Below are 112,487 nucleotides of genomic sequence, written 5' to 3' on the forward strand. Positions count from 1 at the left end.
GTAGAAGACATCGCCGCCTTCGGTCATCTCATATTCGAGCCCGACCACGCGTTCCGCGACGAGCTTCGGTTCGGCCGTCAGGTCCTTGGTCGAAAGCAGCCGGTACTCGCTGGTCTCGTGATCGTGGATGTCGATGTAGATGACGTCGTCGAGGAGAGAGCCGCCGACCGACATGAAGAAGCCCGGGTCCTTCTCCTCGTAGACCAGCCGGTCGTCCGCCTGGGGGCTGCCGATCACGTGGTGGAAGATCTTCGACGGGCGGTGGTTGTCATCGAGTACGGTGTAGAAGAAGCTCTTACCGTCCGGTGCCCAGGCGCCACCGCCGCCGGTGTTCTCGATCACGTCGGCAAGATCCTCGCCCGTCGAGAGGTCACGCACCTTCAGCGTGAAGTATTCCGATCCCTTGTCGTCGTAGCCCCAAAGGCCGCGGCCGTGGTCGGACGAGTGGTCGAGGCCGGCAAGGCGGAAATAGGCCTTGCCTTCCGCTTCCTTGTCGCCGTCGAGCAGGACCTGCCGGATCGTCTCGTCCTTGCTGTCGCCGTCGCGCGGAATGCGGAAATAGCGTGGCTGCTCACCGCCGGTCACATAGAGGCTGCCATAGGCGAAGGGACCGTCCTTTACCGGGATCGAGCTATCGTCTTCCTTGATGCGGCCGCGCATCTCGGCAAACAGCGTCTTCTGCAGCGCCTTGGTGTCGTCCATCGCCGCATTCATGTAAGCGTTTTCCGCCTCCAGATGCGTCCGGATTTCCGGATTGAGGATCGAGGGATCCTTGAACATCGCCTGCCAGTTGTCGTCCCGCAGCCAGGCGTAGTCGTCGGTGCGGGTTATGCCGTGGCGCGTGTCGGTCACCGGCTTTTTCGCGGCGACGGGAGCTTCGGGCAGGTTCTTGAAAACGGACAAGGCATGTCTCCGGGATTTATGCGGCGGGAGACACTGAGATAGAGAGCACGGCTGCGCCGATCAAGCGGAAAGGTTTTTGACGTTTGGCGGTGCCTTCTCCCCGGAAGGGAGTGGGGAGAAGGCGGGGTAGTCTTTCGGTTGACGCTCGTGGAGCGGCTAGCCTTTTGCTTTCAATTGCTTTCGGTATTCATCGACCGGCAGGCCGCCGACGCCCCAGTCTTCGAAGGCCACCTCGTCGATGACGACGAAGGTGGTGGCCGGGCTCTTGTCGAGCACGGTGACGAGCAGGTCGGTGACACCCTTGATGAGGGCTGCCTTCTGTTCCGGGGTTGCACCTTCGCGGGTGATCTTGATGTTCACATAGGGCATTGCTGGTTCCTCAGGCTGGTTGTCGAATGTCGTAATGAAAGACCTTGGCGATGATCTGCCAACGCCCGTCGACGAAGATCAAGGACAGGAAGTCGGTAAACGCCTTCTCGCCAATGGCACATTGCACCTTGGCAAAAGCCGTTACGGGTCCGGCAAACTCGATCGAGACGATCCTGTCGGCACGCTGTTCGCCGCGGCTTGCCGGCGAGGGGCGCTTGTCGACGATAGGGAAATACCTGTCCATGTCGAGTTCGAGCAGTTCTCCCTCGGTCGCCGTGGCGTAGTGGGCTTTCGGGTGAAAGACCTCGCGCAGGATTGCCGTGTCGCTGAAATAGAGCCCGTCGAAATAACGTCCGAGCACATCGATGACGGCGGCAAAGCGTGGATCGTTGTGGGTGCCGCTCATGCCGCGATCAGTCCTTCCGCCTTCATGGCCGCCTGCACCGCCGGGCGCTGGCCGACGCGTTGCATATAGGCCGTCAGCTGGGGCCAGGGCTCAAGCGAAATTCCGGTGACGCTGGTCCAGTTGACGACGGTGAAGAGATAGGCGTCGGCAACGGAAAAGGTGTCGCCGAGCAGATGGGCGCGACCGTCGGACAGCAGGGCTTCGACGTTGCCGAGCCGTTTGCCGACCTGCGCTGCGGCAGCTTCCTTGGCGTCGGCGCTCGCCGTCTTGCTGAACAGCGGCGAGAACGCCTTGTGCAGTTCGGAAGCGATGAAGTTCAGCTGCTCCTGCAGGCGGGTGCGTTCCAGCGTGCCGTTGGCGGGTGCCAGTCCTGCCTTCGGAAAGCGATCGGCAATATACTGCACGACGGCTGCACCCTCGGTGACGACATCGCCGGTCTCGATCACCAGCGCCGGCACATAGCCCTTGGGGTTGATCGCCTTGAAATCGGCGCCGCTTTCGGTGAGGTGGGTGACAGTGTCGACCTTGACGATCTCGAACTCGACGCCGGCTTCGCGCAGGCTGATATGGGGGGAGAGCGAGCAGGCGCCGGGGGCATAATAAAGCTTCATGGCCAAATTCCTTTTGCAATTGGGTCTCTGTCGAAGACGGCGGAACCTAAACCGATGCGATAACTTTTGTATATGAGATAACTTTATGTTACCGACGTTTCAGGTTTCCCTGGGGTAACTGGAGAATTTTGCCCATGAGCTTGAAAATTCGAAAGAATAGGGCTGCCGCCCTGCCACCGACCTGCCCGGTTGGCGAATGCATGGTCATGCTCGGCGGCGCCTGGGCGCCCAACATCATCTGGTATTTAAGCGGCGGCCCGCGCCGCTTCAGCGAGCTCAAGATCGACATTCCCGGCATCTCGGCAAAAGTGCTGAGCACGCGCCTGAAGGACATGGAGGAGAAAGGCGCGATCGAACGGCGGATCATGCCGACATCGCCGCCTTCGGTCGAGTACCGGCTGAGCGAACTTGGTCAGGAGTTCGTGCCCGCAATCCACGCGATCGTCGAGGTCGGCTACAAGCTCAAGCTTCGCCGCGAAGCGAAGCTCGCAGAGGAAGCCGCCGCCCTGAAGACGGAGCATGCGGTGCCGGCCTGACCGCAACCTATAGCGCAGTTGTGAAGTCTACCATCGGCCCTTGAGCGACTGTGCCGCATGCTCGATGAAGGCGCGGACTTTTGGTGTTTCCGCCTGCCGATCGACGAAGCAGGCGTAGAAGTCGAAGGGCTCATGGTCGGTGTTGGCAACACCTTCGCAAGGTACGCCGCCGAACAGCGGCACAAGCAGGCCGCGCGCGATCAGGTCCGTCGCGATAAAGGCGCCGAGCCGCGTGATGCCGGCACCGGCGATCGCCATTTCGGCCAGCGTGTCGATATCGTTGCTGACGATCGTTGCCTTCAGCTCGGGCTCGAAGCGCAGGCCGTCGCGCACGAAGCCCCAGCGAAAGATCCGCCCGTGCCCGGCGTAACGGTAGACGAGGCAATGATGATGGATCAGGTCTTCCGGCCGCTCGGGCCGACCGTGCCGCTTGATGTAGGAGGGGGAGGCACAGATGACCATCGGCACCGAGGCAAGCTTGCGCGCAATCAGCCCAGGCTCCAGCTGCAGGCCGAAGCGCACGCTGATATCGATGCCTTCGCCGATGTGATCGATCTCCCGGTCGGTGACCACGAGTTCTATCGAGACTTCCGGATGCCGCTCGGCAAAAGATGGCACAAGCGGCGCTACCACATGTCGGCCGAAGGCGACGGAGGACGCGATCTTCAGCGATCCCCGCGGCTCCGCATTCAGTGACGCGACGGCAACGGCTGCGAGTTCGAGATCGTGAACGACGCTGCGCACCCGGTCGAAATAGACCCGGCCGCTCTCCGTCAGGCCCAACTGCCGTGTTGTGCGGCTCAGCAACCGCGTTCCGAGCGTCCGCTCAAGCCGGGCGATATTCTGGCTCGCAGAGGCCGGTGTGATGCCGAGCTTGCGCGCCGCCGCGGCGATGCTGCCTTCCTCGACGCTCCGGACGAAACTCTCGACGCCGCGCAATGTATCCATAATGACATCCATCGAATAGTTGTTTCAATTCGATGGTTTTGCCTAATTCTGAACAAGGCTGCAATGGTCTACCTGCGCGCGGCACCATCCGTATAGTGCCGGCCATACCGCACGGATGATCCTTGCGGACAAGCTACGGAGATCTTCATCATGGAAGATACGATACCCCCGCTGCGGGTCGCGCGCAGCCGCAAGCTGCCGCCCCGCGCGGTGCCGATTGCCTTTGCTTTCTTCATGTCGGCGATCATGGCGTTTCTGATGTGCTGCGTCATCGTCGGCGTCAACACCGGCATCGACGCCGGCTACCCCGCCCGTGTTCTTAGCACCTATGTGTTGGCGATGCCGGTGGCATTCCTTTGCGTGCTGACCGTCCGACCCTTTGTCCTGAAACTCGTCGGTGCCGTCTGCCGCATGCCCGGTTGAGTTTTCGGGCCTGTCCCGGGGAACCGGGACGGCCGTTGCATTCAAGTCCACATCTCAAGTGGACCGCCTGTTCAGCCACAATTCAGCCTTGTGCCAATATGCTGCGATCATTGTTCCTGGGAGGGGTCCGTAATGATCGGCTTTCGCAGCGTCCTGATTTCACTGGCGGTGGTGACCGCCGGACTTGCCTCCAAGGTGGAGGTCGCTTCAGCCAGCACTTTCGTTGCCTGGGAGGTTTCCGGTGTCGCCTGGAACGACGTGCTCAATGCGCGCGCCTGGCCGTCCTCGTCGTCTGCCGTTCGCGCTGGTTATCCGAATGGAACCAGACTGCAGATGACCGGTCGCTGCATGAACGGCGTCGATCTTCAGCGGATTGCCCGCTGGTCGGCGCAACGGCAGAGTAATGCGGTGCGCGCCACCTGGTGCCAGATCTGGCACGATCCGCAACAGAACGGCCGCTGGCAGGAAGGCTGGGTCTACGGCAAGTTCATCCGGCCGGCGCGCTTCTGATCGTTCTCGCCCCCCCCAAAAAAACATGTCTGTGCCGTTGATGCGATGCACGATGTCGGTCCGCATCACAAAAGCGATTGACGTTGCAATCGCATGACACCGCTTTCGAGCAAGCTGCTGTATAGCATAGGCGTTTCGCTTTATTCAGCAGTTTGGACGAATGCATGTTGAACAATACTTATGGCAAGCTTGCCTCTCATGTTTATAATTTAGACAAATATATTGGAAAATCCTTCGGCGACGTCGAGTATTATCGCGAACGCTTGAAAGGCTGTTCCGGCCCGATATTGGAACCGGCCGTCGGCAACGGTCGTGTGCTGATCCCGCTGCTTGAAGCCGGCCTTGACGTTAGAGGTTTCGATGCCTCGCAAGACATGCTCGACTATTGCCAGGCGCATTGTGCCGACCGCGCGCTGACACCGGCTTTATCACAGCAGACCTACGAGGCGTTTTCCTACGAGGAGCGCTTCGAGGCGATCGTCATTCCTGCCGGCTCGCTGCAACTGATCGCCGACCATGCCACCGCGACCGCGATCCTCAAGCGTTTCCTCGATCATCTTCGGCCGGGTGGCCGCCTGATCTTCGACATCTATCCGCACGATCTTTTCGCCGATGACACTCAGCCGAACATCCGCAGCTGGCAGGCCGAGGCCGGTGATCTGCTGACGTTGACCAGCCAGCGGGTCAAGGCCGACCTTATCGCCCAGACGACGGTGTCGCACCTGCGCTACGAGCTCTGGTGCGAGGGGAGGCTGGCGTTGAGCGAGCTTGAATTCTTCACGATGCGCTGGTGGGGCATCGAGGAAATGGCGCTGACCTTGCGCGCTGCCGGATATGTCGATCTCGTCATCTCGGGCAATTACGATTTCGGTCGTGCGCCGAAGGATCGTGACGAGGTTGTCACCTTCGAGTGCCGCCGGCCGCAGTAGCGGCGGCCCGGGCAGGATGAAAAGCCACGCCCTCAGTGTGAAGAGGGCGTGGCAACCGCCATCAGCGGCAACGCGTCGTGAAATTCGACTGGTCGAGCTGCTTTCCATTGACGGTCAATACCGAGCCCGGCGATTGTGTCAGCGAGCCAGCAGTCCATCCGGCGTCGGCGATGCAATCCTTCGGCGTGTTGGTTGTCACAACATCGCCTTTCACATCGATCGACGGCCCCATGAAAAAGAGCCCGGCCTTGGCTGCCTTGTCGACCTTCATTCCGTTGAACTCGATATCGCTGACTGGGCCGCCGAGGAACGCGTAGTCGCTACCGTAGATAAACGCGCCGTAGCTGCCGGCATTGGTGATGTTCACGCCGTTGAAGGTAATATCGGAAACGGGGTTGAGGAAGATGCCTGCGTTCCGTGTGCCATCGATGTTCAGACCATTGACGACGATATCCGTGGTCGTGGTCGGCAACGTGGAAGCCGAGACCATCATCAGGCCGTTGATGCCGCCCTTCAGCGTCATGTTGTTGATCTCGACATCCGATGTGCCTTGAAACACGACAAGATCCATGTCGCGGTCCTGCTTCGAGTTGTCGATGGTGAAGTTCTCGATCAGCACATTGTTGGCGGCAACCATCAGCAGTCCTTCGCGCCTCGAATTGCTGATCGTGACATTGTCGAGATAGATTCTGCTCGCCTCGTTGGCGATCACTGGCGGCCAATCGCTTTCGTCGATCTCGCTGCCCGTGAATATTCCGTAGGTCACCTTGTCGATATCGGTGTTGCGGATCGTCAGGCTGCTTGTTCCCAATGTGCTGATAGCGGCGTAAGGCGCTTCATTCGGCTTGTAGACGGTAAATTCGCACTGTGTGTTGTTCTCGCAGATGTAGAGGTCGTGAATGCGGGTGTCTTCAATCTCTGCGCCGACAACCCGTGTCAGGCGAATGCCGTCGTGGCTGGTCTTTGCGATGTCAACATTGTCGATCCAGAGACCTTCAGTCCCGGTGCTGCCGATCCCCGCACGACCCCCACGAATGGCCACGGAAGAGACTGTGCTCAGGGACGCCATCGTGACAACGTCTTGCGCCGGGTCGAAACCGGTCAAAGTCGTCGCCGCGCCCCTGTTGACGAAGTTAGCGGTCGCGCCGCTGTTTGCACCGCGCACCGCAAGCGTGCCACCACCCCCCAGCAGCGTCTGCCCAAGGCCAAGGCTGAGCGACCGTTCAAGGCCGAGATTGCCGTCGACAAGAATGAGCGCACCTGCACCCGCATCTGCCAGCAGCTGGTTGATGCTCGCAGCATTGCCGTTTGCAGCGGATACGTTGATCACTTTCCCAGGCGTGGTGCCATCGTAAACGAACTGTGCCGCTTCGACATCGCCGGTCGCACCGGCATGGGTGCGGATCTTGGCTGACCGCTCGACACGCTGGATCATCGGATCGAAGGCATCGCCTGCCTTGGGCGTGGCGCCGAACGGGATGCGCAGGCGCGCCATCACGGCGCCCTTGAGCTTGTCCTCGTTGTCATAGGTGCCGGTAACGCCGAGCGATACGGTCGAACCCTCGGAAAGACCGGGCAGGTCGGCGAAGGTTAGTTCCGCGCGCAGCTTGGCGCCGAACATGTCGCCGAGGTTCTTGCCGCCGTACCAGTAGGTGCCGCCGAAAACCTTCAACTGCACATCGGATCCTTCATCGAAGACCGGAAGACGGCCGCCGATTTCGGCGTCGAGCCCGCGTCGAGCCCGCTCCTTGCCTTCCTGGAAGACGAGGACATGGTCGCGAACATAGGCGGCATTGAAGGCGCTCAGCGTCTTGGCGCCTGACAGCGGCAAATAGAGATTGCTGCGCATCTCGAGGTCGCTGCTGAGCGCTTCGAGACCGAAGGAGACCTGGTTGAACGAATTGCCGTGCTCGCTCTTCAGATAGTCGTAGTAGCCATAGGCGCCGATGACCCACTGGTCGTTGGCACGGAAGCGGTAACCCGCGCCGATCGAGCCCTGCCGAACCTTGTCGTTTCCTATCGTTCCGCGTGTATCGATGAAAATGGCATTGCCTGAGTCGAGCACGAAAGGCAGGAAGAATCCGCCGCTGGCAGCCGAGCCGCCGCTGAAGAAACCGCCTTCGATTTCAGCCTGTGGTCGGAAATCCACAGCCAGGGCCGAGGACGAAAGCATCGTGCCGCTTGCGAGAGCAAGCGCTAAAATAGTGTTGTTTTTCATATTATTAACTCCGCATACACTGGGGCGTTGGCGCGCCCTTGGTGATGCGGTTAGATTATACGACTGTATTACTCAAGTTTATTGATCGATTATCCCAGGGCTTTCCAGCGGCGTGATGACGCAGGCTGTGGTAGCACGTCGGATGCACAATCATGGCGGTAGTCCCCGGAAATCGTCCCAAGGCCGCGTCCGTTCATTTTCAAAGGGGCACCAGAGGCCGGAAGGCCCTGCCGGTCAGTCGGACGGGCAGGGCTTGCGTTCTCGTCAATTGGTGGCGTCAGGCCTTAAGCGCTGCGACATTGTCCCGGGCGTAGGTCTCCAGGCTACGTGGCTCGTGTCCGGTGAGCGTCTTGACGTCTCCGGTCGGCGTCGCCGTCCAGCCCTCGCGCACCGGATGGAAGATTGCGGCCAGGAAGCGCGCATAGTTTTCGGGCACGCCCGCACCGGTCAGGATGCCGACAAAGGTCTCATCGTCGATCGGTGTGTAGGCGATGGGCTTGCCGATGACGCGCGACAGGATCGCTGCCGCCTCGGCGTAGTTCAGGGCCTCGGGCCCCGTCAGGTTGAAGGCACGACCGTTGAATGCGTCGCTGGTCAGGGCGGCAGCAGCACTTTCGGCGATGTCGCGGCTGTCGATAAAGCTCGTCTTGCCTTCCGCAGCCGGTACCGCGATCGTGCCGTGGCGGATGCCCTCGACCCAGTAGGTCTGGAAATTGTCCGAAAACCAGTTGGGCCTGAGGATCACGAACGGTGCGCCGGTCTTTTCGACCAGCAGTTCGACCTGCCGGTAGGGAATGCTGTCGTCGGCATCGACGCCGATGACGGTCATCAGCACGATCTTGACGCCGCGTGCTGCGGCTGCGGTGATGATCGGCGTCAGCAGGCCGACCGGATCGAGATGGCCGCCCGGAGTAAGCACGAACATCCGGTCGACCCCGTCGAGCGCGCCGCCATAGCTTGCGTTGTCCTGATAGTCGAACGCGACCGCTTCGGCGCCCGGGATCGGCGTTGCCTTGCGCGTCGCGGCCTTGACGCTTTCTCCCTTTGCGACCAACGCGTCGATCACCTTGCGTCCGACTGTGCCATTTGCTGCGAGCACCAGAATCTTGCCTGACATATCCGTCTCCTTGGTATCACATAGAAACCATGTTAATAACGGGAACTAGATATAAGTGCCGGAAAATGCTGTAAAGAAGGCACTTTCCGGTGACATGGTTTCCTCCGGGAAACCGCCAGTTGGAGCCCGCGCGCTATGGAATACGATGCCTATATCCAGACTTGCCCGACCCGCATGGTGCTGGATCGCCTTGCCGACAAATGGGCGGTGCTGGTTCTCGGCCGGCTTGACGACAAGCCCGTGCGGTTCAATCAGCTAAAACGCGAGATCGATGGCATCTCGCAAAAGGTGCTGTCGCAGGTGTTGAAGAAGCTGGAACGCGATGGGCTGGTCAGCCGCGCGGTCTTCGCGACGGTGCCCGTGACGGTCGAATATGCGATCACACCTCTCGGACGAACGCTGAGCGCCACCGTCGACGCGCTACGCCGTTGGGCCGAGGACAACATCGAGACAGTGCTGGCAGCCCAGCAGAAATACGACCGCGCCGCGGTGTGAGCGACGCGGCACCTCGTCGTGGCGGCGTTGGAGGAGGAAAGTGGCCTCAGGCTGCGAGCCTGAGGCCGATACCCCAGGGATCGACGAGGCTGTAGGCGGTGCCGCTTCGGTTGACCGAAATGCCCATCTCGTCGAGCTTGCCAAGCGCTGCGGTGAGCTCTGCCGGATCCTTGTACTGGATCGTGTAGTCGGAGAGGCCAATCATGTTGGCCTCACGTTTCGGTGCACCGCGAGAGTTCCAGATATTGGCGGCAACATGGTGATGGTACTTGCCCGAGCCGAAGAAGCTTGCGCCCGGATAGCGCGCCATCAGCCCGAGCCCCAGCACGTCGCGGAAGAACGCATCGGCCTCAGGAATATCCGACACCTGCAGATGGATGTGGCCGATACCGGTGCCCTCGGCAAGGCCGTTCCAGTCGTCCTTCGGCGCCTCGTCATAGAGCGCCTGCAGGTTGAGCGGCAGCGTATCCATGCCGACCGTGCCATCGGGCTTGAAGGTCCACTCGGCCCGCGGCCGGTCACGATAGACCTCAATGCCGTTGCCTTCCGGGTCGGCGAGATAGATCGCTTCACTGACGAGATGGTCGGAAGCGCCTTGCAGACGGACATTGTTGTGTGCGGCATGGGCGAGCCAGCGGCCGAGTTCCTCGCGGTTTGGAACGAGGAAGGCCGTGTGGAAAAGACCGGGCGCATTGCGCGGCGCCTTGGCGGCGTTGCCGGCTGTGGTCAGCGTCAACAGCGGCCGGCCGCCCACACCCAGCGTCTCGCCGCTGGCAGCAGTTTCAAGCGGCTTTAGGCCCATGATGCGCTGATACCATTGCGACACCGTCGGCAGATCTTGCACCACCAGATGCGAATGATCGACATGCGCAGGCATTGCCAAGGCGTGATCCGCAGCAACATCGATGGTCTGTGTGGTCTGGCTGGACGTCATGTTTTGCCTCCTTGGGCGCCGAAACTGGAGGCCTTGCCGGGTCCTCAGTTTCGTTGAAACTGTCGGCTGAATATGGGCCCAACCGGGCGTTCACGAAAGACTGTCAGTCACTTGATGTTGTGTTCGATGAGCGTTGACAGTGGCCGTTATCGCCCTAGCTCAATTGTATAGGGCAATGCGATCGCGGCGCTTTCGATTTGATTTCAATCAATGCCGGAAGAGCCGTCTGGGCTCAGTCTCGAAGTCGAGGGATTTGCCCCCGCGTTTCGGCGCCGGCGATCCGGGTAGGCAACGCAAAGGAGTGCAGTATGTACAAGAAGATCATCGTCCCGATTGCCATGGATCAGTTGGAGCATGGTGAAACCGTGCTCGGCATTGCCGAAAAGCTGATCGATGAAGGGGGCGAGATTATCCTGCTCAATGTCGTCGAGGATCTGAACGCCTATGCCCAGGGCTACATGATCGTCGATTTCCCGCTGGAGATGGTCGAGGAATCGCGCAAGCATGCCTTGAAGACACTGGAAGCGTTGAAAGCCAAGCACGGGATCAACGGCCGCATCGAGATCCGCACCGGCGGTGCTGCCGGCACGATCAATGCGCTCGCCAAGGAAGAGAATGCCGACCTCGTGATCATCGCCTCGCACCGACCGGGCCTCATCGATTATTTCATCGGGTCGACGGCGAGCCGGGTCGTCAGCCATTGCCCATGCGCCGTTCTCGTCGACCGGTGAGCCGCCAACAAACAAGAACAGGAGCGTGGCGCGCGTGAAGTGCCACGACTTCAAGGAGTCATCTGATGGACAAGCTTGTGCTTGACGACTTTCGTGAACGGTTGACCAGCCGCAAACGGGAACTCTATGGCCGGTTGGTGAAGATCGAGCATGATCTCGATGAGCCGATGAACGCCGACGTGCCGGATCGGGTAACCGAGCGGGAGAATGACGAGGTGCTGGAAGGTCTTGGCCTTGCCGGCCAGGAAGAGATCCGCGGGATCGACGCGGCCCTCGACCGCATCGCGTCCGGCAGCTTCGGGACCTGCGTGCGTTGCGGCTTGCCGATCTCTTCTGAACGGCTGGATGCGGTGCCGCATACGCCGCTCTGCCAGGAATGCGCGGCCGAGGTTTCGGCCGGGGCAAAGTAGGTTTCCGCCCAGTTTAGCGATCGGCTGTTGAACGATTGGCATGCTTTGTGCCCGGGAACACAGCATGGGAGCCAATTGAAACTGCCAATCTTGCTCCGGGGCTGTGTTGTCTCGCCGTCAGTGCGGCGGGACGTTCGCCAGATCGAGCTTCAATCTCGGCAGGAACCGTCCAGGTACGACCGTCGAGGCGACCATGCCGTCATCGACCGCGCCCAGGCGTCGATAGAAATCGGCGGCGCCGGGATCGGCATCGATCGTCATGACCTTCGCTCCTCTGTTCAGGGCGGTTTCCACGCTCCAGCCAAAGAGCCTCCGGCCGATGCCACCGCCCAACGCGTCGGGATCGACAAACAGCTTGTCGAGTTCGGCAGCGTCGCCTTGGTACACCACCTGGGCGACGCCCACGATCTTGCCATCGTCGACGGCGACCTGGATATCCGATTGTTGCCAGTCGGCCACCGCTACCGTCAAGGCGGGCCGACAAGCAGTCATGAACGCCGCGTCGTAGCCCCAGACCGCCTTGGACCGAAGGCAAAGCTGCGTCAGGATTTCGGCCTCGTCCGGCTCCGGCGTGCGTAAAGCCGTCATCACTAGTCCTCCCCGTGAACGTGCGGTTGTCCGCCTCGCTTGCCAATGTGGTTGCGGCCCGTGCTGCGGACAAGGGATGCCCGTCTTCGCAAACACATCATGCCGCTGTTGTAATGCGTTGCAAAAGTTGATGCTTTCGTCATCCTCGAGCCCTTTGCCGCGGCGTCTGGCTGTGGCAGGATAAGGCATATCAGCAACGCGACCGCCGCCTGAGGGCGAAGGAAGGTCGGAGGTGGGGTCCGTGGAATTCGCCGGCGTCAAGTGGAACTATGATCGATCGGAACTGATCGCCGATGGCATCGTGCATGGGGTTGGCCTTGCCGCGGCCCTCGTTGGCGTCACCGCTCTGATCTTTTACGCGATGCTCTGGAGTTCGGCCGGCCAGCTTGCTGCTGCCGCGATTTATGGCACCGGTCTGCTGGCGACCCTGTCTATATCGTTCCTCTACAATCTCTACCCGGTTTCGCGCACCAAATGGTTTCTGCGTCGCTTCGATCACTCGTCCATCTTCGTGCTGATCGCCGCGACCTATACGCCCTTCCTGCAGCGCGGCTGGGACGATCCGTTTCTGTTTGCCATGCTGATCGGCATCTGGGCGATTGCCGCGCTCGGCGTGGGGATCAAGTGCCTCTTTCCCGGTCGGTTTGACCGGCTGGCGATCCTGCTTTATCTCGCCATGGGCTGGAGCGGCGTCCTTGCGGTGGGGCCGCTGCTGTCGGCGCTATCGTCGACGACGCTGGTGCTGATCCTCGTCGGCGGCATCATCTATTCCGCCGGCGTGATCTTCCATGTCTGGGAGAAGCTGCGTTTCCAGAACGCCATTTGGCACGCCTTCGTCGTTACCGGCGCCGCCGTGCACTATTCAGCCGTCATCAACTGTCTGACAGGCACGGCGATATCCTGATTCAGTTCAGCGAGAGCATTTCCAGGAAAAGCAAGACGCGGCTTCCGTTGGGAAACGCGTAAAAACAAAGAGATAGAGCGTCTCTTTTGTGGTCGGAAACGGTCACGAACGACACCGCTCAGTTCGGCGCGGCCACGGGTGCTGCCGCCACCGGCGTCTGCTGACAGCCTTCCGAGGGGCGCAAAGCCTCCGCCATCCGCGAGATGACACCATCGAAGCTGGTCAGCCGGCTCTTGCGGTATTGCAGGCGGAAATAGGCCGCGCTGCCGTCGCAGAGCGCAATGGCGCGCGTGTAAAATACCTCGTCGCCGCGCACGCCGGAAAAACTTGCCCAGGCTGCGGTGACGCGCGAGTAGGAAATCCGCCACTGGTCTTCCCGTTCGCTCGCCATCCGATCGTTGACGTCGATCTCGAAATCGCCGTCGACAAGCTCGCTGCCGAAAACGGCGAGCGTGGCGCCGTTGTCGTTGGCATGAAAGCTGACGCCGTCGCCATTGTCGGCTTCACCTTGCGGTTCGAAGCCGGGCGGAATGTCGAGGATATAGCCGAAACGCGGATTGGCATAGGCATGCCAGTCATCGTCCGCAGCGGCCGGGAACGCAGCCGAGAACAGAAGCGCGAATGCAGCGAGAATGCGACGCATGCGGACCTCCTCCCGACTTGCTTCGACGGTCTGTTTATGAATAGCACATCCGTGCAGGAAGCGCTGTTTCTATCGGAACAGCGGCAAGCCTAAAACCGCAACCTTCCGTTTGCGTCAATCCTCGGTAAACGTCATCGCGTGGCCGTTCAGGCAGTAACGCAGGCCGGTGGGCGGCGGTCCGTCGGGGAAGACGTGACCGAGATGAGCATCACAGTCCGCACAGCGGATTTCGGTGCGCACCATGAAATGTGAACGGTCCTCGATCTCGCGGATCGCCTCATCGTCGATTGCGGCGAAATAGCTCGGCCAGCCGCAACCGGAATCAAACTTGCTGTCGGAGCGAAACAGCGCACGGCCGCAGCAGACACATTCATAGGTGCCCACCTTCTTGTTGGAAAGGAAGGGACCGGTGAAGGCGCGCTCGGTGCCGTGTTCGCGGGTGATGCGGTATTGTTCGGGCGACAGCTGCGCGCGCCACTCCGCATCGGTCTTGATCACTTTCGGCGCCCTTGCGTCTCTCATCGAAGATCTCCCTGTGATTGTCGACGAGTATATAGGATCGCTGGCGGCGCGCCGCAAATCACGCTCGCGTGCCGGCAGGCTGCGATCAGTCTGGGCTGTGTCCGACAGCGGAACTTCAGCTCGATCAGATGCGATGCGAGGTGTGGTCTCAACCACCTCCGACGCCCGGCGGCACCTCGTTAAAATCTCGCCGGATTACAGTCGGGCCGGTACCGTGAACGCGTTTGCTCTCGTTGTAGAACGCGATGAACTCTTGCGCGGGTAAGGCTTTGGAATAAAGCCAGCCCTGGCCGTAGTGCACGCCGCGTTCGAGCAGATAATCCGCCTGCTCCTGTCGTTCGATGCCTTCGGCGACGATGTAGAGGTTCAGCGATTTGGCGATGTCGATGATATGAGGGGTGACGGCGCTCGTGGCCGAGACGAGCCCGACGGTATCGATAAAAGACTTGTCGATCTTCAATGCGTCGAGCGGCAGGTCCTGTAGATATTGCAGGCTGGAATAGCCCGTGCCGAAATCGTCGATCGCCACGGAATGGCCAAGTCGACGGGCTTCCTCGATCGTTGCTCGGGCGGATTTCACATCCATGAAGCCGCGTTCGGTGGCCTCGAGCCAGATCTGCTCGGTGAGGACGCCGGAGTTCGCGAGCTCTGCCTGGATGACGGGCAGGACACGCCCGGATTTGATGTCGTCGGCCGAGAGATTGATGGCGATGTGCAGCGAACGGTCGGCGACGAGGACCGCGCCGAGATCGCCAATGACCCCGTCGATGACCTGATCAGTAATGGCCTGGATCAGGCCGCTTTCCTCCGCAAGCGGGATAAAGGTGTCAGGCCTGACCAGCGAGCCGTCGGGCCTGCGCCAGCGCACGAGCGCTTCCGCACCGACGCAGATGCCGGTCTTCATCTCGATGAGCGGCTGATAATGCACGATGAATTCACGGCGATGTACGGCGATTGAGAGTTCGCCGAGCGGCGAGAGCCGTCGTCGCGACAGCCAGAGGACGAGGCCAACCATCAATGCGGCGACAATCGCGCCGAGCGGCAGGAGCAGCAGGCGTTCGCGGCCGAGATCGTTCAGCAGCGACGCCCTTGACGACGTTGCTATCGCGATCCAGCCGGAGCCGCTCGCGGTGGCAAAGAGATTGTCCGCATCGCTGCCGGTCTGCGGATGCTCGACCAGCCGCTTGATCAGCGAAGCGTCCGGCGCGTTCAATGCGCTGACGAGGGTGCCCGTGTCACTGGCGATCGCAAGGCGCGTATCCGGAGAAGCGAGCACGTCGACAAGCCGTGCCGGATCGGTCAGCACGCTGTAGGATCGATATCGCAATCCCAGCATCGCCCGACCGTTGCTGATCGTTGGGTGAACCCGAGCCGTCACGCCGATGCCGCTGGCCGTGGTGAAGTCGACTGGCCCGCGACCGATGGTCGATTCCGGTTTGCCCCACGAAGTGCATTTGAGCTCGTCGCCTTCGAAGTAGCCGATGTCTTCGACGGAGCGCGTGTTGACGACAAGGGTGCGCATCGCCGCGATATGGGCCTGGGAGCAGGGCGCGAAGCTGAACTGGTCGGCAGACTTGAGCGCCGAGGTCGCTTCGCCGAGCGCCGTATCGGCACGCACCAGCGCATACTCTGCGAGACGACTGAGGCGGGTCTCCTCCCTGTTGGTGGCGACCGACCAGGATAGATAAAACGCGGCGGCGATCGGCAGGATGGCACCCAGCGCCGCGAGCACACTGGTCATCGCCACAATGTAGGACCGTTCCAAGCCAGACCTCGTGAGCTCAAGAGAAGCGCTGTGCAATTCGTTGCATCAATCGATCAGCGATGGCGACCGATCTAGACCATGACGTGCTCGCCAGGAAGCACGAAGGATGGCTTTAGTCCTTGAAAAATAGCGCACTTGACGATTCTCAAATGCGCACGCCAGAGGTTTCGGGTTCGTATCGAAGCTCACTTATTGCCGTTGCATCACGACGAAGTACCAGATGCGATGCATCTCTTGCGACCGATAAGGCTGGACGTTGCCAACAACACGTTAATCGCATTCGCCGGTTGAACGGTAGCGATGACCCTGAGTGTGCGAATGCGTTGCCATATATCGGACGGTTTCGCCTCGGCCCGCGATCATGGCCGCAAATCTCACAAGAAAACCGGAGATTTACCGGCTTTTCTGGAGTTAACAGCGCATAACGTCGATTTTCCCCGAATAAGGCTTGAGGCGCGTGTACCCATCTTTTATGTCGGGTATTCGTTTGATCCGACAATCAAATCGCAAAGGAGCGCGCCCGGACGATGGATGCTGCCGCCCTGACATTGCTGGCCTTGTCGCTTCCGTTTGTCGGTGCGCTTGTCGCGCCGCTGCTGACCCGCCTGCTCGGACACAACGCTGCCTGGATTCTCGCGCTTTTTCCTGCGGCGATCGTCCTGCACTTCACGCGCTTTCTGCCTGAAGTCTCTCGTGGCGAGATCGTTACCGGTGGCTATGAATGGATCCCCTCCTTCAATGTCAGTTTCTCCTGGCTGATCGATGGCCTGTCCCTGACCTTCGTTTTGCTGATCGCCGGCATCGGCACGCTGATCGTGCTCTACTCCGGCGGCTACCTGAAGGGACATCCGCAGCAGGGTCGGTTCTTCTCCTTCATCCTGATGTTCATGGGATCGATGCTCGGGCTCGTCGTGTCCGACAGCTTCCTGATGCTCTTCGTTTTCTGGGAGCTGACATCGATTACCTCCTTCCTGCTGATCGGCTTCGACCATTCGCGGGAGGCCGCCCGGCGTGCCGCCCTGCAGGCGCTTGTGGTTACCGGGGGAGGTGGGTTGTTTCTGCTCGCGGGCCTGCTGGTCATCTGGAATGTCACCGGCGTCACCCAGCTCTCGCTGCTGGTGTCCTTCGGTTCGGAGATGCGCGCGAGCCCCTTCTATCTCGCGGCACTGCTGCTGGTGCTCGGTGGTGCCTTCACCAAGTCCGCCCAGTTCCCCTTCCATTTCTGGCTGCCCAACGCGATGGAGGCGCCGACGCCCGTCTCGGCCTACCTGCACTCCGCGACAATGGTGAAGGCCGGCGTCTACCTGCTGATGCGCCTCAACCCGGTGCTTGGCGGAACGCCGGAATGGCAGATATTGCTGCCGCTCTTCGGCGGCGCGACGCTCGTCATTGGCGCAGTTCTCGCCTGCCGACAGACCGATCTGAAGTTGATGCTCGCCTATACGACCATGGCATCCCTTGGTCTGCTCGTCATGCTGACCGGGATCGGCTTCCCGCATGCGATCGAGGCGGCGGCGCTCTATCTGGTGGCGCATTCGCTGTTCAAGGGCGCGCTGTTCATGGTTGCCGGCATCATCGACCATGAAACCGGGACCCGCGACGTGACGAAGCTCGGCGGCTTACGCTCCGCCATGCCGCTGACATTCGTGATCGCACTCGCAGCGGCACTTTCGATGGGTGGCTTGCCGCCGTTTTTCGGCTTCCTCGCCAAGGAAGAAATCTATTACGCGCTGGCCAGCCTGGACCGGCGCGCGATGGTTTTCGCGGCGCTCGCCATCCTCGGCAATGCGCTGATGTTTGCCGTCGCGTTTGCCATTGCGCTCAAGCCCTTCGTGGGCGCAAAGACCGAAACACCGAAGTCCGCGCATGAGGCGCCGGTGCTTCTGTGGCTCGGCCCGGCGCTTCTGGCTGCCAAGGGGCTGTCAGCTGCCCTGTTGTCCGGCCTCGCCCACGAGCTCGTGTCGACGCCGATGGCAACGGCGATTGCCGGCGAGCGCAGACAGGTCACGATTTCGATCGTTCCCCATATCGGCGTGCCGCTGGCTTTGTCCTGTGTCACCATCGCCCTCGGCGTGATCTTTTATCTCAACCTTGCCCGCCTGCGCGCCTTCATCGCCACTATCCTCAGTGACATTGGCTGGGGACCGGATCGTGGTTTCGACCAGTTCATGCGCGGGCTTGTGCGCTTTTCCGTCGCTTTGACCCGCCGGCTGCAATCCGGCCGGCTCGATGTCTATATGACGGTGACATTCATCCTGGTTGCCGCCGTGCTGCTGGGCGCACCGCTTTACTATGGCGAACTGCCGCGCGCACCGTTCTTCGCCGCCGACGTGCCGCTGCATGAGCTGGCGATCATGGCGATTGCCGTCATCGGCCTTTTCGCCGTCGTGCTCGCTTCCGATCGGCTGACCGCGATCGTCTCGCTCGGCATCCAGGGCTTTGCCGTTGCTGTCATTTTCCTGCTCTATGGTGCGCCGGACCTCGCCTTTACCCAGTTCATGATCGAGACCCTGTCGGTCGTCGTGCTGGCACTGGTGATGACGCGGCTGAGGCTCGCACCCTCCGATCATCGGCCGCTCGTTCAGAAGGTGCCGGATCTTACGATCGCGCTTGCCTGCGGTATCGGTTTCGGGCTGATGCTCTTGAAAGTGACCGGCGTGCCCTTCGACGCCTCGTTGACCGACTTCTTCAACCTCTATTCGAAAACGATCGCGCATGGCGCCAATGTCGTCAACGTCATCATCGTCGATTTCCGCGGCACGGACACGCTTGGCGAAATCGCCGTCGTCATGGTGACCGGTCTCGCCATCCTGTCCTTGGTTCGCCTCAGGGCCGGCGCGTTGCGGCGCATCGCCGACAATGACCCGGATGCGGAGGAACGCACATGAGATCGGTGATTTTCCGGGCCGTCGCACCGTTTCTGACCAGTCTGATGGTTCTGTTTTCGATCTTCGTGCTGCTGCGCGGGCACAACGAGCCGGGCGGCGGCTTCATCGGTGGACTGATTGCCGTGTCGGCATTGGCGATCTACGGTATCGCCTGCGGCGTCGAGACCGTGCGTCGCGCGATCTACTTCCACCCGATGGCGATCGCCGGTGCAGGCCTGTTTGCGGCCACTATCGCCGGATTGATCTCGATCGCGGCCCACGTGCCTTTCATGACCGGGCTTTGGATCTATCCCTCCTTGCTCGGCGTGGAAGTGCCGCTATCGACGGTGACGCTGTTTGATTGCGGCGTCTATCTGGTCGTCGTCGGTGCCATCAGCTCGATCGCCCTGTCGCTCGAAGAGCGGGGAGGCGAATGATGGAAACCTGGTTTGCGCTGCTGGTCGGCATCTTCTTCACTGTCGCCATCTATCTGCTTCTGTCGAAGTCCATCATTCGCGTCCTGTTGGGCGTGGCGATCCTCGGCAATGGCGTCAACCTCTTGATCTTTACCGGCGGCCGGCTGACGCGCGGCGTGCCGCCCGTCATTCAGGAGGGTGCCGATACGCTCACCGGATCGGCGGCCAACGCGCTGCCACAGGCTCTCATCCTCACGGCGATCGTCATTTCGTTCTCCTTCTTCGCTTTCCTGCTCGTTTTGGCCTGGCGCGCCTACGAGGATCTTTCGACCGACAATACCGACGAAATGCGCGTCGCCGAGCCGGAAGAAGAGCCGGCTCCCCCGCTTGGATACTGACCGACACATGGCCGTTTCGACTTCACCCCCCGCCGATCTTTCTGCTGCCCTCGTTCTCGAGCCGGTTGCGGCAGCCGACTGGCTGGTGATCCTCCCGGTTGCCTGGTGCCTGGCGATCGGCGCGTTGCTGGTCATGCTGCGCCGCCCGATCGGCCTGCATCCGTTCATCACCATTGCGGGGCTTGCGGGCCTGGTGGTGATCGACGGGTTGCTTTTGCACCATGTGATCGCGAGCGGCCCGGTGACGATGGTGATGGGGCGCTGGCTGCCGCCCTTCGGTATCGCCTTTACCGTCGATCTCACCGGCGCACTATTTGCACTTACGGCGTCCGTCGTAGCACTTGCCGGCGGCGTCTACTCGCTCTCCGACATCAATGACAGCGGCCGGCGATACGGTTTCTATCCTTTCCTGATGCTACTGATGGCCGGCGTCTCCGGTGCGTTTCTGACCGGTGACATCTTCAATCTCTACGTCTGGTTCGAGGTGCTGCTGATCTCGTCCTTCGGCCTGATCGTGCTCGGCTCCGAGCGCGAGCAGATCGATGGCGCGGTGAAGTATGGTTTCCTCAACCTCGTCGCGACGACGCTGTTCCTGGTCACCACCGGCTATCTCTATGCAAGCTTCGGAACGCTCAACATGGCCGACATCGCCCGCAAGGCGGAAGGCCTGCGCGGCACCGCGCCGTTGATGACGCTGACAGCATTGTTCCTGCTGGCCTTCGGGATGAAGGCGGCCGCATTCCCCGTCAATTTCTGGCTGCCGGCGTCCTATCACACGCCGCGCGTCGTCGTGTCGGCACTCTTCGCTGGCTTGTTGACCAAGGTCGGCATCTACGCGCTGATCCGCGTGACCGTGATGCTCTTGCCGGTGGAGCGGGAAGAACTCAGCTTCGTCATCGCGGTGATCGGGGCGTTGACGATGCTCGTCGGCGTGTTCGGCGCGCTCGCACAGTCCGATTTCCGTCGCATGCTCGGCTATCTCGTGATCTCCGGCATCGGTTCGATCCTTGCTGGCGTTGCCGTTGGCGGGCCGGGCGGCATCGGCGGCGCGGTCTTCTATGCGCTGCATTCGATGCTTGTCATGACGGCGCTCTACTTCGCCTCGGGCGTCGCAGCGAAGCTTGGCGGCAGCTTCTCGCTATCGTCGCTATCAGGTCTTTACCGCCGCCATGCTGGATTTGCCGCCATCAGCCTGATGCTCGCCTTTGCCGTATCCGGCCTGCCGCCGTTCTCCGGCTTCTGGCCGAAGGTCATGCTGGTCAAGGCAGCACTCGACATTGGCGCCTGGTGGCTTGCGGCCACACTGCTCGTCACCGGCTTCCTGACGACGATCGCGACCGGCCGCTTCTTCCTGCTTGCCTATTGGCGGGACACGGCCGGAGGGCAGGGGGCAACGGACAAGGCGCAGATCCCGGCGACCATTCTCCTGCCTTTGGGCGTGCTGACGTTGCTGACGCTCGCGATCGGCCTTTATCCCGAGCCGCTGCTGGCAACGATCCAGAGTGCCGCCGCCGGCCTATCCGAACCGTCCGGATATCTGAACTCGGTCTTCCCGGGAGCTGCCCGATGATCAAGTTCCTCTGGATCAATCTGGTCTTCACCGCGATCTGGGCTGCGATCAGCGGCAGCCTCGGCGTGCCGAACCTGTTGCTTGGTTTTGCCGTCGGCGCGCTGTCCCTGTGGCTGATCCGGCGCGAATTGCAGCCTGTCGCCTATCCGGTCCGACCGCTGAAGATCCTGCTGTTGACCGCGTTGTTCTTCAAGGAGCTGGCGGTTTCGGCGACCAAGGTCGCATTCATGGTCGTCCAGCCGAAAATGCGGCTGAAGCCAGGCATCTTCTCCTACCCGCTGACCGTCAAGAGCGATTTCGAGATAGCACTGCTGGCCAACCTCATCACACTGACGCCGGGTACACTTTCCGTCGACGTCTCCGAGGATCGCAAGACCCTCTATGTTCACGCCCTTGATTGTGCGGATCCCGGTGGCCTCAGGCGCGATATTGCCAATGGTTTCGAGCGCCGGATCAAGGAGGCTTTCGAATGACGCTGCCGGACCAGATACTTTCGACCGCCACCGGCTTCGCGCTTGTGCTTTTGTCCGTGGCGCTGCTGGTGACCGTCTGGCGCATCATCCGCGGCCCGACACTGCCCGATCGCGTTCTCGGCCTCGATATGCTCGTAGCCATCGCCATCGGTCTGATCGCGGTCGTTGCCATCCGCACCGGCTTCAATCTCTACATCGATATCGCCATTGCCCTGGGGCTGGTCGGTTTCCTTGCAACCATCGCCTTTGCCCGATTTGTTCTGGCACGCGGTCTGTCGCCGGAGAAGGGCAGCCTGGTGCAGGCTGCGCCAGATGCAGGCAAAGGGGGGCGGTCGCCGAGGGCGAAAAGTAACAGGCGCAAACGCAAGGGGGCACGCTGATGGAAGCGACCTTCGAGACGATCATTACGCTTTCCGTTGCCGTACTGCTTGTCGGCGGCGCCGTCTTTTCCTTGCTCGCAGCGATTGGCATCGTGCGTTTCCCCGATCTGTACACCCGCATGCACGCGGCCTCCAAGGCCGGGACAGTTGGCTCGGGCCTGCTGCTTTTGGCCGCGGGACTGCATTCGCTCGATGTGGCAATACTGTTTCGGGCGTTGGCGGGATGTTTCTTCTTCGTACTGACGGCCCCCATTTCCGCCCATCTATTGGCAAAGGCCGCTCATCAGGCGGGTTACAGGCTGACGAAGCAGTCGGTCATAGATCAGCTTCCGCAAAAGGAAGAGCCGCGCCGGCATTGAACGGCAACGTTTCTGTTTTTGTATTTCAGAACATTCCGATAGACCGCGGCCGCGTTAGCAATTTCGAAATAAAGTTGCTAGCGGCGGCCAAATTTATGTTTGGAATTTTCACTGATCAGTGTTAATCGAGTAAATGTAAAGTGTCGTCGTGGAAAATACTTAGAGCTGAAATTCCAGCTTGAGTTGTGAATATTGGCTGTTGCTTTGAGAGGTTGGTTGTTCCAGCGACTCGGCAATAGGTTTCGTGATCAAAATTCCAACTCTTGATATTGCGGCAAGAATTTGTCCTTGTCGTGCGATTGATGGTCTATCCCAAGGCAGCGAAGGCTTCCCGACGGCATTTGCATGTATTCCTCCCCCTGAAATGTTTTCGGGCTTGTGCTGAATTCCGATAGGAGAAAGAAATGACTGAAACAACGCTTGGCGCGAGCCATGAACTTCTGGTTGAACTGACGGCTGAGATCGTTTCCGCTTATGTCAGCAACCATGTCGTTCCGGCCGCCGAGCTCTCCACGCTGATCGCCGACGTTCATTCGGCTCTCAACAACACGGCGGCGCCGGCGCCGGTCGTGGTTCCCGTCGAAAAGCCGAAGCCGGCCGTATCGGTCCGCAAATCCGTTCAGGACGACCAGATCACCTGCCTCGAATGTGGCGGTACGTTCAAGTCTCTGAAGCGCCACCTGATGACGCATCACAGCCTGTCGCCGGAAGAATATCGCGAGAAGTGGGACTTGCCGACTGACTACCCGATGGTTGCTCCGGCCTACGCCGAAGCCCGTTCGCGCCTCGCCAAGGAAATGGGCCTCGGCCAGCGTCGCAAGCGTCGCGGCAAGTAAGCAAACCGCCGTTCATCGCCGTGATCGCGCTCTGCGCTGGTTTGGTTTGAGGGGCGGAGCGTAAGTTCATATAAAGGCCGGGCTTTTGCCCGGCCTTTATCTTTTGTGGTTTGGGAAAGTGTGGCTATTCACAAGGCTTGGTTCCGAGGATAGCCGCAGCCGTGATCTCACGCGGCGAGGCGCGTCTCGGCTTCATTCTTGATCCGCCGGATCATCGAGCGCAGGCCGTTTGCGCGCTGCGTCGACAGGTGCTCGATCAGGCCGATCTTGCTGAACGTATCGATCGCATCCAGCCTGGCGATCTCGGAGGCATGCTTGCCGGAATAGATCGTCAGCACGATGGCGACCAATCCGCGCACGATGTGCGCATCGGATTCACCTTCGAAGATCAGTACGGGATCTTCCGGGTCACCGGTCGCCTGGGTGGCGAGCCAGACCTGGCTGGCGCAGCCTTGCACCTTGTTCTCGCCGGTGCGCTTGGCTTCCGGCATCTCGGGCAGAGCTTTGCCGAGTTCAATCACATAGCGGTAGCGATCCTCCCATTCGTCGAGGAAGGCGAAGTCGTCGATAATCTGGTCAAGCGTGGTCATGGTCCAGTCCGATTGTCGGCACCATCAGGCGGCGCCCGTCGCCGCTCGAGAGCGATGCCTATACCGCGCGATCCTCGCCAGCCCTGACGGCATCGCGATCGGCGTGACGTTCATATAGGTGATGGTAGCACAGATGAGAACCGCGAATCGCCACTCGGATGCGTCAGCGCTCATTTCGGTCGAAGCTGCTGCGCTAGATCGAAACGCTTGTGGGAATTGTTACGGCGCTGGCAGTCGCGCCGGCTGTGCCCGCCGCATCGAGAGATGCCATCGAGGTGGCGAGGGTGTTGCTTGCCTTTCTCGCGTCATCCGCATCGTTGCCCGCACCTTTGGCGCGCAGATCCTGTTCTGCCTTCCTCAGCACTTGCTTGAGCTGCTCGGCAAGCGCCTTGAACTCCGCGATCGTCCTTGCGTCGGAGCTGTCCTGCGAGCCGTCGGAGCTGAATTCGCGATAGGCGCGCTCCACGAAGGACGAAGGCTGCGGCTTGTCGTGATCGTTGCTTTCTTCGCCGCCTGCATTTGCCGCCTCGGCTGTACTTGCCTGCATCGCCGCCATGGCAGCCGTTGTTGCCGTGGCGTCGCTGCCTCCGCCTGTCATGCCGGTCGAGCCACCGCCGGCGAATTGCTGTGCGGCGGCGCCAAGCTGCTGGGCCAGCTGTTTTGCAAGCCGCGCGAGCGTTTCCGGGTCCGAAGCCCAAAACCGCAGCATTCGCAGTTGTTCCTTCAGCTCGTCCAGCTTCTTCTTGGCCACGGCCTTGCGGCTGGCAGTGGTTTCTTCATCCGCGCGCAAGAGATTGAGAAGAGGAGACCCGTTCTTTTGCTCCAGCGCTGCCGCATCGGTCGCGGCTGGCGATCCGGTTGTGGTCGCACGCGTCGCGCCGGCATTTGAAAAGAACCCGTATATCTGCATCGGGGCAGTAGTCTCCGCTGAATGTGCGGGGACCTAAACAGCCATGTCTTGTGCGAGCCTGTCGCTGGACCGCCCCTCGGTTGCAGCCCGAAAAAAGAAAAACGCCGCGAGGGGATGGGTTCCTCGCGGCGGCCGCATGAAGGCGGCAAGTCAGGCAGTGTCAAAGGATGTTTCGGCGGCGGTTGGACGGACCTGCTGTTGCCGGAAGAAATGCTTACTGGGTCAGCGATGCCTTGGGATCGAGGCGCTTTTCCGGAACCGGGGTCCGCTTGAAAACTGGAGCAGCCTCCGCGGCAGTCTGTTCGACGGGAGCTGCCAGTTGATCGGCGGTCTCGGCCACCTGGCCCACGGTTCCGGTCGTTACCTTGGCGTCGGGCTTAATCGCATCGGTCTCGGCGAACTGCGTGTCGAGGAATTCGTAGGCGATGCGGGCGCCTTCACGAGCCCGGTGGCCAAGAGCGACGAAGGTTTCAGCACCTTTCTCGCAGACGTCAGGCTTCTGGATGCAGATGGCGCTGATGTACTGGAAGGCCTCGTTGGCGGCAGAGAAAGTATCGCCGAGCTCGACCTTAGGTCCGTGCTCCAGCTTCTCCGCGCTCGACGGATCGAGGAACGGCAGCAGCACCAGTACCATCGAAAACCAGAATGTCGCCTTGATGAGAAACCACATGTTCTGCCCATCCTGTATTCGGCTGCCGCGCCCGCCGGTCTTCTAGCCGGTTTTTCCGCCTTCGGCATCCTGGAGCGCCGCTGTATCCCCTGATACCCGTTCACGCCCGCCGTCGTTTCCATGAGGACCGCCGTCTTTCGTCGTCCGGCCCTTTGTTGAGACGGACATTAGGCAGGGAATCACAAGACCGCTTTTCAAAAACCCGCAGCATTTGTTTCGAATTTTAATGAAATTCCCGATTTTGAGGATTTGCCTGGCATTTGTGTCGCATTTTAGCTTTTGCCGTTAAGGATCGTGGCGGCGGTCCGCCGGCAAAGCCTGAAAGCGTAGGCAACGGCACCGGAGCGCCTTGCCCAAATCCTTAACGAGAGGCGGAAAATGCACGGAAATCCGTTGCTTACGCCCCGTTAACCACAAGAAATGAAGGTCACGCGAATTGCCTCAAAACGGGATTTTTCAGGCATTTGGCGCCGTTCCGGGACAGTCCCGCTTATTCTTTCATTAAGCCGGGGATGCGAGATTCCGACATGTCACGAGGCAGTTCGAATGGCGGCCCGCATGAAGCGGAAAACGGTCACGCTCAGTCTCGCAAGAACAACAAATGTGGCAGGGTAAGGCGTGAGCGTATTGCGTGACATGGTTGGCAGATGGACGTCCCGCGTGGACGAGGCCGCTGCCCTGTGGCTGCCCCGCCGCGAGGCCGGCTCCGCCGTCGGCCGCCGGGACCTCAAGCGTCTGCGCACGGTCGCTGCAGTGTCCCTGACCACGCTTCCGGCAGTCCCGCTTGCACTCGCACTCGCCATGCCCGTTTCCTCCGCATTGCCGCTCGGCACAGCCCTCTGGGCGTCCGCCTCGCTGCTGGCCGCTGCAGCTGCCATTGCGCGTGGGCGTGGCAAGCAAGGTGGCGAGACGCTTGATCTCGATGCGGCGACACACGAGCTTCCTGATCTTTCGGCCGCCTACGACCTTTTCGCCGGTCTCGTCACCGTGCACGACCTGCGTGGCAATGTTCTCTCCGTGCATGGCCGCGACGCCGCCGAGCATTTGACGCTGATGCGCGACCCGGCTGGCCGCGGCTTCATCGAGCAGATCCATGTCTCCGACCGCATCACGTTCCTGAGCGCGATCGACATTCTGCGCCAGGGCGGCGAGCGGGCGACCGTCAACATTCGCATCGAGCGTCGTTCGCAGCCGACGGAAGGCGAACAATTCGTTCATATGTGCTGCGAGCTTGCACCGCTTCTCGATCGCAACGGCGGTCTGAAGGCGATCCTTGCGCAGTCGCGCGATGTCTCGCAGGAAGCGCGGCTGCGCGCCGAAGCGGCGGCGAGAACGGCGGAAGCGGAATCGGCAAACGATGCCAAGACCCGTTTCCTTGCCGCCGTCAGCCACGAGCTGCGTACGCCGCTCAACGCCATCCTCGGCTTCTCCGATGTCTTGACCGGAGAATATTTCGGCCGTCTGGAGAACGATCGCCAGCGCGAATATGTCAGCCTGATCCACCAGTCGGGCGAACACCTTCTGTCCGTCGTCAACACCATGCTCGACATGAGCAAGATCGAGGCGGGCCGCTACGAACTGGTTCCTGAACCCTTCCGCGTGGTCGAAGCGGTCTCCGCCTGCGAAGCAATGCTGTCGCATCAGGCGCAGGAGAAGGGGGTCAAGCTGGCAAGCCGGGTGACCCGCAACGTCGGCGAGATCAATGCCGACCAGCGTGCGTTCCAGCAGGTTCTCATCAATCTTGTCGGGAACGCCATCAAGTTCACCGATCAGGGCGGCATGGTGACGATCGACGCCGAGCTTGACGGTCCTTCCCTGAAGCTAACGGTCAGCGACACCGGTATTGGCATCGCCGCCGACAAACTGCAGATGTTGGGACAGCCCTTCGTCCAGATCCAGAACGACTACACCCGCCGCTACGAGGGCACCGGCCTCGGTCTGTCGCTGGTCAAGGGCCTCGTGGCGCTTCACGGTGGCGAGATTACGATCCGTAGCCGTGAACGCGAAGGCACGGTGATTACCGTTACTCTGCCTTGTGACGGCTCCGGCATCGTCGAGGCCAACCGCGAAGAACAGCGCTCGGCCGTGACTGTCGAATTTCCGCCGCGGCTGAGAGATAACGACACGCAGGCGGTTGCTGATGGCGACCGATTCGAAAGGATGGGTTCGAACGAGGAACGGGGATATGACGCCGCGCAAGCGAAAACAGCCTGAACGCAAGAAGGCGGCGCGTCCCGCGCCAGGCCTTGCCATGCGTGGGCTGGCTCTCGCCGGCCGAGGTGTTGCGCTTGCCGGACGGGTGGTCGCCCGCCACCCCTTGAGTGCCGGCGGTACGGCTGCCTTTGCCGTTGTGTTCTCGTTCGTTGCCGCCAACGCCATGTGGTATCAGCACGGCTCACATCCATCACCTCTGCTTCGCACCCGCGTACCGCTCGTCAGTCCCGAGACGGCCGAGCGCATCGCCGTCGCCAAGGGCGCCGAGATCGAACCGCGCAATGTCACGACCTTCGTCATCAAGCGCGAGGGCGACAAAGACGCGGAGAGCGTCGAAGACGTGATTGCAGCCACCTCATCCGAAGCGCCGCTGGAAAAGCCGACGCCCGAGCGGGTCGCCTCCGTGCCGGACACATCCGCTTCGCCGCTGGTCGCAGACGTCCAGAAGGAATTGGGCCGCATCGGCCTTTACGATGGCGTGCCGGATGGGCGCCCGGGCCCACGCACGTCGGCCGCCATCCTGCGGTTCGAGAAACAGGCCGGGCGGCCCCAGACGGGGATCGCGAGCGCCGAGCTTCTGCACTCGCTGCGCGCCACGTCGGGCCCGAAGCTAGCAGCCGCCATGCCTGCAAACCGGCCCTACGCCGACCCGAAACAGGCCGTTGCCGACGTTGACCCGGTCGCTGCCGCCATCCGTTCGGCAGAGACGGACAAGATGCTGATCCCGCGGGCCGAAATCCCGGTTTCCAGCGAACTGGTGCTGAACATCCAGAAGGGGTTGAGCAATCTCGCCTACGCCGACATTGTCGTCGACGGCGTTGCCGGAGATCAGACACGCGCTGCGATCCGCCATTTCGAAAAGCACTACCGCCTGCCGCAGACCGGCGAGCCCAATCCCAAAGTACTGAAGAAGCTCAAGGAGATCGGCGCGCTCTGACGCATCGTCTCCGGCAAGGTCAGGCAACCGGGGTGCCCATGGCACGGCGTCTTTGATGCGTCGTGCAGGCGCGCCAGCCAACGACTTGGGAGGCCGCGGTGCTTCCTCGCGGCGCATCCGGTTTGCAAGCCCGCCGCCGCCCGTGTACAGGCATCACCATGCGCCTCAAATCCCACATCTTCGTCTCCGCCTTGCTACGCCGTGCTTTCGCGCTCGGGGGGTATGCGGCCGTCCTGCGCAAAGGGGCGGAGGACGCCGGCGCGATCTTCATCCGCCAGCGTAAGCGCATGGGGACCGAGACGCTGTTTGCGCCGGCGCCGCAAAATTTCTTCGAAGACGACGCCGATACCGGCCGCAAGTTCGAGACGCGGCTGAAGGATCGTGACGGCGATGCGGTGGAGGATGCGCTTGCTCGCGAAATCCGCTTCGATCCGGATTGCTGGATCGTCGAGATCGAACTGGATGACCGCGCCGATCTGTTCGATGTCGTGCCGGACGAGGGAAAAAATCTCTCTTGAAACATCAGTGAGAGGCGCTTGCCTTTCCACTTGGAATGGAACGTGCTCGGTCGTGCACAGAGCTGGCTGCGGCTGAAAACTATCGGCGGCCGAACACACGTTGCGCCCTGGCGCCACCGATGGCCGGAGCGACCTTGCGGATGGCGGGCTGGCGGGCATCATTGGCATGGTCGTCGGCAAGATAGGCCTGATGCCGTGCTGTGGGCGCCTCTTCCCGCGCGTCCGACTGCAGCCAGGCGTCAAGCCGCTCTCTGCTTGACTTCGGGTCCATTGTGCCGGTCAAGGCTTCCGCGCGGCTGGCCCCGCCGATGCGCTCGGCGAGATGCGGATAGAGCGATTGCAGGACGAAGATGAGATCGTCGCTTGGCAGCGAAAGGGCAATCAGGCTCGTCGCCAGCTGCTGGCCGGAGACGTCGAGAAGAATGCGCTCGACCAGAGGGCCGCCGGCATCGAGCGCCGTCGCCAGCGCACGAGAGAACAGGATGATCTCACCGCTCCGAGCAAAACGCACCAGCAGCGCGCTGTGCAGCCCGCTGATCGGGACGATGGTGGACGCGGCTTCGCGCGCACCGGTACGCGCAAGCGCCTTTATCTCCGCGCGCAGGCTCTCCTCGCGCGCGGCTCGATCCACTTCGGCGTCGGCATCCGGCTCGGCCGAAGCTGACGGAGCCGTGACTGGTCGTTGCTGCACGTCTGGGCGGGCGGAAAGACCCGCGGGGTTGTGGTGTTCGACCAGGGCATCGATGACGGACGGGGAGAGGGCGGCACGGCGCGCAATCGCGCTGGCATGCGCCGGGCTGTGCTGGCGGATGATGCCGATGAGCGTTCGATCCGAAAGCGCTTGCGAACGGGTCAGGAAAATGGCGGCGATCGAGATCGGCATGCTGCCGATCAAAGCTGCGACCGGTTCGGGAACATGAGGGCATTGCGACAGCGCGGCGGCGGCCTGACGGCGCGCTTCGCTGCTGGAGCCGAGGAACAGGGGTTCGAACAGTTCGGAAAACTGCTTCATGTCGGACTTGCGCGGAATTCGCAGGCTCTCGAAACCGCTGACGGTTGCCATCAGGACGACGTCCTTCAAGCGGCCCGTCTGTGGCCTTTCCAACTCACGAAAGCGATCCGTCACGATAAATCCTTGCACGCAAAACATGATTGCCATTGCCGGCGACCCGGAACGGCACACGTCACTAAAAATAAAAGAAAAGCGTTAGCGTACTGTTAACTATGGAGGTTGGGGCTTTATTCAGGCTTGCGGCGCGCAAGCCGCCGGCGGTTTTGTGTGGTTTCTGCCGTAAAGCCTTGCTTGCTGTGGGTTCGATCGCCTCCAGCCTTAAAAAATCCACAAGCGGCTTTAAGTGATCGCGGTGACGGTGAAGGGTTCCGGACGCCCGCCGACGCAAGAAGGCTTAGTGAAGAGGGGCCTTCCGATGGGAGACAGCTTACTGTGAAGAAAATAGTGTTGCGCGCGGCGGCCATATGCGCGCTTTTCCTGGCGCCGGCGATCGCCGAGGCTGCAGAGGGATTTGCAACTGCCAACGTCAATATGCGGTCCGGTCCAAGCACGCGCTATCCGGCGGTGTCGATGATCCCGGCCGGCGAGTCCGTTGAAATCCACGGCTGCCTTGCCGACCTACCCTGGTGCGACGTTTCCTTTTATGGCGGCCGCGGCTGGGTAGCGGGGCGCTACGTGCAGGCGAACTATCGCCGCAACAGGGTCTATGTCGAACCGCAATATTACCGCCCGCTCGGTATCCCGACGGTGGTCTTCCAGTTTGATCGCTACTGGGATCGCAACTATCGCAGCCGTGACTTCTATCGAGACCGTGACCGCTGGCGCCGCGGGCCGGATTGGGTCGACGACAACCGTCGCCCGCGGGACTGGGAGCGTCAGCGCGACCGTGATCGCCGCGACTGGGAACGCGACCGCGCCCGGCAGGAGCGCGAGTGGACGCGCGACCAGGCGCGCGAGCAGCGCGAACGGGATCGAGATCGCCAGAACTGGGAGCGCAACCGAAGGGATGGCGAACGTTGGGACGATCAGGCGGGCGGCGACAACCGCCGCGAATGGGAGCGTCGCCGTGATCGCGACGGCGTCCGTGTCCGGGAAGATTTCGAGGATGGTTATGGCGGCGCGCGCCCAGCCCCGCTCATTCGATGCCAGGCGATGGACCCATCCTGCGTAGAATGATGTGCGTGAAATGAAGAGCGGCGGGCGGTTTTGCCCTCGCTTTCAGACGGGCGGCCCTTGGGTCGCCCGTTTTCGTTTTCGCACGGGCTTTCGGCTTGTCGTCGGAACCATTGTTGTTTCGATGCGTTGAGGCCGGGCAAGAGAAGGAGCGTTACAATGGTAGAAAAGAAACTGCAGGCGGTGGCTGACACGATCGAAAGTGAAGTGGAAACATCGGCAGCCCGGGTCGAGCTGGAGGCGCAGATTGCGGAGTTGCGCGCCGAGATCAGCCGACTGACCGAGACCGTTTCGGCGATAGGTACTGGTGCCAAGGCGGTGGTGCAGGGTGAAGCGGAATTGATGACGGAGCGGGTGCGCGAGCGCGTCCGCGAAGAGCCGATTTCGACGCTTCTGACCGTTGCCGGTGTTTCGTTCCTCTTTGGCCTGTTATCCAGGCGCTAGCCGTTCTCCGTCCGCCCAAAGCTGTTACCCCGGATACAGTGTTTTGTTTTTCCGGGGGACATACTGCCCTTAGGTTCGGGGCGCAGATGCGGCGTTAACCATCTGTTAACCAGCCTATGGCTCAATCGAAGCGGACCGTCTATGATTGGTCTGTACCACTCGAGCAAGCCGCAACCTCCGGGCGACCGGAAGAAGGAGAAGATGAGAAAAGCGCGCCTGTCCGGGTTATGCCCGGGAAAATGCGCTGGCCCCGAAAGGGCAGGGTGAAATCTGTACGGTAGTTCATCCGTCTCAAGCCTTTATGGAGACGAGCATGGCAGACGTGATCAGAATTGAGGACCGCAAGGTCCAAATGCCACCACGCAGGCCTCCGGCCATATCGGGCGGAGCGAAAGTGCTTTTGTTTACCGGCATCCGCTACGAGCGTCTCGACGGCCGCGACCCGCAGCCAACCGCGCCTGACGGACGTCGGATCAAAAAGCAGTAGGCTTCTAGCCACCGCCATGTGTCGGCCCCATCGGCCGGCTTAAGCACGGCTTTGTTCGTGCTGACAACGCTCCGTCTGTGCGGACGCGATCATCTTCTTCACGACATTTGAATAGAAACGGCGAGACTGAAGGTCGGATCTTCTGACGATCAGATTGCACGGCCCGACGCGTGATCGCCCCGGTATACTTATGGCGATTTAAGTTTTTGCTTTCGCGCGACATGCGTCAGCGCCGGAACGGCTCGCAGCTTGATTCCGCCAGGAAATTCCGCACCTGGTCTTCAAAGCTGTCAAGCGGCGCCATGGCGCGCAGCACCGCGTAGCCATCCTCTTCCTTCATCTCCACCATGATCGATTGCGCCAGGGCTTCCGGCGGCGCCTTGCGCAGTTCAACCAGTTGGATCGGCGTCGCGACCACAAGATCCAGCCTGCCGTTGACGGCGGTATGGTCGTTCATGCTGAAGACTTCGTTGGAGCTGCTGTCGAAAACGGCGAGCGACCAGAAGGGAACCGAGCCGCTGGCGAGGAAACGCGCCGGTCCATCGGCGATGGAAAAGCTGCAAACCGCCGTGCGCAGGTAAGGGTCGTCATTGCTGAGACCCGTCGGCCCGGGCGTGCTGGTCAAGGAAAAGAAGCTGTCCATCTCGAGAAGGCCGAGCACACGCGTATAGGCGTCACGACCGGTAAACTGCGGCAGCACCAGCACGATGACGATATGCAGCAGTGCCGCGCCCACGAGGCCAAGGATGGAGGCGAACAGAACACTACGCATCGCCGCATCCCGTTTTCACGACCTTCGGCATTGCGAGATCGATGAGGCCGGAGGAGCCTGCGGTCGGTGTATCGAGCAGCGTCAGTATGAGCCGGAAGGTGCCTGAATGCCGCAATGCCACCCAGTTGTCCGGCTTGGCGTTCGGCGAGACATGGATGCTGAAGGAACTGTCTTCGGCGCGCAGCACCGTCCATGAATTGATGGCCCAAGGCAGATCCGAGCCGGGGCGCAACGGGACGCCGTCGGCATTCGCAGCATAGAGCGTCCAGAACCGAGCTTGCGGCGTCAGCCCCGTGACATCGTAGGAGCAGGCCGCCGAAAGCTTGTCTCCCTTGTCATCGACCTGGGCCATGAACATCAACCCTTCGGCGCCGCCGTAGAGCAGTTCGCCGGCCCGGGCGCGGTGCGCCTTGGCATAGGGGTCGGCCTTATCGGTCTGTGCCTCGGGAAAGGCAACCCACGGGCCGATCGATATGGCGCCGAAACCGACCGTCGCCTTCAGCGCCCAGACGGCCGACGCGATGCCGCCGCCGAAGGCGATGGCAAGGGCAAGGGCGGCGAGGAGGGGAATTCGGAACAATGGCGGCTCTATCGAATATGGTTATGCGTCGCGGCACGGCGCAGCGCTGCCCATGTCTCGCCCATACGCGCGCGCGACGCAACGGCGATCATTGTGCCGAGCTGGCAGCCAGCATCGATCCGGTCTCTGACATCAAGGTTTCGAGCGCGTTCAGTTGCTGGCGGCATTCGGGAGACCCTCTTGGGTAGATCCACCGTCGGCGGCGCCGAGGACAGCCACCTTGCCGCCATTCTTCTCTGGCGCTTTCAAGGCGGGAGCTTTCTCGAAGGTTTCGCCCACGGAACGCAGCAACCGCGTGACATCCGCCGAAAGAGAGCGCGGCCGCACAAGTGGAGGCAGGGCATTTTCATCCGGCTTGGCGTTGGCGACCTGTGGTTGCTTGCTCGGGGCAGGTGCGGGATTGGTTATTCCCGGAATCTGGCGGTGGTCGATGCCCTGTTCGGCATAGTCCATCAACCTCTTGAAGGTCATCGCCGGCAGCGACCCGCCGGTCATATTGTTGGTCGAAGTATAGTCGTCGTTCCCGAACCAGACCGCGGTCGTGTAATCGCCGGTGAAGCCGACGAACCAGGCATCGCGGTAGGCCTGGGTGGTGCCGGTCTTGCCGCCCGTGACGATACCGTTGTCGAGTGCCGCCTTGCGTGCCGTGCCGATCACCGGGATCTGTGTCAGCATCGAGTTCATCGACGCATTGGCTTGTTCGGACAGGATGCGCTTGGCCGGCGGTTCATCGCGGGAAAAGTCGTAGAGGATGTCGCCGTCATAGTTCAGGATCTGGCTGATGCCGTGCCGGCGCGATTGCAGCCCGCCTGCCGGGAACACGGCATAGGCGGTCGCCTGATCGAGTACCGTCACTTCGGAGGTGCCGAGCGGCATCGTCTTGTCGGTACGCAGCGGCGTCTCGATGCCCATGTTCTTGGCGGTCTGCACGATCAGTTCAGTGCCGAGCTTGTCCTTGGCGAGACGCACAGGGATCGTGTTGATCGACTTGGCGATCGCCGTCAGGATGGTGATGCGGCCCGCGTAGCTGCGGCCGTAATTCTGCGGCGACCAGCCGCGCCAGGTGATCGGCGCATCGACGACGATCGTCTCGGGTGTCATGCCTTTTTCCATCGCGGCCGCGTAGGTGTAGACCTTGAAGGAAGAGCCGGGCTGGCGCAGCGCCCGCGTCGCGCGGTTGAACTGGCTCTCACCATAGTCGCGGCCGCCAACCATCGCCCGGACTGGGCCGCCGTTTTCGACCATGACCAGCGCGCCCTGTTTCACATGGAAGCTTTCGCCGTATTGGCGCAGGCTGGATTCGACCGAATCTTCGGCCGCGTTCTGCAGCCCCATGTCGATGGTGGTACGCACGATCAGCGAATGCTGGGCAAACGGCCGGGCGATGCGCTGCACTTCGTCGAAGGCCCAGTCGAGGAAGAAGTCGGGCGCCTTCACCTGGGCGCGGTCGATGACGGTTGCCGGGTTGAGACGTGCTGCAATCACCTGGCCTTCGGTCATCAGTCCGCCCTGGACGAGGTTTGTCAAAACCTCGTTGGCACGGCCGCGGGCGGCCGGCAGGTTGACGTGCGGCGCGTAGCGCGCAGGCGCCTTGAACAGGCCGGCAAGCATGGCGGATTCCGCCAGGTTGACGTCGGTGATCGCCTTGCCGAAATAGAACTGCGCCGCTGCCGCCGCACCAAATGTTCCGCCGCCCATATAGGCGCGGTCGAGGTAGAGCCGCAGGATCTCTTTCTTCGACAGGTTGGATTCGAGCCAGATGGCCAGAAATGCTTCCTTGATCTTGCGCTCGATGGTGCGCTCGTTCGACAGGAACAGGTTCTTGGCAAGCTGCTGGGTCAGGGTCGAGCCGCCCTGGACGACGCCACCGGCACGCGCGTTCTCGGTCATGGCACGGGCAAGCCCGAGAAAGTCGATGCCGTAATGGTCGAAGAAGCGCCGGTCTTCCGTCGCAAGCACCGCCTTGATCAGATGATCCGGCAGCTCGTCGATCGGAACGGAATCTTCGTGGATGATGCCGCGATGGCCGATTTCGTTACCGTAGCGATCAAGGAACGTTACGGCGAAATCGCTTTGCGCCCGCCAGTTGCCCTTGGTTTCCTCGAAGGCCGGAAGCGCCAGTGCCAGCATCAGCACCGAGCCGGCCGTGCCCCAGGTCATGCCTTCGCCAAGCACCTCGAAGACCACTTTCTTCCAGCCGGTAACGCGGAAGCGGCGGAAGAAAATCGTCGTATCCTCCCACCATTGCGAGAGTTTGAATCCGGCATTCCAGACTGTCGAATCGATCCAGGAATCGATTCTCAGAAAGATGTGCCGTTTCTTCGGCCGGTTATCGTCTTTCCTCGGTTCCCGCACGGTCGCAACGTCCTGAAGGCTTTTGGCATCATGCCGGCGCCCCGCGATATTTGCGCGGCGCGAAATTTCACTCTACTTGCATATCGCGCCGGCGGCCTTAAAAAACCGGCAATTTTCTGCGAAATTTCTCTTCTGCATGTTTCCTTCGATCGTCGCCGACTGAAGGACAAAGCAGGGAGAAACTCAAATCGCTACTGCGACCTTTGTACGTCTGATAAGACGTGCGGCGCAGTAGCGCGACCGATTTGACGAAAGTGTGATGATGATGGGCGAAATGCCTTTCTGGAAGGCGAAGAGCCTTGACGACATGAATGACGCGGAGTGGGAAAGCCTCTGCGACGGCTGCGGGCTCTGTTGTCTCAACAAGCTCGAAGACTGGGAGACGGCCGAGATCGCCTGGACCTCGATCCGTTGTACGCTGCTCGACGGCGAGAGCTGTCGGTGTAAGGATTATCCCAACCGTCAGGCGACGGTGCCGGATTGCATCCAGCTGACACCGGATGCGGTGCGCGAGATTACCTGGTTGCCGCCGACCTGCGGCTATCGGCTGGTGGCGGAAGGTCGTGACCTCTATTGGTGGCATCCGCTGCTCTCGGGCGATGCCGAGACGGTGCACGCCGCCGGCATTTCCGTGCGTGGCCGCACCGTCGCCGAAGACGGCATCGACATTGAGGATTACGAAGATTATCTGGTGACCTGGCCGCTGGAAGTCGGAGAGAAAAGCTCAGGTTAACAGACGGTTAGTCGTTCCGGTGGAATCGGTATCGCAAGCTCGCGCCATTGCGGGCGCCACTGAGAGCAGCTAGAGGTTGATGGAATTCCATCGTTCTCAGGCGCCCCGATGATCAGCACCGACCGTCTCATTCTCCGCCGACCACGGCTGGAGGATTTCGAACCCTATCAGCAGATGTGGTTGGACCCCGAGATCCTTCGGCATGTCGCGCCAGGTCCCTTTTCCGGCGAGCAGATGTGGACGCGGTTCCTGCGCCAGGAGGGCGGTTGGCAGTTCTTTGGCTTCGGCTATTTCGTGATCGAAGAAAAAAGCTCCGGTCGTTTTGTCGGGCAGATGGGCTTCCAGGAATTGCGCCGCGAGATTTCGCCTTCACTGACCGGCACGATGGAAACCGGCTGGACGATCGCGCCCGCAGCGCAGGGGCGCGGCTATGCCAGCGAGGCGGCACAGGCGGCATTCGATTGGGGGCGGGAACATCACGCCGGGCGCCGTGTCACCGCTATCGTCAGTCCGGCCAATGTGGCGTCCATTCGGATCGTCGAGAAGCTGGGAATGCAACTGTTTGCGCAGACGGAGTATCACGGCAAGCCCGTCACGCTGTTCGACCATATTCTCTAAGGTGGTCTCTGCCCGATGCGCCGGAAGCCTCTACGCCAGTTGCGTCAATGACGGCCGTTTTTCTTCACCAGGCTTTTAGGCGCAACGTTGCGCCAGGCGGTTTCCATCGACTGGCGGATGAGATCCTCGTCGGCCTCGACAAAGTAGAGCGAAGTCCAGCCTTTGTCGCCCCAACCGCCGGGTACTGCGGCACAGACGCCAGGCTCCATTTCCAAAAGCATGCGCTGCTGGTCAGGCGTGAACTTGAAGACCGCCCGACCCGCCTCTGGCAGGGACATGAAGATGCGCTTGCCCACGCGGAAGTCCCGCGTGCCGAAATGGGCATTTTCTTCCGTTCCCGGCAGGCTTAGCGCCAGTTTTTCAATCTCGTCGGTCAGCATGGAAAAAAGAGTAACACGGTTTTTCCGATTGGCCAAAAGGCGGAAAATTGCCACACCGGCAGGCGGAACGACGCGGTTTTGCATTGTTCTCTGGCGACAAGATCGCGACGCTATTTTGCCTCCGGGTGGCCGTCAATTTCTGTCTCGGAGCGTGACTTGCATGCAACCTGATCACGCACAGAGCGCGAGAAAGCCCCAGCGAGCAAGATGCACTTTGTGTCCGCGGCGAATGATAAACAAAAGCCGCTCGCGGCGTTGACCGCGGGCGGCTTGAAGCTTGATGTGCTGCATTATCGACGAGCGGTGCTCGCCCACCAGCGCGTTTATTCAGCCGGCTGAACGGGCTTGGGTGTCGTCTGGCTGGCAGTGCGCATTTCGCGCCATTCGCTTTCGAAACGGTCCAGCAGCGACTGCGGTACCTTGGACTGCTGCGATGCCTGCTGGTTGTTTACGAGCGTCTGCATCCGATCCTCCCGGGCCTGTTGCAATTTCATGACAAGTTGATGGGCGGACAATTTCACATCGTAAACGCTTTGTAAATCAGTAGGTTAAGTCATTTAAACGATTTAAAAATCTTTAAATCGATTAATTTTTGACTGATCCACAGTTGCGTTCAGGCGGTTGGCAGCGGCGGGCCATTTCGCGCCGTGTGAGTCGAAGGGGTGATGCTTCGGCCAACCGATCTTGTCGAGCCAACGCTGTCTTGCGATCACGGCGGTGGTGCTCGAGTTCACCACGCTGGGAGCGAATACCTCACAGCGCATTCCGAAAATCGCGACAGGCAATGTGAGGTGGGACAAGGCTGTCGATCCGAAACGCCTGCAGCCTGCGCGACGGCGTCAAACAAAGCAGAGGCTTAGAGGAGGGAGTGGATTCTTCGCCTGACCGCGCTCACTCAATCCTGCAGGGTCCGGACTCAACTTGGGAAGGGGTGCGGCCAAGGGATTCAAAGGACTCGGATATTCGAACTCACTTCAAGTTCTGCCGCAAGCCCGGCGAAGGAGCCTGCGCCCACCTGATCCTTGACCGATTGTCGGATGATAGCAAAAAGGGCTTAACAAATGACTGATCGCCAGAGGCTGCGTCTTTGCTATTCTCTTGGTGGGGTGCTGCGCCCGCGACGGGTAGGCGAGATCTAATATTGCCGCCGAAGCTGGACCTTTTCCAGTATCGCCCGAGATACTTGTGCAATGCCATCGCGCAGGCGCGCTTTGCCGCCGCCGCGCGACGGGCGGACGCGGTATCCCTCCCACCGCGTCCGCCTGCCTTTTTGTGTGCCGGGGAGTGGCTCACCGAACCGGGACCGGATCGATTGCCTTTTGTCGAAAGGCGGTGAAAACCATCGATAGGGAGAGGTGCGAACATCGACCCGTTCGTCTGGTTGTCGCCTCCGTACGGCGCAGGGCAGGGTTTCGCAGGGCTGGTATCAGGCGATGGATTGATCCCTCCCGGGTTTCGCCTTTAAGGGAATCGTTGCAATCTGCGGTCGGTTCGCCGTGGATACCGGCATTCACGGATAGCTGTTCGCCCGGCTGGGTGGCCGACATTCATTTGCCATTCAGCCTCTATCCGTTATTGCTTTTGCCATGATGCTTCCCAAGTCGAAAGTGCGTTCATGTCTTCACCAGTGATCATAGCCGCGCTTGCAGCAGGCCTTGCGGGCTTTGCTCCGCCTGAGGTCCGCATGCCCACGGACCTTGTCGTTCGTGTGGCCGGCGATTGCAGCGCCGCCGCTCAGCAAGTCGTTTCGGAAACCGGCGGCGAACTGCTTTCGGCGCAACCGACCTCTGATGGCCAGTGCGTGATTACGGTGCTCGTGCCAGGCAATGGCGGGCGACCGAAGAAGGTGACGGTAAGGGTGCCGATGTAATTCGCGTGTGACGACGCTGCGAAAGAGGGGAAGTGGGTACGAATGCGCATTCTGATAGTCGAGGACGACGTCAACCTGAACCGGCAGCTCGCCGAAGTGCTGAAGGAGGCTGGCTACGTCGTCGATCAGGCCTATGACGGCGAAGAGGGACACTATCTCGGCGAAGCCGAGCCCTATGACGCCGTTATCCTCGATATCGGCCTGCCCGAGATGGACGGCATCACCGTTCTCGAAAAATGGCGCGGCGGCGGCAAGACCATGCCGGTGCTGATCCTGACGGCACGTGATCGCTGGAGCGACAAGGTAGCCGGCATCGACGCCGGTGCCGACGATTATGTTGCCAAGCCGTTCCACGTCGAGGAAGTGCTTGCCCGCATCCGCGCCCTGATCCGCCGGGCGGCAGGCCACGCAAGCTCGGAGATCGTCTGCGGTCCCGTGCGCCTCGACACCAAGGGCTCGAAGGCAACCGTCGACGGGACGGCACTGAAGCTGACGTCGCACGAATTCCGGTTGCTGTCCTATCTCATGCATCATATGGGCCAGGTCGTATCGCGGACGGAACTGGTCGAGCACATGTACGATCAGGACTTCGATCGCGATTCCAACACGATCGAAGTTTTTGTCGGCCGCCTGCGCAAGAAGATCGGCAACGACCTGATCGAGACGGTGCGGGGCCTGGGATACCGCATGCAAGCGCCCGGCAATGGCAATTAGATCTCTTACGGCCCGTGTATTGGCGGTTTCGACCGTCTGGGCCGTCGTCGCCCTTGTCGTGATCGGGGTGGTCATTTCCGCCCTCTACCGACAGGGGTCGGAGCGCGGCTTCAAGGACCTCCTGCGCGCCCAGCTTTTCAACGTCGTCAACTCGATTTCGGTCAATGAGAAGACAGTGCTTGCCGGCAGCCCCCAGCTCGGCGATCTGCGCTTTTCCCAGCCGCAGACCGGATGGTACTGGATCGTCGATCCGATCGGCGAGTTCGACACGCCACCGCTGATCTCGACCTCGCTCGGCAATGCGAAGCTGCCGATCGCCAGCGTCGACGAAGTGCCCTTCGATACTGGCTATGTCCGCTTCTACACCACCAAGGATCCCTTCGGGAACGAGGTCGAAGTGGCCGAGACCGAGGTCGTTCTCGACATTCAGGGCCACACCGCCCGTTTCCGCGTTGCCGGCAACCGCGATGTGCTGGAGGCGGACATCAACCGCTTCACCCGCAATCTGACGATCGCGCTCTCCATCTTCGGTTTGGGCGGGCTCGGCATGAACGCATTGACCATTCTCTTCGGCCTCCGGCCGCTCGACCAGGTTCGCCGCTCTCTCGAGAAAATCCGGGCCGGCGAAAGCGAAAGGCTCGACGGTGCCTTTCCGCGCGAAATCCAGCCGCTTGCAAACGAGGTGAATGCGCTGATCGACAGCAATCGGCGCATCGTCGAGCGCGCACGCATGCAGGTCGGCAACCTCGCACACTCCCTGAAGACGCCGATTGCCGTTCTCCTCAACGAGGCCCGCGTGCTCGAGGCGTCGCATGGCGAGTTGGTTCGCACTCAGGTCGATGCGATGCAGATGCAGGTTCAATCCTATCTGAGCCGCGCGCGGATCGCCGCGCAACGCGAATCCGTTCTCGCCCGCACCGAAGCGCAGCCGGCGCTGGAGCGGTTGGTGCGCGTGATGCGCAAGCTCAATCCGGAAAAAGAGGTTCATCTGTCGATCAATCCACCAGGCCTGGTGCTTGCCATGGAACTGCAGGATGTCGAAGAAACCGTCGGCAATCTGCTCGAAAATGCTGCCCGCCACGCCAGGGGCGAGGTGTGGCTCAATGTTCGTCCAGCTCTAAACGAACAGCATGCGAAGGAGAGCGGGCGGCAATGGATCGTCCTCGACGTTGACGACGACGGAGCTGGTCTTGATCCCGATCAGATCGCGTTGGCGTTGAAGCGCGGCAAGCGGCTGGACGAAAGCAAGCCGGGAACAGGCCTCGGGCTGTCGATCGTCAGTGAAATCGTGCGGGAATATCAGGGCACGTTGACGCTGTCGCGTCGGGATGAGGGCGGGCTGCGTGCAGAGCTGGTGCTGCCGGCTGCGGTTTAGGTGTCACACTGGCGCGCGAAAGTATCGCGTCGACGGCCCCAGCCGTTGCCTCTGTCAACAGGGAATGCCAAAAGAAAATCAAAGGGGAAGTCTTCACTCGACCTTGATGGTCGGTACAGTCGGAGCCCCCGCAGTAGAGAGTACATGTCGCGGATCATGAGGAACCAGGCAGAAATGACACGAACGTTTGTTGTCAGCGGCAGGATCGCGGTGATCGCGTCGGCGGTTGCTCTTGCCGGTTGCAGCACCACGTCGGGCGGGCAGACCGCGGCGGCTGGGCTGGGCACGACCGCAACCCGCAGCGTGTCTTCGACAACCTACATCGCCGCCCTTCAGGGGGGCATCATCGGCCGGCTCAGCAATCTCGATATCGGAACGTCGGATCGCCAGCGCGCGCTGGAAGCCGAGTACCGCGCGCTGGAAGCCGCTCCGGGCGGCCAGCCGGTCAATTGGCAGGGGCGCAGCGTCAACGGCTCCGTCGTCGCTGCCGCTCCTTTTCAGGTCGGTTCGCAGAACTGCCGTCAGTACAGCCACACCGTAACCGTCAAGGGACAGCCGACAACTGCGCGTGGTGCCGCCTGCCGGAATTCCGACGGGAGCTGGACGCCGCTCAGCTGACCGGATTTCCGGTTGCGGCGAAACGCCTCAAATCTCTGTCATCGCAGGTTTTCGAGTTGGAATGGCATGGGTGCCATAGTATTGAGCATGCATGTTGTTCTGGATCCTCGTCGCCACGCTGACGGCGGCTGTAGCCGTCGTGCTCATCCTCCCGCTGTTGCGGGCGGCAGCGCCCGCATCGTCTCCCCACAGTCATGATATCGAAGTCTATCGCGACCAGCTCGATGAGCTGACGCGCGATCAGGAGAGCGGCCTGATCAACGGCGACGATGCCGAGCTCGCGCGTGCCGAGGTTGCCCGTCGGCTGCTTGCGGCCGGCGAGATCGACCGCGCCGCCGCGCCGGTCGCAACGCCGCGCCGCGGTCTCAGTTTCCTGGCGCAAGCCTTCGTGCTTCTCTGTCTTCCCGCGATCGGGCTCTGTCTTTACTTGTTCACCGGCAGCCCGGGTGTTCCGGCACAGCCTTTGGCCGCACGCCTCGCCGATCCCGGTTCCGACATCAACATTCTGATCGCGCGCGCGGAAAACCATCTGGCGCAAAATCCGAATGATGGGGCGGGCTGGGAGGTTCTGGCGCCGATCTACATGCGCAACGGTCGCGTCGAGGAGGCGGTCGCCGCCTACGATAACGCTGTCCGCCTGCTCGGGCCGACGCCGGCGCGGCTGGGTGGTTATGCTGAAGCCCTGATCGCGCTTTCGGACGGACTGGTGACCACCGAAGCGCAGTCGGCACTGCGCAGATCTCTCGCCATCGACCCGAACGACCCGCGTTCCGAATACTATCTTGCCCTCGGCCTGAAGCAGGAAGGCAAGAAGGACGAGGCACTTGCTGCCTTCAACCGGCTGATCGCCGGTTCTCCGGCGGATGCGCCGTGGGTGCCGTTGGTCAGGCAGCATGTCGCGGAGCTTTCGGGTGGCGCCGCCGGAAATGCTACCGCCGCAGCGCCCGGAAATCCGAGTGCCGACGATATCGCTGCCGCTGAGGATATGAGCGCCGGCGACCGCCAGGAGATGATCCGCGGCATGGTCGAAAGCCTGGCAAGCCGCCTCAAGGAGGATCCCGCCAACGCCGAAGGCTGGGCGCGGCTGATCCGTTCCCATGTTGTGCTTGATCAAAGAGACCAGGCGGCTGCCGCCCTAAAGGAAAGCCAGAAAACCTTCCCCGCGGACGGCGAACAGGGAAAGCAGCTGCTGGCGCTCGCCCGTGAACTCGGGATCAAGACGGACGGAGAAACGCAATGACGCGCAAACAGAAGCGATTGGCGATCATCGGCGGTGGCGTCGGCTTTCTGACGCTTGCCGTCCTTCTGGTGATGTTCGCCTTCAGCCAGGCGATCGCCTATTTCTACGTACCGAGCGACCTCGCCAAGGCCGATGTCCCGCCCGGAACCCGCATTCGCCTCGGCGGCCTGGTCGAGGCCGGCTCGGTCAAGCGTGGCGACGGAAAGACGGTGACGTTTACCGTCACCGATACGCTCGGCCAGGTGCCCGTGACCTATACCGGCATCCTGCCGGACCTCTTCCGCGAAGGGCAGGGCGTGGTGACCGAAGGCACTTTCGTCGCCGGCAACTCCGTCTTCGTTGCGGATTCCGTGCTTGCCAAGCATGATGAGACCTATATGCCGAAGGACGTCGCCGACCGCTTGAAGGCGCAGGGTGTCGAACTCAGCGGGAAGGAAACCGTTCGTTGATCATCGAACTTGGACATTATGCGCTGGTTCTGGCGCTCGCGACGGCCTTCGTGCAGGCTGCGTTGCCGATACTGGGTGCCAGGCTCAACGATCGCGCCCTCATGGAACTTGCCTCGAGCGCGGCGGTTGCCTGCTTTTTGCTCGTTGCCTTCTCCTTTGCGGTGCTGACCTTCGCCTATGTCACGTCGGATTTTTCGGTCCGTAACGTCTGGGAGAATTCCCACTCGCTGAAGCCGCTGATCTACAAGATCTCCGGTGTGTGGGGGAACCATGAAGGATCGATGCTGCTCTGGCTGTTGATCCTGGTGTTCTTCTCGGCGCTGGTCGCCACCTTTGGCCGCAATTTGCCGGAAACACTGAAGGCGAACGTGCTCGCAGTCCAGGCCTGGATTGCCGTGGCCTTCACGCTATTCATTCTCCTGACGTCGAACCCCTTTGCCCGCCTGATCCCGGCGCCGGGCGAGGGCAAGGACCTGAACCCGATCCTGCAGGACGTCGGCCTCGCCATCCATCCGCCCCTGCTTTACCTCGGCTATGTCGGCTTTTCCGTCTGCTTCTCCTTCGCCATCGCCGCCCTGATCGAGGGGCGCATCGATGCCGCCTGGGCGCGCTGGGTGCGCCCGTGGACCCTTGCTGCCTGGACGTTCCTTACGGCCGGCATCTCGATGGGCTCCTATTGGGCCTATTACGAGCTTGGCTGGGGTGGCTGGTGGTTCTGGGATCCGGTCGAAAACGCCTCCTTCATGCCGTGGCTTGCCGGCACCGCGCTGCTGCACTCCGCTCTCGTCATGGAGAAGCGCGAGGCGCTGAAGATCTGGACCGTGCTGCTCGCGATCATGACCTTCTCGCTGTCGCTGCTCGGCACCTTCCTCGTGCGCTCCGGCGTGCTGACCTCGGTCCACGCTTTTGCCACCGACCCGACGCGCGGCATCTTCATTCTCGCGATCCTGGTCTTCTTCATCGGCGGTGCGTTTTCGTTGTTTGCCTTCCGTGCTTCCCGGCTGAAAGCCGGTGGCATCTTCGCGCCAATCTCGAAGGAAGGCGCCCTTGTCTTCAACAATCTCATCCTGACGACGGCGACTGCGACCGTCTTGACCGGCACGCTTTATCCGCTGGTGCTCGAGGCGCTGACCGGCGACAAGATTTCGGTCGGGCCGCCCTTCTTCAACATGACCTTCGGGCTTTTGATGCTGCCGCTTCTGTTTGCAGTACCCTTCGGGCCGCTGCTGGCGTGGAAGCGCGGTGATCTGATGGGCGTCGCCCAGCGGCTGTTTGCGGCCGTTGCCATCGGTCTCGTCGTCGGCTGCATCTATTACTATGCCATGAACGGCGGGCCTATCCTCGCTCTGTTTGGCATTGCTCTCGGTGTTTACCTGATCGTCGGCTCGCTGACGGATCTGGCCTTGCGATCGGGGCTCGGCAAGGTGACGGGCAACGTCGCCTGGCGACGTTTCTCCGGCCTTCCGCGCTCGGCCTTCGGCACGGCACTTGCGCACATCGGTCTTGGCGTCACGCTGATCGGCATCGTCGCCGTCACCGCGTTCGAGACCGAAACTGTCGTCGAGATGAAGCCGGGCATGACGGTGGACGCCGGCGGCTACACCCTGCGCTTCGATGGCATGCGCAATGGCAGCGGTCCGAACTACTCCGAGGAATCCGGTCATTTCACCATCACGCGCGGTGGCGTCGTGGTCGCCGACATCTGGTCGTCGAAGCGGCTCTATCAGGCGAGGCGCATGCCGACCACAGAAGCCGGTATCCGCACCTTTGGCCTCAGCCAGCTCTATGTTTCGCTCGGAGACCAGATCAGCGAAGGCGGCATCGTCGTGCGCATCTGGTGGAAGCCGATGATCCTCTGCATCTGGGGGGGAACGCTGTTCATGATGGCGGGTGGTTTCGTCTCGCTCAGCGATCGCCGCCTGCGCGTCGGTGCGCCGACACGCGCCAAGCGGCTGAAGACGGTCCCGGTGGGGGCGGCCGAATGAACCGATTGTTGCTCGCGTTCTTTCTGTTTCTGGCGTCGATCGCCCCGGCTTTCGCGGTCAATCCGGATGAGGTCCTGTCCGATCCGGCGCTTGAAGCGCGCGCGCGGGCGATCTCGGCCGAACTTCGCTGCATGGTCTGCCAGAACCAGTCGATCGACGATTCCAACGCCGAGCTTGCCAAGGACCTCAGGGTTCTGGTGCGCGAGCGGTTGGCAAATGGCGATAGCGACGACGCCGTGATCGATTACGTCGTTTCGCGCTACGGCGAGTTCGTGCTGCTCAAACCCCGGCTTGAAACCAAGACGATGATCCTGTGGGGCATGCCGATCCTGCTTCTGTTCATCGGCGCGATGACGCTGCTGGTGGCCGCGCTCAAGCGTAGCCGCCAATCGCGCGGCACGCCGCTTTCCGACGACGAGAAGGAAAAGCTGAAGAAGCTGCTTCAGCCCTAGAACCGACGGGCAACCTGCCGCTTTCGGTGGCCTTTGCCGACATTACCAAAAATTCATCCTCCGGACAGAACTCAGTAAGGTCCCATCCGTTACATCTTTCGTCATCGGCTGTTCCTCCAGTCAGCCAGTAGCGAGATCGCCACCCCCGCGGCGATTTTCGAAATCACGATGTCGAAGCTGCTTGTCTGCGGCTTCAAGGAAGAGAAAAGGCAAAACGGATGTTTACGAACAAATTCCAGCGTCCCTCCCTCAAGACTGTGTTGAAGGCCTCGACCGTTGCGGGTCTTGCCGCTGTCATGCTGACCTCCGGCCTGCCGGCGACGATCAGCCAATCCTTCGCCGAAGCCGTCAAGGTCGATGCGCCCCAGGTGCCGAGCTTTGCCAATGTCGTCGACGCCGTTTCCCCGGCCGTCGTCTCGGTCCGCGTTCAGTCGCGTGCCAACCCTGTTTCCGACGAAGGTAACGGTTTCACCTTCGATTTCGGCGGTCGCGGTCTGGATGAGCTGCCCGACGATCACCCGCTGAAGCGTTTCTTCAAGGAATTCGGTGGCCCGCGCGGCGATGACCGCGCCGAACGCGGCCCCGGCCGTCGTGGCCCGCACGGCGAAGGTCGCCTGCGCCCGACGTCTCAGGGTTCCGGCTTCTTCATCTCTGAAGACGGCTACCTCGTCACCAACAACCACGTCGTTTCCGATGGCTCGGCGTTTACGGTCATCCTCAACGACGGTACCGAGCTTGACGCCAAGCTGATCGGCAAGGACAGCCGCACCGACCTCGCGGTACTCAAGGTCGATGACAAGCGCAAGTTCACCTATGTCAGCTGGGCAGACGACAACAAGGTTCGCGTCGGCGACTGGGTCGTTGCCGTCGGCAACCCCTTCGGTCTCGGCGGTACTGTGACCTCCGGCATCATTTCGGCCCGTGGCCGCGATATCGGCTCCGGCCCCTATGACGACTACCTGCAGGTGGACGCTGCCGTGAACCGCGGCAACTCCGGCGGCCCGACCTTCAACCTTTCGGGTGAAGTCGTCGGCATCAACACCGCGATCTTCTCGCCGTCGGGCGGCAATGTCGGTATCGCCTTCGCCATCCCGGCATCGGTCGCCAAGGACGTCGTTGCCGACCTGATGAAGGACGGTTCGGTGTCGCGTGGTTGGCTCGGCGTTCAGATCCAGCCGGTGAGCAAGGATATCGCCGAATCGCTCGGCCTTTCCGAAGCAAACGGCGCCCTCGTCGTCGAACCGCAGGCCGGTTCGCCCGGCGAAAAGGCCGGCATCAAGAAGGGTGACGTCGTCACCGCGCTCAATGGCGACACCATCAAGGATCCGCGTGATCTTGCCCGCAAGGTCGCCGGCATTCGCCCGGGCACCACGGTCGATGTCGCGCTGTGGCGCAACGGCAAGTCCGAGACCGTCAAGCTCGAGATCGGAACGCTGCCGAAGGACGACAAGGAAGCGGCCAAGGATTCCGGTACGCAGTCCGAGGAAGCCCAGCCGTCGAGCGAGCAGGCCTTGGCCGACCTCGGCATGACCGTGGTTCCGTCGGATGACGGTCAGAGCGTGACGATCGCCTCGGTAGACGAGGACTCGGATGCCAGCGATCGTGGCCTGAAGCAGGGCGAGAAGATCGTTTCCGTCAACAATCAGGAAGTGAAGTCGGCGGACGATATCCTCAAGGTGATCAGCACCGCCAAGAAGGACGGCCGCAGCAAGGCGCTCTTCCAGATCGAGGCCGAGAGCGGCAGCCGCTTCGTGGCGCTTCCCATCGATCAGGGCTGATCGCGGCAGCGAATGAATGACCGGGGCGCCGCGATATCCGAGCGATTTCGCGGCGCTCGCCGTTTGAGGCGAAGTGATCGCCAATCCGGTCGTCGGATTCCGAAACCGGTTGAGACAGACAGAGGTCCGGGACTATGGTCACGCGTATGAAGATTCTTATCATTGAAGACGATATCGAGGCAGCTGCCTATCTTGGAAAGGCGTTCCGGGAAGCGGGCATTGTCTGCGACCATGCGAGCGACGGCGAAAGCGGTCTCTTCATGGCTAGCGAAAACAGCTACGACGTTCTTGTGGTCGACCGTATGTTGCCGCGCCGCGATGGCCTGTCGGTGATCACGGAGTTGCGTCGCAAGGACATCCACACGCCGGTGCTCATCCTGTCGGCGCTCGGTCAGGTTGACGATCGGGTGACGGGCCTGCGCGCCGGCGGCGACGACTACCTGCCGAAACCTTACGCCTTCAGCGAGCTTCTTGCCCGCGTCGAAGTGCTTGGACGCCGCAAGGGCGCGCCCGAGCAGGACATGGTCTACCGGGTCGGCGATCTCGAGCTCGACCGCCTTTCGCACTCGGTTCGCCGTCAGGGCAAGGAAATCCCGCTGCAGCCGCGCGAGTTCCGGCTGCTCGAATATCTGATGAAGAACGCCGGCCAGGTCGTGACCAGAACCATGCTGCTCGAAAACGTCTGGGACTATCACTTCGATCCGCAGACCAATGTCATCGACGTGCACGTTTCGCGGCTGCGCTCGAAGATCGAGAAGGATTTCGATCTGCCGCTGCTTCGAACCGTGCGCGGCGCCGGATACATGATCAAGGATGATCGGACCGCCAGCGCATGAGCAAGCTCGGCGTCCTGTTCCGGACGACCGCCGTCCGTTTGTCCGCGCTCTATCTGATTCTTTTTTCGCTCTGCGCCGCGTTTCTCGTCTTTTACGTCACCGGCATGTCCGAGCGTCTGTTGCAGCAGCAGACACGCGACGCTGTGACTGCAGAAGTAACCCAGATCGAACAGGTCTATACCCGAGGCGGGATCAATGGTCTCTTGCGTTCGCTTGAGCGACGCGCGCGCCAACCGGGTGCCAATCTCTATGTGATCGCCGGGCCGAGCGGCGAAATCCTTGCCGGCAACGTGGCGAGCCTTGAGCCAGGCCTTCTCGATCGCGAAGGCTGGACGGAGAAGCCGTTCGCCTATCAGCGCTATACCGACGAGACCCGCAAGGACAGCCACGTGGCGCTTGCCCATGTGCTGATGCTCGACAACGGCCTGCGCATCCTCGTCGGCCGTGACCTCCAGGAACCGCAGAAGTTCCGTGCCCTCGTGCGCCAGGCGTTGATGGTGGCGCTCGGCATCATGGGCCTTGGTGCGCTCATTATCTGGTTTGCCATCGGCCGCAATGCGCTGAAGCGCATCGACCGCATGTCGGAGGCGAGCACCAAGATCATGGCAGGCGACCTGTCGCAGCGTCTGCCGACGAGCGGCTCAGGCGACGAATTCGACCGGCTTTCCGAATCGTTGAACGCGATGCTCGGACGCATAGAGAAGCTGAACGAAGGCCTGCGCCAGGTTTCGGACAACATTGCCCACGACTTGAAGACGCCGCTGACGCGGCTGCGCAACAAGGCGGAGGCGGCACTGGCGCGCAAGGGCACAAGTCAGCGTGGTGCGCTTGAAGAAATCATTGGCGAGTCTGATCAGTTGATCCGCACCTTCAATGCGCTCCTGATGATCTCGCGTGTCGAAGCGGGCTCTGCCGCTGCCGAGATGAGCGAAGTCGACCTTTCGCAGATCGTGTCGGATTGCGTCGAGCTCTATGAGCCGGTCGCGGAAGATGTCGGCCTGAGGCTCGAAGCGGATGTCGCGCCGGGCACGGTCATTTCCGGCAACCGCGAGCTTGTCGGCCAGGCGCTCGGCAACCTCCTGGACAACGCGATCAAGTACGCTGAAGCTGGCGCCGATCCGCTGATCAAGGTCTCGCTCGGCAGGCGCGACGGCAAGGTCATTCTTTCGGTTGCCGACCACGGCCCGGGTGTTCCCGAGGAAAAGCGCGAGGAAGTCGTCAAGCGTTTTGTCCGGCTGGACGAGAGCCGCTCCAAGCCGGGCACCGGCCTCGGACTGTCGCTTGTGGAAGCCGTGATGGAGATGCACCATGGCGCATTGAATCTTGCCGCAACCGATCCCGACGGCGCCGATAACGGCAAGGGTCTGACGGTACACATGGTTTTCCCGGCGCCCGCGACCTGATAGACCGGTTTGCGGAGAACAGGGGGAAAACGGCATGCAGGATACGATGGCAGGGCACTGGTGGGGCATGGAGACGGCGCCGATCAAACCGGCGAGCCAGGCCGACGCCAAATCCGCGCTGTCGGTACTGAAGGACATGGCCAAGGGCCATGATCGGATCAGCCGCCTGCTGGCATCCGAAACGCCGTTCAAGGCCTTCGTCATCTCTGCCTTTGCCCTGTCGCCGTTCCTGCGTGACACCGGTGGCAGTCAGCCCGGCATACTCGAACAGATCTTGACAGAACCGCTGCCGCAATTTCTTGCCGAAAGGGTTCGGCGAGCGCGAGACGCCTGGGCGCCGGCAGAGCCGGGCGTGGCGCTCCCCGACACCGAGGTCATGACGCGACTTCGAAAGGCCAAGCGCGAGCTTGCTTTTGCCGTGGCGCTGGCTGATCTCTCCCGACACTTCGACGGTCGCGAGACGACGCGCTGGCTGAGCGAATTTGCCGGTGCTGCGGTTTCTGCCACGATCGACCATCTGCTGCTGAGCGGCCACCAGGCGGGAAAGCTTGCACTCAAGGATGTGACTGCCCCCAGCGAAGGTTCCGGCGTCGTCGTTCTCGGCATGGGCAAGCTCGGCGCCTTTGAGCTCAATTATTCCTCCGACATCGATCTCGTGGTGTTCTACGATCCGCAGTCCGGCATCGTCGTCGATCGCGACGACGCGTCCGAGACCTTCGGCCGGCTGCTGCGACGCCTCATCCGCATCCTCCAGGAGCGCACCGGCGACGGCTACGTCTTTCGCACAGATTTGCGGCTGCGTCCGGATCCCGGCTCGACTCCACTCGCGATCCCCGTCGAGGCGGCCATGCTCTATTACGAGGGCAGGGGGCAGAACTGGGAGCGCGCCGCCTTCATCAAGGCGCGTCCCGTTGCCGGTGACATCGCTGCTGGCGATGCATTCTTGAAAGAACTGACGCCGTTCGTTTTCCGCAAGTACCTCGACTATGCGGCAATTGCCGACATCCATTCAATCAAGCGGCAGATCCACGCGCACAAGGGCCACGGCGAGATTGCGGTCAAGGGGCACAATATCAAGCTCGGTCGCGGCGGCATCCGCGAGATCGAGTTCTTCGTTCAGACGCAGCAACTGATCGCCGGCGGGCGCATGCCCGATCTGCGGCTGAAGGCAACCGAGCCGATGCTGCGCGCGCTGGTCAAGGCCGGCTGGATCGACGAGACGACGGCAGACGAACTGGTCGAGGCCTACTGGTTCCTGCGCGATGTCGAACACCGGATCCAGATGGTGCGCGACGAACAGACCCATGTGTTACCGGAGACAGAGGCGGAGCTGAAGCGCATCGCCTTCATGCTCGGTTTCGAGGACACGGCCAGCTTTTCAAAGGACCTGTCAAAGGTCCTGCGTACCGTCGAGCGACGCTACGCCCAACTCTTCGAGCAGGAGGCGAAGCTTTCGAGCGAGACCGGCAATCTGGTCTTCACCGGCCAGCGTGACGATCCCGATACGCTCGAGACCCTGAGGAAGCTCGGTTTCCAGCGGCCCTCCGACATCTCGCACACGATCCGCACCTGGCATTACGGCCGCTACCGCGCGACGCAGTCGGTGGAAGCGCGCGAGCGTCTGACGGAACTGACGCCACAGCTCCTGCGCGTTTTCGGCGAGAGCCGGCGCGCCGACGAAGCACTCTTGCGTTTCGATCACTTCATTTCCGGTCTGCCGGCCGGCATCCAGCTGTTTTCACTGCTCGGCAACAATCCGCGGCTCCTGTCGCTCATCGTCAACATCATGTCGTCTGCGCCGCGGCTGGCCGAGATCATCGCGGCGCGGCCACATGTGTTCGACGGCATGCTCGATCCCGGCCTTCTGGCGGAGTTGCCGACCAGGGACTATCTGGCGCCGCGCATCGCCAACTTCGTTGCCGGCGCCCGTCACTATGAAGAAGTGCTCGACCGGCTGCGCATCATCGCTGCAGAACAGCGTTTCCTGATCGGCATTCGCCTGTTGACGGGCTCCATCTCTGGTGCGCAGGCGGGCCGGGCCTTTACCGATCTTGCCGACCTGATCATCGCTGCGGCGGTGGACGCGGTGCTGGCAGAGGTGCGTTCGGTCCACGGCGATTTTCCGGGCGGGCGCATTGTTGTCGTCGGCATGGGCAAGCTCGGCAGCCACGAGCTGACGGCGGGCTCTGACGTCGATCTGATCCTGCTCTACGACTATGACGACGCTGCCACGGAATCGGACGGCGGCAAGCCGCTCGATCCGATGCGCTATTTCACCCGGCTGACCCAGCGCCTGATCGCAGCCCTCTCGGCGCCGACCGCCGAAGGCGTGCTCTATGAGGTCGACATGCGGCTCCGGCCATCCGGCAACAAGGGGCCGGTCGCCACCCGCATCAATGCCTTTGCCAAGTATCAGCGCGAAGAAGCCTGGACCTGGGAGCATCTGGCGTTGACGCGGGCGCGCTGTATCTGCGGTGACGACAGCCTGAAGGCGCAAGCCGACGCCATCTTCACCGAGGTGCTCGGCCAGAAGCGCGATGTTGCCAAAGTCAGCGCCGACGTGATCTCGATGCGCGAGATGATCGACAGCGAGAAGCCGCCGAGTGATATCTGGGATTTCAAGCTGATCCCCGGCGGCCTCGTCGATATCGAGTTCATCGCGCAATACCTGGCGCTCATCGCACCCGCCAAGGGCGTGCCACCGCTTGAAGCCGGTGCCCATACGGCCGATGCCTTGAAGGTGCTTGGCGGTGCGATGATGAACCCGAACGATGTCGATACAACGATGCAAGCGCTGAGCCTCTTCACCGAGCTGTCGCAGATCGTGCGGCTGTGCATCGAGGGAGAGTTCGACCCCAAGGAGGCGCCGGCCGGCCTCGTCGACCTCGTCTGCCGTGCCGGAGACTACCCCGACCTGAAGACGCTGGAGGCCGATATCAAGCGGCTGTCGAAGGCCGTCAGGCGAATTTTTCAGTCTGTGGTTTCGGGATAGGGCTGCGGGTCGCTTTCGCGATCGGGCATGCGCAGAGAAATGATGGTGCCGACGTTCTCGGCGGAATGGATCTTCATCGTTCCGCCGTGAAGGCGCGTCAACGAGCGGGAGATGGCAAGCCCGAGGCCGGAGCCGCCCTTGCTCTTGGCATACTGGCTTTGCACCTGCTCGAAGGGCTGACCGATCTTCTGCAGGGCGTCGCGCGGGATGCCGATGCCGGAGTCTGCGATCGTCAGCGTCACCGCACCGGTGACCTTGCGGGCGCGTAGCGAGATCCGCCCGCCTTCATTGGTGAACTTGACGGCGTTCGACAGGAGGTTGAGCAGCACTTGCTTCATCGCCCGACGATCAGCGACCACGGTCAGGCCCGAAGCGATATGCTGCACCACATGGATGTTCTTCTGCTGCGCCGGGATCGTGGTGAAGCGGATCGTCTCCTCGATCAGCGGTGCCAGATCGATCGTCTCGCGGCTGATGCGCATATGGCCCGCCTCGATCTTCGACATGTCCAGGATGTCGTTGATCACGTTCAGGAGGTGTTTGCCGCTCTCGTGGATGTCGCGCGAGTACTCATCGTACTTCTCGGAGCCGAGCGGCCCGAACATCTGGGTCTGCAGGATCTCCGAAAAGCCGAGAATGGCGTTGAGCGGAGTCCTCAGTTCATGGGACATGTTGGCCAGGAATTCCGACTTGGCGCGGTTGGCCGCCTCGGCGCGTTCCTTCTCCGCCTGATAGTTGGCGTTGGCGATCGAAAGCTCCGTCTTCTGCCTTTCCAGCGTCATGCGCGAGGCCGAGAGATCGCCGATGGTCGCCATCAGCCGGCGTTCGGATTCGCGCAACCGCACCTGATGCCGCTTCAGAAGCGTGATGTCGGTGCCTACAGAAACGAGGCCGCCGTCGCGCGTGCGCCGTTCGTTGATCTGCAGCCAGCGCTCGTCGGCGAGCTGCACTTCCGTCGTTTGCGAGTGGTTGCTCCGGTCCGGATCGGCGATGCGGCGCTCCACCACCGGACGGGCTGCCGCTGCGTGAACGGCGATACGTTCCGTGCCCGGCACCAGCACGTGGTCCGGCAGCTTGTAGGCTTCCTGGTAGTGCGTGTTGCACATGACCAACCGGTCCTGCTTGTCCCAGAGCACGAAGGCCTCGGAGGTGCATTCGATCGCATCCGCAAGGCGCTGGTCAGCTTCCGCGTAACGCTGGGCCAGGCGATGCTGTTCGGTGACGTCCATGGCGATGCCGATGAGATGGGCGCGGCCGGAAACGGTGCGGATGATCTCGGCGCGGGCGCGCAGCCAGACATAGTGGCCGTCCGCATGGCGCATGCGGAACACCTGGTCGATCTGGCGTGCATCGCCGCGGGCGATCGTGCGGGCAACGCCATAGATCCCGCGATCGTCGGGATGCATCAGCCGTGCGGCGTCGCCGAAGGACAGCACGCTGCTTTCGCCGGGCATGCCCAGCATTTCATACATCGACCGCGACCAGAACAGCCGTCGGTTGGCAAGGTCGAAATCCCAGAGGCCGCAGCGGCCGCGCGATAGCGCGGTCTCTACCCGCAGGTTCGATTCGACAAACACCGAGTCGGCGTCGCGGGCCCGTTTGGCCTGGATGTAGTATGCGTAAAGGACCACCAGCAGGATCGCCGAAATGCCGGCAAACAGTGTCACATTGAGCGACACCTCGTCGCGCCACGCCGTTTCCAGCTGGGTCACCGGCGTTGCTGCCAGGATGACGCCGGCCGCTTCCGGCAACTGTGCGAGGGCGACGATATGGTCGATGCCGTCGATGGCCGTCTTCATGATGCTGGAATGTTCGCCGTAATACTGCAGCGTGGCGATATCCGGTGCCACCGAGGCAAGTGTCCGGCCGATCAGCGGCACGCCATCCGGCGTGCTGGCGAAGATCCGGCCATCCTTGCGCACAGTCAAAAGGAACGTGCCCGGATCGAGCATGGTGGTGGGCAAGTACTGGGTCAGGCGCTGCTCAGCGTCCCAACGGCGGCCCTCGTCGAACAGCGTCATGCCGTCGGCCTGAAACGCTGCGACAGCGGTGGCGGCTGCGAGACCGACGGTCTGGCGCGAGCTGTCCTCCATCCTGCTGTGTTCGTCCATGATGCCGGACATGCGCGAAACCGCGACGATGATCAGGAATGCGATGATGAGGATCGGGATGGAACGCTTGAGAATAGGCTCCGCGCTCGCCAGACGCTGCGACGTCGGCTCGGCGAAAATCTTCGCCTGCGAGATGAACTCGCTTTCCAGGCCGGCAAAGCCTGGAAACCTGAGTCGCAACCGCCCGTCGGCTGCGCTCGCTGGTCGCGCGTCCGCCATCTTACCCAATGTGAAACCCTCTGATGATTCGGCGCGCCGCTCGCCCGAATCTGACTCAATGAATCACAGGGCGATTCGCCTTGTCCAGAGGAAAGGGTAAAGATTTCTTAACCATTTCTTGTCGTTGGAAAATAATAGGCCGGGTCGCCCAAGCGGCCCGGCCTCTCGATAACAACTAATTTTTCCAGGCTTTTCAGGCCTTGAGCATGCGCTCGACGATGTCGCTGACATCGGCTGAAAGCTTGGTCGCGCTTACAATTTCCTTCAACGCATTGCGGGCGTGACCGGCGCGCACGTCTTCGAGCGAGCGCCAGGAGCGCATCGAGGTCAGGATGCGCGCTGCGAGTTGCGGATTGCGCGGATCGATGTCTAGGATCTGCTTGGCGAGGAAACGATACCCCTCGCCATCGGCGCGGTTGAAACCTGTCGGATTGGCGAAGGCGTAGCTGCCGATCAGCGACCGCACGCGGTTCGGATTGTTACCGTTGAAAAGTGGCTCCGTCATCAGGGTCTTGATGCGATCGAGCGTGCCGGCGCCCGGGATCGTCGCCTGAACGGCAAACCACTTGTCGATGACGAGCGCGTTGTCGGCAAATCGCTTGCGGAAGGTCGCAAGTGCCTGAGCCGTCTCGGGTGCATCCGGGAACCGGTGCGCCAGCAGCGCCAGGGCATGGCTGAGGTCGGTCATGTTGTCGGCGGCTGCAAAGGCTTCCGCCGCCCGCGCCGGATTGTCTTCGCCATGGACGAGATAGGTGAGGGCGGCGTTGCGTAGAGCGCGGCGTCCGGCACTTTCCGCATCCGGGCTGAAGGCAGCCTTCGACGCCATTTCGTCCGCGAGCCGGAGGAAGGTCTCGCGTCCGGTAACGGCGATCGCCTTGAGGACCTGCTGCCGGGCGGTATGGATGGCGTCTGGATCGTTGTCGGCGCCGATCTCGCGGGCGATGTCGGCTTCGCTTGGCAGCGACAGCGCCTGCGACCGGAATGCCGGCTCAAGAGTGTCGTCGGCTGCCGCGCCGATAAGGCCATCGATGAGGGCTCTTTCGACAGTGACGGATTTGCCAGCACGAACGTCGGCTGTCGCTGATACCAGATTGGCAAGCGCAATGGCGTTGAGCGCCTGCCAACGGGCGAACAGATCGCTCTCATGCCGGGCGATCAGCGCCAGATCGTCGTCGGACTGCTCGATATGCAGGTTGATCGGGGCAGAAAAGCCCCGGTTGAACGATGGAACCGGGCGCGAGGTGATACCGGAGAACACCACAGTCTGCTTGCGCTCGGTGAGGTGGAGCACGTCGCCAGTGATATCCGCGCCAGTTACGCTCGAAAGGTCCGCTTCCGCACCGTCCTCGAGCAGCAGGCCCATGCGCAGCGGAATGTGCATCGGCTCCTTGGCGCTTTGCCCCGGTGTCGCCGGCACGGTCTGTTCCAGCGACAGGGTGAAGGTCTGTTTTGCCGCGTCGTATACGCCGGAGGCCGTCACCAGCGGTGTGCCTGCCTGATGGTACCAGAGCGAGAACTGGCTGAGATCGCGGCCGCTGACTTCAGCGAAGCAGGCGATGAAATCCTCGATCGTCACAGCCTGGCCGTCGTGGCGCTCGAAATAGAGATCCATGCCCTTCTTGAACAGGTCGCGACCGAGAATGGTCGCAAGCATCCGAGTGACCTCGGAGCCCTTTTCATAGACCGTGGTCGTGTAGAAATTGTTGATCTCGCGGTATTTCGTCGGCCGGACGGGATGGGCGAGGGGGCCCGCATCTTCGGGGAACTGTTCCGATTTCAGGTGCCGGACCTCGGCGATGCGCTTGACGGCGCGCGAGCGCATGTCGGCGGAGAACTCGTGGTCGCGATAAACGGTGAGGCCTTCCTTCAGGCAGAGCTGGAACCAGTCGCGGCAGGTGATGCGATTGCCGGTCCAGTTGTGGAAGTATTCGTGTGCGATGATCGCTTCGATGTTGGCGTAGTCGGCGTCCGTCGCCGTTTCCGGGTCGGCCAGCACGTATTTGTCGTTGAAGACGTTGAGCCCCTTGTTCTCCATGGCGCCCATGTTGAAGTCGGAGACGGCGACGATCATGAAGATGTCCAGATCGTATTCGCGGCCGAAGGCGTCTTCGTCCCACTTCATCGAGCGCTTCAGCGCGTCCATCGCGTAGGATGCGCGCGGCTCCTTGCCGTGCTCGACATAGATCTTCAGCGCGACGTCGCGGCCAGACAGGGTGGTGAACGTGTCCTCGACTACGCCGAGGTCGCCGGCAACCAGCGCAAAGAGATAGCTGGGCTTCGGATGCGGATCGAACCAGGCGGCAAAATGCCGGCCATCGCCCATGTCGGCGCCGCCGAGATAGTTACCGTTGGAAAGCAGCAGCGGCGCGGACTTCTTGTCGGCGATGATGTTGACCGTATAGACGGCGAGAACATCAGGGCGATCCGGGAAATAGGTGATGCGGCGGAAGCCTTCCGCCTCGCACTGCGTGCAATAGACGCTGTTGGTGCGGTAGAGACCCATCAGCTTGGTGTTGGTCTCGGGCGAGAGCAACGTGGTGATGGTGACTTCGAACGGGGCGGCCTCGGGCAGGCCACGGATGGTCAGCGTGTCGTCGGTCACGTCGTAGAGCGTGGCTGCGAGTTCTTCCTGGTCGAGCAGCAGGCCGGTCATGACGAGTTCGTCGCCGTCGAGCACCAGGGGCGCCGATGCGTCGACGCCTTCCCGCCGATGCAGGATCAACCGCGCTTCGACCTTCGTTTCCTTCGGGTCTAGTTCGAAGGTCAGATCCACTCTTTCAAGAACGAAGTCGGTCGGCCGGTAGTCTTCCAGATGAATGATCTGGCCAGTATTTGTCCGCATGGTCAGTCCCGCTCGCGCCTTGCTACTGGTGGATTTGTAGAGGGCGCTTGTGATGGTGAAAAGGCCAAAGGGCGAAAAGCCGGATATGCCACACGATTGTGATGCCGGCGACCGCACTTCCGGCAGAAAAGACATGGCGTCCGGTATTCTTCCCGCTCCCTTATCGCTTTGACGTGTATCGAAGTGGCACTAACAAGAAATAAACCGGAAAGGTTTTTTTCGACCTCGCTAAAGAAATCTTTGCGGCCGGCGCGACGACTGCGAATTCATCAAGAAAAAACACAAGTCATCAAGAAGTTTGATCCGACTTTCGCGGGCAGCACGGCTACAGTGACATGGTTCTCCGGTGAGCTTCTCACCCAAATCTCCCAAACTGTCGCCGCTGCGGTCCTTGTCCGCGCAGGCCCGAGAAGTGCTTTCCATGGATGCCGAAGTCGAAAACCCGATGAAAGGGATCCTGCTCAAGGTCCTTTCGGTCGTCATTTTCGTTTGCATGTCGACCCTGATCAAGGCGGCGGGAACCGATATCGCCACTGGCCAGATCACTTTCTATCGATCCGCTTTCGCCATGGTGCCGATCCTCGGTTATCTCGCCTTTCGCGGCCAAGTGCGCGACGCATTCAAGACGAAAGACCTGGGTGGCCACATTGCGCGCGGCTTCGTCGGTATCCTGGCAATGAGCTTCGGCTTTTACGGTCTTGTGCATTTGCCGTTGCCGGAAGCCATCGCCATCGGCTATGCGATGCCGCTGATCGCCGTTGCCTTTGCTGCGATCTTTCTCGGCGAGACCGTCCGCCTCTACCGCTGGTCCGCCGTCGTCATCGGTCTGGTCGGCGTGATGATCATCACTTGGCCGCGGCTGACGCTGTTTCGCGAAGGTGGTCTGGGATCGTCCGAGGCGCTCGGGGCGGCGGCGGTGCTGCTTTCAGCAGCCCTCGGCGCGATCGCCATGGTGCTGGTGCGCAAGCTAGTGAAGGCCGAGCGCACCCACACGATCGTGCTCTACTTCTCGCTCTCGGCCTCGGTCTTTTCGCTCGCCACCCTGCCGTTCGGCTGGCCGAGCATCTCGCAGGAGGCGTTCCTCTTGCTGATGGTCGCCGGTTTTTGCGGCGGCGTGGCGCAGATCCTTTTGACCGAAAGCTACCGCCACGCCGACATGTCGACGATTGCGCCGTTCGAATACACGTCGATCGTGCTCGGCCTGATCATCGGCTATTTTCTGTTCGAGGACATTCCGACGGGCACGATGCTGATCGGCACTGCCATCGTCGTCGGCGCCGGCATCTTCATCATCTTTCGCGAACACCGTCTCGGGTTGGAGCGCAAGGGCGCCCGCAAGCACGTCACGCCGCAGGGCTGACGCTCGCGCCTACTCCGGCTGGCGCTCCCAGGCCGGCACCGTGTCGTCCTCGATCAGCCTCTCCTGCGATGCCTGCTGGGCGGTCGGGCTTGTGACGTCGGGTCCCGGTGTCGGCAGCACCGTGGTCGCCTGGAAGTCGGTCTTGGCGACCAGTCCCTCGTGCTGGCCGCGCCGCAGGATGCGCCAGGCGGCGTAACCTCCATAGAGAGCGAAGTAGACGGCAAGCACGATGAACAGTGCCGCTGGCCCGAAGCGGTCCATCACGGGCCCGACCATCAGCGGGCCGGAGATCGTGCCAAGGCCGTAGGTGATCATCAGGCCTGAGGAGATCTCGACATACTCGTCCGGTTTGGCGAGGTCGTTGGCATGCGCGACGTTGAGCGCATAGATCGGGAACAGCACCGAGCCGACGAAGGCCGCAATCACGTAGAGCACCGTCGGGCTGCTGCCGATGGAAGCGGACATGACCAGGCAGGAGATAACCCCGACGATACCGCAACCGGCCATGACGATGCGCCGGTCAATGCGATCCGAGGCGCGGCCGATCGGGATCTGCGAAATGGCGCTGCCGGTCAGGAGCGAGGCAAGCAGGGTTGCGCCTTCAGCCGTCGAGAGGCCGATCTTCTGGGTAAACACACCGCCGAGATTGAGCCAGGCGCCCGAAAGTGCGCCGGCGAGAAAGCCGCCGACCACGGCCACGGGAGAGCGGCGAAACAGTCCGGGAATATCGAACCGCGCCTGTGCCGGCGGTGCCGGCATGGGCGAGGAGGAGAGCGCCGTCGGCAGCAGCGCCAAAGAGAACAGCACGCCGCACAGGATGAAGAGCGACGTGTTGGTCGGGTCTCCGAGCGGCACCATGTATTGCCCGCCGATGGTGCCGACCATCGTGGTGATGAGGTAGAGCGAGAACAGCATGCCGCGGTTCTCGTTGGTCACCCTTTCGTTGAGCCAGCTTTCGATGACGAGATAGCTGCCGGAAATGGCGAAGCCGGATATGGCGCGAAAGACGATCCAGAGGCGCCAGTCGACGACGAGCCCGCAAAGCAGGATGGCGATCGAAAGCAGTGTGATCAGTGCCGTGAAGACGCGGACATGGCCGACGCGCAGCACGAATTTCGGCGTGACGATGCAGGAGAGCGTGAAGCCGACCGTGTAGCCGGTGGCGATGACCGAGACCGTCAGCGTCGACCAGTTCTCGGCGACGGATCGGACCGGGATGACATAGCTCTGAAGCCCGAAGGCCACCATCATCAACAGGGTGGACAGCATCAGGCTGAGGACGGAAGCGAGACTGGCCAGCATCGGCGCTCCTGAAAACAAATACGCGCCGACTTGAACAACCGGATGGTTGGCAACGAAGGCGCGACGTGGAGCGAGGGCAGTCAGGCGGTGATGCCGGATGAACCGATCGCTTCAAACTCGAAACGAGTGTGGCTGTATCCAGTTTTCAAGGCGCTGTCGATTGCGACAGCCGATAGCAAAAAGACGGTAACTGTCCGTCGTCGGGCATTGTCAGTTCGGCAGCAGCGGGCTGATCGCCGAGCGATGAGCGCGGCGGGCATCCTTGGTGGTGCTGAGCGCGGTGTATTCGCGCGAGGCACGAACGGCTGTGCCGATATCGGCGATCGAATCGAACAGGACCCTGAGGCTTGCGATGGGCTTGGTCATGATCGTGTTCCTTGTCTTAACGTCGTCTCATTGGGGCGGCACGCCTCGGCGCACCGCGTAGCGATCAACGCTGAATGAAGTCGGCGAAAAGTTGCGACGGACGGGTGGTCCGGGCAAGGCCGATTGCAGTCATCTGCTCGTTGGCTGCCGTGCCGAAACGGTTGAACGGCGTCCGCAGAGCGGCGCCCGTGTGACGGAGCGTCTCAAAGCTGCTGTGGATCGGGCGAAAGCGGGCAGTCATGGTTCTTGTTCCTTATTCCATTCCTCCCGTTCCGATATATTGCGCTGCAGCATGGATTTTGCAATGCATCAGAACGCCGCACAGATATGCGCAAACCGCATGGCTTTCTTCACACTTTGTTCATGAAAAGGACAGGCGGCGGTCAGCCGCTGATGCGAGCCTTGAAGGCCAGCATATCCTGCCAGGCGAAGCGCTTGTTGATCGGCGCTGACACCAGGTCCTGCGGGTGCAGGGTAGCGAGGGTCGGGACGGTGTGCCCGCCCATTTGCAGGTCGCGCCATTCGCCGCGCAGCTGGTGGATTGTGTCGCTGCCGCCGAAAAAGAAGCGCGCCGTGAAATTGCCGAGCAGCAACAGGTGCTTGGGCTCGGCGAGCGCAACCTGGCGCTCGATGAAGGGGCGGCAGATGTCGGCTTCGCGCGCGGTCGGCACCCGGTTGCCCGGCGGTCGCCACGGCACGACATTGCTGAGAAGAACGCCCTCCCGCGACAGTCCGATTCCGGCCAGCATGCGGTTGAGCATGTCGCCGAGCCTTCCTGAGAAAGGCTGGCCGTCGCGATCGTCGTCCGCATAGGGCATGGGGCCGACGATCATGACGCCATTTGACGTGTCGCCTTCGGCAAAGACGAGATTGCGGGCGCTGTTTCTGAGATTGCAGCCGACGAAGCCTTCCATGGCGAGGCGCAGCTCGGCAAGCGAGCGTGCCGAATCGGCGGCAAACTGCGCCTCCTTGACGGCCTGGGCGTCGGGGATGGCGACCGCCGGGGCGTTGACGGCGGGGGCCGGAGCGCGCGTTTCACGGGCCTGATTGGCGGCCGGGCTTGCCTGCTGTCGCGTCGCAGGCGCTGCCTCCGAGCGGGCTGCGGGCTGGCTTGCGCCTGCTTGCTGGCGCTGCTCCGAACGCGCCGCCTTCATCGCCTCGAACTCGGCGAAGCGATCGACAGGCTCCTCCTCCATGAGCCACTCGACACCCGCGTCCGCATGGAAGGCGAGCAGGGCGGCGAGTTGGCCGGGGGAGAGGGTGTCGGCAGAGATCATGGGCGCCAACCTAGCACGTCAGAAAAGTCGGTCCAATGGCTTCATGCCGCATTCGCGGTCCAGTGGCCGATATCGTCATGTTCGCCGATCAGCGCCAGACCGTGGGCGATCGACAGCAATTCGCCGCCACTTTCGATCCGGTCCTTTTCGAAGCGCCGCTCGAACAGGTTGCGCACCGCCGGCACGAAGGAGGTGCCGCCGGTGAGAAACACCTTGTCGATGCTTGCGGGCGGCGTCTCCGTTGTCGTCAGGACCTCGTCGAGCGCTTCCTCGATGCGGGCAAGCTCGGGCGCAATCCAGCCTTCGAAGTCGGCGCGGCGCACGGTGCGGCGAGACATCTCGCCGAGCGGCGAGAAATAGAACTCCGTCTCTTCCTCTTGCGACAGGCGCATCTTCGTTGCGGAGATCGCCTGGTAGAGCGGGTAACCCTCGTCATGCTCGATCAGGTCGACGAAGGCCTCGAGTTTTTCCGGCTCCAGGCTCTGGCGCACCAGCTTCTTCAGTTCCGTGAAGTCTTTCAAGGTCTTGAAGATGGAAAGCTGATTCCAGCGGCCGAAATTCGCATAGTAGTTCGACGGGACTTCAAGCAGCTTGTCGAAGCTCTTGAACAGACTCCCCTTTCCGATCAGCGGCGAGATCACATTGTCGATGATGCGGAAGTCGAAATGATCGCCGGCGATGCCGACGCCCGAGTGACCGATCGGCGTCGCCGTCAGGCGCCCCGCCTTGGTCTCGAAACGGATCAGCGAATAGTCGGTGGTGCCGCCGCCGAAGTCGGCAACCAGCACGGTCGCGTCGCGCTTGAGGTTCTGGGCGAAGTAGAATGCCGCCGCCACCGGCTCGTAGACATAGTGGATTTCGGGGAAGCCGAATTCCGAAAGGGCAGCGCTGTAGCGCTCGAGTGCCAATGCCGGATCGGGGCTGGAACCGGCGAAACGGACGGGTCTGCCGACGACGATGCGGCTATATTGGCTCATCCAATCGTCGCCAGCATAGTCCTTCAGTTTGGTCAGGAACACCCGCATCAGGTCTTCGAAGCTGTGGCGCTTGGCATAGATCTGCGTGCCCTGGAACAGTGGGCTGGCGGCGAAGGTCTTGATCGACTGCAGGAAACGACAGTCGCCGGGATTGTCGATGAACGAGCGGATGGCCGCCTGTCCTGCTTCCACCTTCAACGCTGACGCGCCGAGGTTCGGATCCTTCATGAAGGAGAGTGCCGTGCGCATGGCGTCGGTGCTGCCCGCCAGGCTGTCGAAATTCATCGAATGGGTGGTGTCGCCTGCCGAAACAGCGAGGACCGAGTTGGTGGTGCCGAAATCGAAGCCCAGTGCTCTGGCCATGTGATGTCTCCTGACGTCCTATGTCTTTGGTGTCGTTGCGCCACGCCCTGTCCAGGGCTGCGCAAGGCGACACGGCTTTGTTCCGCACGCCGCTTTCTAGGCTCGTGCCGGGGAGGTCGGCGACACCTGGAATGCAGCGAAAGGCATGCCGTTCCGGCGCCGTGGGCGCCTTGCCGAAATGCCGGTTGCGGATGGGATTGCCGGCGTCTTCCGCCGGAATGTCGAATGACCGGCCTCGTGACATGGCTATTCGGCAAAAGCAAGGCTGCAAGCCCGGCAGCCCACAATGACAGCGGCGAAATGACATATTTACGTTTACGTTCACGTCATATAGGCATTTGTGCTAAACTCATGACCTCATGCGCAAAAGCGGGCATCGTCTGTCGCATCCCGGCTCGACAAGCCAAACTGCATTTGCCATGACGAGATGATATGGCCTGGGAACTGAGCTGGCAGAAGACCGGCGGGACTGGAGAGACGGAATGAGCGAGCGACAAGAGCTACCCGAGCGCGAGAGCATGGAGTTCGACGTGGTGATCGTCGGCGCGGGGCCTGCGGGTCTTTCAGCCGCGATCCGGTTGAAGCAGATCAATCCTGAGCTTTCCGTGGTGGTTCTGGAAAAGGGCGCCGAAGTCGGCGCGCATATCCTGTCGGGCGCCGTGGTCGATCCCATCGGCATCGACCGGCTGCTGCCGGGCTGGCGCGACGAGGCGGATCATCCGTTCAAGACTGAAGTCAAGGACGATCACTTCCTGCTGCTCGGCCCCGCGGGCTCGATCCGCCTGCCGAACTTCGCCATGCCGCCGCTGATGAACAATCACGGCAACTACATCGTCTCGCTCGGCAATGTCTGTCGCTGGCTTGCCGGTCACGCCGAAGCGCTCGGTGTCGAGATCTATCCGGGCTTTGCCGCAACCGAAGTTCTCTATAACGACGAAGGCGCCGTCATCGGCGTTGCCACCGGTGACATGGGCATCGAGAGGAATGGCGAGCCTGGCCCGAACTTTGCCCGCGGCATGGCCCTCCTTGGCAAGTACACGCTGATCGGCGAGGGCGTGCGCGGCTCGCTCGCCAAGCAGCTGATTTCGAAATTCGATCTCTCCAAAGACCGCGACGTGCCGAAATTCGGCATTGGCCTCAAGGAACTCTGGCAGGTCAAGCCCGAGAACCACAAGCCCGGCCTGGTGCAGCACTCGTTCGGCTGGCCGCTCGGCATGAAGACCGGTGGCGGCTCGTTCCTCTACCATCTCGAAGACAACATGGTCGCCGTCGGTTTCGTCGTGCACCTCAACTACAAGAACCCCTATCTCTTCCCGTTTGAGGAGTTCCAGCGGTTCAAGACCCATCCGGCCATCCGCGGCACCTTCGAGGGCGGCAAGCGCCTGTCGTACGGCGCTCGCGCCATCACCGAGGGCGGCTACCAGTCGGTGCCGAAGCTGTCGTTCCCCGGCGGCGCGCTGATCGGCTGTTCGGCCGGCCTCGTCAACGTGCCGCGCATCAAGGGCAGCCACAATGCGGTGCTCTCGGGCATGCTGGCGGCCGACAAGCTGGCCGAAGCGATCGCGTCGGGCAGGGCCAATGACGAGCCGGTCGAGATCGAGAACGAATGGCGCCAGACCGACATCGGCAAGGATCTGAAGCGGGTCAGGAACGTCAAGCCGCTGTGGTCGAAGTTCGGCACGGCGATCGGCGTGGCGCTCGGCGGTCTCGACATGTGGACCAACCAGCTGTTCGGCTTCTCGTTCTTCGGCACGCTGAAACACGGCAAGACCGACGCACAGGCGCTCGAGCCGGCAGCGCAGCACCAGAAAATCGACTATCCCAAGCCCGACGGCGTCCTGACTTTCGACCGGCTGTCCTCGGTGTTCCTGTCGAACACCAACCATGAGGAAGACCAGCCGATCCACCTGCAGGTGAAGAACCCGGAACTGCAGAAGACCTCGGAGCTCGACGTCTTTGCCGGGCCGTCGACGCGCTACTGTCCCGCCGGGGTCTATGAATGGGTGGAGAAGGACGGCAAACCGGTCTTCGTCATCAACGCGCAGAACTGCGTGCACTGCAAGACCTGCGACATCAAGGACCCGAACCAGAACATCAACTGGGTGCCGCCGCAGGGTGGCGAAGGACCGGTCTATCCCAACATGTAAGGATGGGTTTTCGCGCGACTGCGCAAAACTCAACCTCCGAACAGCAAGCATCTGGAGGCGCCGCGCACTTGCCCGGCGCCTTTTTCATGTCAATTGCGCGCCGATATCCGATCGACGAAGTCGGCGATCAGCGGTGCGATCTCGGGCAGGCGTTCCTCGAGGGCGAAATGGCCCGTATCGAACAGATGAAGCTCCGCTTCCGGCACGTCGGCCAGGAAGGCGCGAGCGCCGGCCTCGGTGAAGAACGGATCGTTGCGCCCCCAGGTGATGAGAACAGGCGGACGCGCGTCGCGCAGCCATTGCTGCCATTCCGGATAGCGCGTCAGATTGCTCTTGTAGTCGAAGGCGAGATCGATCTGCGGCTGGCGGCGATCCGGCCGGTCAAGGAAATGCTGATCCATCGTCCAGCCATCAGGGGCGACCAGTTCCGGGTCGGATGTGCCGCCTTCATATTGCGCCCGCGTCATCTCCAGCGTCAGCAACTGCCGGACCTGTTCTGTAGCGCCTTCGTCTCCAGGCGCGAGCGCGATGAAGTCACGGGCTGTGTCTGAAAGACCCTCCCGGTACGCATTCCCGTTCTGGACGATCAGCCCGTCGATCAGTTCGGGACGGCGGCTTGCCAATCGGAAGCCGACTGGGGCGCCGAAATCGAAGGCGTAGAGAAAGAAGTGCCTGAGCGACAGGGCCTCGACAAAACCTTCGATCAGGTCGGCGAGGCGATCGAAGCTGTAGAGAAACTCGCCTCCTTCGTTCGTCGAAGTGGGCGCGTCGCTGTGGCCGAAGCCCGGATAATCAGGTGCGATCAGGCGATAATGGCCGCCAATCGCGTCCATCAGTCGGCGGTATTGATGCGAGGATGAGGGAAACCCGTGCAGCAGGAGCAGCGTCGGCGCATCCGCATCGCCCGGCACACTTTCCCGGTAGAAGATCTTGACGCCGTCAACGACCGCAAAGCGGTGCCGAATGGCGGGGACACTGATCGCACTCATGTCACACTCCTGTTTCCAATGTTTATGCATTAGAATTGCGCTGGAGAATCTAATGTGTCAATATCAAAAATATGCATTAGATAAATGAGCATGACATGGAATTGATCCCTTTCGTTGGAGAGCCCCTCGCGCTGGACCTGATCAACACGCGTCCGTTGACCGGGGAAGGGCCCGTTGACCTTATCGGCGATGCGGATGGGCTTGCCGCGTGGGTAGAGCAGCAGGCGGGTCGGTTGCAGGACGCCTCTCTCTTGGTTTCCGGCAGGCTTTCCGTTGAAGAACTGGCTCTGGTGCATGCCGTGCGCGACCACGTGGCCTCGGCAGTCAGGAGCCTGATGGAAGGTCGGGATGTGGCGGCAGGCGATGTCGCCGGCCTCAATGCGGCTATGGCTGCAGCGCCGGTGACGCGGCGGCTGGATTGGAGGGATGCACATGCGGTCAAAAGCGAAAGGACGGGAACATCAGGCGTCCAGCTGGCAGGTTTCCTGGCGGAGGATGCCGCCCTGTTGCTGGCGGGGCCGGAGGCCGGGCTCATCCGCAAATGCGAGGCCGATGACTGCGTCATGCTGTTCGTCGGCAACAATGCCCGTCGGCGCTGGTGCTCGGCCGCCCGCTGCGGAAACCGGGTCCGCGTGTCGCGCTACTACAAGCGCAGCAAGTCGTCCTGATCGGACGTGGTCTTTCCTTCCCCCATGCGCCGGCAACGGCGGGAACATTAGGAAAGGCAATCGTTGACGCAAATGGGAAAGTCCTTGCCGGAAAGACCCTATAGCCTGGAGGTGTCGTTGTCGTGCCAAGCGCGTCGACGGATCTGCAGGCCATTCGGTCCCTGTTGTTTTTGCGTTGGACCGGAGCCTGTTGACACGCGGCCGATCACTGCGGTGAGATCAGTCGTCCGACGGGACGTACCGCCAGAACAGAGGGAACAGAAATGAACAAGCTTCTTGCAACGACTTGCCTGGCCGCCGGCCTTCTTGGCCTTGCCGGCACGGCCTCGGCAGCCGAATGCGGCGACGTGACGATCGCCAACATGAACTGGCAGAGCGCCGAGGTTCTGGCGAGTGTCGACAAGATCATTCTGACGGAAGGCTATGGCTGCAACGCCGAGCTTGTCGTCGGCGATACCGTGCCGACGATCACCTCGATGATCGAAAAGGGCCAGCCCGACATTGCGCCGGAAGGCTGGGTGGATCTGCTGCCTGATGTTGTCAATCGCGGCCTTGAAGAAGGCAAGCTGGTCGGTGCCGCCGTGGCGCTTTCCGATGGCGCGGTGCAGGGCTGGTGGGTGCCGAAATATGTCGTCGACGCCAACCCCGATATCAAGACGATCGACGATGTGTTGAAGCACAAGGATCTCTTCCCGGATCCGGAAGACGCCAGCAAGGGCGCCGTCTTCAATGGCCCTCAAGGATGGGGCGGCACGGTTGTCACGACCCAGCTCTACAAGGCCTATGGCGGCGAGGCGGCCGGCTTCACGCTGGTCGATACCGGCTCGGCTGCGGGCCTCGATGGCTCGATTGCCAAGGCCTACGAGCGCAAGCAGGGTTGGGTCGGTTACTACTGGGCACCGACGGCACTTCTCGGCAAGTACGAGATGGTGAAGCTCGGCCACGGCGTCGAGGCTGATGCTGCGGAATGGAAACGCTGCAACACGGTTGCCGATTGCCCGGATCCGAAGAAGAACGACTGGCCGAAGGACAAGGTCCAGACGCTGGTAACCAAGACCTTTGCCGATCGCGCCGGTCCGGCCATGGACTACTTGAACAAGCGCGCCTGGACCAACGACACCGTCAATAAGCTGATGGCCTGGATGACCGACAACCAGGCAAGCGGCGAGGAAGGTGCAAAGCACTTCCTTCAGGAAAACCCTGATATCTGGACCACCTGGGTCTCCCCTGACATTGCCGAGAAGGTCAAGGCCGCGCTTTGATTGCCATCGACTGATGAAATCGGGCGGCGCACTGTTCCGTGCGCCGCCCTTTGGTTGATGGTTGGTGGACGCAAAACAAAAACAAGGTCGCCACCGTGGAAGAGTGAAGGGGAATGAAATGGAATGGTTGACCCAATTTCCACATATGGATGACGACCGCCTGCGGGCATTGAAAAAGGCGATCGACGAGGGGTTTCGCACCTTCACGCGCGCCTATGGCGACGGCATTGAAGCGTTCTTCGAGCCGTTACAGTTCTTTCTGATCCAGTCGGAGCGCTTCATGACGCGCACGCCCTGGCCGATCATCATCCTGCTGATTGCTGCTCTCGCCTGGTTTGCCAGCCGGAACTGGAAGATCGTCGCTGGCTGCGTCGGCACGCTGCTGCTCATCGGCTATTTCGACATGTGGGACGATACGATGAAGACGATCTCGATGATCTTCGTCTGTACCGTGCTGTCGATCGCCATCGGCATACCGCTCGGCATCGTCATGTCGCGCTCTGACCGCGTCCAGAATGTGGTCAATCCGATCCTCGACGTGATGCAGACCATGCCGAGCTTCGTCTATCTGATCCCGGTAGTCATGCTGCTCGGCATCGGAAAGGTGCCGGGGCTGATTGCCGTTGTGATCTACGCGATCCCGCCGATGATCCGGTTGACCAACCTCGGCATTCGCCTCGTCGATAAGGATGTGCTGGAGGCGGCCGATGCGTTCGGCTCTTCCGGCTGGCAGAAACTGAAGAACGTGCAGATGCCCTTGGCGCTCCCGACGATCATGGCCGGTATCAACCAGACGATCATGATGGCGCTGGCCATGGTGGTCATCGCTTCGATGATCGGGGTTCAGGGGCTTGGGCAGCCGGTGCTGAAGGCGATCGCCAACCAGTATTTCACGCTCGGCATTTTCAACGGCCTGGCCATCGTCGGCATCGCGATTATCTTCGACCGCGTCAGCCAGGCCTACGGCCACCGGCTTCAGAAGCATCGCGAGATTGTTCACGGCTGAAAATGACGGCGCCAACAAACAAAATGGCCCGGAAGCTGTCGCTTCCGGGCCATTTTTCGTTCCGACCCTTTACGGCTTGCGCGGTGAAAGGATACCGGTCGAGAGCGCGACGCCGGCTGCCGTGATGATCGCGGCGACGATCTCGAATGGGCCGATCTCTTCGCCGAGAAGGACGGCACCGCCGATCATCGCCAACACCGGCGTCAGTGCCGTGAAGGCGGCGGCCTGGGTTCCGCCGAGGCTGCGGACCGCGACACCATAGGCAACCATGGCGACCAGGCCCGAGAGAAGGCCCTGGCTGGTGATCTGCAAGGCGATCTCCTTCAATGGAACGCTGACAAGCGTGCTGCCGAAGATGCCGGCAAGCAGCAGGTGGATCAGGAACGACCAGACCGCAATCAGTGCGCTGCCTTCGAGCGGGCTGAGGCCGGAGCGCCGGAAGGCGTGGGTGTAGATTGCCCAGAGCGTGGCTGCCGCCGGAAGCAGCGCGTAGCCGGCCCAGCCGGTGCCGGTGGTGCCGGCAAGGCTGCGGGCAAGCAGGAGGGCGACGCCGGCGACGATCGCGGCAAAACCGGCGATACGCATGCGGTCGGGCCGCTCACCGAAAACGGTAATGCCGATCAGTGCCGTTGCCAGCGGCATCGAGCCCCCGAGCAGCACGCCGACCGAAGATGCGGGTGTGGCATGAATGGCAAAGGCTGCGACCTGGAAGAACAGCGCGCCGGAGCCCGCGACCATCAGGATGAGCAGGAGCGCCGGCAGCTTGGCCGGTAGCAACCCGGTCTTCAGCCACACCGGTGTGAGGACCAGTGCTGGAATGCCGTAGCGGATAAGGCCAAGGTCTATCGTGCCGAGCGCGGTGCCGGCGGTGTGTCGTGTCGCAAGAATCCACCCGGCCCAGATCAGCACGGTGATGAAGGCGCCGGCATAGCCGGTGGCGACGGGTGCGGTGGTGCCGCGATCGAGTGTGAGCGCAACCATCTGATTTTCCTTCCCGAATTGGATGCCCGTCGTTATCGGGGCTGGGAAGAAGATTACTGCCAATGGGCAAGGCATGTCCTTGCGATTTATGCTCGAAATGGCCTATGGTGCGCAATCATGTGCCAAAATGGCCTCATTGGAATATCAGCTATGCCAAATCTGGATAAATTCGATCTCGCGATTCTCAAGATCCTACAGGAGGATGCGCGGGCAACGAACGTGGAGATTGCCGAACGTGTCAATCTGTCGCCGTCTCCTTGCCTGCGGCGTATCCGCAATCTGGAGAAATCTGGCATCCTGCGTGGCTATCGGGCTGATATCGACCGCAAGGAGGTGGGGCTTGGGCTGACCGTTTTCGTAGAGATCAAGGTCGGCCAGCACAGCCGCGAGAATGCCCAGCGTCAGCAGGAGGCACTGCTTGCCATTCCCGAGGTCGTGTCCTGCTTCCTGATTTCAGGAAATGCCGATTTCCTGGCCGAAGTCGTCGTCGAGGACCTGTCGGCCTATGAGACCTTGCTGACGGAGACGTTGCTGGCGATGCCCGGCGTGACGGACATTCGCTCCAATTTCGCCATCCGCTCGATCAAGACGGGCGGCCCGCTGAAGCTGCCGGAGTAGGGCTGAAAGCAGGTCGGCGATAGCGAAACCGGGCTCCCATCTCCCGCAGGCGGCAGGTTAAGTTTTTGTAAGGCACTGGAAACGGCGCCGATTGCGCTTATCTCATCGCGGTGGCCGCCCCCGTGTCACGGCAATGGAGCCAGTAAGCCTTTCATGAAAATCAAAGCGATCTTCAATCGGGACGGTGGAACCTTCCGAACGACGGACATGACGGCCTATGGCAGCAAGGTTGAGGCAATCTTTCGCGACGCCGGCCACCAGATCGAGATCGCGACCGTCTCGGGTGCCGAGATGCAGCAGGCACTCGAAAAGACCTGCAGGCGCGACGATCTCGACGCGATCGTCGCTGGTGGCGGCGATGGCACGATTTCGGCAGCCGCCGGTGTAGCCTGGAAAACCGGCATGCCGCTTGGCGTTGTCCCGGCCGGGACGATGAACCTTTTTGCGCGCACACTGAAATTGCCGCTCGATATCTGGAAGGCGCCGGAGGTTCTGGCGCAGGGCACGATCATCGATGGCGACATCGGCAGCGCCGACGGCCGCGCCTTCGTGCACCAGTTTTCGATGGGGCTGCACGCGCGCATGGTGCGCTACCGTGAGTCGTTCAGCTTTCGATCGCGGCTGGGCAAGATTACGGCAAGCACGCGTGCTGCCGTCGGGGTCATCCTCAATCCGCCGGATTTCGAGATCGAGTTCGACGTGGATGGCCATCATGAAAGCCGCCACGTCTCGGCGGTGTCCGTGTCGAACAATCCGTTCGGGCGCGATACGCTGATGTATGCGGACGATGTGACGGCCGGCCACCTCGGTTTCTACACTGCGCCGCCGCTCAGCCCGCCCGGCGTTGCCAAGCTGGCGCTCGACGTGCTGCGCGGCAAGTTCCGCGACAATCCCGTGATTACGGAAATGAGCGGCCATGCGCTGGACCTGCATTTCCCCAAGGTCGATCGGAAGATCAACTGCGTGATCGATGGCGAACTTCTGCCGATGGGGCGGGACGTCGCCCTAAGGATCCATCCGGGCGAACTGAAATTGCTCGTCGGTGCCGATAGGCCTGGTTCTTAACCCCGGGGCGGTCCGTGACCCCGGGGCCAATCGATCGCTCCGGGGCTCGGCCACGCGCCTGAGGCAGCCGATGCTGTCGTCGTGGTCGTCCTTGCCGTATGGCGCAGGAGCAATTGGCTGGCGCCAACTTCCATTTGCCATGCATCGCATCCGCCGTCGCGGACACGGTGCGACTGTGGAGAGAGCCGGAAGGGTCGTTACCGATTATTGGAACGACGTCTCGTAAAAGCTTCTGAGCTTGCGGGAATGCAGCTTTTCGGGCGGCATCGAAGCCAGCTTCTGCAGAGCCAGAATACCGATCTTCAGATGCTGGCTGACCTGCGTCCGATAGAAGGTCGTGGCCATTCCCGGAAGCTTGAGCTCGCCGTGCAGCGGTTTGTCGGAAACGCAAAGCAGGGTGCCGTAGGGTACCCGGAAGCGGAAGCCGTTGGCAGCGATCGTCGCCGATTCCATGTCGAGCGCGATGGCGCGCGCCTGAGACAGGCGCTTGACCGGTCCGCGCTGGTCGCGCAGTTCCCAGTTGCGATTGTCGATGGTGGCGACGGTGCCGGTGCGCATGATCTGCTTGAGATCATAGTCGCGGTAGCCGGTGACTTCGGCGACGGCGTCCTGCAGCGCCACCTGAACCTCGGCAAGTGCCGGCAGTGGGATCCAGACCGGCAGGTCGTCGTCCAGCACATGGTCTTCGCGCATATAGGCATGGGCAAGCACATAATCGCCGAGGCGCTGGCTGTTCCTGAGACCGGCGCAATGCCCGAGCATCAGCCAGACGTGCGGGCGCAGCACGGCGATATGGTCCGTGATCGTCTTGGCGTTGGACGGGCCGACGCCGATATTGACCATTGTGATGCCGCCATGGCCCTTCTTCTTCAGATGGTAGGCGGGCATCTGCGGCAGGCGGGCGAGCGTATAATCCGTTTCGGGCTTGTCGGCGCCGGCGGGCGTGATGATGTTGCCGGGTTCGACGAAGGCAGTGTAGCCATTGCCGCCTTCCGCCATCTGCTGGCGTGCCCAGGCGCAGAACTCGTCGATATAGAACTGGTAGTTTGTGAACAGCACGAAGTTCTGGAAATGCGTTGCACTCGTCGCCGTATAGTGGCTGAGGCGGGCCAGAGAATAGTCGATGCGCTGGGCTGTAAACGGTGCCAGCGGCGAGGGTTCGCCCGGGCCCGGTTCATAGGAGCCGTTGGCGATCTCGTCATCAGTCGTCGTCAGGTCCGGCGCGTCGAACAGGTCGCGCAGCGGAATATCAATGGAATCGCCGGCCGATGCTTCGACGTGCGCGCCTTCCCCAAACGCAAAATGCAGCGGGATCGGGGTCGAGGATTCCGACACGGTGACGCCGAGGCCGTGATTGCGCATCAGGTGCCCCAACTGTTCCTTCAGATAGTGCCGGAACAGTTTCGGTCGCGTGATCGTCGTGGTGTAAACGCCCGGTGCGCTGACATATCCGTATGACAGGCGGGAATCGACATGGCCGAAGCTGCTGGTTTCGATGCTGACCTGCGGGTAGCAGGCGCGATAGCGCGTCATCGGAACGCCGTTCTTGCCCAGCCCCTCGAAAGCCTCTGTGAGGAACCGGGTATTGCGATCGTAAAGTGCCTCCAGGCAATCGACCGCGGCCGTCGGATCTTCGAAGAACTGTGGCTCGAACGGGTCGGGTGTGGAGACGGAAAGGACGGAGTGTGAAGAGATTCGCTTGTTCATGTCGCATTATAGGCTGCGGCTTCTGACAAGCAAACGACAAGATGCGGCATGCACAACCGCACCGATCAGAACAACTTTAGCGCGGTCCGGCGAGAATGATGGTGCTGCCGACGAGGGCGACGGTCATTCCGGTCAGATCCCAGCGATCGGGCTTGATGCCTTCGGCGAGCCACAGCCATAGAAGCGACGCGGCGATATAGACCCCGCCATAGGCTGCATAGGCGCGGCCGGCCGCCTCGCTGTCGATCAAGGTCAGCAGCCAAGCAAACAGCGCCAGCGACGCCACGCCCGGGATCAGCCACCAGATCGGCCTGTCGAGTTTCAGCCAGGCCCAAAAGGCGAAGCATCCGGCAATCTCGGCGAGGGCGGCAAGCGAATAGACGGCATAGGCTGGCATAGATGGCGGATCCTTTCACGCGTGAAAGGACAGGAAGGCGTTTGGCGATGCAAGAGAGGAAGGCAAAATAAAAGGCGCCGGTGGCGCCTTCGGTCAGCTCATGGATTGGCGCTGCAGCGTCACGAAGAGAACGAGGCCGGCGCCCTGCTTGCCGATGCCGAGGCCGTTGGCCTTGCTATAGGCGAGCGCCCCAACCGGCGCCATCAGCAGGCTGGCAAGTGCAAGAACACGCAGCGAGAGAAAGGCGGAGGTGGAAAGGGCGGCCAGCATGTCGGTCTCTCCGTTAGAGCTTGGCTTGGCAGTATTGCGCCGTATGCGCGGTGCAATCGGTCAGCGAGCCGAGATAGGTGTTGGTGCGGCGACGTTCGGTGTCTGCACTGACTGCGGCGGCAAGGGTCATCGCGAAAACAACCATCAGAAGGCTGATAATGGTGAGGCGCCGAGCAAGAATGTCCATGGTTCTGTCCGTTGGTCTGGAGGCGGTTCAAATCGATTGAGTGGGTTTTCGCACAACCAAACTGAACTCTTGCTGATATCGCCGTTCATCTGGCGTTCATCTTGCGATTGATGTCGCCGTCATTCTCGCGGGTAGGGCGCGGCAAACTCGGTAATGAGGCAGTGGGTGGCGTTGGGTTGACGGCTCGATGGGCCCGTCCTTGCAAAAACAAAACCCGCCGAAAATCTCGGCGGGCTTGTCGATGATCGGAGGGCATCCGAGGGGCACCCATTTTAGAAGGATCGTTCCTGGAGAATCCCGCTCTTCAATAGATTCACCGAAGGCCGATCGGGTACTCTGGAATTCAAGTACCGGAGCGTGCTTTGTGCGCCCTTCTGAAGGCCCGGCGGTCTAGAGGCGCGACCAGGTCTGCGTTTTGCAGAGAACTTTGAGCACGCATCCCTTCATCTTTAGCGAGTTGCCGTCGACCGCACCGGAACCGCTATAGGTCTTGTCGGTTTCCGGATCGGTGATTTCCCCGGAATAGTTGCCGCCCGTGCCGGTCAGGTTGCCGATCCGCTTGCCGACGAATTTGCCGGTCTTCAACGTGACGCAGTAGGCGCCGCCGCAAGGGGCGATTTCGGCCGTCGCGCCGGTTGCGGTCTTCCAGTTGCCGACGATCGGTTCGGCGGCAGCAGCCGTTCCGGCAACGCCGACAGCGAGAGCCGCTGTCATGATCAAGGTACGTATCATTCATTCCTCCAGATAGAAGTCGCCGGCGCGGTCCGCTTCGCCGGCATCTCTGCAGATATCCTCGTTTGAAAGGCAGTCTCCTCACCGCCGCGGGCAAGATAGCTTACGCGTACGTAAAGGTAAACTGGCTTGAACGCACCCGTTTATGCTTTTTCTTTGCCGGTTTCCGGCGGAGAAAAATCGAGGAAACACAGCATCTGCGGGTTGGGTCCTTTTTTCGTGGTTACCATTTGGTTGAAATCGGCGGTTGAATATTTCGTAAATTTTTATGCGAATGCGCTGAATTTCCGGCCTTTCGATGTTTAACAAAAACTCAAGTTTACCAAGTGTTTGAACTTTGTTTGTCTCAAATTAATCATGCATTTTAAGCGCGTATTGAAGGCCGTGCCGCATAGTAAGACCCATAAGACGAGCGGAGAAATTCACTCCGCCGAATGACCGAAGATGACGCTGCAAAAGACGGCGCGGTTCGGAAAGGCCCGCAAAGAGGCACGGTCGAACAGGGACCAAAAACAAATGCTGATCTGGAGCATGGTCCGCCTCTAAAGGGCGGGCCGCTTCGGAAAACCAACCAGGCAAAACAGGGACAAGACAATGGCACGCTTTGATATGCAGGTTGCTTCGAATACCGCGATGGGTGGTGAAAACCAGGCGGACGTCTTCTGCGAGATGGGGCTGGCCTATGCCACCGGTCGCGGTCGTCCGGTCGATCTGGTGGCCGCCCACAAATGGCTGAATATCGCCGCGATCAAGGGCTGCGACCGCGCCGTCGATCTGCGCGCTGACCTTTCGATGACCATGAGCAAGGCCGATCTGGCCGCCGCTCTTCGCGCTGCCCGCGAATGGATGACGGTTCACTGAGAAACAGGCGGGGCTCGCGCTCCCGTCCAGCGGCGCCCGCGAGCGGGCAGGCGCCGGATATATGACCTACTGGCCGCCAGCCAGTTTCGCCATAACGTTGGGCAAGGCTGCTTCCAGCAAATCCATCTCCGCTTGCGGGCCGGTGCTGACGCGAATGCAGCGGTTGAGCGGAGCGACGCCGGGCATGCGGATGAAGATGCCGTGGTCGCTCATCAGCGTATCGACGATCGCGCGCGCATAGACCGCGTCGCGCCCACAATCGATCGCAACGAAATTGGTGGCCGACACGAGCGGCGACAAGCCGTTGTGTCCAGCGATCTCAGCGATGCGTTCGCGCGAACCCGCAATCCGCGCCGTGACCGTTGCCAGATAATCCTGATCCGCGAGTGCCGCGACTGCTGCTGCGACGCCGATCCTGTTCATCCCGAAATGATTGCGGATCTTGTCGAACGCCTGGGCGGTCCCGGGCGTGGTGATGATGTAACCGACCCGCGAGCCCGCAAGCCCATAGGCTTTCGAGAAAGTCCGGGTTCTCACGACATTGGGCATGTCGATGAACGCGTCGGTCGCCGGCAGGGCTTCCGCCGGCGCCGTCTCGCAATAGGCCTCATCCAGAATGAACAGCGTGGTTTCCGGCAACGCCTTGGCGAATTCGACGATACGCTCGGCCCCCCACCAGCTTCCCATCGGGTTATCAGGGTTGGCGAAGTAGACGAGCGGGGCGTTCTCCTTTTTGACCGCAGCAAGCAAGCCGTCTAGATCCTCGCGATCGCCGACATAGGGCACCGTCACCAGCCGTCCACCATGCCCGACGACGTGGTAGTTGAACGTCGGATAGGCGCCGAACGAGGTGACGACCGGCATGCCGGGTTCGATCACAAGCCGCACGATCTGGCCTAGCAAGCCGTCGATGCCTTCGCCGATCGCAATGTTGGCGGCCGAGACACCAAGTCGAGTGGCCAGCGCCTGCTTCAGATCATGGTTTTCCGGGTCCGCATATTTCCACGTTCCGGTCGCCGCCTCCCGCATCGCCTGCACGACGCTTTCGGCAGGCCCGAAGCCGCTTTCGTTTGCACCGATGCGGGCCGCGATGGCGCGTCCGCGCTGGCGCTCGATGGCCTCGGGTCCGACAAACGGAATGGTGGAGGGCAGGGATTGGATGAGTGGCGTGAAACGAGTAAAGGCGGACATGCTGGATATAGGGCCCCGTTCGAACAAAGTTCGCGGAACTTACTGCATAATTCCCTAAATCGGAATCGATTTGAGGGCAAAACGATGCCACGATTCAAAGTGTTGCAGCAACGTTTGCCCGCCTAAGCGGACACGCAGCCCTGCAACGCATGCTTTGGTGATGCGGAACAGCCTTGATGAGAAAATAGCGACGCGGATTGTAGCGCTTCGACGGGCGAGAGCCAGCAGGGCAAGACCTAGCGGCGCTTGGGTGCTTTGGCGTTCTGGCCGGTAAAGAATTCCTGCCGGATGATCTCGCGCAGCAGGGTCTGTTCGATCGGCTTGATGAATTGCACGCCGATGCGCTCGCCGTTGCGATAGACCTCGGCGCAGCCGATGCGAAGCGACGTGCCGATGATGTGGAGATAATAATGCTGTGGTAGGCCGATCGTGGTCTGCACGGCAAAGCTCGCGCCGCCACGCGAGATGTCGATCATCCGACAGGTGCGGACCGACACGCTGCCAAGCCCCGGCTGTACCGTCGTCAGGGTGGCGGCATGGCCGATGGAAAAGCGTTCGTATCGACGCTCGTAGAACGGCGAGGGCACGCAGGAATACATCGTCTGCTGCATCTGTCATTCTCCGCCTGCGCCGGATCGCGAAATGCGATCATTCGGCCTTCGATCGTGGGCAATTCATTTGTCCACGCTTAATCCTCGCGTGAATGCCGAGGTAAGTCGAGTGCAGTTTCGGTGCAGAAGTTTGCAATCCCCTGAAGGAGATCGATAAAAATGTAACGTCGGTCGTTTTCCTTGAGGCGAAGGCGGCGGGGCTCAAAAACCACCGCTTGAAAATTGCATGCGGATCAGCCGGCTGACGAAGTCCGGGGCGAGCAGCATGTTGAAGCGCACGCCAAGCTCAGCACCGCTACGATGGACCTGAGAGCAGCCGATCTCTTCCTTGAACCCGTCGATCTGGAGGAAGAAGTGTTTCGGCACCATCAGCGCGGCATTGAAGTCGAGCATGGCGCCCGCGATCGAAATGTGACGCAGCAGGCATTGATATTTGGTCTTTGCCTTGAGGTGCTGGCCGATGATCAGGATTCGGCAGGGACGCTCAATGAAGTAATGTTGATACGTGGTTGCCAGCTGCCCTGGCTTCGCTTCCGCGACATGCATTTTCATCGACATGGCAAGCTCCGATAACGCATAGCCTTTCCTTGGCGCAGGAGATGCATCGCGCCCGCCCGGAATCACCCGGCGCAAGAGATGCGGCGTCTGAGTTAAGGTTTCCGACTTGCTTCGACCTTGCGGCGCAGGCCGGAGGACGAGGCTCAAAAAATATGGCGAACGGGGACATTGAAAGCCTCTGGCTCATACGTAATAGTTTCATCAGGGCATGACTGTGGGGCGGTGGCATCGTTCCGAAATGCCGGCAATGGGGTTGTGCGCCTCCTGTCTCCTGCTCCCGAAGAGCCAGGATGTGAGGGAGCGCCGGAGGGAAGAGCATGATTACGGGGCAACTCCCGCGGTGGCGTTCATTCGTCATTCTTTTCGTGGCCGTGCTGGCCTTTGCGCCGACGGATGTCCTGGCCGCAAAACGCGTCGCCCTGTTGATTGGCAACGAGAAGTATGAGGCGACCTCGCAACTCAACAACCCCGCCAATGACGTCGAGCTGATGAAGGCCTCATTCGAGGAGGCCGGTTTCGATTCCGTCACCACGGTCCACGATGTCGGGCGCCAGGCTATGGTCAAGGCGCTGCGGGATTTCGAAGACCTGGCAACGGGCGCCGATGTGGCGATTGTCTACTATTCCGGCCACGGCATGGAAATGAACGGCCAGAATTTTCTTCTGCCGACCGACGTAAAATTGCAGACGGACAAGGATATCGAGGACGAGGCGGTCGGGCTCGATCGGGTTCAGCGTTCGCTTGAGGGCGCGACCAAGCTCAAGCTGGTGATTCTTGACGCCTGTCGCAACAATCCGTTCGAGCAGAGCATGACGCGCTCGATCTCGACGCGGGCAGTTTCGCGAGGTCTCGCGCGGGTTGAACCGGAATCGGCCGACCTGCTGGTCGCCTTTGCGTCCAAGGCCGGCACAGTGGCCCTTGACGGCGAGGGGAAGAACAGCCCCTTTGCCACGGCGCTTGCCAAGTATCTCACAGAGCCGGGCGTCGATGTGCGGATCGCCTTGGGCAAGGTGCGCGACGAGGTGGTTTCTGTCACCAACCGCGGCCAGGAGCCCTTTGTCTATGGATCGCTCGGTGGCGCGCAAATCTTCCTGAACATAAAGGAAGTCAACATCAGCATCACCAACAACGGCGAGCAGCTCTCGCCGAACAGCCAGTCGGCCGCTGCCGCCGACTGGCAGAATATCCGCGATCTCGCCGACAAGGACCTGATCGCCGCCTTCCTCGCCAAGCATGGATCCGATCCGGTCTACAAGATGCTGGCGGAGAAGAAGCTGAAGCTTTTGAGCGAGGCCGAGCAGACATCGAGCGTGACACCTGACGAAATCGCCTGGGATGCCCTGAAGCAATCGACCGATGCCGCAGCCCTCACGCGATTCCTCGAGCGTTATCCCGACAGCAAGCATAAGGCGGAGGCGGAGCAGCAGATCGCGGCCCTCGAGCCGCAAAAGGGCCTCAACATCTCGCAGACCGGCAAGGACACGCAGGCCTCGCGCGACTGCTATCTGCTGGCAGGCGAACCGCAGTCCATGCCCGGTTTCGTCGGTGTGAATTTCCTGAAGCTTGATTCGGCGCGCGCACTGACCGCCTGTGCCCAGGCGGTCAACGAGAACCCCGACGACATGATGCTCGTCAACATGCTAGGACGAGCGCAGGACGCCGGGCGCGATTACATTGAGGCGCGCCGCAATTACCAAAAGGCCGCCGACGGCGGAAATATGTATGCGTTGACCAACCTGGCCTGGTTCTCCGTCTACGGCACCGACGGGGCCGTCGATGTCGATCAGGGCAAGCGAATGTTCGAGCAGGCGGCAAAGGCCGGCAATGCCTATGGCCAGGCATCGCTCGGCTGGCTTTATCGCGAGGGTTATGGCGGCATTGCCCAGGACTACGAGGAAGCGGCGAGGTGGTATCAACTGGCCGCCGACCAGGGCTACGCCAATGCCATGGCGACCGTCGCGTGGTTCTATAGAGAGGGGCTTGGCCTGTCGAAGGATCTGGCGCAATCGCTCGCCTGGTACAAGAAGGCAGCCGAAGGCGGCGACGTCAACGCGATGTCGTCACTCGGTTGGGCCTATCAGAACGGGCTTGGCACCGAGCAGAACTATGTGGAAGCCAAGACCTGGTATGAAAAAGCGGCCAATGTCGGTGACTCCTATTCGATGGCGTTGCTTGGCTGGTTCTACGATGTCGGCACCGGCGTCGCCCAGGACTATGCCCAGGCGCGCATATGGTACGAAATGGCAGCGAATGCCGGCAGTGCCTACGCGATGGGAAATCTGAGCCGTCTTTATGACTATGGGCTCGGCACCAAGGCGGATGCGAGGGAGGCTGTGCGCTGGGCGGCGGCCAGCGTCGAGGGTGGTGACCCGGCCAAGCTTCAGGAATTGAAGTCCCAGCCGAGCAATTTCACGCCTGCCTTCCGCAAGGAAATGCAGGCGCTGTTGAAAGACCGCGGCCTTTACAGCGGTCCCGTCGATGGGGACTTTGGAGCGGCGACGCTCGATGCGATCGACAGGCTCTCCCGGAAGTCATGAATTGATCCCCGGCAGCAAGCTCTTGATCAGGGCGCCACTGGCATTCTCCGAGCAGGGGAGGCATCGCAGGCCATGAGGTGCCTCTTCAGGGCCGTGACGGGGGTCCGTTCTTCGGGTGCCCACATGAAAATTCGCTCATTTCCCAGAAACCGACAAAAAAATCTTGCATTGCCCGCGGTCTGACACTAGTCAGGCGCTAACGGAGAGGTGGCCGAGTGGTCGAAGGCGCTCCCCTGCTAAGGGAGTATACCCGGAAGGGTATCGAGGGTTCGAATCCCTTCTTCTCCGCCATTATTCTTTTGGGCCACAGGCGATCCCAATTTCATCCGATTTTTCAAAGATTTGAAGCAGTCCCTAATGAAGGGGTCTGTTGTTGCTGTGACTCAGTCGAGTAACCCAGACATGTCTTGGGACACATTCGGCTAGGATTCGAGAAGACGATAAAGGCTGTCGGCCAGATGTCCGCCCTTTCGGGGCAGCCCGTCGAGATCGCGTACATTGAAGCGCCCCCCAGTCACGCACGATCTGCAGGATCACACTGCCCAATCGGGCGGCATCTGAGCGCCCGCCGCCGTCATGGATCGAGGCAAGCGCCATGAGCCGACGAGCTTGGCTCGCATCCGTTGTCTGTCGGGCCGAAAGGCGCAGCCTCTCCCCTTCAAAGTCCGCCCGGAACGAAACCGCTGAACCCATCGCAAACCTCCTGTTTGCACCCTCGATCGAGATTCGTCGGCTTTTGGGTATCCCGTCAGCCAATATCAATGAGGTTTGGTATTACGCGCTAATTCCTTCAGTATCTGCAGTCCGTTAGCTCTGTGGTTCTGCCAAGAGATTTGAACTTAGAGCGTAGTTTTGGGATTCTATGCCGATCACAGGCGATGTTGAGCGACATAATGCTTTAGTGATGGCGTGTATGGCTTCTGCCGCGACCTTCAGATTTGTGGGCGTTACATAGGGGAGTGTGATGAAGAAGTTGCTGCTGTGCATTTTGGCAGGTTTGGCGCTTGCTGGCTGTTCATCGACTCAACAGGGTGCCGGCATCGGCGCAGCAACCGGTGCAGTCGTTGGTGGCGCTGTGAGAAACGACGTCCGTGGTGCGGCCGTTGGCGCTGCGATCGGCGGCGTGTCAGGGGCGATCATCGGAAATGTGGCTGGCCAACCGGGCCAATGCCGGTTCCAGGATCGTAATACCGGCCGTGTATATGTTGCGCCCTGCCCACGTTGAACCGGCGTGTCGCGATAACGATCAATCGTGCTCGGCGGCTGCGGAGTACACTTCGAGGATCGTTCAAACCGGTTCTGTGACGCGGATTCTTCCTGCGCGGCTCCTGTGGTCGGCTTCCCTGAAAAGTGATTGGTGCGGAATGTTGGCCTTCAGGCCGGGGAGCCTAGTCGGGCTTTCCGGATAAGACATCAGGCCGGCGGCCTCGGCTGTCGGGCTGGGTGCATGCCAAACCGGTGTCCAACCACCGCCAAGAAAGCACGCGACCCGAAATGCGAGATTCCAGCGTCCTCCCGGGACGCGCCCTTTGGCTCAACGGAGGCACGATATGGCCACTGCCAATGCCGCATCCAAGACCACGATGCAGAGATTTCTCGACGCTGTCGAGAAGGTGGGCAACATGGTTCCCCACCCTGTGGTCATCTTCCTCATTCTCATCGGCATTGTCATCGTCCTTTCGGCTGTGCTCGGCGCTTTTGGAGCGGCGGTCACCTACGAGCGCATCAACCCGGATACGCACGAGATCGAACAGGCATCGACGGCAATCCGCAGCTTGCTGAATGTGGAGGGCATCCGCTTTCTCTACTCGTCGCTCATTCCCAACTTCATGAGCTTCACCGCCGTCGGGCTGATGATTGCTGCCATGATCGGCGCGGGCGTCGCCGAGGAATCCGGTCTGGTCACCGCGCTGATCCGCAAGCTTGTCATAGTCTCACCGCGCTGGGCGCTGACCTATATTCTGGCCTTCGTCGGCATCCTGGCAAGCATCGCGGCTGACGCTGGTTATCTGGTGCTGATCCCGCTTGCCGGTGTTGCCTATCTGGCTGTCGGACGACATCCGCTTGCGGGCCTCGCGCTCGGCTTCGCAGCCGTGGCCGGTGCCTTCACGGTCAACATGCTGATCAAGCCTCTCGATGCCGTCCTCGTCGAATTCACCAACGATGCGGCTCATCTTGTCGATCCCAACCGGTCGATCGGCCTGGCATCCAATCTTTGGTTCTCAATCGCCTCGGTGGTGTTCCTGACGGTCGTGATCGCTTTCATTACCGATCGCATCATCGCGCCGCGGCTGGGAGAGTATAATCCTGAGGCCGCCGAAGGCGGTGTTCAAAATCAGGGAGCGACGCTCTCCGAGCAGGAATCGCGCGGTCTGCGCTTTGCTCTTTACGGGCTCATCGCCCTCCTTGCAGTGTTCCTCCTTCTGACCATCCCGAGCGGCGCGCCGCTGCGCAATCCCACCACCGGCGAGCTCATTGGCAATTCACCGTTCATGAACGGCCTGATTGCCCTGATCATGCTGATCTTTCTGGTGACGGGATGGACTTACGGCATCGGTGCCGGAACGATGCGAACCTTGGCGGAGGTGATTGCGGCGATCGAGAAGTCGATCAAGAACATGGGTGGAACGATCTTCTTGTTCTTCGTTCTCAGCCAGTTCGTTGCCTATTTCACCTATACCAACATTGGCACGGTCATGGCCTTGAGCCTATCGGGTGCCCTGCAGGCTGCCAATATCGGGCCGCTGCCGCTCCTGATCGGCTTCATCGTCGTCGTCGCGATCATCGACCTGCTGCTGACAGGGGCGATTGCAAAATGGGCAATCTTCGCGCCTGTCTTTGTGCCGCTGTTGATGAAGCTCGGCGTAGAGCCGGAAGCGGTTCTGGCGGCCTATCGTGTCGGCGATTCTCCGATGAACGCCATCACCCCGCTCAACGCCTATTTCGCGCTCGTTGTCGGTTTCGCCCAGAAGTATGACAAGTCTGCCGGCGTGGGCACAATCGTCTCGATGATGCTCCCCTATGTCGTGCTGATGTTCGTGCTTTGGACGGGCCTCTTTGCGGTCTGGAAGGCACTTGGCCTGCCGTGGGGCCTGTGAGGGTCCATTGGCAACTCTGATCGAAACACCATGCAAACAATCGGATGGATATCATGAGCAACATCTCAATTCCTCTCGACGTCGCCGCAGCGGAAGAACATCTGATGCGATTCCTCTCGGTAGAGGGCGTTACCGGACAGGAAAAGAACATCGGTCTGGCTGTGTGTGACGCCCTGAAGAAAATCGGGGTGCCGGACTCAGCCATTCGCTTCGATGACGTCAACAAGCGCATTCCGTTGCCGACCGAAACGGGCAATCTGATCGTGGATATTCCGGGAACGCGGCCCGGACCACGGCTGCTCTTTTCCACGCATCTCGACACGGTACCGCTTTGTGCCGGCGCTAAGCCAAGGCGCGAGGGTGATCGCATTGTGTCTGACGGGACCACCGCGCTCGGCGGCGATGCCCGCACCGGCGTTGCCCTTCTTGTGGTTGTTGCGGAGACATTGATCAAGCAAAAGCTGCCGCATCCACCGATCACCCTGCTGTTCACTGTGCGTGAAGAGAGCGGGCTCCATGGTGCAAGGGAACTCAACCCCGCTGACCTCAATGGCGCGGTCATGTGCATCAACGTCGATGGCCAATCGGCTTCGGATCTGATCGTAGGTGCGGTCGGGCAGGAGAATTGGGAAGTCGAGATCACGGGCAGGGCGTCGCATGCGGGCGTTGCGCCGGAGAAGGGTATCTCGGCGACGCTGGTCGGAGCAATGGCGCTCGCCGAGGCGAAGCGCAGCGGTTGGTTCGGCAAGGTGGTCAAGCCGGACGGCCGAGGCACGAGCAATATCGGCATCTTCGGCGGCAAGAACGACAAGCCTGCCGGCGACGCCACCAACGTCGTAACCGATTACGCTTTCCTCAAGGGTGAGGCGCGCAGCCCTGAAGCCGCATTCGCCACGAAAATCGCCAACGGCTACAAGGAAGCCTTCTCGAAGGCGCAGAGCGAGGTGACGGACGACAAGGGCGATACGGCCGAGGTGAAATTCAGCCACAAGCCGTCTTATCCGCCGTTCGAACTGGGCAAGGACACGCCGATCGTCAAGCGCGCGACCAAGGCGCTAGGGATCCTCGGCATCGAGCCGGTTTACGTCTTTTCCAATGGCGGCCTGGACGCCAATTGGCTCGACAAGCACGGCGTGCCGACCATCACCATCGGTGCCGGCCAGGCCGAGATTCATACCATCAAGGAGTACGTCAATCTCAAGGAGTACGAGAAAGGCTGCCGCCTGGGCATCCTTATGGCGACCTTGGATGACTAGTGGTTTCGCTGGGCTGTTCGCCGGTGGAAGAGGGCGCCTCTGCGGTCGATCCCTGACCTGACAGTCATCAAGGCCACGTCAGGTCCGGAGGCCGTTGACTGCTCGAGGCGAACTCACCGGACGTAGTGTGTATGTCGACGTTGCGTGGACAGCGCGGCTGTGTGGTTTGGACGGCCCGAAGGGGCCAAATGAGGAGCGGAGCGATTGAGCCCGATAGCATACACCGCCACCATCATCGCCGTTGCCGTCGTTCTGTTCGTCTGGAACAAGCTGCCGGTTGTGTTCGTGGCGATGCTGACCGCATTGGCGCTGTGGGCGACCGGTGTTCTCACACTTGGTCAGGCGCTTGGCGGATTTGGTGATCCGGCCGTCATCTTTATCGCATCGCTCTTCGTCGTCAGCTCGGGACTCGAGGTCACCGGTGTGACGGCCTGGGCCGGGCAACTGCTGATCCGCGGCGCGGGCGAAGAAAGCCGCACGCGCCTCCTGCTCCTGACCATGGTGCTCGTCTCGCTTCTCACCGCGCTTATCAGCGTCAACGGTGCCGTTGCGGCGCTTCTGCCTGTGGTGGTCGTCATCGCTGTCCGCCTTCGGCGGAATTCCTCGCAGCTGCTCATGCCGCTCGTCTTTGCGGCGCACGCCGGCTCCATGCTCGCGCTGACGGGAACGCCGGTAAACGTGCTGGTGTCGGAAGCAGCCATCGATGCGGAGGGGCGTGGTTTCAGCTTCTTCGAGTTCGCCCTTGTGGGTGTTCCGCTTCTGGCCGGGACGATGGCGATTATCGTGCTGTTCGGGAAGCAGCTTCTGCCCGAGCGCAACGGTGCCACCATGCCTGCCGACTTCAGTCAGCATGCAAAGACGCTCGTCGAGCAATATGGCCTGGCGAGTGGAATCTATCAGATGCGTGTGCGCGCAAGCTCGCCCTTCGTGGGTGCATCATCGTCCGCAGTTGATCTTTCTGCCTATCCAGGGCTGCAGCTCGTTGCCATTCAGGAGGGTGAAACGGCCGGTCCTATCAGGCGGCAGCAGCTGGTCGAGGGGGATCATCTGCTTGTGCGCGGCGAGGCTGAAAGCGCCGCCGTATTCGCCGCCGAGATGCATCTCGCCTTTCGTGACGAGAAGGCGGGGGGGCAAGGCGAGGAAACGCTTTTCAATCGCAGTTCAGGCCTAGCTGAAGTCGTCATCCCGCCACGCTCCGGGCTCATTGGCGAAACCGTCTTTCCGGGCATGGTTACCGACAGCGGCGACTTGATCGTTCTGGCGGTGCAGCGCGCCGGGGCGCAAATCGCAGCCGGAAGCGCAACCAGGGATGCGGGTGGTATCGTGCTGCAGGCCGGCGACACGATGCTTCTGCAGGGAACCTGGAAGGCGCTTGACGTTCACCTGGATGATCCGGACGTGCTGGTGGTCAATTCGCCGGAGCTCGTCCGCCGTCAAGCTGTTCCAATGGGACCGGGCGCACGCCAGGCGGTCATCATTCTGTTCGCCATGGTTCTGCTTCTCGCCACGGGCCTTGTGCCGCCCGCAGTGGCCGGCCTGCTCGCTGCCGGTGCGATCATCTTGTCGGGGATCATGAGCGTCGAGCAATCCTATCGCGCTGTCGGCTGGACGACTGTGATCCTCGTGGGTGCGATGATGCCGCTGTCCACTGCCATGGTGCAAACAGGCGCGGCAAAGCTGATGGCAGAGCATTTGGTCAACCTCGTTGGGGATGCCGGCCCGATCGCACTGCTCGCCGGTTTGTTCGTCCTGACGGCGATCATGGGACAACTGATCAGCAACACCGCAACCGCACTGATCGTTATTCCGATCGGCGTGGCGGCAGCGACGGCCATGGGTATTTCCCCGCGTCCGGTGCTTATGAGCACCGCTGTGGCGGCGGCAGGGGCGTTTCTCACTCCCATTGCAACACCGACCAACCTGATGGTGATGGGGCCGGGTGGTTATGCCTTCACCGATTATTGGAAGCTCGGATTGCCTCTGCTGATCTGGTTTTTCGTCGTCTCCGTGTTCATCGTACCGTTGATCTGGCGCTTCTGATCTTCGGGGGCGCCACGTCAGCTGACTGATCTGCCGCTCGCTGCAGCCGGTTTGAGTTGCCGTAGCTGTTTCAGGGACAAACACGCAGCAATTCAAAGCGCTGCCGCGACCTTTGCGCATCCAGAAAGACGAGCGGCGTCGGCCTGAAGCGGGCTGCATCGATGCGCTTGCTCGCGATCAGCCTATTTCGATTTGACCAGCCCTGAGAACCCGGCCACGGCCAGAAGGCTCAAGGCCCAGCCTATGACCGACTGGAAAAAGTAGTATCTCAAGGTGAATGTGCCTGTCGGCTTCAACGAGTTCGCTCGCCAGAACTCCTTTTGTCCGATCGACAGCACCGGCAGGAGAACATCCAGCGAATACATGATCGAATTGAATTCCGGGTAGCTGGCAGCTTCCGGCTGATTGCGAAAACAGGAAAGCTGGTTCTCTCCGGCGTCGGCACGTCCGGCCAGGACTTGTGCACTTGACGGCATATAGCGGCTTTCGCTCCGCTCGATATCGCACAAGGTCCATTCAAGCGATCGCAGGATAACTGGACTGTTCGGTTTCATCGCGCCATTCTGGTAGGCGAAAGCAAACACGCCTGCGCCTATCGCCCAGAAAAGCGTAAGCCAAACCAACGCCAGCAGCGGCTGGCGCCCATAGCTGAGCGTTCCCGCCAGTATGGCGTCTATGGTGGCCAGCATGGCGCGCAACACCGGATTTCGCGTGCGTGCCCGGCGCGCGCGGCGTTGCAGGCGTTCCTTGGTGATCAGAACGGCGCGGGCTTCCTCGTCGTGGCCCATCTCTCGCAGCACCATCGAAAGCTGCTCGTAAGGCTGCGGCCAGAAATCCGCCTTCCATCGATCCGGGGTTTGCCGTGACAGCCAGTCGAGCCGACTTGCCGCATCGACAGGGCCGCCGATGAAGGCGCCGTATTGGCAACGGTTCAGCAACAGATCGCCGCGCTGTGGCCAGCTTGCCTGTTCGTCGTCGATCGCTCCCATCGTCGTGGCCGTCAAGTCGAGCGTACCGACAACAGACGCGTTCTGCCGCAGGAAGAACGCGCCTGCGATCGTGGTGCGGTTGAGGCTCAGTGCATAGCCGCCGGGCTGGGAGAGCGACGTCGAAGTGCAATCGACGTCTCCACCGAAGCGGGCGCCCAGCACGCGAACTTCGCCGATGATGGTCGCGCCCCGCAAGGCAAGGTCGCCCCCTGCCACGATTGCATCGCCGTTCAAGGCAATTTCGCCGGGGCGCTCGATGCGAGCCCCCATTGCGTTGACGTCGCCGTCGAGGCGAGCCGCCGAAAGGTTGATCCCGCCGCGCACATTCGCGCCGCGCAGGAGAATGCCGCCTCGGGTTTCCAGGCCACCGGCGTCGAGCGCGATTCCGGAAGATGCAGAAATCGACGCGCCGTCCGCCTCGATGTTGCCGCCGAGGCGTGCGCCCGGGATCCGGATTTCGCCGGTTATCGTCGCGCTGCGCAGGGAGACGCAGCCGCGTGCTTCGAGCCGTTCGGCCTGCAATCCGGGCAGGGCCGAGCCATCCAGGAACAGGTTGTCGATGATGGCGGAGCGCAGCACCGGGGATGCTTCGAAGTGGCAATCCTTAAGACCGATATCGCGGGGTATTCGGCATCCCTCGAGGTCGAGAATGCCGGTGATCCAGGCTCCGCTCAGCCGCAGCCCCTTCTCGTGCAAACGCAGGCCGTCCTTGCCAAGAATGAGCAGGCGCAGAAGATCCGCGCGCACGATCCGCTCGGGGTCTTCCCGCTCCGGCCGCAAGCCGTCGCCCAGCCTGTCGAAGTCGCCGAGCTGCAGGTGGGCAACGACCTTGGCTTCGGCGGCGCTAAGTGGATGGAAACTGGCAGCGGTCGGGGCGACGGGAACGGCAGATCCATTCTCCGGGGCTTTCTCGTTCATGAGCCTGGCATCCGTGTTGCGCAACCTATGGAGGCTTGCCGCTCGGTCGGTCGCCACGAGCCCGCCTGTGGCATTCGCTGCGGCCGGCAGGCAGTCATGACGCGTCTGTTCATGCGATCGTTTCCTCCGCCATGACGCTTGCCCCTATCCCTTTCGGATCCCAGGCGCGGTTTTGCCGTAACGCAGACCGCATCCATACCAGCGATGCGAACCGCGATTGTCCCGAACATGCCCTCCGACGCAGCGGGCTTCGACGACCGAACCATTTGATCGCGCGGCGCGTTGCCGGTTCGCTGCTGGTATTGTGAGTGATTGATTTCCCCGTTTTAAAGGCGGGTCAAGAGGTGTTGGCTGCCGCAGGTGACCTTGGGTGTCGAAAAGCGCAACGATGCGGCGGCGTATCGGACCAGAAGCAAAGTTTCTGGATTCAGTGCCGATCACAGTTCGACCCAGGCGATGCTAAGCTATCGAAATCATGCATCAATGCCCATCCGGACCGGCTCATGCACGGCATTCGGATTGAGGCCAGCCGGTGGGGGAGTGTGAGTTGAGTTGCCTGCCTTGAGTGCGCGCTACCAATCCTTCATCACCTGCCGAAAGCCTGCGCGATGCAAGAAGACCACGAAACAACGCAGCGACGCCTAGTGGGATTTCCGGAGAGCCTGATCGTTCTCTGGGGCTTTCTGTTCGCTGTCTGGCTGGTGATCAATTCCTCGGTTGAGCCGCCGATCGTCGTAATCGGCGCGCTGGCATCACTGGCCTTGGCCGCGATATTCGTGCGCCGCGGCGATGTCTGGAGGATTGGGCTGACGCCGCGCAAGGTCTTCCATTTCATCGCTTATACTGGGGTCTTCCTCGTCGAGCTGGTCAAAGCCAACATCGAAATGTTGCGCTACGTCTACGCACCGCGAATTGATATTCGCCCCGGCATCGTCAAGGTCAAGATGCCGCTCAGGTCGCCGATAGGCCGCCTGGCTTTGGCCAATTCGATCGCGCTGACGCCCGGCTCGCTTGTCATGAACCTTGAGGGCGATGCGCTGTTCATTCACTGGCTTGACGTGAAAACCACCGACCCGGATGAGGCGACCCGAATGATCATCGGACCCTTCGAGAAGCACCTGGGAGCGGTTTTTGGCTGAGATCATCCTGCAGATCGCCGTCGTTCTGATTTTCTTCAGCATCGTCTTTGGCGTCGTACGGCTGGTTGTCGGGCGCACCACGATCGACCGGGTCGTTGCCATCGATATGCTGTCGGTGGTGACGATCTCGCTGATTGCGCTCTACGCCCATATTTCGGGGCGCTTCGTCTACATCGATGTCGCCCTTGTCTATGGGTTGCTGAGCTTTCTCGCGGTCCTCGCTATTGCTCGCTATCTGGAAAAGGGGCCTTGATCATGCTCGAAATGCTGATCCTTTTGGTCTGTGGCAGCATTCTGGTGAGCGGCGTTCTTGCGGTCATGCTCAACAACCTCATGGCTGCGATGGTCAGCGCCGGGCTCGCAAGCCTGTTTGCTGCCGCCTCCTATGTTCTTCTTGCCGCGCCCGATGTCGCCATGGCCGAGGCTGCAATCGGTTCGGGCCTTGCGACCTTGATTTTCCTCTACGCGATCCGCAAAACCGGCGGGGACGTGACGGATGAGTGAACTGATCGGCAGTATCGTGATCCTTGTCGGCGCATTCTTCCTGTTTTCCGCCGGTGTCGGCCTGTTGCGCATGCCCGATGTCTTCACGCGCATCCAGGCGGGAACCAAGGCTTCGACCCTGGGCAACATCCTGGTTCTTGCCGGTCTCGGCATCTACCACCCCGGATGGTCTCTGAAACTGCTGATCATCGCGTACTTCGTTCTGATGACCAATCCGTTGTCGTCGCATGCGCTATCACGCGCCGCCCATTCGATTCGCACCCCGATGGCTCGCACAACAGTCGTTGACGCCCTGCGGGACGAGAATGACGCCTCCGCGGCAAAGGGTTCCTCATGAGACGCGTGTTCATCCTGCTCGTCGTCGCGGGGTTTGGCGTCATCTTTGCCGGGCTGGTCACCGGCTATAGCGAGCGCCAGGCGTTGTCGGCTCTGGCGACGTTTTACCTGACGGAGGTTCCGGTTGATCTCGGTGCCGCCAATGTCGTGACCGGCATTCTGATCTCGTTTCGGGGTTTCGATACACTGGGTGAGGTCGCGGTGCTTTTCATGGTGGCTGCGAGCGTCGGCGTCATCCTGGCAAGCGAACCGGGTGACAAGCCGCTCTTGCTGCCCGCCATCGGCGGCAAAGGGCAGGGGCCGAGCGAACTGGTGCGCAACGGTGCCGAGGTGGTGCTTCCGCTCATCTTCCTTTTCGGTACCTACGTGATCATGAACGGTCACCTTTCGGCCGGCGGCGGCTTCCAAGGGGGGGCGGTCGTTGCCTCCGGCGTGATGCTCATGATGCTCGCCTATCCCACTGGGCCGCTCCACCATGGTTTTCTCACCATCACGGAAACGCTTGCCGGCGTTTTCTATGTCTCCATCGGCATCCTGGGCATGGTCTTGGCCGGTGGCTTTCTCGACAGCCACATTCTGCCGCGCGGCGAGTTCGGGACACTGTTCAGTGCCGGGGCCATCCCGCTGATATCAATGCTTCTCGGTATCAAGGTCGGCGCGGAATTGAGCGTCATCATCGACCGGTTCCGCAACTGAGCCGTGGGCGACAAGGGGGCAGCATGGGCGTGCCGATATCACAGATACTTCTCACGACAGGATTTCTCCTCGTGCTCATCGGCTTTTGGGGCATACTTAGGCATCGCAACATCCTGCGCATCATCATCGGCTTTTCGCTGATCGATACCGGCATGCATATTGTTCTGGTGGCGACAGGCTACATCACCGGCGGCACTGCACCGATCATCGACGAGGCGCTCGGCATCAAGGAAGCGGCCACGCGCACCGTCGATCCCATTCCCGCCGCCCTGGTCGTGACCGCCATCGTCATCGGCTTTTCGGTGACGGCGATCATGCTGTCTTTCGCGATCCGGCTTCACGCTAGCCGAAAAACGCTGTCGATCGACGCGCTGACGGAGTCGAGATGGTAGACAGCCTGTTCCAGCCGCTGAACATTTTTCTGCTTGGCCTCGGCGGCGGCTTTCTCATTCCCCTCCTGTACAAAATCGCCAAGCCGTTGCCGGCGGCCGGGTTTATCATTGCCCTCCTAGGGATGACCGTCATATCAGGCGTCTGTCTGTGGAGCGTCCATCATGGCGGATCGACAATCGAGGTGCTGACCGCCGGCAGCGTGCCGCCGTTCTCGATTAACTTGCGTTTCGGTCCGTGGGAGGGATTTTTCTCTGTCTGCGTCAACGTCGTTGCAGTGCTTGGCGCCTGGCATCTTTGGGGACGTCTGCGCGCGAGCTATCCGGCCCTGCTGCTGTACCTGATCCTGACCATGGGCATCAACGGCATGGTCATGACCCGCGATCTGTTCAACCAGTTCGTCTTTCTGGAGATCGCATCGATCGGCACCTATGGGCTTCTCGGATTCGAGCGGACGCCGGCAGCGCTTGCGGCGAGCTTCAAATACATCATGGCGACGGTGCTCGCCTCGTCCTTCTTCCTGCTCGGTGCGGGTCTGCTCTACCATGTGACAGGTACCCTCAACATCGACGACATGATTACGAACCGGGCATTGATCACCGGCCCCATCGGGGTGACGGCGCTGCTGTTCGTTCTTTCCTGCCTTGTGCTCGAGCTGAAGCCATTCCCGGCAAACGGTTGGGGGCTCGATGTCTACGAGACCGCGAACAGCGGGATTGCGGCGCTTGTTTCCGTTGGGGTATCGGCCGGCGTGTTCTTCGCGCTTTTCAAGCTGCTGCCGCTCTTTGAAGACCATCTCGGAATGCTCGCTCTTTCTGGCGGGATAACCTTCCTCTTCTCCAATCTTGTCGGATTGAGGCAGACCAGCGTTCAACGGATGCTCGGTTATTCCTCGATCGCGCAAATGGGCCTTCTCACGCTCGCACTTGCGTTGCTGCACCTGCTTGACGCTGAACAGGCGTTGCCGCTGGTCGTCGGTGGACTTTTCATCAACCATCTCTTCGCCAAGGCCGGCCTTTTCTGGCTCGCCGGGATTGTCGAGCGGCGCGAGGTTGACGGCTGGTCCGATGTCGCAGGCAATCCCGTCGTGCTTTCCATCCTTGCAGTGTTCGTAGTCGCGATTGCCGGCTTGCCGCCATTTCCCGGCTTCTGGGCCAAATGGGAACTGGTGATGCAGGCTGCGGCGGGCGAGCGATACATCTGGATTGCCGTCATCCTGGTCGGGTCGCTGCTCGAGGCAGCCTATATGTTCCGCTGGTTCAAGCATGCCACGCGCCCTCTGTCGGGCGAAACGAAGATCAGTCCGACGCCAGGTCGGCTGGTGCCCGTGCTGGTCTGTGCGGCTTTGCTGTTTGCGAGCGGCTATGCTGCGGCGAGCCTGGCCGGTGCGGCGTCGCTGCTGCTAGTCGCGCCGCTTGTCGTCGGTGCGGGTCTTTACATGCTCGATTGGCTTCCAGGGCGGGCCAAGTGCGTGCTGATGTTGGCGGCCGTGCTGGTTGTCGGCGTGTGGATCGTTCGTGATATTGACGGTTTGCGCCGGCTGTTTGCCGTACTCCTTCTTGCCGGCGGGCTGGTCATCGCCTTCGCAAGCCTCTATCGCTCCGATGCTCGTGGCGGGTTCTATCCGATGATGGCCATCCTGCTGCTGTCCATCGCCAGTCTGCTGCGCGCCGCCACCAGCCTGGAGTTCTTCTTCCACTGGGAATTGATTACGCTTTCCTCCTATTTCCTGATCGCGCAGAGGCGCGATGCCCATCCCTATGTGTTGCAGTTCCTGCTGTTCTCGCTGGTGTCGGCATTCTGCCTGCTCGCCGGCTTTGGCATTGCCGCCAGCGCCAACGGCACCACCGCGCTTGCGGCATTTGCCACGGCCGGCCCGGATGCGGCTCCGGCCTTCATGCTCCTGGCAATCGGCTTCCTGATCAAGGCCGGTGCGGTTGGCGTTCATGTCTGGCTGCCGGGGGCCTATGCCGAGGCCGATGATGATCTGTCGGCAATGCTTTCTGCCGTCATCAGCAAGGTCGCGGTCTTCGGCCTGTTCATGGTCACCTATCTTGCCATTCGCTCCGAAGTCGGGCTGGAGATGGCGCATGTGATGGGCTGGATCGGGCTTCTGACGACCATTGCGGGTGCCGTCATGGCGCTTCAGCAGAGCGACATCAAACGTATGCTCGGTTATTCCAGCATGAGCCAGATCGGCTATATCATCACGGCGATCGCGCTGATGAGTCACCTCGGCTGGGTGACGGCGTTCTATCTCGTCGCCAACCACCTGATGGTGAAGGGCATTCTGTTTCTCGCCGCCGCCGGCGTCATCCTGGCAACCGGCACCAGGTTGCTCGATCAGACCGGCGGCCTTGCCGGAAAGATGCCGCTCACTTTTGCGGCCGTTGTCATTGCCCTGATCTCGATGTCCGGCCTGCCGCCGCTCGCCGGCTTCGGCGGCAAATGGTTGTTGTTGAGCGCGATGATGGACAGGGGCTGGTATGGCCTGGCAATCGTGGGTGTTCTGGCAACGTTTATCGGTTTCCTCTACATGTTCCGGCTGGCCTATTCGATCTTCCTTGGCCCGCGGAAACCGGCTTTTGAGGAGGTGCGGGAGGCGCCGTGGCCGTTGCTCGTCCCGCAGTTCGTGCTGATTTTGTCAATTTTCGTGCTGTCCTTCTTCCCGAAGCTGCTGATGGATCCCGTGTCCGCGGCCATTGACCCCTATTTCGCTTCAACGCTGGTTTGGCAGGGCATGTCGCTCGAGACGATCTATGGCTACTGGAACCCTATTCCGGTCATGGCGTTCAGCGTGGCGGCTGCTGCCGTTCTGCTCGCGCTGTTCCTGTTGATCTACAGAGCCGGGTGGGGGCGCTCCATTCCGGTGAGCACCGCGCATTTCTACGGCTTCTATCGGCTCGTCTTTGCGCCGCTCGTGACACCGGTTGCCAACTTCGTGTGGGACGGGGTCTGCAGTCTAACCGTCGGTTTGGCTGGATTGGTCCGCAGGGTCTACACCGGCAATGGCCAGACCTATGCGCTTCAGGTGCTCTGCTACGTGATTGCATTGTATCTGCTCGGCACCCTGAGACTGACGGCAGGCTGATAGGCAAGGGCTCGTCGTAAGGGTGGAGCCGCAGCGAGCCAATTGCACAAAGCTCGGCTACTGCCCGGCGGCGGCTTGGGCCATCCCGCCGAGAAGGCGGCTCGGAAGAAAGATCACCAGCCTTGCTGCGCCCTCGATGACGGATGCGCCATCGGCGAGCATGGTCTGCCCCGCCGGCGCCCCTTCCTCCCTGAGCACGTTGCGCATCAAGGCATCGTTGTTGACGACATCCATCAGCGTCTGCGACGTGGCAAAGACGCTGTGCGTGCCGCCGTCGACGTCCGAGACATCGATAACCGCGATCTCCTTGTCCTGCAGCATTTTGATATCGGCGCCGCTACCGACACGTGGGTGACCGCCAGCCAAGCGCCGCGAAATTCCAAGCGCGCGATCACGCCGTGAAACGACGATCGTGAACGGCCGAGGGATGTCGCCGATGTCTTCAAGCTGGCTCTGAAACACATCGACATCTATATCCGGCCCGGCGAGGACCACGCCGCCCAGGCGTTTCAGAGTGCTGGTGCGGCCTCTGAGGGCCAGATCGCGCAAGGCTTCGGTGACGACATAGGCACCCATCGAATGACCGACCAGGACGATCCTCTTCGCATTGGTCTGCGCAGCGATCTCGATCGTCTCGGCAAGTCCACGCCGGCCGACCAGGGCGCTGTCTCGGTCGAACACGTAAAGAGGGATCGCCGCTCCCGACGGCCAGGCGTAGTGGAGCGCGACCGACTTGATGTTGTAGTCGTAGATGATCTGAGCATTGCGGAAGACACTGTCGGCGAAGTTGTTGTTGTATCCGTGGACGAAGATGAAGATCTCGCGATCCTCTGGCGCGCGGCGTGCCAGCGCCGCGTTCAACTGTCTGACGAATTCCTGCCGCTGGTCGATCGGCTGGAACGTCCGTGCCGAGAAATGCCGTTTCGGATCCGGGACGCGCCCACTTTTCTCGACGTTTCCGGGGACATGGTTTTGTGGAATTCCGATGTCGAGTTTCGCAAAATTCAAGGTCTTCGACCGCTCCGCGGAAAAGGGCAGCGACAGATTTCCGGATGGCGCGCGCGTGGTTGCGACGAAGATCGGCACGATTGCCTGGGGCTTGGCACCGGATGAAGCGTCCACGGGAAGACCGAGCACTGCGCGTGGTCCGCCACAGCCGGCGAGGGCCAAAAGCATGATTACGATGACGGACAATCGCATTGAGGACACGGCTCGTCTCAACTCCACCGGCAAGCTCTCCAGGTCTGTGAACAGCAAGGCGCCTCGCAGACAATTGGTTCGGATCGCTCTCACGCTGGCCATGCGCATTGGGCGAAGCAGTTCGTAGTTCTAAGCTATCCGCGACGGGTGCGGAAGATGAGTTCCATGTGCATTCACCGTATCCGGTGTTTTGTGTCATTCGGATGAAAAAAATACAATGTTTCAATCCTGTGCGAGCCGAACTCTTCTCCGCAGTCGACTGCGAATATCTGGACGGCATGCCAGTTTGCGGGATTCTATGCTGATCACTTCGCTTCTTGATGCGCACTATAGTTCTGGACGGAGCACTGCGCCTTCGGCCTCCAGGGAGAGGGGCGAGCGGATCCGGGCGTTTAAGGGAGCATCATGACTTGGGTTCCTACTCACGACTTCCACCTTTCGCATTGATCACCAGGACAGACGCATTGATGAACGACGGGCGCGGTTTCTCGCTGCCCCGTTCCTTTGCAAATGCGGCGCTGCGGGCCAGATCTTTCTTGGCGCGGGTGATCGCCGGCTCCGGCCCTCTGCTGCGACCTCAATCGTCGATCGGTTTCAACGCTCACCTCGTAAGACATGACGCATCCAGTTCTATGAAACGCCATTATCCAATTGGTTTTATTTTATTTCTTCAATCATCCACGCGTGGCGGCGAACCGTCGCGCCCGTAAAGCATCCGGGGAAATAGCGCATGAAAATACGTCCTGCTGCATCGAGATCTCGCGCTGCGTTCGGAGTGTCTGCCGCGGTGCTGGCTGCCTTTTTCCTGATCGGCTGCCAGGGCGAGGACGACGTCGGAGAGCGGCCGCCACGACCCGTCAAAACGGTGGCCGTTTCGTTCAATCCCGAAGATACGTACGGATCGCTTGTCGGCGAGATTCGGCCACGCACCGAAACCAGCTTCAGCTTCCGGCAGGGCGGCGAAATCCGGGAGCGCGACGTTGAGGTCGGCGACCTTGTCGATGTCGGGGCCGTTCTCGCGCGCCTTGATCCCGAGGATGCGCAGGACGCGGTGCGCAAGGCCGAAGCGAACCTGTTCTCGGCCGAGGCTCAGTTCCAGAATGCCGAGGCCGACCGGGCCCGCCAGCAGCAACTTTACCCGCGCACCACGACCCGGCAGGTCCTGGAAGCGGCCACGGCTCGGGCGAGCATGGCACAGGCTGGTGTCGACGCCGCGCAAGCTGGCCTGCGGATCGCCCAGACCAATCTCGACAACCGCATACTGAAGGCAAACGCTGCCGGCGTCGTCACCGCGGTCGGAGGCGAAGTGGGGCAGGTTGTCGGCGGTGGGCAGATGGTGGTGCGCGTTGCGCAGCTTGGAACACGCGATGCTGTCTTCCAGGTGCCCGAGGCCACGATCCAGTCCACCGGAGGCGACGCACGCGTCAACGTGCAATTGCTGAGCAACCCCAACATCAAGGCAACGGGAACGGTTCGGGAGATCTCGCCGACAGCCGATCCAATTACGCGCAACTTCACGGTGCGCGTCGGGCTGGACACTGCGCCGGATGAATTCCGTTTCGGTAGTGCCGTGCGCGGTTCGATCCGGCTTTCCGGCGAGCCGGCCGCCCGGCTGCCGATCTCGGCGCTGTTCAGCGAGGGCAACCAGAGCGCCGTCTGGATCGTCGACGACGCAAGCAAGACGACCAAGCTTGTGCCGGTCGAGGTGCATCGTTTCGACACGAAGGATTTCCTCGTGACCAAGGGCCTTTCAAGCGGAGACAACGTCGTCGTTGCCGGGGTGCAGCAGCTTCGTCCCGGCATGCCTGTCCGCTTGCTTGAAGGAAGCGCAGAATGAACGAGGGCTTCAATCTATCGGGCTGGGCGATCCAGCGGCAGAGCCTTATCATCTTTCTCGTGCTTTTAAGCGCTCTTGCGGGCATTCTTGCCTATATCAACCTGGGGCGCGACGAAGACCCGGAGTTCACATTCAAGACGATGATCGTTTCCGCGGCGTGGCCGGGCGGGACGATCGAGCAAACCATCGACCAGATTACCGACCGCCTGGAGCGGACGCTTGAAGAAGTACCGAACCTCGACAATTTGCGCAGCATGACAACGGCAGGCCAGTCGGTCATCTATGTCACGCTCGACGATGCGACGCCGCCCGATCAGGTGGGCGAATCCTGGTATCAGGCCCGAAAGAAGGTCGGCGACATGGTGTCGACGCTGCCGGCTGGCGTGCGTGGGCCATTCTTCAACGATGATTTCGGCGATACGTTCGGCATCATCTACGGCCTCACCTCGGACGGTTTCAGTGATCGCGAAGTGCGCGATTGGGCCTATGAGGCGCGCAATCGCCTGCTCAAGCTCGAAAATATAGGCAAGGTCCAGCTGATCGGCACGCAGGACGAGACGATTTACATCGAATTCTCGACCGAGCGGCTGGCAAGCCTCGGCCTCAGCGCCGCGACGGTGATCGGTACGATCCAAGCGCAGAACGCGGTCCTGCCTGCAGGGCTCATAACGTCCCCGCAGGATCGGACCATCCTTCAGGTGTCCGGCAGCCTTGCCGACGAGACCACCATCCGCCAGTTGAACATCCCGACGACATCCGGTTTCGTGCGGCTGGGCGATATCGCCAGCGTCGTGCGGGGAACGGTGAACCCGCCCCAGCCAAGCTTTCGCGTCAAGGGCAAGCCGGCAATCGGCATCGCCATTTCCATGGCGTCGGGTGGAGACATCCTGCAACTCGGCCATAACATCGATGCAACGATGCGAGAGCTGGAGAACGATTTGCCGATCGGCATCAACCTGACGCACGTGGCGAGCCAGCCAACCGTGGTCAAGACCGCTATTCGTGGCTTCACCACATCACTGGGCCAGGCGGTCGTCATCGTTCTCGGCGTCAGCTTCCTCGCGCTTGGCGTGCGCGCCGGCATCGCGGTTGCCGTCTCAATTCCGCTTGTCCTCGCATTGACCTTCCTGTTCATGGATATTGCCGGCATCGCCCTGCAGCGCGTCTCGCTCGGCGCACTGATCATCGCTTTGACGCTGATGATCGACGACACCATGGTGACCGTCGAGACGATGATGGCGAAGCTCGAGCAGGGCTATGAGCGCATTCAGGCGGCCTCTCATGCCTATACGTCAACCGCATTTCCGATGCTTGCCGGCACGCTGGTGACAATCGCCGGCTTTATTCCGGTCGGCTTTGCAAGCAGCTCTTCGGGCGAATATGCACGATCGCTGTTCCTGGTGATCGGCTTCGCGCTCGTCGTCTCCTGGCTGGTGGCCGTGCTTTTGACCCCGATCGTCGGCCTTGCCGTACTTAAATCGGGAACTGCAACCGGTCCCAAGCCCGATGGCGCGCTGCTCCGTGGCTTCAAGAACCTCCTGCATACCTGCATGAAGATGCGGCTCGTCGTGGTCCTTGCCACTGTCGCAATGTTCGTGGCGGCGCTGATCGGATCGTCGGCCATGAAGCGGCAGTTCTTTCCGCCGTCCGACAGGCCAGAGCTCATCCTGCAACTGACCCTGCCGCAGAGCGCGTCGCAGGAGGCCACTGCCGAGTACGTGTCGAAGGCCGAGGAGATTCTCGCCGCCGACGAGGATGTGGCAGACTGGAGCTTTTACGTTGGTTCCGATCCGGTGCGCTTCTTTCTGTCGATGGCGCTGCAGCCTCCCGCGCCGTCCCGCGCCCAGGCCGTTGTAATCGCCAAAAGCGTCGGCGCACGCGAGGCGCTGCAGGCGCGCCTGCAGGAGGCGCTCGAAGAAAGGCTGCCGGACATCCTGGTGCGCCTGTCGCCGCTCGAAATGGGTCCTCCGGTCGGTTGGCCCGTTCAATACCGCGTGATCGGGCCGGACATTCCCGGTGTCCGCCAAGTCGCCTGGCAGCTTGCCGATGCGCTTAGCAAAGTGCCTGGTGTGGTCCAGCCCAATCTCGACTGGAATGAACCGATCCGCAAGATTGTCATCAATGTCGACCAGGACCGCGCTCGACTGGTGGGGCTTAATTCCTCCGTGATTGCGCAGACCCTGTTTGCGACGGCATCCGGCCTTCCGATCACACAGGTGCGGGACTCGATCTACCTCATCAACGTCGTCGCCAGGGCGACGGAGGAGGAGCGCGTCGATATCGGCACAATCCGGTCGTTGCAGATCCCGGTCGGCCCCAATCATACGGTGCCGCTCTCCAGCATCGCCACGATCGAGTACCAGACGACACAGCCCATCATCTGGCGTCACGACAGCTCAACCAACATCACCGTCCAGGCAGACACGGCCGCGGGCGTGACAGCTGCCAGTGTCGTTGAGGCCGCGGCAGGCAAGATCGAGGAGTTGCGCCAGGCCAACCCGCGCTACCTGATCGAGGTCGGCGGTGCGGTCGAAGGCGCAGACGATGGGTTGGCCTCAGTCGTCGAGATGCTTCCGGTGATGGGTGTGATCATCCTGATCGTACTCATGTTCCAACTGCAGAGCGTTCAGCGTCTGCTGCTCGTCGTCAGCGTCGTACCTTTGGGCCTGATCGGCGTGGTGTTGATCATGCTGGTGACGAATACCCCGGTGGGCTTCATCGCCGTTCTCGGGATGATCGCACTCATTGGCATGATCACCAGAAACTCCGTGGTGCTGATCGATCAGATCGACCTTGCGATCGAAGAGCGAGGCCGGACGTGGCAGAGCGTCATCGATGTCACCGGGCAGCGTCTGCGGCCGGTCTTCCTGACGGCAGGTTCGACCGTCCTCGGTATGCTGCCGATCATCCGCGATCCGTTCTGGTCGCCTCTCGCCTTTACCGTCATCGGCGGTCTGGTGGTGGCTGCGGCGCTGACACTGATCTTCCTGCCGGTGCTCTACGTCTTGTGGTTTCGCATTCCCGCCGAAGCTGAGCCCGAAAAGGCAGAGCCTGCCACGGCTGAGCCGGTTGCGGCCGGGGCGTGACGGTAAGTGGGATGTTGCCCGGCCTTGGCGTGGGTATGAACCCTCCGTCGGTTTTTCCGTTTGTGCCCGGCGCGATGAGCGCCGGGGCCGCAGCCGCGAGGGCAAGAGAAAGAGACGCAATGCTAAGCCACGGGATTTTATGCTAATTCCGTCGATACATTCCCGGTTATGATTTGATTTCAGTGTTTCTTTTAAGAGTGTTGTTCAAGGGGAGTAACCATGTCGGACTTGATTGCAGTTGTTTACCCAACCGAAGCGAAAGCCGAGGAAGTGCGCCAGCGCTTGTTCGAGTTGCAGAAGGAATACTTGATCAAGGTCGGGGATGCTGTCATCGCCACGAAGACTGAGGGCGGTAAGATCAAGTTGAACCAGATGGTCAACATGACCGCCGCCGGCGCAGCGTCGGGGAGTTTCTGGGGGCTTCTGATTGGTGTTCTGTTTCTCAATCCCCTGGTGGGCGTTGCGGTCGGCGCTGCATCCGGCGCCATTGGTGGCGCATTGACCGACGTCGGTATCAACGATGCCTTCATGAAGGATCTCGCCGCCAATCTTCAGCCCGGCAAAGGGGCGCTGTTCGTGCTGATCAAGGAGATGACAGCGGACAAGGTGCTGAAGGAATTGGCGCCCTATGGCGGTGTCGTGCTCAAGACCTCGCTCGACGAAACGAAGGAACAGGTCTTGCGCGACGCGCTGGAAAAGGCCGCCGCGGCCGGCTAGTTTTCATTGATCGAATATATCGCGCGTTCCGCGGGATCGGGTCAGGACACTGGCGCGCTTCTCGCGGGACGGGATTTCTGTGGCGCCGCGCGGGCTCTCCGGGGAGGCACGTGCGACGACCAGTTCCCGGTTCCTTGAAGCGGAACTCGGGAAATTGGGACAATTTCTAGGGGCGGGTATGGTAGAAGCAGGTGGTGGTCGCGCGATCGGTTCGGTAACGACCGGTATCCTGGTGCTTGCTTTGCTCTATTTCGCGCAATCCATTTTTGCGCCACTCATCTTTTCCTTGCTGACCATTGCACTGGTCTGGCCGATTCAGGCCGCTTTACAGCGCTGGTTGCCAAAGCTTCTGGCCCTTCTGATCACACTTGTCGCAACCATGGTCGTCATCGTCGTCATCGGGTCTTCGGTGGCGTGGGGGTTCGGCAAGCTTGCTCAGTGGCTCTTCGTCAACGCTGACCGCTTCCAGGCGATCTATGTCGACTGGACAACGTGGCTGGAAGGGCACGGCGTCGCCGTCGCTGGCCCTTTGGCAGACCGTTTCGATGTCACTTGGCTGGTTCGCTTTGTGCAGGGAATGGCCGGGCGAGTAAACAGCTTCGCCGGTTTCACCTTGCTGGTCTTCATCTTCATCATGCTCGGCCTGCTCGAGGTTGAAGATTTCAATGCGCGCCTGCTCGTGCCCGCCGCTCAGCCTTACGGAATGCGCATCCTGGCGGCCAACCGGGTGATCGGAGCAAAGCTGCGCCGCTTCATGATCGTCCGGACGTTTGCCAGCATTCTCACCGGATTGGTGGTCTGGCTCTTTGCGTTGGGCGCGGGACTTGAGCTTGCCACGGCGTGGGGCGCGATCGCATTTGCTCTCAACTACATCCCTTTTCTCGGGCCGTTTGTTGCCACGGCGCTCCCGACACTGTTCGCCATCGCCCAATTTGACTCATGGCAGACCGCGGCGGTCATCTTTGCGAGCCTCAACGTCATTCAATTCATCATCGGCAGCTACCTTGAGCCGAGGCTGACTGGAGCTTCGCTGTCAATTTCCCCGTTTGCCGTCATTTTCGCGGTGTTTTTCTGGAGTTTCATGTGGGGCATCGCGGGTGCCTTCATCGGCGTGCCGATGCTGATAGCGTTCATCGTCTATTGCGCGGGCACGCCGTCGGGAAAGTGGATCGCGACATTACTGTCGAGCAGTTCAAAGGTCGCAACGGACAGTGGGTCGTGAAGGCGCGCGGGCGATCGATCTGTCGCGAACAAAGCCACCCTGTGGCGACGCTAATAAAGTGACCTTGCATCTGACGGTTGAGGTGCGCGGCTGAAAGGGTTAGATTGCAGGTGGGAGGCAAAACGACTGCCGGAGAGGGCCACGTCCAACATGCGCAGACGTCGGCTGAATGCCTAGCGGGGATATCTGTCGTGGGTAGATGAAAAATCGCCTTAGACACCCGCGGAAAGCAAACAGCCGGCTCGATGACCTCAGCACGATAAGCCGAAATCGATGGTGTAAAATGCCAGGCTGGCAGGCTGCGTACCAACCCCGCTCATGAGGCGGGCGAAAATTGGCTGCAGCACCATGATGGGTCGCCGGGGGTGGGGACAAAGACAACTTGTTTTTCAGTAATCGACAGCTCTTCGACATTCTGCGGCCGATCGCTTCCTGCCATCGGTCAACTGGAAGGTGACGCGATGACAACTGAAGATGCCATGACGTATGCCCCATTGCTTGAAAGACGACGTGACGACAAGCGGCACGAGATCTCCGCTCGCGAAACGGTTAGCGCGAAACCGGTGAAGAAGAGGGCACAGTTTTTACCGTCCTTTGAATTTTCGACTGCTGGCCTGCCACGATCGGATCAGTTTGCCGCGTGGCGCAACAGCTTCTCGCCCATGCTTGAATTAGCCGAGGTCGACGAAACGACCAGCGACTTCCAGGGGCGACAGAAACTCTGGGACCTTGGCAGTCTTGTCCTTGCAGAAATCAGCACTGACCGCCTCGCATTTTCCAGCCTGCCCGGGCATGTTCGACGGGATCCCGTCGACCACTGGACAATGACCGTCCTGCTGTCCGGATCGATCCGGACCGACGCAGCAAGGCGTGCCTTTACGGCGGGTCCGGGAGAAGTGCAGATTCATTCGCTTGGTCGCTCCTTTGCCGGTGTGGTCGATAAAAGCCAGATGCTCATGCTTTTTGTGCCGCGTGATCATTCCCTTGAGACGGCGGCCATCCTTGGCTCGGCAGAGTTTTCCGCAGCAGGGACCGGCATGGGGCGGTTGTTCTCGGACTATCTTGTCGATGTGGCCAAGCGTCTGCCGATGCTCACCGAGGCCGATCTTCCTGGACTTGTCGCAGCCACGCGCGCGATGATCCTTGCTTGTGTATCGCCATCCGCCGAGCATATCGAAGCGGCGGAGGGGCCGATCGCCAACGTCCTTCTCGAAAGGGCGCGGCAACTGATACAAAGCCGGTTGCTCGACCCGAAACTCGGTTGCGAGATGGTGCGCAGGGAGCTCGGCATTTCGCGCACGCGGCTCTACAACCTTTTCGAGCCCTTCGGCGGGGTGATGCATTTTATTCAGCACCGCCGGCTGCTCAGCGCCTGTGCGGCGCTGACCGATCCCAACGATCGGCGCCTCATCTTCCAGATCGCTGAAGAGCGTGGTTTCAGCGACGGGGCGGAGTTCAGCCGCGCATTCAAGCGCGCCTTTGGCTCCAGCCCGAGCGAGGTGAGAAACCGAGGCGGAGGTGGCATCCCCATTCGGCGGTTCCTTGAGGATTGCCCGTCAGCAGAGCGACTGGGTGTGCTTTTGCGCCGATTGCAGGGGTAACCTGAAACGAAGGTCGCCGACCTCGGTGGTGCCCGAGGCATTGAATAGGCACGTGCGAGGTGGAATCTCGTGGCGGAAACGGTGGAAGACCTTGGCGATCGGGCCATGGATCGACACGAAACGTTGAAGCTGCCACGGCGACGTCAATCATTTCCTCATCCGCTCACGTCATCGGCTCAGGGGCCGGACGTCTCAGCCCGATTCTTCAGCCTCTTGTGGAGGCGGTGTTCGACGCCGACGCGAGATCCCGCTTGGCTGCATCTGCGTAAAGAAGCTTGAGGGGAAGCGGCGGGTATGATCTCCAATGACCCTGGGATGCCAGCCAAGCTCGTTGGCTCTTGGCGCTTGCCTCGATCGATGCCGGCGGTTCGCGCTCAAATGCCACCCGATTGGGCAGTGTGCCCCTGCAGTTCGTGCGTGACTGTGTGGTGCTCTGCAAGGCATCCGGTCTCGACGGGGTGATCAACGGCAAAGCTCCCGGCAAGTCGTCGCTGTTGAACGATGCTCAGCGTGCGGCTTTGGCTCAAGCCATCGAACGCAACCCCACACCTTATCTCGGGGGGGGCGTTGCCCATTGGCGTCCATGTGATCTGGCGCAGTGGCTATGGGAGGAGTTCCGCCTACATCGTCGGCGTGACCTGCCCGAGGTACGGCAAGGCGGCAGCCCTGGTCATGCCTTGGTGTGATACCCGCGCCATGAACCAGCATCTGATCGAGATATATCCCGCCATGTCGCCGACAATGCCCATGCTGCCCTCATCATGGACCAGGCGGCTGGCATAGATCGGCAAATCTCATCGTGGTCGAGCACTGCCGCCACGCATGGCAAAAGCTCCAGAACCAGCCATGGAAAATTATGCCCATCGGCATATGGGTTCTGATTCATAAGGATTGATATCAGTTATCGGTTTTTCGCTTCGACGCATCCCGGACGTCTCGTATGGATCCGCTCGATCATCAGCTGGCGTGATTTCCTGGTGCCCGATGCGTTCGTCTTCGCGAATCTTTTCTTTCGGTGAGCCCGTTTCTTCCGATCGAGAATCGGACGTTGCGAACGGTTGCCAGCGAATCTCGCGTTTGATTCTTGGGAATTCGGTCGCGGCGGGAGCCTTCGGCAAGCTCGATTCAGAAAAATGGGACGACGCAGCACAGGGGTTATTCCCGCCAAATTGCAGCCCGGATCGGCCTTTCCCCTCAATTTCGGCCGCATTCTGCCTCTTTCTGAAACAGGCCGCCTTCCTTTCGCACAGGCTAAACCCCAGGGAATAAAGGGCTTTCTTAATCCTTTGTTAATTTCCTCGGGCCGCCTGCGGCGATTTTGTGTCGTTTCAGCAACAGGGTTCTGCGAAGGGCGATGCAAAGCACGCGATCTCGCCAGTTGGACGTTGCGCCGATGACCGCGTCTTGTATTTTCAACTCCGGAAGCAAGGGCGGTTGATCGTCCGACTTCTTGAACGTTGGGGATGGGGCAGGGAACGCTGTCCTTCAGCAAAATACCCAGACCCGTTTGAAACTTTTGACTGGAGGTCAGAAATGAACATCAAGAGCCTTCTTCTCGGCTCCGCTGCAGCTCTCGCAGCAGTATCCGGCGCACAGGCAGCCGACGCAATCGTCGCAGCCGAGCCGGAGCCCATGGAATACGTTCGCGTTTGCGACGCTTTCGGCACTGGCTACTTCTACATCCCGGGCACCGAAACCTGCCTCAAGATCGGCGGCTTCATCCGCTTCCAGACCGACTTTGGTCGTGACAAGGTTACGAGCAAGTGGAACCCGGAAGACATCGGCAACCAGGCAACTTCTGACTGGGATGCATTCTCGCGCGCTTACATCTCGTTCGACGCCAAGAGCGACACCGAGTACGGCACGCTCACCGGCTTCTTCGCAGCTGAATTCAATGCTGATGCCGACCAGGACGAAGCTGACAGCCTGATCGACGTTGATGAAGCCTACATCCAGCTCGGCGGCCTCAAGGCCGGCTTCTTCTACAGCTGGTGGGACAAGGGTCTGAACGGCGAAACCGACACGCTCGGCAACAACACCGAGTTCAACTCGATCGCCTACCTCTATGACGGTGGCTCGTTCCAGGCTGGTATCTCTGTCGACGAACTCGAAGCTGCTACCACCAAGGCTAACGGCATTGGCGTTGCAGGTATCGTTTCGGCTTCGGTCGGCGGCGTATCGTTCGACCTGCTCGGCGGCTTCGACACCGAACTTGAAGAAGGCGCGATCCGCGCTCTGCTTTCGGCAGACCTCGGTCCGGGCACCTTCCAGCTCGCTGGTATCTGGGCTTCCGACCCGAACGCTTACTGGGCTGAGTCCGAGTGGACCGTTGCTGCGTCGTACGCCTTCAAGGCAACCGACAAGCTGAAGATCACCCCCGGTGCTCAGTACTTCGGCGATCTGAACGACGGCAACTTCGGCTTCGACAGCGGCCTCGACAAGTGGCGCGCTGGCGTGACCCTCGACTACGCGATCACCGAAGGTCTGGCGACCCGCGTGTCGGTTCAGTACGAAGACGAAGATCAAGTCGGCGGTGGCTCTGAGGACCAGGTTTTTGGTTTCGTCCGCCTGCAGCGCGACTTCTAATCTGATCTGACCTCGGTCAGATTAGAGAAGCCCGGCTTTCGAGCCGGGCTTTTTCGTTTTTGCGCAAAGGTCGGTGGAGCCGTTTCGTTGTGATGAATGTCACAGGCCCTGTTTAAGCACCGCGCACAATAGTCTCCAGAAATTCAGCGATGTCTTGCTTGAGGTCACCGACATGCAGCAGTGGCGCGTGTCCCTGGCCAAGTGCGGTAACGGAAGTCATTTTCTGATGCCGACGGTGCATTTCGGTGGCTGTTTCTTCGGCCAGCAACCGTGTGTTTTCTCCTCGGACGAGTAACAAAGGGTATTGGCCGAGCGCCTGAAAGGGCTCCCAGAGATCGGGCAGGGGAGTGCTGGCGTCGAGCGGTAGCAACTGCTTCGCAATTGCCTGGTCAAAGTCCGGGACTGGATATCCGTTTTCATCGCGGTAAATGGCGTTCGCCATGTCGCGCCAATCGATTTCGCCAAGTGCCGGAAACTCTGTGCCGTGCAAGGCTCGAAGATGAGCCGGCGCATCTTCCCAGGTCTGCGGTCTGCCACCGTTATTGAGGTAGTCGCGGATTGCCAGCAATCCACCACGTTCGATCACAGGGCCGATATCGTTTAGCACCACGGCGGCAATGAGCGACGGCGTCTGTTGCGCGAGCAGATGCAGGATCAATCCGCCGCGGGACGTGCCGATGAAAACTGCTCTCTCAATTCCAAGTGTATGGCAGGCCGTGATCACGTCGTTCGTTTCTACGGGGATGCTGTAGTGGCTCTTGTCCGGATCGCGCTCCGATTGTCCACGGCCGCGGTAGTCGAGGCAGAAGACAGTGCGCGAGCCACCGACCGGCGATGAAAGATGTTGTGCGAGGAAATGGAAGTCGCGGCTGTTGCGCGTGAGGCCCGCAAGGCACACGACGGGTAAAGAACCGCCAACTTCGAGCGATTTGTGGCCATAGATACGTGCGTAGAGCCGCAAGCCGTCGTTCGATAAAAAATAGCGCTCGCTAAAACCGTCCTGCCGCATGGCTCTGGCCTTTCCTCTGATCGTCAAAGAGAGAATAGAGCGCATTCGGGGAAAGTGCGAAGAGCTTCTTCGTCAGAAAATTTGTAAAAACAAAGAGGTAGAGCTGTTTCGGTGACCCCGTTCGAGCTTGAACAACTTTAGTGACCGCGCTTGGGTCGCCATGTCGTGATGCCGCGACCTTTGTCAGTGCGACAGGCGTAAGCATGGGGGTGAAAAATCGCGCTCCCGCAGTTTGCCAGCGTAAATTTTAGAGCATGTCGCGCAAAAGTGTGCCGCGGTTTTGCGATAACGACATGCGCAAAAACAAGAACTTAAAGCGCTCCAAGCGAATCTGAACGATCGCGACGCGCTTAACTGCGCAGATGTCTTGCCGCAGTGGCTTGAGTGCACGCTCGTCTCGGGCGTTTACCAGGGGCTTCGCTGCCGTCTCACGTCGCTAGGACGGTGAACGTCCCATCCTGAGATCTTCAACGATATCGGCATTTTGGCCGAGCCGCACCTTGTAGACTTGGTAGTTTTCCATGACGCGCTGGACGTAATTGCGCGTCTCCTGGAACGGGATGCGCTCGATCCAGTCGACGACCTCGTCGATTGGCTTGCCGCGGGGATCGCCATAGCGGCTGAGCCAGTCCGGGACGCGGCGCGGGCCGGCATTGTAGGCGATGAAGGTGAGAATGTAGGACCCGCCGAAGCTGTTGATCTGTTCTCCGAGATAATGCGCGCCAAGGGTGGCGTTGTATCCGGCATCGCTCGTCAACCGGTCCTTGGAATAGGCAAGACCGTAGCGGCTTGCCACGCCTTTGGCGGTTCCCGGCAGCAGCTGCAGCAGGCCGCGCGCGTTGGCGGTTGAGACAGCCGCAGGATTGAAGGCGCTTTCCTGGCGGGCGATCGCATAGGCGAGCGCCTTGCCCGAGCCGTCGATGTTGGCGGTCGGCGGGATGACGCCGACGGGAAAGGCGAGGGCTGCGACGTCGATGCCGCGGCCGAAGGCCGTCTTGCCGATCTGAAGCGAAAGCTGGTGATTGCGGGTTTTTTCGGCGCGGGCCGAAAGGATGGCCAATTCGCCAGGGCTTGTCAGTTCCTCGGCCAATGCCCGGTAGATGCTGTCGGCGCGCCAGCCGTGGCCTGCCGTTTCGAGCCGTGAGATGGCGCGAACCGCCTCGCGGCTTTCGAAACGGGCGCGGTCTTCGGCTGAGGGCGCGGGATAGGTCACGTTAAGCACCTTGCGTCCGAGCCGTGCGGCCGCGAGCTGGCCGTAGAACGTGCCTGGAAACCGGGCGGCATTGGCGAAATAGTCCTTGGCGTTCCCCGGTCCGCCGGCTTCCGCCGATCGTCCAAGCCAGTACCAGGCGCGCGATGCGGAAAGCGGTCTGGTGGAAACATCGAGAATGCGTCGGAAATGCCGCGCGGCGGCAGCCGGGTCTTCCTTGCCACGCAGTGCGTACCAGCCGGCATGAAACTCCGCATCGACGATATCGGTCGCTTCGGTTGCCCTGTGGTTGGCGGCGACCTGATAGGCGCCGCGGAAATCCCCCTTGTCCAGCAGCCCGCGGCTGATGATCCGCTGCTCGGTCCACCACTCTCCGGGATTGATCAGCGCGTCCTCGTCGCTCGGCATCGTCGCCAGCAGCTTGGCGGCCTCCGCATACTTGTCCTGTTTGCGGAGGTTCTCGATGCGGATAAACAGGTAGGCTGGGTCCTTATGCCAAGAGGGGTCCACCGCCGATATCAGCGCCGTGGCATTGGTGCCGCCACGGTTGACCGCCGCCCAGGCGCGATAGAGAGACTGCGCCTTGCCAAGATCGCTGAAGCGTTCCGCCTGCTCGACGCGATTGCGATAAAGCAGCATCGCCATTCGCCGTCTGTGATCGGCGACTGTCAGCAGGCCCGAAAATTCGGAAAGGATCTGGGCCTCCACATCCTTGTCGAGCCCTTGCTTGAACCAGAGCGCACGCAAGCGCGTGGCGGCCGTCGCACTTTGCCCCTGGGCCACAAGCGCGCGGGCAAGAATGATCGTGCCTTCCGTGGTTTCAGGCTGTGTCTGGCCGAAGGCCGCAAGAACGTCGACTGCCTGCGGGTTCTCGCGATAGAGAGCGCGTTCGGAGTTGGCACGCAGCGATTTGAGGCCGGGCCACCCCTGCAGTTCGCGCTGGGCACTGGCGATTTCGAAAGAGCGGATGCCGCGTTGGCCCGAGACGGCGATCGCCCAGGTCAGAATGTGACGGTCGAGCGTGCCGTCAGCCATGCGGTTTCGAACAGCGATTGCCGTGGCCGGGTTTTTGTTGGAAAGCGCGTCCAGTCCGAGTTTCAGCTCACTTTGGATCGGCGATGGCGTTGCGTGGATCGCGCCGGTGATGTCCTTACCGGAAACGCGACCAGCCTTGTCAGAGATCGCCGGCTTGGCGCCTGGTACCGGCACTTTGTTCGGGGGCTCGGAAGAAAGGGCCGACGAGGCCAGAAGCGCTGCGCCGACCATGGCGGCGACAGGCAGAAGAATTGATCCGCGCATCAAGAGCCCCGTGTTTCCCCGTGTCTCGCATTCATTTGCCGCCGGATTGCCTAACGAAAGGTTACCGGGATTTACCGATCATCGCAATTGCATCGCCGGGCGCCTTAGTACCGGATGGCAAGCGACGAGGATTATACGGCTTCAACGTCAAGCTTTTACGTGAAAACCGGCATGAAATGCCGTGTCACGGCGCTTGCCGCAGCCCCCTCACATGATTATGGTGCGGCAGTTTTTTAACCGTCGATTACGGCCAAAGCGTGAGTGTGCTTGCGTCTTTGAGCCGTCAGGAGTTG

General features: G+C 61.2%; 104 protein-coding genes and 1 tRNA gene (1 of these 105 cut by a window edge). 63 read left to right on the forward strand and 42 right to left on the reverse strand.

Annotated elements, in window-relative coordinates:
• The 4 genes from AC07UR_RS05215 to gstA all read right to left on the reverse strand — a co-directional run.
• Positions 1–903, reverse strand: partial view of a S9 family peptidase gene (locus tag AC07UR_RS05215; protein WP_209787081.1) — the 5' end (the start) only. The gene continues 1,212 nt to the left of window position 1, outside the view; only the first 903 of its 2,115 coding nucleotides appear in the window; it begins with the start codon at positions 901–903; its stop codon lies beyond the left edge, outside the window.
• A gap of 156 nt (positions 904–1,059) precedes the next feature.
• A complete protein-coding gene (locus AC07UR_RS05220; RefSeq protein ID WP_173419339.1) occupies positions 1,060–1,272 on the reverse strand; it encodes a tautomerase family protein in 213 nt (70 codons plus the stop codon).
• Between the two features lie 10 nt (positions 1,273–1,282).
• The gene (locus AC07UR_RS05225; RefSeq protein ID WP_173419340.1) at positions 1,283–1,678 is read right to left on the reverse strand and encodes a nuclear transport factor 2 family protein; all 396 of its coding nucleotides are present in this window, start codon (positions 1,676–1,678) and stop codon (positions 1,283–1,285) included.
• Positions 1,675–2,289, reverse strand: coding sequence for a glutathione transferase GstA (gene gstA, locus AC07UR_RS05230; protein WP_209787079.1), 615 nt, complete (start codon positions 2,287–2,289; stop codon positions 1,675–1,677). The genes AC07UR_RS05225 and gstA overlap by 4 nt, the downstream gene beginning before the upstream one ends.
• A gap of 134 nt (positions 2,290–2,423) precedes the next feature.
• Here gstA and AC07UR_RS05235 point away from each other — a divergent pair, with 134 nt between their 5' ends.
• Positions 2,424–2,825 (forward strand): winged helix-turn-helix transcriptional regulator, encoded by a 402-nt coding sequence (locus tag AC07UR_RS05235; RefSeq protein WP_173419342.1) that lies wholly within the window; start codon positions 2,424–2,426, stop codon positions 2,823–2,825.
• A gap of 27 nt (positions 2,826–2,852) precedes the next feature.
• On the opposite strand, the gene AC07UR_RS05240 is transcribed toward AC07UR_RS05235, so the two are convergent.
• Positions 2,853–3,773, reverse strand: a complete 921-nt coding sequence (locus AC07UR_RS05240; protein WP_209787077.1) for a LysR family transcriptional regulator — start codon at positions 3,771–3,773, stop codon at positions 2,853–2,855.
• 150 nt (positions 3,774–3,923) lie between these two features.
• Here AC07UR_RS05240 and AC07UR_RS05245 point away from each other — a divergent pair, with 150 nt between their 5' ends.
• The 3 genes from AC07UR_RS05245 (at position 3,924) to AC07UR_RS05255 (ending at position 5,635) form a co-directional block, all read left to right on the forward strand.
• Entirely contained in the window at positions 3,924–4,196 is a 273-nt protein-coding gene (locus tag AC07UR_RS05245) for a DUF2798 domain-containing protein (protein WP_173419344.1), read from the forward strand.
• Positions 4,197–4,328: 132 nt separating this feature from the next.
• Positions 4,329–4,706, forward strand: a complete 378-nt coding sequence (locus AC07UR_RS05250) for an SH3 domain-containing protein (RefSeq protein ID WP_234902861.1) — start codon at positions 4,329–4,331, stop codon at positions 4,704–4,706.
• A gap of 164 nt (positions 4,707–4,870) precedes the next feature.
• Positions 4,871–5,635, forward strand: coding sequence for a class I SAM-dependent methyltransferase (locus AC07UR_RS05255; protein ID WP_234941594.1), 765 nt, complete (start codon positions 4,871–4,873; stop codon positions 5,633–5,635).
• Between the two features lie 61 nt (positions 5,636–5,696).
• On the opposite strand, the gene AC07UR_RS05260 is transcribed toward AC07UR_RS05255, so the two are convergent.
• A complete protein-coding gene (locus AC07UR_RS05260) occupies positions 5,697–7,853 on the reverse strand; it encodes a right-handed parallel beta-helix repeat-containing protein (protein WP_209787075.1) in 2,157 nt (718 codons plus the stop codon).
• A 277-nt stretch (positions 7,854–8,130) separates the two neighbouring features.
• Positions 8,131–8,970: an SDR family oxidoreductase gene (locus AC07UR_RS05265; protein ID WP_209787073.1), complete on the reverse strand. Its 840-nt coding sequence runs from the start codon at positions 8,968–8,970 to the stop codon at positions 8,131–8,133.
• Positions 8,971–9,105: 135 nt separating this feature from the next.
• Here AC07UR_RS05265 and AC07UR_RS05270 point away from each other — a divergent pair, with 135 nt between their 5' ends.
• Entirely contained in the window at positions 9,106–9,465 is a 360-nt protein-coding gene (locus tag AC07UR_RS05270) for a winged helix-turn-helix transcriptional regulator (RefSeq protein WP_209787071.1), read from the forward strand.
• Positions 9,466–9,511: 46 nt separating this feature from the next.
• On the opposite strand, the gene AC07UR_RS05275 is transcribed toward AC07UR_RS05270, so the two are convergent.
• Positions 9,512–10,399: a VOC family protein gene (locus AC07UR_RS05275; protein WP_209787068.1), complete on the reverse strand. Its 888-nt coding sequence runs from the start codon at positions 10,397–10,399 to the stop codon at positions 9,512–9,514.
• Positions 10,400–10,707: 308 nt separating this feature from the next.
• Here AC07UR_RS05275 and AC07UR_RS05280 point away from each other — a divergent pair, with 308 nt between their 5' ends.
• Positions 10,708–11,130: a universal stress protein gene (locus tag AC07UR_RS05280; RefSeq protein ID WP_209787067.1), complete on the forward strand. Its 423-nt coding sequence runs from the start codon at positions 10,708–10,710 to the stop codon at positions 11,128–11,130.
• Positions 11,131–11,195: 65 nt separating this feature from the next.
• On the forward strand, positions 11,196–11,540 hold the full coding sequence (locus tag AC07UR_RS05285; RefSeq protein ID WP_209787065.1) for a TraR/DksA family transcriptional regulator: 345 nt from the start codon (positions 11,196–11,198) through the stop codon (positions 11,538–11,540).
• Between the two features lie 117 nt (positions 11,541–11,657).
• Here the strand turns inward: AC07UR_RS05285 and AC07UR_RS05290 are convergent, their stop codons facing one another.
• A complete protein-coding gene (locus AC07UR_RS05290; protein ID WP_209787063.1) occupies positions 11,658–12,128 on the reverse strand; it encodes a GNAT family N-acetyltransferase in 471 nt (156 codons plus the stop codon).
• 241 nt (positions 12,129–12,369) lie between these two features.
• Between AC07UR_RS05290 and trhA the strand changes: the two genes are divergently transcribed.
• Complete coding sequence (gene trhA / locus AC07UR_RS05295) at positions 12,370–13,032, forward strand: PAQR family membrane homeostasis protein TrhA (protein ID WP_173419352.1); 663 nt, start codon at positions 12,370–12,372, stop codon at positions 13,030–13,032.
• Positions 13,033–13,150: 118 nt separating this feature from the next.
• Here the strand turns inward: trhA and AC07UR_RS05300 are convergent, their stop codons facing one another.
• From AC07UR_RS05300 to AC07UR_RS05310, 3 genes are all read right to left on the reverse strand, one after another.
• Complete coding sequence (locus tag AC07UR_RS05300; RefSeq protein ID WP_173419353.1) at positions 13,151–13,675, reverse strand: hypothetical protein; 525 nt, start codon at positions 13,673–13,675, stop codon at positions 13,151–13,153.
• A gap of 114 nt (positions 13,676–13,789) precedes the next feature.
• Complete coding sequence (gene msrB / locus AC07UR_RS05305) at positions 13,790–14,197, reverse strand: peptide-methionine (R)-S-oxide reductase MsrB (RefSeq protein WP_209787061.1); 408 nt, start codon at positions 14,195–14,197, stop codon at positions 13,790–13,792.
• A gap of 148 nt (positions 14,198–14,345) precedes the next feature.
• A complete protein-coding gene (locus tag AC07UR_RS05310) occupies positions 14,346–15,962 on the reverse strand; it encodes an EAL domain-containing protein (protein ID WP_327795800.1) in 1,617 nt (538 codons plus the stop codon).
• Between the two features lie 527 nt (positions 15,963–16,489).
• Here AC07UR_RS05310 and AC07UR_RS05315 point away from each other — a divergent pair.
• The 8 genes from AC07UR_RS05315 to AC07UR_RS05350 all read left to right on the forward strand — a co-directional run bounded on the left by AC07UR_RS05315 (position 16,490) and on the right by AC07UR_RS05350 (position 23,261).
• Positions 16,490–18,850 (forward strand): putative monovalent cation/H+ antiporter subunit A, encoded by a 2,361-nt coding sequence (locus tag AC07UR_RS05315; protein ID WP_209787059.1) that lies wholly within the window; start codon positions 16,490–16,492, stop codon positions 18,848–18,850.
• The gene (locus tag AC07UR_RS05320) at positions 18,847–19,266 is read left to right on the forward strand and encodes a Na(+)/H(+) antiporter subunit B (protein WP_209787057.1); all 420 of its coding nucleotides are present in this window, start codon (positions 18,847–18,849) and stop codon (positions 19,264–19,266) included. The genes AC07UR_RS05315 and AC07UR_RS05320 overlap by 4 nt, the downstream gene beginning before the upstream one ends.
• Positions 19,266–19,643 (forward strand): Na+/H+ antiporter subunit C, encoded by a 378-nt coding sequence (locus tag AC07UR_RS05325; RefSeq protein ID WP_209787055.1) that lies wholly within the window; start codon positions 19,266–19,268, stop codon positions 19,641–19,643. The genes AC07UR_RS05320 and AC07UR_RS05325 overlap by 1 nt, the downstream gene beginning before the upstream one ends.
• Positions 19,644–19,650: 7 nt before the next feature.
• Complete coding sequence (locus tag AC07UR_RS05330; RefSeq protein ID WP_209787053.1) at positions 19,651–21,213, forward strand: Na+/H+ antiporter subunit D; 1,563 nt, start codon at positions 19,651–19,653, stop codon at positions 21,211–21,213.
• Entirely contained in the window at positions 21,213–21,686 is a 474-nt protein-coding gene (locus AC07UR_RS05335) for a Na+/H+ antiporter subunit E (protein ID WP_209788437.1), read from the forward strand. Before AC07UR_RS05330 ends, AC07UR_RS05335 begins: the two co-directional genes overlap by 1 nt.
• Positions 21,683–22,066: a cation:proton antiporter gene (locus AC07UR_RS05340; RefSeq protein WP_209787051.1), complete on the forward strand. Its 384-nt coding sequence runs from the start codon at positions 21,683–21,685 to the stop codon at positions 22,064–22,066. The genes AC07UR_RS05335 and AC07UR_RS05340 overlap by 4 nt, the downstream gene beginning before the upstream one ends.
• Positions 22,066–22,425: a monovalent cation/H(+) antiporter subunit G gene (gene mnhG, locus AC07UR_RS05345; RefSeq protein ID WP_173419359.1), complete on the forward strand. Its 360-nt coding sequence runs from the start codon at positions 22,066–22,068 to the stop codon at positions 22,423–22,425. The genes AC07UR_RS05340 and mnhG (AC07UR_RS05345) overlap by 1 nt, the downstream gene beginning before the upstream one ends.
• A gap of 404 nt (positions 22,426–22,829) precedes the next feature.
• Entirely contained in the window at positions 22,830–23,261 is a 432-nt protein-coding gene (locus tag AC07UR_RS05350) for a Ros/MucR family transcriptional regulator (RefSeq protein WP_065782210.1), read from the forward strand.
• A gap of 167 nt (positions 23,262–23,428) precedes the next feature.
• On the opposite strand, the gene AC07UR_RS05355 is transcribed toward AC07UR_RS05350, so the two are convergent.
• The 3 genes from AC07UR_RS05355 to AC07UR_RS05365 form a co-directional block, all read right to left on the reverse strand.
• A complete protein-coding gene (locus AC07UR_RS05355) occupies positions 23,429–23,851 on the reverse strand; it encodes a SufE family protein (protein ID WP_173419360.1) in 423 nt (140 codons plus the stop codon).
• Between the two features lie 193 nt (positions 23,852–24,044).
• Positions 24,045–24,761 (reverse strand): hypothetical protein, encoded by a 717-nt coding sequence (locus AC07UR_RS05360; protein ID WP_209787049.1) that lies wholly within the window; start codon positions 24,759–24,761, stop codon positions 24,045–24,047.
• A 214-nt stretch (positions 24,762–24,975) separates the two neighbouring features.
• Positions 24,976–25,431, reverse strand: coding sequence for a DUF5330 domain-containing protein (locus AC07UR_RS05365; protein ID WP_209787047.1), 456 nt, complete (start codon positions 25,429–25,431; stop codon positions 24,976–24,978).
• 636 nt (positions 25,432–26,067) lie between these two features.
• Between AC07UR_RS05365 and AC07UR_RS05370 the strand changes: the two genes are divergently transcribed.
• The 3 genes from AC07UR_RS05370 (at position 26,068) to AC07UR_RS05380 (ending at position 29,100) form a co-directional block, all read left to right on the forward strand.
• On the forward strand, positions 26,068–27,645 hold the full coding sequence (locus AC07UR_RS05370) for a sensor histidine kinase (protein WP_209788434.1): 1,578 nt from the start codon (positions 26,068–26,070) through the stop codon (positions 27,643–27,645).
• Entirely contained in the window at positions 27,617–28,582 is a 966-nt protein-coding gene (locus AC07UR_RS05375) for a peptidoglycan-binding domain-containing protein (RefSeq protein WP_209787045.1), read from the forward strand. Before AC07UR_RS05370 ends, AC07UR_RS05375 begins: the two co-directional genes overlap by 29 nt.
• A gap of 158 nt (positions 28,583–28,740) precedes the next feature.
• A complete protein-coding gene (locus AC07UR_RS05380) occupies positions 28,741–29,100 on the forward strand; it encodes a DUF1491 family protein (RefSeq protein ID WP_209788430.1) in 360 nt (119 codons plus the stop codon).
• Between the two features lie 79 nt (positions 29,101–29,179).
• Here the strand turns inward: AC07UR_RS05380 and AC07UR_RS05385 are convergent, their stop codons facing one another.
• Positions 29,180–30,250, reverse strand: a complete 1,071-nt coding sequence (locus AC07UR_RS05385) for a DUF2336 domain-containing protein (RefSeq protein WP_209788428.1) — start codon at positions 30,248–30,250, stop codon at positions 29,180–29,182.
• Between the two features lie 294 nt (positions 30,251–30,544).
• Here AC07UR_RS05385 and AC07UR_RS05390 point away from each other — a divergent pair, with 294 nt between their 5' ends.
• The 3 genes from AC07UR_RS05390 to AC07UR_RS05400 all read left to right on the forward strand — a co-directional run bounded on the left by AC07UR_RS05390 (position 30,545) and on the right by AC07UR_RS05400 (position 32,216).
• Positions 30,545–31,288: an SH3 domain-containing protein gene (locus AC07UR_RS05390; RefSeq protein ID WP_209787043.1), complete on the forward strand. Its 744-nt coding sequence runs from the start codon at positions 30,545–30,547 to the stop codon at positions 31,286–31,288.
• Between the two features lie 156 nt (positions 31,289–31,444).
• The gene (locus AC07UR_RS05395; RefSeq protein ID WP_173419366.1) at positions 31,445–31,729 is read left to right on the forward strand and encodes a hypothetical protein; all 285 of its coding nucleotides are present in this window, start codon (positions 31,445–31,447) and stop codon (positions 31,727–31,729) included.
• Between the two features lie 313 nt (positions 31,730–32,042).
• Positions 32,043–32,216, forward strand: a complete 174-nt coding sequence (locus tag AC07UR_RS05400) for a hypothetical protein (RefSeq protein ID WP_171986895.1) — start codon at positions 32,043–32,045, stop codon at positions 32,214–32,216.
• A 226-nt stretch (positions 32,217–32,442) separates the two neighbouring features.
• On the opposite strand, the gene AC07UR_RS05405 is transcribed toward AC07UR_RS05400, so the two are convergent.
• The 3 genes from AC07UR_RS05405 to AC07UR_RS05415 form a co-directional block, all read right to left on the reverse strand.
• Entirely contained in the window at positions 32,443–32,988 is a 546-nt protein-coding gene (locus AC07UR_RS05405) for a DUF1254 domain-containing protein (RefSeq protein WP_209787041.1), read from the reverse strand.
• A complete protein-coding gene (locus AC07UR_RS05410) occupies positions 32,981–33,568 on the reverse strand; it encodes a DUF1214 domain-containing protein (RefSeq protein WP_173419368.1) in 588 nt (195 codons plus the stop codon). Before AC07UR_RS05410 ends, AC07UR_RS05405 begins: the two co-directional genes overlap by 8 nt.
• Positions 33,569–33,718: 150 nt before the next feature.
• A complete protein-coding gene (locus AC07UR_RS05415) occupies positions 33,719–35,923 on the reverse strand; it encodes a transglycosylase domain-containing protein (protein ID WP_173419369.1) in 2,205 nt (734 codons plus the stop codon).
• 265 nt (positions 35,924–36,188) lie between these two features.
• Here AC07UR_RS05415 and AC07UR_RS05420 point away from each other — a divergent pair, with 265 nt between their 5' ends.
• Both AC07UR_RS05420 and AC07UR_RS05425 read left to right on the forward strand, forming a co-directional pair.
• Positions 36,189–36,656, forward strand: coding sequence for a YcgN family cysteine cluster protein (locus AC07UR_RS05420; protein WP_173420978.1), 468 nt, complete (start codon positions 36,189–36,191; stop codon positions 36,654–36,656).
• Positions 36,657–36,764: 108 nt separating this feature from the next.
• Positions 36,765–37,274: a GNAT family N-acetyltransferase gene (locus AC07UR_RS05425; RefSeq protein WP_209787039.1), complete on the forward strand. Its 510-nt coding sequence runs from the start codon at positions 36,765–36,767 to the stop codon at positions 37,272–37,274.
• A 44-nt stretch (positions 37,275–37,318) separates the two neighbouring features.
• On the opposite strand, the gene AC07UR_RS05430 is transcribed toward AC07UR_RS05425, so the two are convergent.
• Positions 37,319–37,654, reverse strand: coding sequence for an MmcQ/YjbR family DNA-binding protein (locus AC07UR_RS05430; protein ID WP_077504029.1), 336 nt, complete (start codon positions 37,652–37,654; stop codon positions 37,319–37,321).
• Between the two features lie 323 nt (positions 37,655–37,977).
• Positions 37,978–38,118, reverse strand: coding sequence for a hypothetical protein (locus tag AC07UR_RS05435; RefSeq protein ID WP_171986894.1), 141 nt, complete (start codon positions 38,116–38,118; stop codon positions 37,978–37,980).
• Between the two features lie 1,151 nt (positions 38,119–39,269).
• Between AC07UR_RS05435 and AC07UR_RS05440 the strand changes: the two genes are divergently transcribed.
• From AC07UR_RS05440 to AC07UR_RS05495, 12 genes are all read left to right on the forward strand, one after another.
• Positions 39,270–39,524 carry a hypothetical protein gene (locus AC07UR_RS05440; protein WP_173419371.1) on the forward strand — a complete coding sequence of 85 codons (255 nt, stop codon included), beginning with the start codon at positions 39,270–39,272 and terminating at the stop codon, positions 39,522–39,524.
• A 42-nt stretch (positions 39,525–39,566) separates the two neighbouring features.
• Complete coding sequence (gene feuP / locus AC07UR_RS05445; RefSeq protein ID WP_077504027.1) at positions 39,567–40,238, forward strand: two-component system response regulator FeuP; 672 nt, start codon at positions 39,567–39,569, stop codon at positions 40,236–40,238.
• Complete coding sequence (locus tag AC07UR_RS05450; RefSeq protein ID WP_173419372.1) at positions 40,228–41,613, forward strand: ATP-binding protein; 1,386 nt, start codon at positions 40,228–40,230, stop codon at positions 41,611–41,613. The genes feuP and AC07UR_RS05450 overlap by 11 nt, the downstream gene beginning before the upstream one ends.
• A 174-nt stretch (positions 41,614–41,787) precedes the next feature.
• Positions 41,788–42,231 carry an RT0821/Lpp0805 family surface protein gene (locus AC07UR_RS05455; protein WP_173419373.1) on the forward strand — a complete coding sequence of 148 codons (444 nt, stop codon included), beginning with the start codon at positions 41,788–41,790 and terminating at the stop codon, positions 42,229–42,231.
• Positions 42,232–42,322: 91 nt separating this feature from the next.
• Positions 42,323–43,471, forward strand: coding sequence for a c-type cytochrome biogenesis protein CcmI (gene ccmI, locus AC07UR_RS05460; RefSeq protein ID WP_209787037.1), 1,149 nt, complete (start codon positions 42,323–42,325; stop codon positions 43,469–43,471).
• The gene (gene ccmE, locus AC07UR_RS05465; RefSeq protein ID WP_173419375.1) at positions 43,468–43,920 is read left to right on the forward strand and encodes a cytochrome c maturation protein CcmE; all 453 of its coding nucleotides are present in this window, start codon (positions 43,468–43,470) and stop codon (positions 43,918–43,920) included. The genes ccmI and ccmE overlap by 4 nt, the downstream gene beginning before the upstream one ends.
• Positions 43,917–45,905: a heme lyase CcmF/NrfE family subunit gene (locus AC07UR_RS05470; RefSeq protein ID WP_209787035.1), complete on the forward strand. Its 1,989-nt coding sequence runs from the start codon at positions 43,917–43,919 to the stop codon at positions 45,903–45,905. The genes ccmE and AC07UR_RS05470 overlap by 4 nt, the downstream gene beginning before the upstream one ends.
• Positions 45,902–46,357: a cytochrome c-type biogenesis protein gene (locus tag AC07UR_RS05475; protein ID WP_173419377.1), complete on the forward strand. Its 456-nt coding sequence runs from the start codon at positions 45,902–45,904 to the stop codon at positions 46,355–46,357. Before AC07UR_RS05470 ends, AC07UR_RS05475 begins: the two co-directional genes overlap by 4 nt.
• A gap of 218 nt (positions 46,358–46,575) precedes the next feature.
• Complete coding sequence (locus AC07UR_RS05480) at positions 46,576–48,135, forward strand: Do family serine endopeptidase (protein ID WP_173419378.1); 1,560 nt, start codon at positions 46,576–46,578, stop codon at positions 48,133–48,135.
• A 134-nt stretch (positions 48,136–48,269) separates the two neighbouring features.
• A complete protein-coding gene (locus tag AC07UR_RS05485) occupies positions 48,270–48,971 on the forward strand; it encodes a response regulator transcription factor (protein ID WP_173419379.1) in 702 nt (233 codons plus the stop codon).
• Entirely contained in the window at positions 48,968–50,374 is a 1,407-nt protein-coding gene (locus tag AC07UR_RS05490; protein ID WP_209787031.1) for a sensor histidine kinase, read from the forward strand. Before AC07UR_RS05485 ends, AC07UR_RS05490 begins: the two co-directional genes overlap by 4 nt.
• Before the next feature lie 34 nt (positions 50,375–50,408).
• Positions 50,409–53,366 (forward strand): bifunctional [glutamine synthetase] adenylyltransferase/[glutamine synthetase]-adenylyl-L-tyrosine phosphorylase, encoded by a 2,958-nt coding sequence (locus AC07UR_RS05495; RefSeq protein WP_209787030.1) that lies wholly within the window; start codon positions 50,409–50,411, stop codon positions 53,364–53,366.
• Here AC07UR_RS05495 and AC07UR_RS05500 read toward each other — a convergent pair.
• Both AC07UR_RS05500 and pepN read right to left on the reverse strand, forming a co-directional pair.
• On the reverse strand, positions 53,345–55,705 hold the full coding sequence (locus tag AC07UR_RS05500) for a PAS domain-containing sensor histidine kinase (RefSeq protein ID WP_173419382.1): 2,361 nt from the start codon (positions 55,703–55,705) through the stop codon (positions 53,345–53,347). The two genes, AC07UR_RS05495 and AC07UR_RS05500, sit on opposite strands and share 22 nt — an antisense overlap.
• Positions 55,706–55,889: 184 nt before the next feature.
• The gene (gene pepN / locus AC07UR_RS05505) at positions 55,890–58,538 is read right to left on the reverse strand and encodes an aminopeptidase N (protein WP_209787029.1); all 2,649 of its coding nucleotides are present in this window, start codon (positions 58,536–58,538) and stop codon (positions 55,890–55,892) included.
• A 421-nt stretch (positions 58,539–58,959) separates the two neighbouring features.
• Here pepN and AC07UR_RS05510 point away from each other — a divergent pair, with 421 nt between their 5' ends.
• Positions 58,960–59,898 (forward strand): DMT family transporter, encoded by a 939-nt coding sequence (locus tag AC07UR_RS05510; RefSeq protein ID WP_209787028.1) that lies wholly within the window; start codon positions 58,960–58,962, stop codon positions 59,896–59,898.
• A 9-nt stretch (positions 59,899–59,907) separates the two neighbouring features.
• Here the strand turns inward: AC07UR_RS05510 and AC07UR_RS05515 are convergent, their stop codons facing one another.
• From AC07UR_RS05515 to AC07UR_RS05535, 5 genes are all read right to left on the reverse strand, one after another.
• Positions 59,908–61,200 (reverse strand): MFS transporter, encoded by a 1,293-nt coding sequence (locus AC07UR_RS05515; protein WP_209787027.1) that lies wholly within the window; start codon positions 61,198–61,200, stop codon positions 59,908–59,910.
• Between the two features lie 210 nt (positions 61,201–61,410).
• On the reverse strand, positions 61,411–61,566 hold the full coding sequence (locus AC07UR_RS05520; RefSeq protein WP_173419386.1) for a hypothetical protein: 156 nt from the start codon (positions 61,564–61,566) through the stop codon (positions 61,411–61,413).
• A 64-nt stretch (positions 61,567–61,630) separates the two neighbouring features.
• Positions 61,631–61,807, reverse strand: a complete 177-nt coding sequence (locus AC07UR_RS05525) for a hypothetical protein (RefSeq protein ID WP_112807130.1) — start codon at positions 61,805–61,807, stop codon at positions 61,631–61,633.
• A gap of 142 nt (positions 61,808–61,949) precedes the next feature.
• Positions 61,950–62,843: a uracil-DNA glycosylase gene (locus AC07UR_RS05530; protein WP_209787026.1), complete on the reverse strand. Its 894-nt coding sequence runs from the start codon at positions 62,841–62,843 to the stop codon at positions 61,950–61,952.
• Between the two features lie 41 nt (positions 62,844–62,884).
• Complete coding sequence (locus AC07UR_RS05535; RefSeq protein ID WP_173419388.1) at positions 62,885–64,183, reverse strand: Hsp70 family protein; 1,299 nt, start codon at positions 64,181–64,183, stop codon at positions 62,885–62,887.
• Positions 64,184–64,665: 482 nt separating this feature from the next.
• Between AC07UR_RS05535 and AC07UR_RS05540 the strand changes: the two genes are divergently transcribed.
• Positions 64,666–66,330, forward strand: a complete 1,665-nt coding sequence (locus tag AC07UR_RS05540; RefSeq protein ID WP_209787025.1) for an electron transfer flavoprotein-ubiquinone oxidoreductase — start codon at positions 64,666–64,668, stop codon at positions 66,328–66,330.
• 89 nt (positions 66,331–66,419) lie between these two features.
• On the opposite strand, the gene AC07UR_RS05545 is transcribed toward AC07UR_RS05540, so the two are convergent.
• On the reverse strand, positions 66,420–67,319 hold the full coding sequence (locus tag AC07UR_RS05545; RefSeq protein WP_209787024.1) for an alpha/beta fold hydrolase: 900 nt from the start codon (positions 67,317–67,319) through the stop codon (positions 66,420–66,422).
• Between the two features lie 95 nt (positions 67,320–67,414).
• On the opposite strand from AC07UR_RS05545, the gene AC07UR_RS05550 reads away from it, so the two are divergent.
• The 3 genes from AC07UR_RS05550 to AC07UR_RS05560 all read left to right on the forward strand — a co-directional run bounded on the left by AC07UR_RS05550 (position 67,415) and on the right by AC07UR_RS05560 (position 70,255).
• Positions 67,415–67,987: a CGNR zinc finger domain-containing protein gene (locus AC07UR_RS05550; RefSeq protein ID WP_209787022.1), complete on the forward strand. Its 573-nt coding sequence runs from the start codon at positions 67,415–67,417 to the stop codon at positions 67,985–67,987.
• Between the two features lie 263 nt (positions 67,988–68,250).
• Positions 68,251–69,249, forward strand: coding sequence for an ABC transporter substrate-binding protein (locus tag AC07UR_RS05555; protein ID WP_173419392.1), 999 nt, complete (start codon positions 68,251–68,253; stop codon positions 69,247–69,249).
• Positions 69,250–69,367: 118 nt separating this feature from the next.
• Positions 69,368–70,255, forward strand: coding sequence for an ABC transporter permease (locus AC07UR_RS05560; protein ID WP_173419393.1), 888 nt, complete (start codon positions 69,368–69,370; stop codon positions 70,253–70,255).
• Between the two features lie 69 nt (positions 70,256–70,324).
• On the opposite strand, the gene AC07UR_RS05565 is transcribed toward AC07UR_RS05560, so the two are convergent.
• Complete coding sequence (locus tag AC07UR_RS05565; RefSeq protein WP_209787020.1) at positions 70,325–71,236, reverse strand: DMT family transporter; 912 nt, start codon at positions 71,234–71,236, stop codon at positions 70,325–70,327.
• 150 nt (positions 71,237–71,386) lie between these two features.
• Here AC07UR_RS05565 and AC07UR_RS05570 point away from each other — a divergent pair, with 150 nt between their 5' ends.
• Complete coding sequence (locus tag AC07UR_RS05570) at positions 71,387–71,854, forward strand: Lrp/AsnC family transcriptional regulator (RefSeq protein ID WP_053246850.1); 468 nt, start codon at positions 71,387–71,389, stop codon at positions 71,852–71,854.
• Positions 71,855–72,007: 153 nt separating this feature from the next.
• Positions 72,008–72,919: a diacylglycerol/lipid kinase family protein gene (locus AC07UR_RS05575; protein ID WP_173419395.1), complete on the forward strand. Its 912-nt coding sequence runs from the start codon at positions 72,008–72,010 to the stop codon at positions 72,917–72,919.
• A gap of 204 nt (positions 72,920–73,123) precedes the next feature.
• Here the strand turns inward: AC07UR_RS05575 and AC07UR_RS05580 are convergent, their stop codons facing one another.
• The 5 genes from AC07UR_RS05580 to AC07UR_RS05600 all read right to left on the reverse strand — a co-directional run bounded on the left by AC07UR_RS05580 (position 73,124) and on the right by AC07UR_RS05600 (position 76,212).
• A complete protein-coding gene (locus AC07UR_RS05580) occupies positions 73,124–74,626 on the reverse strand; it encodes an AMP nucleosidase (RefSeq protein ID WP_209787018.1) in 1,503 nt (500 codons plus the stop codon).
• Between the two features lie 76 nt (positions 74,627–74,702).
• On the reverse strand, positions 74,703–75,023 hold the full coding sequence (locus AC07UR_RS05585) for a YnfA family protein (RefSeq protein ID WP_209787016.1): 321 nt from the start codon (positions 75,021–75,023) through the stop codon (positions 74,703–74,705).
• Between the two features lie 93 nt (positions 75,024–75,116).
• Positions 75,117–75,293 (reverse strand): hypothetical protein, encoded by a 177-nt coding sequence (locus AC07UR_RS05590; protein ID WP_162174731.1) that lies wholly within the window; start codon positions 75,291–75,293, stop codon positions 75,117–75,119.
• A gap of 13 nt (positions 75,294–75,306) precedes the next feature.
• Positions 75,307–75,480 carry a hypothetical protein gene (locus tag AC07UR_RS05595; RefSeq protein ID WP_115420674.1) on the reverse strand — a complete coding sequence of 58 codons (174 nt, stop codon included), beginning with the start codon at positions 75,478–75,480 and terminating at the stop codon, positions 75,307–75,309.
• 390 nt (positions 75,481–75,870) lie between these two features.
• Positions 75,871–76,212, reverse strand: coding sequence for a DUF2147 domain-containing protein (locus AC07UR_RS05600; RefSeq protein WP_176351896.1), 342 nt, complete (start codon positions 76,210–76,212; stop codon positions 75,871–75,873).
• 594 nt (positions 76,213–76,806) lie between these two features.
• On the opposite strand from AC07UR_RS05600, the gene AC07UR_RS05605 reads away from it, so the two are divergent.
• Entirely contained in the window at positions 76,807–77,073 is a 267-nt protein-coding gene (locus tag AC07UR_RS05605) for a sel1 repeat family protein (RefSeq protein ID WP_065787316.1), read from the forward strand.
• 66 nt (positions 77,074–77,139) lie between these two features.
• On the opposite strand, the gene AC07UR_RS05610 is transcribed toward AC07UR_RS05605, so the two are convergent.
• The 3 genes from AC07UR_RS05610 to AC07UR_RS05620 all read right to left on the reverse strand — a co-directional run bounded on the left by AC07UR_RS05610 (position 77,140) and on the right by AC07UR_RS05620 (position 79,433).
• Complete coding sequence (locus tag AC07UR_RS05610; RefSeq protein ID WP_209787014.1) at positions 77,140–78,264, reverse strand: pyridoxal phosphate-dependent aminotransferase; 1,125 nt, start codon at positions 78,262–78,264, stop codon at positions 77,140–77,142.
• A gap of 236 nt (positions 78,265–78,500) precedes the next feature.
• Complete coding sequence (locus AC07UR_RS05615; protein ID WP_176351898.1) at positions 78,501–78,875, reverse strand: PilZ domain-containing protein; 375 nt, start codon at positions 78,873–78,875, stop codon at positions 78,501–78,503.
• Positions 78,876–79,076: 201 nt separating this feature from the next.
• Positions 79,077–79,433, reverse strand: coding sequence for a hypothetical protein (locus AC07UR_RS05620; protein WP_173420979.1), 357 nt, complete (start codon positions 79,431–79,433; stop codon positions 79,077–79,079).
• A gap of 317 nt (positions 79,434–79,750) precedes the next feature.
• Between AC07UR_RS05620 and AC07UR_RS05625 the strand changes: the two genes are divergently transcribed.
• From AC07UR_RS05625 to AC07UR_RS05650, 6 genes are all read left to right on the forward strand, one after another.
• Positions 79,751–81,970, forward strand: coding sequence for a caspase family protein (locus tag AC07UR_RS05625; RefSeq protein WP_209787012.1), 2,220 nt, complete (start codon positions 79,751–79,753; stop codon positions 81,968–81,970).
• A 201-nt stretch (positions 81,971–82,171) separates the two neighbouring features.
• Positions 82,172–82,261: transfer RNA gene (locus tag AC07UR_RS05630), tRNA-Ser, on the forward strand.
• A gap of 673 nt (positions 82,262–82,934) precedes the next feature.
• Positions 82,935–83,195 (forward strand): YMGG-like glycine zipper-containing protein, encoded by a 261-nt coding sequence (locus AC07UR_RS05635; RefSeq protein ID WP_173419408.1) that lies wholly within the window; start codon positions 82,935–82,937, stop codon positions 83,193–83,195.
• A gap of 325 nt (positions 83,196–83,520) precedes the next feature.
• A complete protein-coding gene (locus tag AC07UR_RS05640; RefSeq protein ID WP_173419409.1) occupies positions 83,521–85,068 on the forward strand; it encodes an AbgT family transporter in 1,548 nt (515 codons plus the stop codon).
• A 53-nt stretch (positions 85,069–85,121) separates the two neighbouring features.
• Positions 85,122–86,324, forward strand: a complete 1,203-nt coding sequence (locus tag AC07UR_RS05645) for a M20/M25/M40 family metallo-hydrolase (protein WP_412728306.1) — start codon at positions 85,122–85,124, stop codon at positions 86,322–86,324.
• 204 nt (positions 86,325–86,528) lie between these two features.
• The gene (locus AC07UR_RS05650; RefSeq protein ID WP_209787008.1) at positions 86,529–88,364 is read left to right on the forward strand and encodes an SLC13 family permease; all 1,836 of its coding nucleotides are present in this window, start codon (positions 86,529–86,531) and stop codon (positions 88,362–88,364) included.
• Between the two features lie 182 nt (positions 88,365–88,546).
• Here AC07UR_RS05650 and AC07UR_RS05655 read toward each other — a convergent pair whose 3' ends face one another.
• Positions 88,547–90,271, reverse strand: coding sequence for a hypothetical protein (locus AC07UR_RS05655; RefSeq protein ID WP_209787006.1), 1,725 nt, complete (start codon positions 90,269–90,271; stop codon positions 88,547–88,549).
• A 608-nt stretch (positions 90,272–90,879) separates the two neighbouring features.
• On the opposite strand from AC07UR_RS05655, the gene AC07UR_RS05660 reads away from it, so the two are divergent.
• Genes AC07UR_RS05660 through AC07UR_RS05690 form a run of 7 tightly spaced genes read left to right on the forward strand, consistent with a single transcriptional unit; the run spans position 90,880 to position 96,427 of the window.
• Entirely contained in the window at positions 90,880–91,410 is a 531-nt protein-coding gene (locus tag AC07UR_RS05660) for a Na+/H+ antiporter subunit E (RefSeq protein WP_209787003.1), read from the forward strand.
• On the forward strand, positions 91,403–91,663 hold the full coding sequence (locus tag AC07UR_RS05665; protein WP_077503993.1) for an MrpF/PhaF family protein: 261 nt from the start codon (positions 91,403–91,405) through the stop codon (positions 91,661–91,663). The genes AC07UR_RS05660 and AC07UR_RS05665 overlap by 8 nt, the downstream gene beginning before the upstream one ends.
• A 2-nt stretch (positions 91,664–91,665) precedes the next feature.
• Positions 91,666–91,914 (forward strand): hydrogenase subunit MbhD domain-containing protein, encoded by a 249-nt coding sequence (locus AC07UR_RS05670; protein WP_173420980.1) that lies wholly within the window; start codon positions 91,666–91,668, stop codon positions 91,912–91,914.
• On the forward strand, positions 91,907–92,251 hold the full coding sequence (gene mnhG / locus AC07UR_RS05675; RefSeq protein ID WP_173419414.1) for a monovalent cation/H(+) antiporter subunit G: 345 nt from the start codon (positions 91,907–91,909) through the stop codon (positions 92,249–92,251). The genes AC07UR_RS05670 and mnhG (AC07UR_RS05675) overlap by 8 nt, the downstream gene beginning before the upstream one ends.
• Positions 92,248–92,946 carry a hydrogen gas-evolving membrane-bound hydrogenase subunit E gene (gene mbhE / locus AC07UR_RS05680; protein WP_173419415.1) on the forward strand — a complete coding sequence of 233 codons (699 nt, stop codon included), beginning with the start codon at positions 92,248–92,250 and terminating at the stop codon, positions 92,944–92,946. Before mnhG (AC07UR_RS05675) ends, mbhE begins: the two co-directional genes overlap by 4 nt.
• 23 nt (positions 92,947–92,969) lie before the next feature.
• Complete coding sequence (locus AC07UR_RS05685) at positions 92,970–93,338, forward strand: sodium:proton antiporter (RefSeq protein ID WP_209787001.1); 369 nt, start codon at positions 92,970–92,972, stop codon at positions 93,336–93,338.
• Positions 93,332–96,427 carry a complex I subunit 5 family protein gene (locus tag AC07UR_RS05690; protein WP_209786999.1) on the forward strand — a complete coding sequence of 1,032 codons (3,096 nt, stop codon included), beginning with the start codon at positions 93,332–93,334 and terminating at the stop codon, positions 96,425–96,427. Before AC07UR_RS05685 ends, AC07UR_RS05690 begins: the two co-directional genes overlap by 7 nt.
• A 57-nt stretch (positions 96,428–96,484) precedes the next feature.
• Here AC07UR_RS05690 and AC07UR_RS05695 read toward each other — a convergent pair whose 3' ends face one another.
• The gene (locus tag AC07UR_RS05695; RefSeq protein WP_209788426.1) at positions 96,485–97,627 is read right to left on the reverse strand and encodes an alpha/beta hydrolase; all 1,143 of its coding nucleotides are present in this window, start codon (positions 97,625–97,627) and stop codon (positions 96,485–96,487) included.
• Positions 97,628–98,357: 730 nt separating this feature from the next.
• On the opposite strand from AC07UR_RS05695, the gene AC07UR_RS05700 reads away from it, so the two are divergent.
• The 6 genes from AC07UR_RS05700 to AC07UR_RS05725 all read left to right on the forward strand — a co-directional run bounded on the left by AC07UR_RS05700 (position 98,358) and on the right by AC07UR_RS05725 (position 108,676).
• On the forward strand, positions 98,358–99,464 hold the full coding sequence (locus AC07UR_RS05700) for an efflux RND transporter periplasmic adaptor subunit (RefSeq protein ID WP_209786997.1): 1,107 nt from the start codon (positions 98,358–98,360) through the stop codon (positions 99,462–99,464).
• Positions 99,461–102,550: an efflux RND transporter permease subunit gene (locus AC07UR_RS05705; protein WP_209786994.1), complete on the forward strand. Its 3,090-nt coding sequence runs from the start codon at positions 99,461–99,463 to the stop codon at positions 102,548–102,550. The genes AC07UR_RS05700 and AC07UR_RS05705 overlap by 4 nt, the downstream gene beginning before the upstream one ends.
• Positions 102,551–102,769: 219 nt before the next feature.
• Positions 102,770–103,267 (forward strand): DUF1269 domain-containing protein, encoded by a 498-nt coding sequence (locus tag AC07UR_RS05710; RefSeq protein WP_209786992.1) that lies wholly within the window; start codon positions 102,770–102,772, stop codon positions 103,265–103,267.
• A gap of 178 nt (positions 103,268–103,445) precedes the next feature.
• Entirely contained in the window at positions 103,446–104,489 is a 1,044-nt protein-coding gene (locus AC07UR_RS05715; RefSeq protein ID WP_173419421.1) for an AI-2E family transporter, read from the forward strand.
• Between the two features lie 365 nt (positions 104,490–104,854).
• Complete coding sequence (locus AC07UR_RS05720) at positions 104,855–106,090, forward strand: helix-turn-helix domain-containing protein (RefSeq protein WP_412728305.1); 1,236 nt, start codon at positions 104,855–104,857, stop codon at positions 106,088–106,090.
• A 1,533-nt stretch (positions 106,091–107,623) separates the two neighbouring features.
• Positions 107,624–108,676, forward strand: coding sequence for a porin (locus AC07UR_RS05725; protein WP_209786990.1), 1,053 nt, complete (start codon positions 107,624–107,626; stop codon positions 108,674–108,676).
• A gap of 112 nt (positions 108,677–108,788) precedes the next feature.
• Here AC07UR_RS05725 and AC07UR_RS05730 read toward each other — a convergent pair whose 3' ends face one another.
• Together AC07UR_RS05730 and AC07UR_RS05735 are read right to left on the reverse strand one after the other, a co-directional pair.
• On the reverse strand, positions 108,789–109,685 hold the full coding sequence (locus tag AC07UR_RS05730) for an alpha/beta fold hydrolase (protein ID WP_209786988.1): 897 nt from the start codon (positions 109,683–109,685) through the stop codon (positions 108,789–108,791).
• Positions 109,686–110,121: 436 nt separating this feature from the next.
• Complete coding sequence (locus AC07UR_RS05735; RefSeq protein WP_209786986.1) at positions 110,122–112,194, reverse strand: lytic transglycosylase domain-containing protein; 2,073 nt, start codon at positions 112,192–112,194, stop codon at positions 110,122–110,124.
• Positions 112,195–112,487 lie beyond the last annotated feature (293 nt).

The sequence above is a fragment of the Ensifer sp. GW821-FHT05G01 genome (genome assembly GCF_059419585.1).

Excerpts from the sequence above, each read along its gene's own strand:
- AC07UR_RS05220 (WP_173419339.1), bottom strand. The coding sequence starts at position 1,272 with ATGCCCTATGTGAACATCAAGATCACCCGCGAAGGTGCAACCCCGGAA.
- AC07UR_RS05225 (WP_173419340.1), bottom strand. The coding sequence starts at position 1,678 with ATGAGCGGCACCCACAACGATCCACGCTTTGCCGCCGTCATCGATGTG.
- gstA (WP_209787079.1), bottom strand. The coding sequence starts at position 2,289 with ATGAAGCTTTATTATGCCCCCGGCGCCTGCTCGCTCTCCCCCCATATC.
- AC07UR_RS05235 (WP_173419342.1), top strand. The coding sequence starts at position 2,424 with ATGAGCTTGAAAATTCGAAAGAATAGGGCTGCCGCCCTGCCACCGACC.
- AC07UR_RS05240 (WP_209787077.1), bottom strand. The coding sequence starts at position 3,773 with ATGGATACATTGCGCGGCGTCGAGAGTTTCGTCCGGAGCGTCGAGGAA.
- AC07UR_RS05245 (WP_173419344.1), top strand. The coding sequence starts at position 3,924 with ATGGAAGATACGATACCCCCGCTGCGGGTCGCGCGCAGCCGCAAGCTG.
- AC07UR_RS05250 (WP_234902861.1), top strand. The coding sequence starts at position 4,329 with ATGATCGGCTTTCGCAGCGTCCTGATTTCACTGGCGGTGGTGACCGCC.
- AC07UR_RS05255 (WP_234941594.1), top strand. The coding sequence starts at position 4,871 with ATGTTGAACAATACTTATGGCAAGCTTGCCTCTCATGTTTATAATTTA.
- AC07UR_RS05260 (WP_209787075.1), bottom strand. The coding sequence starts at position 7,853 with ATGAAAAACAACACTATTTTAGCGCTTGCTCTCGCAAGCGGCACGATG.
- AC07UR_RS05265 (WP_209787073.1), bottom strand. The coding sequence starts at position 8,970 with ATGTCAGGCAAGATTCTGGTGCTCGCAGCAAATGGCACAGTCGGACGC.
- AC07UR_RS05270 (WP_209787071.1), top strand. The coding sequence starts at position 9,106 with ATGGAATACGATGCCTATATCCAGACTTGCCCGACCCGCATGGTGCTG.
- AC07UR_RS05275 (WP_209787068.1), bottom strand. The coding sequence starts at position 10,399 with ATGACGTCCAGCCAGACCACACAGACCATCGATGTTGCTGCGGATCAC.
- AC07UR_RS05280 (WP_209787067.1), top strand. The coding sequence starts at position 10,708 with ATGTACAAGAAGATCATCGTCCCGATTGCCATGGATCAGTTGGAGCAT.
- AC07UR_RS05285 (WP_209787065.1), top strand. The coding sequence starts at position 11,196 with ATGGACAAGCTTGTGCTTGACGACTTTCGTGAACGGTTGACCAGCCGC.
- AC07UR_RS05290 (WP_209787063.1), bottom strand. The coding sequence starts at position 12,128 with ATGACGGCTTTACGCACGCCGGAGCCGGACGAGGCCGAAATCCTGACG.
- AC07UR_RS05300 (WP_173419353.1), bottom strand. The coding sequence starts at position 13,675 with ATGCGTCGCATTCTCGCTGCATTCGCGCTTCTGTTCTCGGCTGCGTTC.
- msrB (WP_209787061.1), bottom strand. The coding sequence starts at position 14,197 with ATGAGAGACGCAAGGGCGCCGAAAGTGATCAAGACCGATGCGGAGTGG.
- AC07UR_RS05315 (WP_209787059.1), top strand. The coding sequence starts at position 16,490 with ATGGATGCTGCCGCCCTGACATTGCTGGCCTTGTCGCTTCCGTTTGTC.
- AC07UR_RS05320 (WP_209787057.1), top strand. The coding sequence starts at position 18,847 with ATGAGATCGGTGATTTTCCGGGCCGTCGCACCGTTTCTGACCAGTCTG.
- AC07UR_RS05325 (WP_209787055.1), top strand. The coding sequence starts at position 19,266 with ATGGAAACCTGGTTTGCGCTGCTGGTCGGCATCTTCTTCACTGTCGCC.
- AC07UR_RS05330 (WP_209787053.1), top strand. The coding sequence starts at position 19,651 with ATGGCCGTTTCGACTTCACCCCCCGCCGATCTTTCTGCTGCCCTCGTT.
- AC07UR_RS05340 (WP_209787051.1), top strand. The coding sequence starts at position 21,683 with ATGACGCTGCCGGACCAGATACTTTCGACCGCCACCGGCTTCGCGCTT.
- mnhG (WP_173419359.1), top strand. The coding sequence starts at position 22,066 with ATGGAAGCGACCTTCGAGACGATCATTACGCTTTCCGTTGCCGTACTG.
- AC07UR_RS05350 (WP_065782210.1), top strand. The coding sequence starts at position 22,830 with ATGACTGAAACAACGCTTGGCGCGAGCCATGAACTTCTGGTTGAACTG.
- AC07UR_RS05355 (WP_173419360.1), bottom strand. The coding sequence starts at position 23,851 with ATGACCACGCTTGACCAGATTATCGACGACTTCGCCTTCCTCGACGAA.
- AC07UR_RS05360 (WP_209787049.1), bottom strand. The coding sequence starts at position 24,761 with ATGCAGATATACGGGTTCTTTTCAAATGCCGGCGCGACGCGTGCGACC.
- AC07UR_RS05365 (WP_209787047.1), bottom strand. The coding sequence starts at position 25,431 with ATGTGGTTTCTCATCAAGGCGACATTCTGGTTTTCGATGGTACTGGTG.
- AC07UR_RS05370 (WP_209788434.1), top strand. The coding sequence starts at position 26,068 with ATGGTTGGCAGATGGACGTCCCGCGTGGACGAGGCCGCTGCCCTGTGG.
- AC07UR_RS05375 (WP_209787045.1), top strand. The coding sequence starts at position 27,617 with ATGACGCCGCGCAAGCGAAAACAGCCTGAACGCAAGAAGGCGGCGCGT.
- AC07UR_RS05380 (WP_209788430.1), top strand. The coding sequence starts at position 28,741 with ATGCGCCTCAAATCCCACATCTTCGTCTCCGCCTTGCTACGCCGTGCT.
- AC07UR_RS05385 (WP_209788428.1), bottom strand. The coding sequence starts at position 30,250 with ATGTTTTGCGTGCAAGGATTTATCGTGACGGATCGCTTTCGTGAGTTG.
- AC07UR_RS05395 (WP_173419366.1), top strand. The coding sequence starts at position 31,445 with ATGGTAGAAAAGAAACTGCAGGCGGTGGCTGACACGATCGAAAGTGAA.
- AC07UR_RS05400 (WP_171986895.1), top strand. The coding sequence starts at position 32,043 with ATGGCAGACGTGATCAGAATTGAGGACCGCAAGGTCCAAATGCCACCA.
- AC07UR_RS05405 (WP_209787041.1), bottom strand. The coding sequence starts at position 32,988 with ATGCGTAGTGTTCTGTTCGCCTCCATCCTTGGCCTCGTGGGCGCGGCA.
- AC07UR_RS05420 (WP_173420978.1), top strand. The coding sequence starts at position 36,189 with ATGGGCGAAATGCCTTTCTGGAAGGCGAAGAGCCTTGACGACATGAAT.
- AC07UR_RS05425 (WP_209787039.1), top strand. The coding sequence starts at position 36,765 with ATGATCAGCACCGACCGTCTCATTCTCCGCCGACCACGGCTGGAGGAT.
- AC07UR_RS05430 (WP_077504029.1), bottom strand. The coding sequence starts at position 37,654 with ATGCTGACCGACGAGATTGAAAAACTGGCGCTAAGCCTGCCGGGAACG.
- AC07UR_RS05435 (WP_171986894.1), bottom strand. The coding sequence starts at position 38,118 with ATGCAGACGCTCGTAAACAACCAGCAGGCATCGCAGCAGTCCAAGGTA.
- AC07UR_RS05440 (WP_173419371.1), top strand. The coding sequence starts at position 39,270 with ATGTCTTCACCAGTGATCATAGCCGCGCTTGCAGCAGGCCTTGCGGGC.
- feuP (WP_077504027.1), top strand. The coding sequence starts at position 39,567 with ATGCGCATTCTGATAGTCGAGGACGACGTCAACCTGAACCGGCAGCTC.
- AC07UR_RS05450 (WP_173419372.1), top strand. The coding sequence starts at position 40,228 with ATGGCAATTAGATCTCTTACGGCCCGTGTATTGGCGGTTTCGACCGTC.
- AC07UR_RS05455 (WP_173419373.1), top strand. The coding sequence starts at position 41,788 with ATGACACGAACGTTTGTTGTCAGCGGCAGGATCGCGGTGATCGCGTCG.
- ccmI (WP_209787037.1), top strand. The coding sequence starts at position 42,323 with ATGTTGTTCTGGATCCTCGTCGCCACGCTGACGGCGGCTGTAGCCGTC.
- ccmE (WP_173419375.1), top strand. The coding sequence starts at position 43,468 with ATGACGCGCAAACAGAAGCGATTGGCGATCATCGGCGGTGGCGTCGGC.
- AC07UR_RS05475 (WP_173419377.1), top strand. The coding sequence starts at position 45,902 with ATGAACCGATTGTTGCTCGCGTTCTTTCTGTTTCTGGCGTCGATCGCC.
- AC07UR_RS05480 (WP_173419378.1), top strand. The coding sequence starts at position 46,576 with ATGTTTACGAACAAATTCCAGCGTCCCTCCCTCAAGACTGTGTTGAAG.
- AC07UR_RS05485 (WP_173419379.1), top strand. The coding sequence starts at position 48,270 with ATGGTCACGCGTATGAAGATTCTTATCATTGAAGACGATATCGAGGCA.
- AC07UR_RS05490 (WP_209787031.1), top strand. The coding sequence starts at position 48,968 with ATGAGCAAGCTCGGCGTCCTGTTCCGGACGACCGCCGTCCGTTTGTCC.
- AC07UR_RS05495 (WP_209787030.1), top strand. The coding sequence starts at position 50,409 with ATGCAGGATACGATGGCAGGGCACTGGTGGGGCATGGAGACGGCGCCG.
- pepN (WP_209787029.1), bottom strand. The coding sequence starts at position 58,538 with ATGCGGACAAATACTGGCCAGATCATTCATCTGGAAGACTACCGGCCG.
- AC07UR_RS05510 (WP_209787028.1), top strand. The coding sequence starts at position 58,960 with ATGGATGCCGAAGTCGAAAACCCGATGAAAGGGATCCTGCTCAAGGTC.
- AC07UR_RS05515 (WP_209787027.1), bottom strand. The coding sequence starts at position 61,200 with ATGCTGGCCAGTCTCGCTTCCGTCCTCAGCCTGATGCTGTCCACCCTG.
- AC07UR_RS05520 (WP_173419386.1), bottom strand. The coding sequence starts at position 61,566 with ATGACCAAGCCCATCGCAAGCCTCAGGGTCCTGTTCGATTCGATCGCC.
- AC07UR_RS05525 (WP_112807130.1), bottom strand. The coding sequence starts at position 61,807 with ATGACTGCCCGCTTTCGCCCGATCCACAGCAGCTTTGAGACGCTCCGT.
- AC07UR_RS05530 (WP_209787026.1), bottom strand. The coding sequence starts at position 62,843 with ATGATCTCTGCCGACACCCTCTCCCCCGGCCAACTCGCCGCCCTGCTC.
- AC07UR_RS05535 (WP_173419388.1), bottom strand. The coding sequence starts at position 64,183 with ATGGCCAGAGCACTGGGCTTCGATTTCGGCACCACCAACTCGGTCCTC.
- AC07UR_RS05540 (WP_209787025.1), top strand. The coding sequence starts at position 64,666 with ATGAGCGAGCGACAAGAGCTACCCGAGCGCGAGAGCATGGAGTTCGAC.
- AC07UR_RS05545 (WP_209787024.1), bottom strand. The coding sequence starts at position 67,319 with ATGAGTGCGATCAGTGTCCCCGCCATTCGGCACCGCTTTGCGGTCGTT.
- AC07UR_RS05550 (WP_209787022.1), top strand. The coding sequence starts at position 67,415 with ATGGAATTGATCCCTTTCGTTGGAGAGCCCCTCGCGCTGGACCTGATC.
- AC07UR_RS05555 (WP_173419392.1), top strand. The coding sequence starts at position 68,251 with ATGAACAAGCTTCTTGCAACGACTTGCCTGGCCGCCGGCCTTCTTGGC.
- AC07UR_RS05560 (WP_173419393.1), top strand. The coding sequence starts at position 69,368 with ATGGAATGGTTGACCCAATTTCCACATATGGATGACGACCGCCTGCGG.
- AC07UR_RS05565 (WP_209787020.1), bottom strand. The coding sequence starts at position 71,236 with ATGGTTGCGCTCACACTCGATCGCGGCACCACCGCACCCGTCGCCACC.
- AC07UR_RS05570 (WP_053246850.1), top strand. The coding sequence starts at position 71,387 with ATGCCAAATCTGGATAAATTCGATCTCGCGATTCTCAAGATCCTACAG.
- AC07UR_RS05575 (WP_173419395.1), top strand. The coding sequence starts at position 72,008 with ATGAAAATCAAAGCGATCTTCAATCGGGACGGTGGAACCTTCCGAACG.
- AC07UR_RS05580 (WP_209787018.1), bottom strand. The coding sequence starts at position 74,626 with ATGAACAAGCGAATCTCTTCACACTCCGTCCTTTCCGTCTCCACACCC.
- AC07UR_RS05585 (WP_209787016.1), bottom strand. The coding sequence starts at position 75,023 with ATGCCAGCCTATGCCGTCTATTCGCTTGCCGCCCTCGCCGAGATTGCC.
- AC07UR_RS05590 (WP_162174731.1), bottom strand. The coding sequence starts at position 75,293 with ATGCTGGCCGCCCTTTCCACCTCCGCCTTTCTCTCGCTGCGTGTTCTT.
- AC07UR_RS05595 (WP_115420674.1), bottom strand. The coding sequence starts at position 75,480 with ATGGACATTCTTGCTCGGCGCCTCACCATTATCAGCCTTCTGATGGTT.
- AC07UR_RS05600 (WP_176351896.1), bottom strand. The coding sequence starts at position 76,212 with ATGATACGTACCTTGATCATGACAGCGGCTCTCGCTGTCGGCGTTGCC.
- AC07UR_RS05605 (WP_065787316.1), top strand. The coding sequence starts at position 76,807 with ATGGCACGCTTTGATATGCAGGTTGCTTCGAATACCGCGATGGGTGGT.
- AC07UR_RS05610 (WP_209787014.1), bottom strand. The coding sequence starts at position 78,264 with ATGTCCGCCTTTACTCGTTTCACGCCACTCATCCAATCCCTGCCCTCC.
- AC07UR_RS05615 (WP_176351898.1), bottom strand. The coding sequence starts at position 78,875 with ATGCAGCAGACGATGTATTCCTGCGTGCCCTCGCCGTTCTACGAGCGT.
- AC07UR_RS05620 (WP_173420979.1), bottom strand. The coding sequence starts at position 79,433 with ATGTCGATGAAAATGCATGTCGCGGAAGCGAAGCCAGGGCAGCTGGCA.
- AC07UR_RS05625 (WP_209787012.1), top strand. The coding sequence starts at position 79,751 with ATGATTACGGGGCAACTCCCGCGGTGGCGTTCATTCGTCATTCTTTTC.
- AC07UR_RS05635 (WP_173419408.1), top strand. The coding sequence starts at position 82,935 with ATGAAGAAGTTGCTGCTGTGCATTTTGGCAGGTTTGGCGCTTGCTGGC.
- AC07UR_RS05640 (WP_173419409.1), top strand. The coding sequence starts at position 83,521 with ATGGCCACTGCCAATGCCGCATCCAAGACCACGATGCAGAGATTTCTC.
- AC07UR_RS05645 (WP_412728306.1), top strand. The coding sequence starts at position 85,122 with ATGAGCAACATCTCAATTCCTCTCGACGTCGCCGCAGCGGAAGAACAT.
- AC07UR_RS05655 (WP_209787006.1), bottom strand. The coding sequence starts at position 90,271 with ATGAACGAGAAAGCCCCGGAGAATGGATCTGCCGTTCCCGTCGCCCCG.
- AC07UR_RS05660 (WP_209787003.1), top strand. The coding sequence starts at position 90,880 with ATGCAAGAAGACCACGAAACAACGCAGCGACGCCTAGTGGGATTTCCG.
- AC07UR_RS05670 (WP_173420980.1), top strand. The coding sequence starts at position 91,666 with ATGCTCGAAATGCTGATCCTTTTGGTCTGTGGCAGCATTCTGGTGAGC.
- mnhG (WP_173419414.1), top strand. The coding sequence starts at position 91,907 with ATGAGTGAACTGATCGGCAGTATCGTGATCCTTGTCGGCGCATTCTTC.
- mbhE (WP_173419415.1), top strand. The coding sequence starts at position 92,248 with ATGAGACGCGTGTTCATCCTGCTCGTCGTCGCGGGGTTTGGCGTCATC.
- AC07UR_RS05685 (WP_209787001.1), top strand. The coding sequence starts at position 92,970 with ATGGGCGTGCCGATATCACAGATACTTCTCACGACAGGATTTCTCCTC.
- AC07UR_RS05690 (WP_209786999.1), top strand. The coding sequence starts at position 93,332 with ATGGTAGACAGCCTGTTCCAGCCGCTGAACATTTTTCTGCTTGGCCTC.
- AC07UR_RS05695 (WP_209788426.1), bottom strand. The coding sequence starts at position 97,627 with ATGCGATTGTCCGTCATCGTAATCATGCTTTTGGCCCTCGCCGGCTGT.
- AC07UR_RS05700 (WP_209786997.1), top strand. The coding sequence starts at position 98,358 with ATGAAAATACGTCCTGCTGCATCGAGATCTCGCGCTGCGTTCGGAGTG.
- AC07UR_RS05705 (WP_209786994.1), top strand. The coding sequence starts at position 99,461 with ATGAACGAGGGCTTCAATCTATCGGGCTGGGCGATCCAGCGGCAGAGC.
- AC07UR_RS05710 (WP_209786992.1), top strand. The coding sequence starts at position 102,770 with ATGTCGGACTTGATTGCAGTTGTTTACCCAACCGAAGCGAAAGCCGAG.
- AC07UR_RS05715 (WP_173419421.1), top strand. The coding sequence starts at position 103,446 with ATGGTAGAAGCAGGTGGTGGTCGCGCGATCGGTTCGGTAACGACCGGT.
- AC07UR_RS05725 (WP_209786990.1), top strand. The coding sequence starts at position 107,624 with ATGAACATCAAGAGCCTTCTTCTCGGCTCCGCTGCAGCTCTCGCAGCA.
- AC07UR_RS05730 (WP_209786988.1), bottom strand. The coding sequence starts at position 109,685 with ATGCGGCAGGACGGTTTTAGCGAGCGCTATTTTTTATCGAACGACGGC.
- AC07UR_RS05735 (WP_209786986.1), bottom strand. The coding sequence starts at position 112,194 with ATGCGCGGATCAATTCTTCTGCCTGTCGCCGCCATGGTCGGCGCAGCG.